Source organism: Candidatus Binatia bacterium (assembly GCA_023150935.1).
Lineage (GTDB): Bacteria > Desulfobacterota > Binatia > HRBIN30 > HRBIN30 > JAKLJW01.
Window position 1 is genome coordinate 1 of the sequence record JAKLJW010000014.1, and the last position, 106574, is coordinate 106574.

Consider the following 106574-nt stretch of genomic DNA (forward strand, 5'->3'; position numbering starts at 1 on the left):
GGATCAAGTCACTGCACGCGACGGCGGGCACCGGGCCATTCTGCCGGATTGAGGCTGCCCCTCGTGCCCGCCGCGCGTGAGTTCCAAGCGGTGAACAACCTCCTGGGGGGGGGTCCGCCGCCGGCGGCACGTTCTCTGATCGGGACGTGGGTTCTGGGAGACCCTGCCATGACGACCCAACCCCTCGGGCTCGTGGTGTTCATCGACCAATCGCATTACCTGATGATGCAGCAGGGCTCCGACCCCCCTGATCCGAGCGGTCACGACGGCTTCGAGCAAGGGACCTACTCGTGGAATCCAGCGACCGGCGAATTCCACGCCCAGGTCCAGGTCGACAACAACGGCGAATGGGGCTTCTCGCATCCACGGGGAGCCGCAACCATCGGCGTCGCTGGGGATCAGCTCACGTACTCGGAGGTGTCAGATGTCACGGTTGTCACGACGCGGCTGGCGCCGCAGCCCGGTAACCCGCTCGTCGGAAGCTGGGTGGCGGGCCCGGATGACGGGAACCCCGGCCGCGTTGTGGTCACCGTCTTTGACAACGCCCACTACATGTTCGCTCAACAGGGTGGCGGCGGGCCCGGCGGGCATGATGGCATAGAGCGGGGGACGTACACGTGGGACCAGCCGACAGGGGCCTTCACGGCTGCTGTCGCGGTCGACACCAACGGCGAGTGGGGCTTCTCGGATCCGGTGGGGGCCTGGACTATCCACGCGACCGCGTCGGAAATAACGGTCCATGACGGCGACGGCGACCGAATTGGCGCACGCGTGCCTTAGAGATTAGGGAGATGGCGAGTGCGTAGAAACCAACCGGTGATGGTCGTCCTCGATACGTGTGCCTGGTTGTCGGTGTGCTCCGTGTGCGAGACTTCCATCTCCACGTCTGACCGGGGTCGCGAATGTGGTAAAGCGCAAGACGCGGGTGTCCACTGGCCTCCTGTGTCGCGGATCGAGCGTCCATCAGGCCGCCGCACCGACGCGCCGCGCCAGGATCCGAATCTCGATCGGCCGGCTCGGCTGCGGCAAGGGCAGGCCCTCTTCCGTCAGGTACTGGAGATGGAGGTCGATCGCCTCGCGCGCCTGGCGGATGGCGTGCTCGACTGATCTACCCGTAGTCGTACAACCGACAATGTCGGGAACGGTCACACCGAAGAATCGCGGATCCTCGGTCTCCTCGATCTCGATGCGGAATCGCAGCCCGAACGGCCCCCGATCAGCGGCGGATCGGGGCATCTTTGAGGATCTTGGCGAGCGTCCCGCGCGGGACTTCTTTCTTACCGTGGAAGTCGACCTGGATGAGCGCCGGGAAACCTGGCTTGCCATAGAATCGCTTGCTCCCGTTCTCTCGCCGCAGCTCGAACCCGTCTTTCTCGAGCAGCCGAACCAGCTCGGCGAAAGTCATTGCGGCGAGCCTACAGCGACCCATGTGGGTTGGCAACTCGCACGCGGGGGCTTGCGACGCGCACCCACGACATCTCCCCATGCTAGAGCAACGAGAACGCGTTGGACACCCACCACGTCGCACCTGCCACGTTGCGTGCCCACCAGATCGCGTCAGGGACCGCCCGACCCGCGACCGGGCAACCGGAAGTTGTCACGGCGGGCCGTCGCGAGGACCGGGCCCCTCGGGTCCACGTCCTCGCCTGGAGGACGGCGCCGAGCGGCCTGCAACCCCGCCGCCGATTGACCCCCGCGCCTATGTCGTCACGCCGACTACGTTGATCTCAAGACCCCCCGCCATGCGACGACGGTTCGCAAAGGCGCTGCATCAGACCGCCGCCGCGCCCGCTTGCCGATTGTCAACGTGCGAGCACGGTTGCTGGGCGCGTACGTGGGTGTCTCGTCAGTTCCCCGCAAGACTGGGCGCGTACGTGGGTGTCTCGTCAGTTCCCCGCAAGAAGTTCGGCTGTCACCCCTGGGACAGGTGGGTCACGAGCCGATCAGACCCGCGCCTTTCGCAACGTATGCGAATAGGCGACAGCCGATGATCACCACAGTCAGTGATCGCCACGTGGCTCGAAGCCGCACGCGACGAGGAGCGCGTTCTCCACTTCAGGCCATCGAGACTCGGACAACGTCGCCAAGACCGCGCCGAGACGCGACCGCTGCGCGATACCAACGTGGTCGAAGTTCAGAGCACAGGCCGTGGGCATACCGTCGTCGGGCGAGAGGAGCACCTCGGTTGAAAGCCCTCGGATCGTCCGTGTTGCAGGGACCGCGATGATTTCGTTCAGCGTATCGATCACTGCGTCCCGAGTGAGAATGAGCACAGGCCGCCGCTTGTCGGGCGACGCGAACGTATACCAGCGGATCTCTCCCCGGCGCATCGATCAATACTCGTCCCAGCCCTCTCCTTCCCAGGCCAGGGGGTTGTCGGCAACCGAGAACTCCTCCGCCGTTGGTGGCACTGCTTGATACGCACGTGCGTCCTCGCGGCCGCCACCGGAGGCGGCGTACAAAGCGAGCTTAGCCAGCCGCAGTTGTTCGTCGTGTGGCAGCTTGAGGAGTAATGGCCAGAGATCCTGAGCACTCAAGGGCACATCCATGCAAGCAGAATTGCATCCTTCGGGAGCCGCCGCAAACTGCCATTCTGCCCCCACGGCGTCCGGCAACGCCGGACCCGAACTCGCCTCGGCATTGGCGCAAGGTATGCCAGTCGGCGGCGCTGCCCGGATTGGACGCCGAGTCAGCACCGCCTGACATCTGGCCGCACTGAGGTGCGGCTGTGCCGTCGCCATTGGCGCGAACGCGTTGGACACCCACCACGTCGCACCCGCCACATCGCACCACGTCGCACCCGCCACATCGCGTGCCCACCAGATCGCGTCAGGGACCGCCCGCCCCGCGACCGGGCAACCGGAAGTTGTCACGGCGGGCCGTCGCGAGGACCGGGCCCCCCCGGGTCCGCGTACTCGCCTGGAGGACGGTGCCGAGCGGCCTGCAACCCCGCCGGCGATTGACCCCCGCGCCTCTGCCGTCACGCCGAATACGTGGATCTCGGGACTCCCCCATACCGCGAGGACGGTTCGCAAAGGCGCTGCATCAGACCGCCGCCGCGCCCGCTTGCCGCTTGCCAACACGCGAGCACGGTGCGGGGCGCGCATGTGGGTGTCTCGTCAGGTCTCTCGTCAGGTCCTTTACCGCGCTGCTCCGCCGATGGCGGCGATCAGGTCCTCGAGGCGGACGACCTCGACGTCGAGATCCCCGATATGGCGGGTGAGCGGCCGGGGCGTGTCGGCGACGACGACGAAGTTCGAGCCCCGCGGATAGCGGCTGCGGAAGGCGCGCAGGCCAGCGGGGTCGAGGTCGCCGGCGGACCACTTGCACTCGATGGCGGCCGGCGCCGCGCCGCGCCGTTGCCAGACGAAATCGATCTCGTGGCCGCGCTTGTCACGCCAGTACCGCAGATCCCGGGTCTGGAGACGCGCCTGGATCTCGTTCAGGACGTAGTGCTCCCAGAGCAAGCCGAGGTCCTCCCGCCGCAAACCGTGCCAGCCACGGTAGTAACACACGAATCCGGTGTCGAATCCGTAGACTTTCGGCGCCGCCACGATTTCGGTGCTCGGCCGCGAGCTGAACGGCCGGACGACGTGCGCGACGAATGTCGCTTCGAGCACCGCGAGGTAGTTGGCGATGGTGGTGTGGCTCACCCCGCACTCGCGGCCGAATACGTTGGCGGTGAAGATCCCCCCGCTGCGCGCCAGCACGAGCTCGACGAAACGCAGGAACGACTGGCGGCGTTCGAGGCGGAACAGCTCCAGAATGTCTTTGGCCCAGTACGCATCGATCCAGTCCTGGAAGTCCATCTCCGGCACGTCCGGGCTCGCGAAGAAGGATGGCAGCCCACCCTGCAGCAGCCGATGATCAAGTTGCCGGTTGCCGAAGTCCACGAGGTCGGCCGCGATCATAGGCGTCAGCCACACTTCGACCTTGCGCCCGGTCAGGGTGTCGCGGAACTTCGCCGAGCCGCCGAGGGTCGACGATCCCGTGGCCAGCACCCGGGTCTTCGGATAATGGTCGGCGGCGACCTTCAGCAACTCGGATGGGTTGGCGAGGCGGTGGATCTCGTCGAGCACGATTCGGCCCGGACCGACGCTGTCGAGGAAGGCTTCGGGATCGTCGAGTAAGCGCCGGGTTCGTGGCCGCTCGCAATCGAAGTAATCGACGTTCGAGAGCGTTTGAGCGAGCACGGTCTTGCCGGCGCGCCGCACGCCCGACAGCCACACGACCGACCGGCGTCGCCAGGCGGATTCCACCATCGCGATCCAGGCGCGGCGGCGAACCATCTGCATGCTGGCCATCATATGATGTCACCATATGAAAGTCGACTGGCATATGGTGCCGGCGAGAAAAGGACGTTGCGGCGCGCTCCCGTGGTCGCTGCGCCCATGGGAACGCCCCTGGAACATTGAACCGTGACATCGGGTATGCGGATAGAATCTTTGTCCGTAACTTCTTTGCGTATTGCAAACGAGCTGTCTCTCACGCGGCCTCTGCATACAGGCCGGGGTAGGCGACCTCCCGGAGCTTGATCGCTGCCGCCATCACCCGGCGACCGTTGCGGCAGACCCGCCAGCGACGGGAACGCGGGATACCCGATGCGCGACCACACGAAATTGAAAGCCTTCGAGCTGACCGACCGGCCGGCGGGGTGCGGTCCACTTCGAATCTCTCACCTCTGTGGCGCGGCGCCACCCTGCGAGGCGCCGCAGCCATGCGGTGTGCTGGTAATGCCGGCGACGATCTCGTCCACCGTGACAATGCCGTCAGTGCTCACGTCGGCGTTGACGCAGTCCTCCGACGCGGCTTCGCCCTGCGCGATGGCTACCGCCGTGATCACTTCCTCGACCTGCACCAGCCCATCGCCGTTGCAGTCACCCGGGCAAGGCTCAGTCACCGCGGCTTCGCTGGTGTCCGCCGCGGCAGCGGATCTCGATCCGTGGCGCCGAGGGCGGCACCCGCCAGAATCGAAAAATGCACAAGAACTCCCCCACAGTTGTCATCTGACTTCTCGTACGTCTTCCTTCTTTACCTTTGCGCGTCCTCAGCGGGGCAAGCCATTGGCGGAATCGAGATGGCCACCACGATGGCTTTGCGCCGGCCGTCATTCACACCATCCGCCTCCGCGCGCAACCCGCCGCCCCTGTCCATAACTCCGCTCCACATATCCGTCCCGAAGACGAGCCACAGGTGCGGGCGGCGATCGGCGCTCATGGGCGACTGTGGCAGCTCATCAATGATCTGCCAGCCTGCGAGCTGGCGGATTTGCGCCGGGCGGTGCGTGATCGCCGCCGGGCGCGGCGGCGGCGGGGTTGAGCGCCCTGGAGGCGGTGAACCGCACGGTGATCGAGCGTGGCGCCGCGCGCCGCCAGATAAGCGGAGTTATGGTTTGGATCTACCACCTCGACACGACGGCCGGGAAAGTGCTCTTCAGTCAGTAGTGGCGCCGGGCAGCCGACCGACTCGGTTCGCAAGTCGCGCCCGGGGCCCCGGCTGGGCGCGACTGACCCAGACGCCTCCGGCGGCGTAAGCTCGGCAAGGTGCCCTATTTCGTTGCCGGATTGCCGCGGCACCTGGGCCGGATGATCGCACAGAACGGCTTCTGCACGGTGGCACATGCGTTGCTGCCTACGACGCTATCTACACTCACGTCGAGGACAGGAGGACGCGCCATGGAAAAGCCGGGCGGAAGCGGTATGCGTGCGAGTACCGGACGGAGGGGCGGCTGTTTCGCCCCCGTCGCGGGATTGATCGGTGTATTGAGCGTGCTGGTCGCGATCGGCGGGGCGGGTAGTGCCGGGGCCGCGGAACCGGACTCGTTCGCGATCTGCAAGAAGCAGAGGTACGCACTCTGTGCCGCCGCGAACTGCCTCGTCTATAACGAAGTGGCGTACTGCAAGTGCGACGTGAAGGTCGGCGCCAGCATCAGCCTGCCCTACACCATCGACGAAGGCAACATCTGTGCCGTGAATCGGCAAGGGTACCGCAACGGTTACATGATGAGCACGTACAGCTTGCCGTCATCGGTTATCGCCGGAGGTTCGGAGGCTATCTACACCTGCCCCGGGAGCACCTCCGACGGCGCCTACGCGCAATGCGATGGCGGGTTCTGCTTCGAGAGCACGCGAGAGCAGCGATTCCCGGGCTTCGCTCGGCGGCTGACGGCGTCCGAGATCATCTGCTCCTGCCCGATCACAGTCGCAGAACCGGCGCCAACCGCCATAGGCTATCAGATCGTCGGGCCGTATCCGTGCCAGGAGGCCTTCTTCGACAACTGCAACAGCGCCCTCGCCAACATGGACACGGGCAGCAAGATCGCCGTCGGCGCGCCGACCGGAACCCCTCGCATCCTGACGGAACAACTCTATGGCAGCGTGCCGGCGCTAAATCACTGTGAGCCACGGCCCTAGCCGCGGCGACGGGCGCGCCGGTCGCGGTCGGGCCGGGAGCGGAGATCGATGTTGCGACGCACGTGGCGCCACCGGTGCGACTTGCCTTCCGCGTAGTCGCGGGCCGCACCGACCCACGACCAGTCCGGTCGGCGGGGGCGGAGCACCCACACGGTCTCGCCCCTGATCACTCGGCGCTCTGCAACCAGATTGTCTCCGGGCCCGACTCCGAGTTCCTCACAAAGTGGCGCGAACGCGTTGGACACCCACCACGTCGCACACCACGTCGCACCCGCCACATCGCGTGCCCACCAGATCGCGTCAGGGACCGCCCGACCCGCGACCGGGCAACCGGAAGTTGTCACGGCGGGCCGTCGCGAGGACCGGGCCCCCCGGGTCCGCGTACTCGCCTGGAGGACGGCGCCGAGCGGCCTGCAACCCCGCCGCCGATTGACCCCCGCGCCTATGTCGTCACGCCGACTACGTTGATCTCAAGACCCCCCGCCATGCGACGACGGTTCGCAAAGGCGCTGCATCAGACCGCCGCCGCGCCCGCTTGCCGCTTGCCAACGCGCGAGCACGGTGCGGGGCGCGCATGTGGGTGTCTCGTCAGGTCCTCTCGCGGTCTCGAGCGCGCCCCGCTCGCCCGCGCCGCTCTCCTCGCTGTCGTTGACGATGACGACGCGCTTGGCCTGCGAGGTGAGGCGGACCAGTTTCTCGTGGTCCTGCGCCCGGAACGTCGTCGTGACCGGGGACAGGCACTTGAAGCCCGCCTGCTGCGCCGCGATGGCGTCGGCGATGCCCTCGGTGATGAGCAGCACGCCGTCGGTGTTCGCGTCGTCCTCGCCGAAGAAGTAGTCGTTCGTGATGAGGGGCGAGATGTACGGGTGCTTCTCGGAGCGCACCGGCAGCTTCCGGTACTTCGCAGCGTCCCACTCGGCGTCCGTTGAGGCCGGGGGGCGCCGGCCGATGACGTAGACGACGCGACCGCCTCGCCAGTAGGGGAAGATGAGCCGGTTGGCGAAGAAGTCCGCGCGCCCACCGCTGCGGAACTGCACGAAGAGGCCCGTCAACAGGCGCTCCTCCTCCGTCGCGCCGAGCTCGCCGAGGTACTCCCACAGGCCCGGAGCGCCGAAGCCGATCTGCACGCGATCGATGGTCGCGTCGGTGTAGCCACGCTCCTCCTTGATGGCTGAGCGCCTCTCGTCGCCGAGGTGGCGGTGGTAGCAGCCGACGGCTGCGGTGAGCAGCTCCTCAAGACGGCGGCGTTCGTGGAGCCGCTCGATATCTGTGTTCGAGGTGCCAGCGACCGGCACGCCCACGTCCGCCGCGAGCTCGCGGAGCGCCAGCATGAACGGGACATCGCGGGCGTACTGCACGAACGCGAACACGTCGCCGCCACCCGATCCGCCGCCCGAGTAGTCGCGCCACTTCTGCGTGTCGGGCCAGACCACCAGCGACGGCGTCGTGTCGGGGTTCTTGAGGGAGCGACCGACGTAGTGGTTCCCGCTCTCGCGCAGCTCGACGTGCCGGCCGACGACGGCGACGAGGTCCGTCCGCGCCTTCACGTCGGCGACGAGCTGGTCGAAGGTGTTCTGGTCCACGCGGCGTTCTCCGTGACAGGCAAAGCCACGGCGCGAACGCGCGGGGGACAGGTACGCACGCAGGCGGACCGTTCGCGGTCGCTTGTCCCCCGTTCACCGGGCGCGGTGCCTTTGCATCCCGCATGGCCAGTACGGACTACGAACGCCGGCTCGACATCGCCGCCGCCGTCCTCGCGCGCGGCGTGCGCCGCGTGCTCGGCGCCGACATCCCGCACGAACACGGCGCTGTTGAACGCGAGAACGACGCCTTGCCTGTTCGCGCGACCGAAGCCGTCATGGGCGCGGCCTCGAACCAGGAGAAGACCACCCGATGAACGACACGCCCGACGACCCGCTGATCCGTGAGATCCTCGCCCTGCGCGAGCGGCCCGTCTCCGCGCTGCGCGAGCGCTACCTCGCCGTCTTCGGCGAGGAGAGCACCAGCCGCAACAAGGACTACCTCTTCAAGCGCATCGCCTACCGGATGCAGGAGCAGCGCTATGGCGGCCTGTCGCCGAGGGCCAAGGCCCGCGCCGCCGAGCTCGCGGACAAGGCACCCGTGCGTCGCCGGCCACCACGGAACGTGGTGAGCGTGAGCATCGTCGAGGCGAGCGCCCGCGACCCGCGCCTGCCGCCCGTGGGCACCGTGCTGCGTCGCGAGTTCCGCGGCGGGGTCCACGAGGTGCGCGTGCTGACCGAGGGCTTCGAGTACCGCGGCGAGCGCTTCGCGAGCCTCTCGACGCTCGCTACCAAGATCGCCGGCTCGCGCTGGAACGGCTTCTTGTTCTTCAAGGTCGGCGCGAAGGGGGCGGCATGAGATCGGCCCTCGTGAAGGAGCCGAAGGTCGTCCGCTGCGCCATCTACACGCGCAAGTCGACGACCGAGGGGCTCGACTCCGACTTCAACACGCTCGACGCGCAACGCGAGGCGGCCGAGCACTTCATCAAGAGCCAGGCCGCCCAGGGCTGGAGGGCGCTACCCACGCGCTACGACGACGGCGGCTTCACCGGCGGCAACCTCGAACGCCCCGCGCTGACGCGGCTCATGGACGACATCGAGCGCGGCGAGATCGACACGGTGGTCGTCTACAAGGTCGACCGCCTCAGCCGCTCGCTCCTCGACTTCGCGCGGCTCGTCGAGCGCTTCGAGAAGCGCCGGGTCGCCTTCGTGAGCATCACGCAGCACTTCGACACGTCGACATCGATGGGCCGGCTCGTGCTCCACATTCTGCTCTCGTTCGCGCAGTTCGAGCGGGAGCTGATCAGCGAGCGCACGCGGGACAAGATCGCCGCCGCCAAGCGTCGTGGGAAGTGGACCGGCGGCCCCCTGGTGCTCGGCTACCGCGTCGATCGCCAGCGCCGCGCGCTCGAGGTCGTGCCCGAGGAGGCCGCCATCGTGAAGCTGGTCTTCGAGCTCTACGAGCGCACCCTCTCGATGGCGCTCACGGCGCAAAGGCTCAACGCTCGCGGGCTCACGCCGCGGACGCGAGTCGCCGAGGACGGCACGACCCGCGGGCGCCCCTTCAACAAGAACGCGGTCCACCGACTGCTCCGCAACCCGCTCTACGTCGGCAAGGTCCGCCACAACGACGACCTGTTCCTCGGCGAGCACGAGCCCATCATCGACCCCGACGTCTTCGAGCGCGTGCAGCGCACCCTCGACCTGCGCGCGGCGGGAACCGGTACGCGCCGCCCGCGCCGGAGCGAGTCGCTGCTGACGGGCCTGCTCCGCTGTCTGCCCTGCGACGCGGCGATGAGCACGAGCCACGCCTACAACCACAAGAAGCAGCGCTACCGTTACTACCGCTGCCGCGCCTCGCAGGAGGGCCTGCGCTGCCCCACGGGCTTGCTCAACGCGAACGACGTCGAGGCCGCCGTCGTCGCGCAGGTGAAGGCTCTGGCGAAGAGCGGCGCGCTGCGCGACCGCATCCTCGCGACGCTGGCCGAGGGCGACGAGGGCGAGGCCGAGCTCGTCGCGACGAGGGAACGGCTCGAGGCTCGGATCACCGAGCTCGGCGCCGAGGCCAAGCGCCTGCTCGGCGCGTTCACTTCGCCTCCGGCTCCGTGGTCCTCCGTGGACTCCGTCCAGCACGCTGGACTCCGTCCACTCCGGTTCAGCAGCGTCCACGCGGGCGGGCGCCTCCTCGCCGAGCGTCTCGGAGAGCTCGAACGCGCGACCGACAAGCACCGCGCCGGTGTCGCCGACCTCGAGCGGCGGCGCCCCCGAGGTGCAGGTGGAGACCCTCTCCCTCGAGCTACCGCCGGGGGCCCAGCCGGTGAGCGAGCGCGGCCTGCGCGAGGCTGTGCTGGGAACCGCCGACTGGCAGGAGCAGCGGCGGCGGTGGGCGGGGTTGAAGCGGGAAATCAGCAGCGCGACCTGACCAGGCGTTGAGCCGACCAACGCCCTGGCATAGACTGCCGCCCCTTGGAGTCTGATGCCGCCGCTAGCCCTACGCGCCACCCAATCTGGAGCCCGGATGCCTGACGAGGTCCTGACCATCAAGGAGGTCGCCGCGCTGCTCAAGCTCGCGGAGAAGACCGTCTACGCCATGGCGCAGGCCGGCGAGATTCCGGCGTTCAAGATCCGAGGGCAGTGGCGCATCAGGCGCACTGAGCTCGACCAGTGGATCGACGCGCAGCCGCGCGGTGGGGACGGGGGACGTGATGGCGACGCGTGACACAGGCGACAAGAAGCGCGGGCGACCGCCGAAGGCTGCTGCAAGCGAGCCGACGCCCGACGCGAAGAAGGCGAGCACGAAGAACGGCTCCACGTCCGATGCCGTGGTGGGCTTCGAAGAGAAGCTCTGGCAGATGGCGGACAAGCTCCGCAACAACATGGACGCGGCCGAGTACAAGCACGTCGTCCTCGGGCTCATCTTCCTCAAGTACATCTCGGACGCGTTCGAGGAGAAGCACGCTGCGCTCACGGCCGACAAGAAGTCGGGCGCCGACCCGGAAGACCCCGACGAGTACCGTGCCGACAATATCTACTGGGTGCCGAAGGAGGCGCGCTGGACTCACCTCCAGGGCAACGCGAAGCAGGCCACGATCGGCAAGCTCATCGACGACGCGATGGTCGCCCTCGAGGCCCAGAACCCGACGCTCAAGGGCGTGCTCCAGAAAGACTACGGGCGGCCTGGGCTGGACAAGACGCGCCTCGGTGAGTTGATCGATCTCGTCGGTACCATCGGCCTCGGCGACCGGGAGAACCGGGCGCGCGATGTGCTCGGCCGCGTCTACGAGTACTTCCTCACGAAGTTCGCCGCCGCCGAGGGCAAGAACGGCGGCCAGTTCTACACGCCGCGCGGCGTGGTGCGCGTGCTGGTCGAGATGCTCGCGCCCTACAAGGGGCGCGTCTTCGACCCTGCCTGCGGCTCGGGCGGCATGTTCATCTCGAGCGAGAAGTTCGTCGAGGCGCACGGCGGTCGCGTCGGCGACATCAGCATCTACGGCCAGGAGTCGAACCACACGACCTGGCGCCTCGCGAAGCTGAACCTCGCGATCCGCGGCATCGACGCCAACATCGTGCACGGCGACACCTTCCACGCCGACGGCCACAAGGACCTCAAGGCCGACTACGTCCTCGCGAACCCGCCCTTCAACGACAGCGACTGGGGCCAGCCGCGCCTCAAGGAAGACGTGCGCTGGAAGTATGGCGTGCCGCCCGCGGGCAACGCGAACTTCGCCTGGGTGCAGCACTTCCTCCACCACCTCGCGCCCACCGGCATCGCGGGCTTCGTGCTGGCGAACGGCAGCATGTCGTCGCAGCAGTCGGGCGAGGGCGACATTCGCAAGGCCATCGTCGAGGCGGACCTCGTCGACTGCATGGTCGCGCTGCCGGGACAGCTCTTCTACTCGACGCAGATCCCCGTCTGCCTGTGGTTTCTCGCGCGGGATAAGAAGAACGGCCTCGGCGGTCGCGGCAAGAAGATGAGGAGCCGCCAGAAGGAGACTCTGTTCATCGACGCGCGCAAGCTCGGCACGCTCGTCGACCGCGTGCATCGCGAGCTCTCCGACGATGACATCGCGAAGATCGCCGACACGTACCACCGCTGGCGCGGTGATTGGCCACCGACCGACGAGGCTACGATTCGGGCGACCACAAGGGTCGCCCCTACGACATCATCTGTAGGGGCACCCCTTGTGGGTGCCCGCGCGTACGAGAACATCCCGGGGTTCTGCTATTCGGCGACGACCGAAGAGATCGCCTCGCACCAGTTCGTGCTCACGCCGGGGCGCTACGTCGGCGCCGAAGAAGTCGAGGACGACGGCGAGCCCTTCGACGAGAAGATGAAACGCCTCGTGGCGACGCTCGAAGAGCAGTTCGCCGAAGGCGCGCGGCTGGAGAAGGAGATCCGGAAGAATCTGCGGGGGCTTGGGTATGGGGGGTGAAACCATCTGGCCGACGCGTCCACTGAAGGATTGCGCCGTTTGGTACTCCGGCGGCACGCCGAACAAGGCCACCCCGCGCTACTGGGGCGGCTCGATCCCGTGGATCAGCGCGAAAAGCCTCAACGACTACTTCGTGTCGGACTCCGAGGATCGCGTCACCGAGGAGGGCGCTCGAAACGGCACACGCCTGGTCCCGAAGGACAGCATTCTCTTCATCGTTCGCGGGATGAGCCTCAAGAGCGAGTTCCGCATGGGCATCGCCACACGCCCCGTCACCTTCAACCAAGATCTGAAGGCGCTCGTCGCAGTGGACGACGTTGTGCCCGCGTACCTCGCCTACGCGATCCGGTCGAAGACGACCGAGATCCTGCAGATGGTCGGCGAGGCGGGTCACGGGACCGGCGTGCTTCCCACGGATCGCATCCAGTCACTCGAGATTCCTGTCCCCTCGCTCGAAGAGCAACACGCAGTCGCCGCTATCGTGGGCGCGCTGGACGCCAAGATCGAACTGAACCGCAAGATGAACGCGACGCTCGAGGCGATGGCGCGGGCGCTTTTCAAGTCATGGTTCGTCGACTTCGACCCCGTGCGCGCCAAAGCCGAAGGCCGCGCCCCGAGCGGCATGGACGCCGAAACCGCGAAGCTGTTTCCGAGTGAGTTCGTCGATTCGGAGCTGGGGCCGATTCCGAAGGGTTGGCGCGCAACGACCTTGGGGACCGAAGTCGAACGTTGTGGTGGCGCAGTTCAAACGGGTCCTTTCGGGAGTCAGTTGCACGCATCCGACTACGTCCCGGAGGGGGTGCCCGTCGTCATGCCGAAGGACATCGGCGGGCGCAGGGTTTCGACGGCCAGCATCGCGCGCGTTCCTGAACACGACGCGTTGCGACTGTCGCGACATCGCTTGCAGCCTGGCGATGTCGTCTATAGCCGTCGTGGCGATGTCGAGCGCCACGCCCTGATCGGCGCTCGGGAGACCGGGTGGCTCTGCGGAACCGGATGCCTTCTCGTGCGTCTCGGTCCCAATTGGCCGTCGCCGATGTTCGCGTCCTTCGCCCTTGATCGACCGGAGACGCGCGCGTGGATCTCTCAGCACGCGATCGGCGCAACGATGCCCAACCTGAACACCGGCATCCTGTCCGCGGTTCCCCTCGTGATGCCATCCGATGATGTGCTCCGCGCCTTCGCCGCCGCCGTGGATCCGCTTCAGGCGTTGGTCGTCATCCGAGACGCCGAAACCGGCCTGCTCGCGAAGACCCGCGATGAGCTTCTGCCGCGTCTTCTCTCGGGCGAGCTGCCGGTCGACGCGCGCGAGCGCGCAGTCGAGGAGGTCGCGTGAAGCTCACACGCGTCACCAAGCTTCGTCACCGCGTGTTCCGCGATTTCGCGTGGCCGAGCGAGCTCCACGCCTTAGTCGGGATGCGCCGCGACGGTTCGGACGCGCCTGCGATGTGTCGCTCTGATTCTCCGGAGCCGCGCGTGATGAATCACGCCCCTACGAGGCCGCAGTGATCGATCCGCTCGATCCCATTCGCCCCCGGAGGCGATCGATCCGATTGCGCGGATACGACTATTCCGGCGCGGGGGCGTATTTCGTGACCATCTGCGCGCAGGACCGCGCGTGTTTGTTCGGGGACGTGGTCGACGAGGTCATGCGATGGAACGATGCCGGGATGATGATCAGGGAGCACTGGACGGCGCTGCCGCGCCGATTCCCGACCGTCACGCTGGATGAATTTGTCGTGATGCCAAACCACGTTCACGGCGTAGTGATCATTCACGACGCGTCTGGTGCGGGCGGCCACGAGGGCCGCCCCTACGACGACAACCTGGACGTAGGGGCACCCCTTGTGGGTGCCCGTCATGACGATGACGCGGACGGTGCCCATGCGGGCGGCCACGAGGGCCGCCCCTACGCATCTGGCTCGCCTCTCGGACAGGTGATCGGCGCGTTCAAATCGATGACCACCGTCGCCTACGGGCTCGGCGTCCGACAGTTCGCGTGGCCGACGTTCCGTGGCCGCCTCTGGCAGCGCAACTACTACGAACACATCGTTCGCAACGAAGTGGAGATGGACCGGATCCGCCGCTACATCGCAGAGAATCCCAGCAGGTGGGCGCAAGATCGCGAGAACCCTGCCTGCGTAGGGGCACCGCTTGCGGGTGCCGAAGAGTGGGAGGTCGCGTGACGCCCTCCGAAGCGCCCAAGGGGGAGCTGGTCCTCTACCAGACTGACGACCGGCGGACGCGCGAGTGCCGCTTCGAGGGCGACACCATTTGGCTCACGCAGGCGCAACTCGCCGAGCTGTTCGAGACCAGCGTCCCCAACATCAACCTCCACCTGAAGGCCGTGTACGAGGAGGGAGAGCTCGACGAAGGGGCAACCATTACGGCGTACTTAATAGTTCGAGCCGAGGGGAAGCGCTCCGTCTCCAGGCAGGTGCTGCAATGACGAAGGCCAAGGGGAAACCTCGCGCGAGTACGGGAAAAGCGATGACCACCCGGCGCAAGAACGGCGAGACGCACCTCGTCGAGTGGAAGGAGTCGTGGCGCGACGAGTACCTGAAGTGGCTCTGCGGCTTCGCCAACGCCGACGGCGGTACGCTCATCATCGGCATGAACGACAGGGGCCAGCCCGTCGGAGCCCAGGGTGCGGAGCGCCTGCTCGTCGATCTGCCCAACAAGATTCGCGACACGCTCGGCTTGGTCGTGCCGGTGCGAAGCGTCGCCAAGAAGGGCAAGACGCTGGTCGAGATCGACGTCGACGCCTCCGTGACGCCCATCAGCTACAAGGGCGAGTACCACTTCCGCTCGGGCAGCACGAAGCAGCAACTCACCGGCAACGCGCTCTCGACGTTCCTCCTCCGCAAGTTCGGCCGCACCTGGGATGGCGCGCCGGTGCCCAACATTACAGTCAAGAACCTGAGCGCCGAGGCCTTCAAGCGCTTCAAGGGCTACGCCCGTAGCAGCGATCGACTGCCCGCGGGCGCGCTTGCGCTGAGTCGCGCGGAGCTCGTCGAGAAACTCCGCCTCACCGAGACCGGCATGCTCAAGCGCGCCGCTCTGCTCCTCTTTCACGAAGATCCCGAGCGCTGGGTCACCGGTGCCTACGTGAAGATCGGCATGTTCCGTAGCGAGAGCGACCTCGCCTATCACGATGAGGTGCACGGCGACCTGTTCACGCAGATGGACAAGACCGTTGAGCTCCTTCTGACGAAGTACATGGTGGCGTGGATCAGCTACCGCGGGCTCGGTCGCCTCGAGACGTTCCCCATTCCGCGCGAGGCGCTGCGCGAGGCGGTGCTGAATGCCTTGATCCACAAGGACTACAGCGTTGGCGCACCGATCCAGATCCGCGTGTACCGTGACGGGCTCCGAATCTCGAACGCAGGCGAGCTGCCGCCAACATGGACGGCAGAAACGCTGCTGAGAACACACGACTCACAACCCCCGAATCCCGACATCGCGAACACGTTTTTTCGCGCCGGGCTCATTGAGGCCTGGGGGCGGGGTTATGAAATGATCCGCGATGCGTGCCAGGAAGCAGGCGCGCCCGAGCCGACCGTCGCCACCGAGGGTGGTTTTCGTGTGGAGTGGAAGTGGCAAGTGCCCGACGACGCGCGAGCCGCGAAGCCGGCGGCCACGGAAGTCACCACGGAAGTCACCACGGAAGTCACCACGGAAGTCACTCGTCTGGTCGCCGTGCTCGCTGGGGAGACGACCCGGCGCGAACTTCGGACAGCACTCGGTCTGAAGAACGACGAGCACTTTCGCAAGGCGTACCTCCTTCCTGCGCTTGAAGCCGGCCTCATTGAAATGACCATCCCTGACAAGCCGAACAGCCGCCTGCAGAAGTACCGACTCACCGCTGCAGGCAAAGCCCGCCTCGCAGCGATCAGAAAAGGTGCGAAGTGACCACCTTCACCGAATCTGTCGTCGAGCAAGCAGCCCTCGCGTGGTTCGAGGCGCTCGGGTACGCAATCGTTGGCGGCCCTTCGATCGCGCCCGGTGAACCGGGTGAAGAACGGCGGACCTACGCGGACGTCGTGCTCGACGGCCGCCTGCGCGACGCGCTCGCGCGGTTGAACCCCACGGTTTCGCGCGAAGGCCTCGACGAGGCGTTCCGAAAGCTCACGCGGATCTCGTCGCCGCAGCCGGTCGACGCGAACCACGAGCTGCACTACTACCTCGTGAACGGCGTCAGCGTGGAGTACCTGCGCGCCGACGGCACCATCGGCTACGACCCGGTGCGCGTCGTCGACTTCGACGTGCTCGACAACAACGACTGGCTCGTCGTCAACCAGCTCACCGTCAGCGAGGGCGGCCACAATCGACGCCCCGACGTCGTGGTGTTCCTGAACGGCCTGCCGATCGCCGTCATCGAGCTGAAGAACGCCGCGAGCGAGAACGCGACCATCTGGAGCGCGTTCCAGCAGCTCCAGACCTACAAGCAGGGGCTTCCATCGCTCTTCGTGTTCAACGAGCTGCTCGTCGTCAGCGATGGGCTCGAAGCGCGCATCGGTACGCTCTCGTCGAACAAGGAGCGTTTCCTGCCCTGGCGCACCATCGAGGGCGAGGCGCTCGCGTCGAAGACGATGAGCCAGCTCGAGGTGCTGATCCGCGGCGTGTTCGACAAGCGGCGGCTCCTCGACCTGCTCCGCTACTTCATCGTGTTCGAGGACGACGGGGACACTGCCATCAAGAAGATGGCGGGCTACCATCAGTTCCACGCAGTGGCGCGGGCGCTGGACGCGACGATCTCGGCCTCGCGCCCGCAGGGCGACCGTCGCGTCGGCGTGGTCTGGCACACGCAGGGGTCGGGCAAGAGTCTCACGATGGCCTTCTACGCGGGGCGCGTCGTGCTGCACCCGGCGATGCAGAACCCGACGCTCATCGTGCTCACCGACCGGAACGATCTCGACGAGCAGCTCTTCGGCACGTTCGCGCGCTGCAAGGACCTACTGCGCCAGAGCCCCGAGCAAGCCAAGGATCGCGCCCACCTGCGGGAGCTGCTCAAGGTCGCCTCGGGCGGCGTGGTCTTCACGACCATCCAGAAGTTCATGCCTGAGACCCGCGGCGACACGTTTCCGCTGCTCTCCGAGCGCTCGAACATCGTCGTGGTCGCGGACGAGGCCCACCGCAGCCAATACGACTTCATCGACGGCTTCGCGCGCCACATGCGCGACGCCCTGCCGAACGCATCGTTCATCGGCTTCACCGGCACGCCCATCGACGCGGCCGACAAGAACACGCGATCGGTCTTCGGCGACTACGTCAGCGTCTACGACATCCAGCGCGCGGTCGAAGACGGCGCCACGGTCCCCATCTACTACGAAAGCCGTCTCGCGAAGCTCGAGCTGAAAGAGGAAGAGCGGCCGCACCTCGATGAGGCCTTCGACGAGCTGACCGAGGGCGAGGAGCTCGAAGGGCGTGAGAAGCTCAAGACGAAGTGGTCGGCGCTCGAGGCGCTCGTCGGGACCGACCGGCGCGTGCAGCTCATCGCGAAGGACCTCGTCGAGCACTTCGAAGCTCGCCTCGATGCCATGGACGGCAAAGCGATGCTGGTCTGCATGAGCCGGCGGATCTGCGTCGACCTCTACAAGGCGCTCACCGCGCTACGCCCCGACTGGCTCGACGAGAGCGACGACAAGGGCGCGATCAAGGTCGTGATGACCGGGTCGGCGTCCGACCCGAGCGACTGGCAACAGCACATCCGCAGCAAGCAGCGCCGCGAGGCGCTGGCCAAGCGGTTCAAGAACCCGAGCGACCCCTTCAAGCTCGTCATCGTCCGCGACATGTGGCTCACGGGCTTCGACGCCCCGTGCATGCACACGATGTACATCGACAAGCCGATGCAGGGGCACGGTCTGGTGCAGGCCATCGCGCGCGTGAACCGCGTGTTCCGGGACAAGCCGGGCGGTCTCGTCGTCGACTACCTGGGCCTCGCCGACCAGCTCAAGAAGGCCCTCCACACGTACACCGAGAGCGGCGGACAGGGCGAGACGGCGCTCGACCAGGAGGAGGCCGTGGCGCTGATGCTCGAGCGCTACGAGCAGTGCTCGGACATCTTCCACGGCTTCGACTGGAGCGCTTGGATGAGCAGCTCGCCGGCCGCCCGCCTCTCGGTGCTGCCCGCGGCGCAGGAGCACGTGCTCGCCCAGGAGAGCGGCAAGGAGCGGCTGCTCCAGGTCGTCACCGAGCTTTCGAAGGCGTTCGCGCTCGCCGTGCCGCACGACGAGGCGATCCGCATTCGCGATGACGTCGGATTCTTCCAGGCCGTCCGCACGGCCATCGCCAAGACGCAGGTCGGGGACCGGAAAGGCTCCGGCGACATCGACCACGCCATCCGGCAAATCGTCTCGAAGGCGATCGTGAGCGACCAGGTCATCGACATCTTCGCGGCGGCGGGCCTCAAGAACCCCGACATCTCGATCCTGTCCGACCAGTTCCTCGCCGACGTTCGCGGGATGAAGCACCGGAACCTTGCGGTCGAGCTGCTCAGGAAGCTCCTCAATGACGAAGTGAAGGCGCGCTCGAAGCACAACCTGGTGCAGGCACGCTCTTTCGCCGACCTCCTCGAGAAATCCGTTCGTCGCTACCAGAACCGCGCCATCGAGGCCGCGCAGGTCATCGAGGAGCTCATCGAGCTCGCGAAGGAGATGCGCGCCGCCCAGAAGCGGGGCGAGGAGCTCGGGCTCACGAGCGACGAGCTGGCCTTCTACGACGCGCTCGAGGTCAGCGACACCGCCGTCAAGGTCCTCGGCGACGAGACGCTGCGCACCATCGCGCGCGAGCTGGTCGACACGGTGAAGCACAACGTCACCATCGACTGGACCGTGAAGGAATCGGTCCGCGCCAAGCTGCGGGTCATCGTGAAGCGCATCCTGCGCAAGTACGGCTACCCGCCCGACAAGCAGGAAGCTGCGACGAACACAGTGTTGCAACAGGCTGAGCTGCTGTCGGACTTTTGGACGCTGGGAGCGCGCGGATGACCCCAGCCGCACTCGAGTCGCTCATCGCCCAAGGCGAGTCCGAGACGCTCGAGTTCAAGCGCTCGACGGCCGAGCTGAAGCGCGCCGGCGAGACGCTGTGCGCCTTCCTGAACGGCGAGGGCGGCAAGGTGCTGATCGGCGTCGCGCGTGACGGCAAGCTCGTGGGCCAGGACGTCGCCGACATCACGCTTCGCGACATCGCGGCGATGCTCGGCCGCTTCGAGCCGCCGGCCCGCGTCGAGATGAGCCGGGTGGACGTCGAGAGCGGGCGGCAGGTGATCGTGCTCGAGGCAGTTCCTTCCCGGCAGTTCGCGCCGTTCGTCTTCGAGTCGAAGCCGTACAAGCGGGTGGGCTCGACCACCACGGTGATGTCGCAGGCGGAGTACGCGCGCCTGCTCCTCGATCGCAACCACAGTCGCTATCGCTGGGAGAACCAGCCCGCCGTGGGCGTGCGCCTCGAAGACCTCGACCGCGAGGAGATCCTGCGCACGCGCGCCACCGCCATCGAGCAGCGGCGCCTCTCGGCCGGCACGAGCCTGGACGTCGGCGACATCCTCGACCGGCTCGGCCTGCGCATCGACGGGCAGGTCACGCAGGCCGCGCAGATGCTCTACGGGACGAAGTTCCTCCCCGACTACCCGCAGGCGCTGCTCAAGCTCGGGCGCTTCCGGGGCACGAAGATCACCGGCGACATCCTGGACAACAAGCAGGAGCACCTGCACGCGTTCGCGATGGTCCGCGAGGCGATCGCGTGGCTGGACCGGACGCTGCCGCTGTCCGCGCGCTTCCCGAAGGGCGCCATCAACCGCGAGGACCGGCTGCCGGTGCCCGCGGAGGCGCTGCGCGAGATCGTCATCAACGCCGTCATTCACCGCGACGTGAGCAACCCGAGCTCGTACGTCGCCATCGCCGTCTTCGACGACCGCATCGAGATCCACAGCATCGGCGACTTCCCAACCGGCATTCGCGCCGAGCTGCTCACGCAGGAGCACCGCTCGATCCCGCGTAACCCCCTCATCGCGGGCGCGTTCCACCGCACGGGCGCCATCGAGGTCTGGGGTCGAGGTACCAATCGGGTGGTCGAGGCGTGCCGCGCGTACGGCATCGCAGAACCGACCTTCACCGAGGGCTCGGGCGCCGTCACCGTGACGTTCAAGGCCGAGATCGTCGCCGGGGCGGGGGACTTGGTGCCTGGCGGGCACCAAGTAGGCACCAAGTCGGCACTAAGTCCGTACCAAGTCCAAGTGCTGGAACTTGCAGACGTTCCTCGCGCGTTGGCGGACCTGATGGTTCCCTCGGGCCGAACCGATCGGACCAAGTTCCGGGACCAAGTCGTGGCTCCGCTGCTCGAAGCCAGCCTCCTCGAGATGACCATCCCGGACAAGCCGCGGAGCTCGAAGCAGCAGTACCGCACCACCGAGGCTGGGCGCGTAGCGCTGGTCGCCGCGAGGCGAGAATGACGCGCAAAATGACGCGCAAGAAGAAGGCGACGGCCTCCCTCGTGCGCTCCTCGGCGGCCGAGTACCTGACCTTCGTGGCGGCTAGCGGCACGGGCCGCGTCGAGGCCGTCTGCGCCGACGAGGACGTGTGGCTCAGCCAGAACCGAAGCGCTCAAGGCCACGACCGCGAAGCTCTACTACCGCGGTCGGGAAATTAGCCCACGGAGGGCCGCTCCATGGACCTCGCTTCGCAACTACCTTCACGAGCGGCGGCTTGAAGCGATCAGCTCGGCGTTGCCGATCGGTATGGACGCCGAAGCGATCGAAGACCGCATTCCGAACGGGCTAATCTGGCAGACCAAACGAGTCGGAGCGACGACGCTGCGTCGACGCGCAGAGCAACTCGCATGCGCCGATCTGCGTTCACGTGACCGGGAAGACGATGCACTCCTCAACCGCCACGAGGTCGACGTTGAGCGTCAGTGGCTGCGCGCCGACGTGAAGACCGACGCCGAACTCTCGGCGCGCCTGGCGACGGTCGACGAGTTCGTGCAGCGGTGTGCCGAACTTGGTGATCGTCCGTGGCTGATGCCTGCCGCTCGCCTCTTCCTCTGCGCGCGCCCGCCGTCCTACTTCGATATCGCGCGACGCTGGTTGTATCGCGTCGAAGAGACTGGGTTTGATGACAACGTCTTTGAGCGGCTACTCGGGATCGTGAACGCCGTGCGGGGTACCGAGTACAGGGACCCCGTCGGACAGGTCATCGACCGCAGCACCGTATCCATCGACTCTTTCTGGGCCGAAGAGCCGCTCGACGATGCGCTGTCGCTGGTCGACCCGCGCATCATCCTGGGGAACCTGGTGGTCGATGATGCGGCGTGGAAGGGAGCAGCGACTCGTGTGCATGGGACGTCTTTCGGCGAACCGGTTCTCACGAAGAAGCGTCTCGAAGGACTCACCGACGTTATCGAGAAGGCGACTCGCGTGGCACGTGGGAAGGCTGCGGCGGTGCTCGTCTTGCCCGAACTGTCGGTGCCGCGTCGGTGGTTCAGGACCGTCGCGAACCACGTCGTGAAGGGTAGCCGATTGGGCTTGGTCCTTGGGCTTGAGTATCGGCACAGCGCGTCCCAGCCGTACGTGACCAACCAAGTCTTCGCTGTCCTCCCCGGGCCCCTCATGTCGGTGGCGACATGGCCGTGGACGAAGCGTCTGCCGGCGCATGCAGAGGGGAAGTTGCTCGCGAGCCTGCCGGCCCCCGTTTCATTCCGACCCGTGCCGAAGGACCCGAAGAAGCAGCTCGCGCGAACGGTGGTTCGCTCGGCGTGGGGCGACTTGTCCGTTCTCATCTGCAGCGAGCTATTCGAAGCCCGCCGCGTTGCCGATCTCCTCGGGCGGGTGAACGTCGTGCTCTGCCCGGCATGGAACACGGATACGGCGTCCTACGACCACCTCATCCAGTCCGTCGGCTTTGAGCTGCACGCGATCATCGCCATCGCGAACAACGGCCATTACTCGGACTGCCGCGCGTGGGCTCCTCGCACGCAGCGCTGGGAGCGGGACCTCTGCCGACTCATCGAGCGCGACGTGAACGACGTCGTTCACGTCGACGTTCCGCTTGCGAGCTTGGTGGCCTTCCACCGAGGCGGCAAGCAGGCGAAGGACGAGTACCGGCGTCTCCGCGAAGCGCTCGATGGGCGTGATCTCAAGGCGGCGCGTGCCGCGCTGAAGAAGCTGACGGACGAACACCCAGGAGCATGGCGGCCGCTACCGCCAGATTGGTCATGAAGCACTACTGCGAACCGACACAGGCCGCAAAAGACGCTTTCACCCGTGAGGGTGCCTTTGATGGCGGGGGGCCGTCTGCAACCACCCGTACTTCTTCGACTTCCGTAAAGGACACCATCAGCCCGACGTCCTTGATCCATGTCCTTTACGCCCTGGCCGCGCGTCGCACCTTCGAGGCATGGAGGAGCCCATGACGAAGCCCTCCCTCGACGATCTCCTACGCTCGGGCGAGTGGACCGGCGCCGAGTTCAAGGCCAGCAAGCGCGATGCCGAAGTCGGTCTTCGAGACCGTCTCGGCCTTCGCCAACACGCGCGGCGGCTGGATCGTGCTCGGTGTCACGCAGGACGGCGAGCGTTTCGAGGTCAGCGGCGTCGACGAGCCCGACAAGGTGCAGAACGACTTCCTCTCGGTGCTGCACGCCGGGCAGAAGGTCAGCCACGACGTCGACGTCTCGGAGCACCGCTACGAGCACGAAGGCAAGGTGGTCCTCGCTTTCCAGGTCGCCGAGAACCCGCGCACCCGCAAGCCCGTGTACCTCGACGGCGACATCCGCCGGACCTTCCTGTGCAGGGGCGGCGGCGACTGCCGCGCCCAGCGGCACGAGATCGAGCGCATGCTGCGCGACGCCTCGGCGGATCGCTGGGACGGCGAGCCCTTCACGCGCGTCGACCTCGACGAGGTGTTCCACTCGGCGAGCCTCAAGTGGTACCGCGACCGCTTCCACGCAACGAACCCCGGCTTCGACGTCGAACAGCCGCACCACGAGTTCCTCTACGAGTGGGGCTACCTCGTGAAGGAGAGCGGCAAGCTGCTCCCGCCGCGAGGTGCGGTGGCCTTGCTCGGCTCGCTGCGCGGGGTGCGCAACCCGATCCCGAAGCCGGTCCTCGACGTGAGATTCCTCGGCTACGCCAGCACCGAGGACTTCGATGAGACGCGCTGGATCGATCGCCTCGTGAGCGAGGTGAACATCATCGAGACCTGGCAACAGCTCCTCGCGAAGTACCTCTTCTTCATGCCCAAGACGTTCCGCGACATCGACCCGGCCACGCTCGAGCGCCGGGACGCGCCGGCGGGGTTCCGCGTCTTCCGCGAGGCCGCGATGAACCTGCTGATCCACCAGGACTACGGCGACCACTCGCGCAAGGCCGTCATCGGGTTCTTCACCGACGGCATCGAGTTCTGGAACCCGGGCGACAGCTTCGCCGAAGAGAAGCTCCTGCTCGACCCTGGCGAGAAGGACGTGCGCAACCCCGCCATCGCGATGGCCATCCGTCGTATCGGCATGTGCGAGCAGGCGGGCACCGGCCTTTGGATGATGCAGCGCGTGTGGCAGGCGCTCGGTCACGCCCCGCCGATCAACACGAACGACCGCGTTCACAAGTCGTTCGCGACGTTCCTGGCGGAGCCGCGCGGCCGCGGCCGGCCGACGCGCGCCACCTCGACGCGTTTCCGGATCTGTATCCGGACCGCGCCTGCCGCGGATTGCTTCTTTGCCGCACACCGCGGGCAGCGCAGCTCGGCGACCGTGTGCGGGCGATTCCGTGGAACACGCTGTGAGCGTCGCTACCGCAAGGGTGCTTCCCGGTAAGATCGATCCAGTTGGCCTCGGGATGAAGCTGCCGTGCTCAGGCCGTGGCGTACTCGGGTTGCCGTCCGGTGCTGGCGCTGGCGACGAGGCCGGCGACGAGCATGCTCGGGATGCGGCGCTCGCCGGGTACGAGGCGCTCGGAGAGGCCGTTGAGCAGGATGAGCGTGCGAAAGACGAGAGCTACGTCCGGTGGCACGCGCTCGAAGTCGGTCTCGGAGAGCGTCTTGCGCATCTCGCCGAAGTCGTGGCGGGCGCCGAGGGCGATTTCGAGCATGCGAGAGAAGGCGTCGGGATCGTCGCGTTCGAAGCGGAAGCCGAGGCCTCGCGCGGCTTCAACGGCGCCGGCTCGATCGCCACGCACGGCACGCGCGAACATCGCGGCGGCGTTCTCGGCGAATCCCGGCGGCAACTCCTTGGCAAGGCCGAAGTCGAGCAGGCCGATGCTGCCATCGGGGAGCACGAGCAGGTTTCCGGGATGGGGATCGCCGTGGAAAAAGCCGTGCTCGAAGAGCATCCGGCGGTAGAGGTCCGCGATGCGGTCGGCGAGTGCCGAAAGGTCGGTGCCGTCGGCGGCGAGCCGCTCCGTGGCGTGGATAGGCGTCCCTTCGAGAAACTCCAGGACCAGAAGGCGGGCTGAGCAGAGCTCGCGATGCAGGCGGGGCACGCGCACAGTTGCGTCGCCGTCGAAAGCCATGCGCACGCGTTCAGTCGACTCGGCCTCGCGGGCGAAGTCAAGCTCGAGGCCGATGAAGTGGGCGACCTCCTCCACCAGCCCGGCGAGCGGAACGTCCGCGAAGAGGCGCGTCGCGGCGGCCACCGCGCGACGGACGAGCGCAAGATCGGCGTGATAGAGCCGCATGGCCTCGGGGTACTGGATCTTGAGAGCGACTGACTCGCCGCTGTGGAGCCATGCACGATGCACCTGCGCAAGCGAGGCGGCGGCCAGCGGTTGGGGGTCGACGCGGACGAAGACCTTGTTGACCGGCCGCCCGAGCTCCTGTTCCACGGTTGCCGAAAGCGCACTCCAGGGCCGTGGCAGCACGCGGTCGTGGAAGCGGCCGAGTTCACGGATGAAGGCCGCTGGCAGCACGTCAGCGCGCGCGCCCGCCACCTGGCAGAGCTTGACGAAGGCGCCGCCGAGATCGTCTCCGAGCCCGGCGATTCCGCGTGCGAAGCGGTCGTGAGCGCGTTCCCAGGCGACGGTGTCCGAGAGCCCGCGCGCCTGACGTGCTTCGAGCCGCCGGTAGCGGAGCAGCGCCGGGGCGACCACACGGAAGGTTCGGATGGCGCGATACGCCGGATGGTGTCTCATCGGCGTGGGCCTCGTGATGGCGTGGCGAGCATGCCGTGCAGGAAGATCTCCTGCACGGTGTCGACGATGGTCTCGTCAGAGATCGACCGGATCTTCTCGCCGCCGAAGACGTGCTGGCTGAGAACGAAGATCACGAGCATGCCCACCAGCGCACGGGCGGCGACGAAGGTATCGAGGGGCCGGAGCACACCCCGTTTGACGAAGGCGTCGAGGTAAGCCGCGAAGATGCGGTTCACCGGCAGGATCACGCGCTGGGCGAAGGCGCGGGCGTCTTCGGGACGGAGCGAGAACTCGCGCAGGACGAGACCCACGAGCGGCGCGCGATCGCGGAGCCGCGCGTACAGGTGCTCGGCGATGAGCGGGATGGCCCGTTCGGGAGGCGTCTCGCGCAGCGTCTCGGTCAGGTCGGCCATATCCGGGAGCAGGGAATGGCGGACGATGACCTCTTCGAGAATCGATTCCTTGGTGGAGAAGTAGAGATAGAGGGTGCCCTTGGCGAGACCGGCCTCGCGGGCGATCTCGTCGACCGGGCTGGCGTGGAATCCCTTGCGCATCCAAACCCGCAACGCGGCATCGACGATCTGGCCGCGGCGGGCCTCCCCGAGGGCATCACGCAGGGCCGGCGCAATTCGAGGCATAACCGCCTTATGACTGACTGGTCGGTCATTGTAAAGGACCCCGGGAGGGAAAGCATTGCGCACGTAAGGGGCGCCGGCCGCGGTACGTTCCGCACCCGCCACATCGCGTGCCCAGCAGGTCGCGTCAGGGGGCGCCTGATCCGGGGCGCGCAAGTGGGGTGTCTCGTCAGTTTTCCCTTCGACACGGACGGCATGGCACCCTCCTTCCTGGTTGCATGGGACTTACGGTCTTGCCCGCGGAGCGGCAAGGCGCCGGATTGGGGCCGGCAGGTACCTTGAGAGTGCGCGCACCTTGTGCACGTACTGTGCGCGCATGGGTGTCTTGCATAACCCGCTGCGCTGAGAGAGCACGGTGTACCGTTCGGCGTGGTTGCGGATCGCCATTCTGATTTCCTTTGCCGTTCTGGCCGCATACTCGCCGGGCATGGGGGGGCATCCGTTTATCGTCGACGCCTGGCTGTGGCGGGGTGTGCGCAGCCTGGTGACGACAAACGTATGGCTGTTGCCGATCGGCGTGTTTGTCGCCGGGGCTGTGGCCGACTGCCTTGGCTCGTTGTGCCCACCATGCCGTCTTCCGGTGCGGCGTTCCTGGCTCTGGGCCCTGGCTCTGGGCGCGGTTGCGGCAGGTGTGTTCTGGAGCCTGATGGTCTCGACGTGGCTCGGCGATTACGCGCACGTCGACCGGGATCCGATCCCGCCGTTGGCGATCGAAACCGCGGAGCCACTCGGTGCTCTGTTTTCCACGCTCGTGCGGATGGCAGGCGCGGCGGCGGGGGTGGCGAGCTCGACCGCCGTGGGTCTGGAGTCCGTACTCTGCGGCGCGATCGCGGTCTCCGCGATCTTCTTGTGGGCGCGCCTGCTCGGCGCGGAGTGGCCGCTGATCTTCGCGATGGTGGTGTCCGGCGGTTACATGGTCCTCTTCTTCGGCTACCCGGAGAAAGGTACGCCGAAGTCGGTGGCGCTCGTGTGCTGGTACATCTACTTCGGCACCCGGGCGCTGCGCGAGGGGCGCCTGGCACCCATGCTTGCCTCGAGCACGGTACTCTCCGTCGCCAGCCTGATGCACGGCTCGGCACTATGCTGGTTACCCGCGCACGCCTGGTATCTGTGGCGTCGCCCCGGTTGGCGCGGGCCGGCGTTCGGTATCGGGTGTTTCCTGGCGCCATTCATCCTGCTCGGTGCGTACATCTACTTCGGCCAGCCCCCCGTCTGGTCGGTATTGGGAAATGTCGCGGCACCCGTGCAGTGGATCAAGTCACGCTGCATCACCAACTGCGGATACGATTTCTGGAGCGCGGAGCATTTCCTCGATGTGCTGAACTGTCTTCTGGTGCTCAGTCCAATGGCGCTGCTGTGCCTGCCCGAAGCGTTGTGGCACGGACGCAAGGACGGTGTCGGACGCTGGCTCGTTCTGGGGGCGGCGGGCTGGTTGTTCCTGTCGCTGACCTGGTTTCCCGTCTTCGGCTATTTCTCGGATTGGGACATCTTCGCCTGTACGCCGCTGGTGCTCTCTTATCTCGCCGTTTACACCGCACAGCAGGTCATGCCCCCGCAAGGGTTTCGTCGTCTGGCGTTGGCGTGGATTACGGTGTCTTTGTTGCACACCGCGGCGTGGCTCTATCAGTTTCACGGACCGCTGTAAGGGAATTCGCGGGTTGGCGCGAGCGGGCGACGCCGGGCGCGGCGAGCCGGTTTCCGGGGCGACGGGCCGCTGCTCGGCGAAGCGCCGGACGAGGCGATTCTCGCCCGGCGATCGGGGTGACCGTTACGGTCGGCGAATGCGCCGACCTCTGGCGCCGGCTCGCCATGCTCTCCGGCGGGCCCCGTCGGGGGGCCAAATTGACGGACCCTCCGGGTGTGTGTTAGCTGCTAACCAAGGTCGTTCGGATCATGCAGTTCCACTTCGCCAACGTCCTCGTGTTCGCGTCCCTGGCGGTTGCCTTCGTCACCGTCATGCTGCTCCTCGGCCGCCTCGTACGGCCGCACAACCCCGAACCCCTCAAGCTGACCACCTACGAGTGCGGGGAGCCGCCGACCGGCACTGCCTGGATGAACTTCAACATCCGCTTCTATCTCGTCGCTTTGATCTTCGTGATCTTCGACGTGGAGGTCGCCTTCCTGTATCCGGTCGCCGCCGTCTATCGCGACTGGGTGCTGAACGGCATGGGCGCTTTCGCCTTCCTCGAAATTGCCCTGTTCCTGGGTATTCTCTTCGTCGGACTGGCCTACGTCTGGGCGAAGGGCGACCTCGCGTGGATCAAGAAGATCCCGGCAGAGACGCAGCCGGCCGGAGCGACGGGTAACCGCGAAGCGGCCTAGCGCCGAAAGGGCTGGCCATGTCCCTCGTCAATTCATTGCCCGAAATGGTGTTGACCACCCGGGCCGACGACATCCTCAACTGGACCCGCAAGTCCTCGCTCTGGTGGATGCTGTTCGGCCTCGCGTGCTGCGCAATCGAGATGATGCAGACCCAGGGGCCGCGCGCCGATGTCGATCGCTTCGGTGCCGCGCCGCGGGCGGCGCCGCGGCAATCCGACCTGATGATCGTCGCCGGCACGCTCACGCTGAAGATGGCCCTGCGCACCAAGCTGCTTTACGAGCAGATGCCCGAGCCGCGCTACGTGATCTCCATGGGCAGCTGCGCCAACTGCGGCGGTCTCTTCCAACTCGCGTACTCCGTCTGCGACGGCGTCGATAAGGTCATCCCCGTCGACGTCTACGTCCCCGGCTGCCCGCCGCGCCCGGAAGCCCTCACCGAGGGTATCCTCAAGCTGCAAGAGAAAATCATGCAGGAGAAGTGGCTGGTCCGCCACCCGACCACCGCGGCCGTGTGAGGACGGGCCGGTCATGGACGCGGCTGCCATTCACGGCCTTTTGCAGGCGCGCCTCGGCGCTGCCGCCGGCGAGTGTCGGACGACGGCGAAACAACCGTGGATCGCCGTCAACCCCGGCGCCATCGTCGACGTCTGCCGTTTCCTGCGCGACGAACCGGAACTCGGGTTCGACTGCCTGTCGAATCAAACGGGCGTAGACTACGCTTCCGAGGGTCTCCTTCAGGTGGTCTACCACCTGTACTCGTACGTTCATCGGCACGCGATCGTGGTGAAGGTGGACGTGCCGCGGGACGCCCCCGAATTGCCCAGTGTCGTCGGCGTGTGGCCGGCCGCCGACTGGCTCGAACGGGAGATCTACGACCTGATCGGCGTGACTTTCGCGGGCCATCCGGACCTGCGCCGTCTCCTGATGCCCGAGGATTGGGTGGGGCACCCGTTGCGCAAGGACTTCGTCGAGCCCGAGTCGTACCACGGCATCAGCACCCGGCGCGAAAGCCTGCTGCGGTAAGCCCGGTCGACCGAGAGGAACCGTCATGAGCCTCGCGGGATACGAAGTCGAAGTGCAACGCCAGGGCGCAGAAGGCCTCGAAACCGAGGAAATGACCCTCAACATGGGTCCCCAGCACCCGAGCACGCACGGGGTGCTGCGCTTCGTGATCAAAGCCGACGGCGAAGTGATGCGCGAGGCGATACCCGACGTCGGCTACCTGCACCGCTCGATCGAAAAGATCTCCGAGAAGGTCGGCTACCACGGCTTCATGCCGTACACCGACCGGGTCGACTACGTCGCGGCCATGTTCTGCAATCAGGGCTGGGCCATGGTTTGCGAGCAGCTTGCCGGAATCGCCGTTCCGGTGCGCGGCGAATACTGCCGTGTCATTGCCGCCGAACTGAACCGCATTTCCAGTCACCTGCTGTCGGTCGCCACGATGATTCTCGACATCGGGGCCATCACCCCGTTCTTCCACGCGTTCCGCGAGCGCGAGAAGATCAACGACTTGCTCGAAGAAATGTGCGGCGCGCGGTTGACGTACAACTACATGCGCATCGGCGGCGTCGCATGGGACCTGCCGCCCGGGTTTGCCGAGCGCACCCTCGAGTTCCTCGACTACTTCGAACCGTGCATCGACGAACTCGACGACCTGGTAACGGTCAACAAGATCTACGTCGAGCGCCTGGCCAACGTCGCGCCGGCGTCGCGCGACCTTGCGATCGCCTACAATCTGGTCGGCCCCAACCTGCGAGCCACCGGGCTCAAGTACGACGTGCGCCGCGACGTTCCTTACTCGATCTACCCGGAGTTGGAATTCGATGTGCCCGTCGGGCGCGGCGAAGTCGGCACCGTCGGCGACTGCTTCGACCGTTACATCGTCCGCATGCGCGAGATGCGGGAGAGCTGCCGGATCGTGCGCCAGTGCCTCGCGAAGATACCGCCCGGCCCGGTGATCGCGCGGGTGCCGCGCAAGCTCAAGCCCCCGGCGGGCGACGCGTACGTCCGCGTGGAAAGTGCCCGCGGCGACATGGGCTGGTACTGTGTGAGCGACGGCAGCGAGTTTCCGTACCGCACGCACATCCGCACCGGCTCGTTCGCGGCCATGGGGATCGTCGATCGCCTGTCCCGCGGCCTCATGCTCGCCGACCTGGTCGCCCTCATCTCCAGCCTCGACATTGTCGCTCCGGAGGTGGACCGCTAGCGGCAACCGGACCGGGGCGGGCCGACCGTTGGCCGTAAAGAGCCCGCGCCGGGGGCGGTGGACATTTGCGATGCTTCATTCATAGTGCGGCGTCCCGGCCATGCAGGCGTTTCTCGACAGATTGATCGCCGACGGGTACTTCGCCGGCATTCCGCGCGACGTCGTGTACCTCGGCGGAATGATCGTCTTCGCCCTGCTCGTGGCGATGGTGTTCGTGCTGCTGGTAGCGGGCGTCACGACCTATATCGAACGGCGAGTCTGGGCGCGCATTCAAAGCCGGGTTGGCCCCAATCGCGTGGGGCCCCAGGGGATCCTGCAATGGTTGGCGGACGGGGTGAAGCTTCTGATGAAGGAGGACCTCATTCCCGCCGCTGCCGATCCGCGGCTGTTCAGGATCGCACCCTATCTGGTCATGGTCGGGTTCCTGTGCACGTTCGTCGTCATACCTTTCGGCGGCACTCTGGTGATTGCCGACATGAACGTCGGCCTCGTCTACGTTACCGCGGTCACGTCGCTGGTGGTCGTCGGCGTGCTGATGGCCGGCTGGGCGTCGAATAACAAGTGGTCGCTCATGGGAGGCATCCGCGCCGCGGCGCAGATCGTCAGCTACGAGATCCCCGCCGGACTTTCGATCATGCCGATCGTGTTACTCACCGGTACCTTGAGCCTGCAAGGCGTGATCTCGCGACAGGGCTGGGCGCCGACCGATTGGTTCCTGTTCGACAACCCGTTCACCTTCATCGCTTTCTTTATCTTCTTCGTCGCTGCGCTTGCGGAGGGTAACCGCACGCCGTTCGACCTGCCCGAAGCGGACACGGAACTGGTTGCGGGTTACGTGACCGAGTACTCGAGCGTGCGCTACCTGATGTTCTTTTTCGCCGAGTGGGGCAACCTGTACGTGATCGGCGCCCTCGTCACGACGCTCTTCCTGGGCGGTTGGCAAGTTCCGCCGATCGCGGACCGGCCCGTACCGGAGGCGATCCTGCAGTTCGTAACCTTCTTCGTGAAGTCGTACTTCTGGGTGCTGGTGGCCATGTGGGTGCGGGCGACTCTGCCGCGAGTACGCGTCGACCAGTTAATGGTGGTTTGCTGGAAATACCTCGTGCCGATTGCGTTCGTGAACCTGATCGGGGCGGCGGCCTGGGTGGCTCTGCTGCCGGCCGGAAGCCGGGCCGTGCGGTACGGCATGACTGCGCTCGGCGCCGCACTCGTTCTGCTGTTCGCGCAGCGCGTCGTCTTTCATCTGCGGCGCGCGCGGGTGCGCGAGCGGGGCGACATCTACCTGAGCCCGTTCGCCTGAGTTACTAGTTCGCGAGTTCGTCGCATGGTGCGAAGAATTTCGGAATGCGGATTGCGGATTGCGGACGAGGGATTCATGAGTTCCGCAATCCGCATTCCGCAATGGGTTGCGGGCGAAGCCCGCGCTGAGGAGTAATGTCGCATGTCCTACATCGGCAACATCAAGGACGCGTGCGTAACCGTATTCGAAGGCATGGCGGTTACCTTCTCCCATTTCGTACGGCGACCGAGCACCGTTCAGTATCCCGACCGCATTCCTTTGAGGGTGCAGGACACCCTGCCTTTTCGTTATCGCGGCATTCTCGACGTCGATATTGAGATTTGCACGGGATGCCTCGCGTGCGAACGCGCCTGCCCGATCGACTGCATCGTCATCGACGTCACCAAGGACCAGGAAACCAGGGAGATGGCGATGACGCGCTTCGACATCGACATGGCGAAGTGCATGTACTGCGGCCTGTGCAGCGAACCGTGCCCGACTGGAGCGATTCACCACACGCCGGAATTCGAGGGCGCGGATTACTCGCTCGCCAGTCTCGTGCGCCGTTTCATTAGGGAGCCGGTCGAGGCATACAAGCCGAAGAAAGGGGCCGCCGGCGACCCGCGCGTCGAAGCGTTGCTCGAGCGCGGACTGCGTTACGTCGAGGAGTTCGCCGCCCCGGAAACCAAGAAGCCGGTGGGGTCGAAAAAGGCATGAGCGACGCGGGGCTTGCCGACGCCGTTTTCTATCTACTCGCCGCCGCTACGGCGATCTCGGCCGCCGGCGTCGCTTTCTCGCGCAACATCGTCTACTCGGCGTTCTCGTTGATGGGCACGCTGCTCGGTGCCGCCGGATTGTACGTCTTGCTCGCCGCCGACTTCGTCGCCGTCATTCAGGTGTTGATCTACGTCGGCGGCATCCTCGTGCTGACGCTGTTCGCCGTCATGCTCACGCACCGCATCGCCGATGTGCGCATTTCGAACCGCGCCGTCGGGCGCATTCCGGCGCTGGCGATTCTCACCGTCGCCGGCCTGGTCATGGGCCGCGCCATTCTGGCGGCGAAGTGGCACCAGCTTGCCGAACTGCCGGCGGCCACGCCGACGACGGCGGGCATCGGCAACAGCCTGCTCGGCGAGTACGTGCTGCCGTTCGAGATTGCGTCGGTCGTTCTGCTCGCCGCACTCGTCGGCGCCGTGGTGCTATCGCGAAAGGAACTGCGCTGATGCCGGCGGTCGGGCTGACCCATTATCTGTTCGTCAGTCTGCTGGTGTTTCTGCTCGGCCTCTTTTGCGTGCTGACCCGCCGCAACGCCATTGGCATTCTCATGGGGGTCGAGCTGATCCTGAACGCTGCCAATATCAACTACCTCGCCTTCGCCCGCTTCGGCTCCGCACCGTACGACGGGCAGGTATTCGCCATCTTCGTCATCATGCTCGCTGCCGCCGAGGCGACTATCGGCCTGGCAATTGTCCTCGGGATCTACCAGACCTTCCACACGATCGACGTGGATGCCGCGGAGACGCTGCGTGGGTAGCCGGGGGCGTGCGGGCGTGGGCGAGGGGGTTGTGGGTCTGACGTCCATCGGGCGTTCACGGGCCTCCCAATGAACCTGCTGCGTTGGATCGTGCTGCTACCGCTGGCGGGTGCGGTGGTCAACGGGCTGTGCGGCGCCTCGATCCAGCGCCGCTACGGCAGGCGCGCGATCTCGTGGCTGGCGTGCGCACCCGTGGGGGCCGCGTTCCTCCTTTCGATGTGGGTGTTTGCCGCAATGGCCGGACGCCCGGTCGGGGAGCGGTACTTCGTCGACCACCTCTGGACCTGGTTGGAAGTGGGCCCGTTACGCGCCGATCTCGCCTTCGCGGCCGATCCGTTGACGGTCGTTATGCTGCTGATCGTAACCGGCGTCGGCGGTCTGATTCACATTTACTCGATCGGCTACATGCACGACGATCGGGCGTACTGGCGTTACTTCGCGTTCCTCAATCTCTTCATGTTTGCGATGTTGACGCTGGTCACGGCAGAGAACGTACTCCTGATGTTCATCGGCTGGGAAGGGGTCGGTCTCTGTTCGTACGCGCTCATCGGCTTCTGGTACGAGGACTGGGAGAAGGCGAGCGCCGGCAGCAAGGCGTTTATCGTCAATCGGATCGGGGATTTCGGCTTTCTGCTCGGAACGTTGTTGTTGTTCTGGAGCATGGCCGAGGCGGGGCATCCCACCCTGAGCTTCCGCGAGTTGGCGGCCCACATCGGCGTGCTGGAGGGCCGCCTGTTCGCCGGCATCGGGGTGGCCACGGTTATCACGCTGCTGCTGTTCGTCGGTGCGACGGGCAAGTCGGCGCAGATCCCCCTTTACGTCTGGCTGCCCGACGCCATGGCCGGACCGACCCCCGTGAGCGCTCTCATCCACGCGGCCACGATGGTTACCGCCGGCGTCTACATGATCGGCCGTCTGTCCTTTCTTTTCGATCTCGCGCCGCTGACGCTCAGTGTGGTTGCCTGGACGGGCACCGTCACGGCGTTGTTCGCGGCGTCGATCGCGCTGGTGCAAACGGACATCAAGAAGGTGCTCGCGTACTCGACCGTCAGTCAGCTCGGGTACATGTTCATGGGCATGGGCGCCGGCGCGTACACCGCCGGCATCTTTCATCTGATCACGCATGCCTTTTTCAAGGCGTGCCTCTTCCTCGGCGCCGGCAGTGTCATTCACGCCGTGGGCGGCGAGCAGGACATCGAGAAGATGGGCGGCCTCAGGCAACGGCTGCCGCGCACGTACTGGACGTTTCTGATCTCGGCGATTGCCATCGCCGGCGTCTTTCCGTTCTCGGGATTCTTCTCGAAGGACGAGATCCTCTGGAGCCACTTTGGGGGAGAGCGGGGCAGCGCGGCGATCTGGGCTCTCGGATTGATCGGTGCGGGGCTGACGGCGTTCTACATGTTCCGCCTCGTCTTCCTGACTTTCCATGGCGAGAGCCGCGCCGACGAGGGCACCCGCGCGCACCTGCACGAGTCGCCACCGATCATGACGGTGCCGCTGGCGATTCTGGCGGCGCTCGCCGTCGTTGGCGGTTGGGTGGGTGTGCCGGGCGCACTCGGCGGGGCGCACTTGCTCGGGGCGTGGTTGGCTCCCGTGTTCGCCGCTCCGCACGGCGCGGTGGAGCACACGGTGGAGCACCACACACTCGAGTTGTTGCTGATGGCGGCGTCCGTGGGCGTCGCCGTGGCCGGCATCCTCTTCGCGCGGGCACTGTACCTGGGGGGCTCGGACGTGCCGCGGCGCCTCGCTGCGATCGCCGGCGGCGTCCCGTACCGGGTTCTCCGGAACAAGTACTGGGTCGACGAACTCTACGGTGCCGTCTTCGTCAGCGGGACGCTCTTGTTGGCGCGCCTGTGTGCGGCAATCGACCGCCACGTCATCGACGGGATCGTCGACGGTTCGGCGCGGGTAACGCGGCTGGTGTCGTGGATCAACGGTTTGTTCGACAACTACGTCGTCGACGGGCTCGTCAACCGTCTGGCCGACGTGACCCTGGCCGCCGGCACTCGATTCCGTCAACTTCAGACCGGGAGCATCAACGCATATCTGTACGTTATCGTGATCGGCGTCGTCGTCGTGATGGTCGTACGCCTGCTATGAGCCGAGGGATCGAACCATGGACCATCTCCTGAGTTGGATGATCTTCACGCCGGTAGCCGGAATGGCTGCGATTCTGTGCCTGCCGTCGCGGGCCCACGCGCCGATCAAGTGGACGGCGGCGGCGGCGACCGTCCCGCCGCTGCTGCTCGGCGTGTGGTTGTTCGTCAACTTCGATCGCGCCGATCCGGGCTTTCAGTTCGTCGAACACTACAAGTGGATACCCAGCTACAACATCGAATACTTCCTCGGCGTCGACGGGTTGAGCATTGCGATGGTGCTGCTGACGGCACTGCTCTCGTTCCTTTGCATTTTCGCTTCCTGGGGAATCGAAAAGGGCGTGAAGGGTTACTTCGCGCTGTTCCTCTTGCTCGACGCGGCGATGATGGGCGTGTTCGTCGCCCTCGACTTCTTCCTCTTCTACATCTTCTGGGAAGTGATGCTGTTGCCGATGTACTTCCTCATCGGCATCTGGGGCGGTCCGCGGCGGGAATACGCCGCGATCAAGTTCTTCCTTTACACTTTGCTCGGCAGCGTGCTGATGCTGATCGTTATGCTGGCGCTGTATTTCAGTCAGACGCCGCACACCTTCGACATGACCAAGCTGATGGCGGCGCACGGCACCTATGCGTACGGCCTCCAGGTGGCGCTCTGGGTCGCGCTTTTCATCGGCTTCGCGATCAAGATTCCCGCCTTTCCCTTCCACACGTGGCTGCCCGACGCTCACGTCGAGGCGCCGACGGCGATCTCGGTGATTCTGGCGGGAATCCTGCTGAAGATGGGAGCCTACGGCATCCTGCGCATCAATTACGGGATCCTGCCGGAGGCGACCGCCGACCTGGCGTTCTACTTTCTCGGTGCGCTCGGGGCCTTCAACATCGTATATGGGGCGTTGTGCGCGATGGCGCAGACGGACCTGAAGAAGCTGGTTGCGTATTCGAGCATCAGCCACATGGGTTACGTCATGCTGGGGATGGCGTCTTTTACGGCGATCGGCATCGACGGCGCGGTCTTGCAGATGTTCAACCACGGGACGGTGACGGCAATGCTGTTCCTTCTCGTCGGGGTAATCTACGACCGCGCGCACCACCGCGAGATCGACGGGTTCGGCGGTCTCGCGGCGGTAATGCCGGTGTACACCGGCGTGACGGCGCTGGCGTTCTTCGCCGCCCTTGGCCTGCCCGGTCTGTCGGCGTTCGTCTCGGAGGTGCTGGTGCTCCTCGGTGCCTGGCAGAAGTATCCCGTGTTGACGGCGATCGGCGCCAGCGCCGTGGTCCTGACGGCGGGTTACCTGTTGTGGACCATGCAGCGGATGTTTCTCGGGGCCCGCAACGAGAAGTATGCCGGGCTGCCCGAGATCAACGGGCGGGAGCTGTTCACGCTGGCGCCGCTTGCGGCGATCGTCGTCGTTCTCGGCGTCTATCCGCAGGCGATGCTCGATCTGATGCGGGCTTCTTTGCACAGCATCAATCAGATGGTGCAGCCTTACCTCTAGCGTCCTCTTGCAAGGCGCCGGGATGAACCTGAGCAACGTCGACAGTCTGCCGCACGTCCTGCCCGAGCTGACGCTCGTGGCCACGGCAATCGTCGTCCTCGTGGCCGACCTTGCAGTGACGCGAAAGCACTGGTTGGGGGACCTGGCGCTCGTGGGGGTGGCCGTCTCCGCGCTTCTGGTTGCGGCCAACGCCGGTGGTCCGTCGGGTTGGTTGTTCAGCCAGATGATCGTGCACGACCCGTTTGCGGTCTTCTTCAAGTTGTTGTTTGCGCTCGCGGCCATCGCGGCTCTGTGGATGTCGCTCGGGTCGCGGGAGGTGGAGGGCGTGAGTCAGGGCGAGTACTACGCGTTGCTGGTCGCGGCCACGCTCGGCATGTACCTGATGGCGGCGGCCGCCAATCTCCTGATGGCGTATCTCGCCCTGGAGCTGGTCAGTCTGACGTCTTACGTGCTCACCGGGTTCCGGCGCCACGACCGGCGCGGCGGCGAAGCCGCGTTGAAGTATTTGATCTACGGCGGTGTCGCCTCGGGGATGATGATTTACGGGATGAGCTGGATCTACGGGCTCACGGGAACGATGGACTTCATTCGCATAAGCGTCTCGGTCCTCAACGGCCAGCACGACCGGTTGACGCTGTTCGTGGCGTTGCTGCTGACGCTGACCGGTCTCGGTTACAAGGTCGCGGCGGTGCCGTTCCACATGTGGGTGCCGGACGTTTACACCGGCGCACCGATTCCGATTGCCGCGTTTCTGTCGGTGGCCTCCAAGGCGGCGGGCTTTGCGTTACTGCTCCGGTTCTTCTACCCGGGATTGTCGAGTCTCGCCGCCGACGGGACGTGGGCCTACGTCAGCGGCGTCGACTGGCCGCGGCTCGGGCTGGTGCTGTCGATGGTGACGATGACCCTCGGGAATCTCGCGGCGCTGTCGCAGCGTAACCTCAAGCGGTTGCTGGCGTACTCGAGCATCGCGCACGCCGGCTACATGCTGATGGGCTTCGTGGTGTTGAGCAACGACGGCATCCGCGCGGTCCTGTTCTACATGGCGGCGTACTACATCATGAACCTGGGAGCGTTTCTCGTCGTTATGATCGTGGCCAACGCGACGGGGAGCGAGGACATCGAGGGCTACCGTGGCCTCGCCTGGCGTGGCGGGGCGGTGCCGGCGGTGGCCATGACTTTGTTCCTGTTCTCGCTTACCGGACTCCCGCCGCTGGTTGGATTCATCGGGAAGTTCTATCTGTTCGCCGCCGTCGTGCAGCAGCAGCTCTACCTGCTCGCCGTCGTCGGGGTGCTGAACAGCGTCGTGTCGCTGTACTACTACGCCCGCGTCGTGCGCACGATGTTTCTCGACTTTCCCGTCGGCGACGAAGCGCGGGTGCGCGTCGGCATTCACAACGGGCTCCTGCTCTGGGGTCTGTCGGTAGCCGCAATCGTCCTGGGCATCTACTGGGCACCGCTGATCGCGCTCGCCGACCGTTCGGCGAAGTTCTTCATGGGATAGGTGGGCACGTTGCGACGTGTCCACTACTCCGGCCGGTAGCGTGTCCGCAGGCGGGCCCGTTGGGCGTGCCGTTCGAGCGCGAGGTCAAGCAAGCGGGTGATCAGGTCGCGATACGGCAATCCGGTCGCCTCCCAGAGCTTGGGGTACATGCTGATCGAGGTGAACCCGGGGACGGTGTTGATCTCGTTGACGAAGAAGCGTTCCGTGCCGCGCTCGAGAAAGAGATCGACGCGCGCCATACCGCTGCACTCGAGAACCCGGAAAACCTGCACCGCCATTGCGCGGGCGGCGTCGGTCTGCGCCGGGTCGAGCGGGGCCGGTATCAGCAGAGCGGCGCCGTTCTCGTCGATGTACTTGGCCTCGTACGAGTAGAACTCCGCGTGCGGCCGGATTTCGCCCGGGATCGAGGCGGCCGGGTCGTCGTTGCCGAGCACCGCCACCTCTATTTCTCGCGCGTCGACGCTCTTCTCGATAACGACCTTGTTGTCGAAGGCGAACGCTTCGGCCACCGCCGCGTTAAGCTCGGCGGGTGCCTTCACTTTCGTGATGCCGACCGACGAGCCGAGGTTCGCCGGCTTGACGAATACGGGCCAGTCAAGCTCGGCGACCAGCGCGCGCGCGGCGTCACGGTTCGCGTCCCACGCCGCGCGCGTTACGGTCCGGAACGGCACAACGGGTAGACCGGCGGCTTGCAGCAGGCGCTTCTGCACGTCCTTGTCCATACCCACCGCCGATCCGAGCACGCCGGCACCGACATAGGGCAGGTCCGCGAGCTCGAGGAGCCCCTGCACCGTGCCGTCCTCGCCGTAGGTCCCGTGCAGGACGGGGAAGACGACATCGAGTCGATCGAGGGCGACGTGCGGACGTTGCGGATCGAGTAAGCGACCGGTGGTCGGGGCGGGCGGCAACACCACCTCCGGACCTCCCGAATCGAGCGCCGGCAGAGCCTGGGCGGTGAGGGCCCGGAACCGCTCGCCGTCGAGCACGTGCCAGCCGCCGTCGCGATCGATGCCGATCAGCGTGACCACGAAGCGTGCCGGATCGATCGCCTCGACCACCGAGCGCGCCGAGCGCAGAGAGATCTCGTGCTCCCCCGAACGCCCTCCGAATATCACACCCACCCGGATCCGCGCGTCCGTATCTGCCATCGGCGGTTCCCTAGCACAGTCCCCCGGAACGCTCACTCCACGAACGTGAAAAGATCGTACTTGCGTGTTGAACGGAGCATCGGATAGGGTTTGGCTAACTTATCGGCGCAGAACCAATCATGCGAGACCACTGGCTTCATAGCGACGGCAACTTGGCGATGACGTGGCGTTGGCGATCGGCGTCCGCGGCCTGCGTAGCTGTACGTGGCATCGGTGCGGCAATTGCCGCCACCGTTGCCGTAGCGGCGACGGCAATTGCCAAGACGAACCCGCGAGGGATGCCCGGTGGCCAGTTGACGAGGCGAATGGCGTAGGAAACAGCACCAAACGTCGCACAAACGAAAGGGCCACCGGGCGAAAGCTCGGTGGCCCTTTCGTTTTTTGTCGTCCGCATGACGCGGAGGCGGAATCTCGGGGCAACGGGGGCCCCGGACGACGCAATGGAGATCGAAACACCCGGAGAGGAGGAAGGCACATGGAACGGATCGATGCTCATCAAGTGGCGTTGAGACTGCGCGAGGTCGTTGCGGACGAACCGAAGGCGTTCGCTTACGACATCGGCGTGAGCCTGTCGGCACTCTACAACTATCTGAACGGACGTGTGCCTTCGACGGAGGTCCTGTTCCGCATCGCGCGGCACACCGGTCGTCCGATGGAATGGTTTCTCGATACCGCCGGCTCGGTGTCGGTCTCGGCGCTGCAACAGTTGGCGCAACAACCGCGCGCTTTCGAGCGGATGGTTTGAGATTCAAGACGATGCCGGACAGCTGACCCCGAACACGGACCGGGGAGTTCGTCTGCTTCTCCTCGGTCCGCGTTCCGGGGGACCGCCGTCTGGTCACCCCGGCGGCGGAGCCCAGGTATCGCTCAGCCGCCGGCGCGATACTTGAACCGGCGGCTGCGGTAGGTCGAGTCGCAAAGCTCGATGAACAACAAGCCGCGCATCACCATGACGAAGTAAACGAGCAGTCCGAGGACGGCGGCCTTGGCGTACGCCAGCGGGCCGGCCGCGGGAAAAACCGCTGCAACGATCAGCAACAGGGCGGCGGCGGCGAAGTTCGCCGGAAACCATTCCACCCAGTTGGTCGCAATGAACGCGTAGCTTTCCTTGAGCAGGCCGAGCGACGAGTGGTGGCCGAGATAGATCAGCTCCGGGACCGCGTTGAGCAAGACAAAAAGCATCAACTGGACGCACACGAGGATCAGCAGTCCCTGCGGCATTTGCAGGATCGCCGGCGCGGCCAGTCGGAAGAACAGCCACAGAATGAAGGCGACGCCGACGACGTCCCATAGGTATGCCCCGAAGCTCCTGCGGAAATCGTCGAAATTGGCACGCGAGGTACGGACAATCATCTCGACGAGATAGAGAAACGAGCTGGCGCAGGCGGCCCACACGAGCATGCTGAAGATGCCCGCCAACGGCCCCATGAACGCCGCGAGGTCGGTGGCCACCAAAGATACGATTGCGTAAACGAAGACGCTGCCGAGCACGGCCCAGTTACGGCCCGCCAGCTCCGCGGCGCGAGTGAATACCCGCCGGTACAGATCGAGCGTTACCAGAACGAATTCCATGGCTCTCCGTCGGCCGCCGGTCGCGGACTGTACAGAGCGGCCGCGCGGTGGTCAAACCAGCGCGACCGACGGTGCCGGCCCGGCGCCGCGGACCACTTCTCAACCGGGCAACAATGGGATACTCGAACACAGGCGCCGGGCGAGGAATCCGTCGGACAACCGACGCCGGGGCCACCCGGTTAGCCGTGCGTCGAGGAAGCGCGCTCGTTAACCAACGGGCCCTTGCTCCAGGGAATCGACATGACCGATCGACCGCAGACCGACCGTTCCATCGACCGCTTGTTCGACCCCGTTCCACACGGGCGCGTCCTGTCCAACGGGCACTACACGGTATTGCTGAGCGCTGCCGGCGGCGGCTTCTCGCGTGCCGGCGATATCGCTTTGACGGCATGGGAGGGGGACCGGACGAGCGATGTGGCCGGGGTCTGCATCTATCTCCGCGACCGCGACGACGGCACGATCTGGTCGGCAACCTATCAGCCGACCAGGGCGACACCCGAGCGATACGAAGAGACATTCGAGTCCGGCAAGGTTCGAGTCACGCGGGCTGACCGCGGCATCGTCTCGCAACTGGAGGTGTGCGTCTCGCCGGTGATCGACGTCGAGGTGCGGCGGTTGCGCCTCACCAACACATCGGAGCGTGAGCGTACGATCGAAGTCACGACCTACGCCGAGCTGGTTCTGCACCAACCCGCGGCGTACGCCAGTCACCCGGCGTTCTCGCGGCTCTTTGTGCAGACGGAATACTATGCGGCCGCCGGAGTTCTACTCGCGCGGCGGCGCCCGCGGAGTCACGAGGAACCCGTGCCCTGGGCGATGCACGCCCTGTACGGTGACGGCCCGCCCGAGTGGGAAACCGCGCGCTCCGAATTCCTCGGCCGGGGGCATACGCGGGCGCGGCCGCGCGCTCTCGCGCGGGCCGAGCCGCTCAGCGGCACAACCGGCAGCGTTCTCGATCCCGTGCTGAGCCTGCGGCGAGTGGTCGGATTGGCGCCGGGAGCGAGCGCCGAGGTGTGCGCCGTCTTCGGGTTGGGACGGGACCGTGATCAAATGATCGGCTGGGCGGAACGCTACGCGAACTCCGCAAGGCAGGCGGCGGTGCTGGCGTGTGTCGGGGGCCACGAGTGCGCCTTGCGCGACCGCCTCGGCCTGGACGACGAACGCGCCGCGCGGCTGCAGGACCTCGCCGTCCGCATGCTTTATGGCGATCCGGCGTTACGTCCGCCGCCCGACGACATAGCCGCCGCCCGTGGTGGCCTATCGGACCTCTGGAAGTACGCCATCGGCGACGGCGATCTGATCGTGCTGGCGGAGGTGGAGGGCGCCGGCGACCTGACGGCGGTCGGCAGTTTGGTAACTTCGGAAGCGTACTGGCGGGCTCGGGGGCTGCCGGTTCGCGGCGTGATCGTGTGCAGAGACGGTGCTCTAAAGGATGCTGCCGGCCAACTGGCAACGGCGGCGGCACCCGTTTCTGGGCCTTCGCCAAACCTCATCGTACGGCAGCGGACCGAAATGCCCGCGCAGGATCTCGGCGTCTTGCGTGCGGCGGCCCATCTGGTTGTCGGTGGCGGGCGTCCGGACCCGCTGTCCGCGGCAGGCAGTAACGTCATGGGGCGAGGAGCCGGCAAACCGCCGGTTGCGCCCTCGAATCCGCCGGCGCGCCGCGCTGGCCGCGCCTCGGGGCGAACGAAAGGGGAGGGGGAGAGCGAGCGCGCCGGCGAAGCGGACGGCCCCGACCTCCTCCTGGATAACGGCTGGGGTGGGTTCAGCCCGGACGGAAGCGAGTATGTCATCCGCTTGCAGCCCGACGAAGGGGGGGAGCTGCGGCTGCCGCCGATGCCGTGGAGCAACGTAATTTCGAATCCCGGCTTCGGTGTGCTGGTCAGCGAACGGGGCGCCTCCTGCACCTGGAGCCGCAACAGCCGCGAGAACCGTCTGACGCCGTGGGCCAACGATCCGATCGGCGACCCGCACGGGGAGGCGCTTTTCGTGCGTGACGAGGAAAGCGGCGCGGTATGGTCGCCGTTACCGGGGCCACGGCCCGCGGCGGCGCCTTACGAGGTCCGGCACGGTTTCGGGTACTCGACCTGGAGGCACGTCAGTAACGGGCTCAGCCAGGTGGTTACCCTGAGTGTTGCGGCCGAGGATGCGCTGCGGGTGCTCCGCGTGCAACTGACCAACGCCACGCCGGGGCCGCGACGTCTATCGCTGTTTGCTTACAGTCGGCTGGTGCTGGGGGTGCTGCCGGCGCAGACACGACGGTCGGTGGTCACGACCCACGATGCGGCGACCGGCATGATCCTCGCTCGAAACGGCCTCAACGAGGAATTCGCGGACGCGGTCGTCTTCGTTGCGGCGGTTACGGAGGCTGGGGCGGGAGATGTTCTCGTTACTGGCGATCGCGGCGCTTTCCTCGGGCGTAACGGCGACGAAAGCGAGCCGGCGGTTGTTTGCGGCGGCGGGGACCTCGATGGGCGGATCGGCGCCGGACTCGATCCGTGTGCCGCCGTGCAGGTGGGGGCCGAAATCCCTCCCGGTGCCACCTGGGAGTGCAGCGTGTTGCTCGGCGAAGCGACCGACGAGGCCGCTGCCGCCGCGCTCGTGGCGAAATATCGCCGTCGAGGGGCGACCGCAGCGGCGATTGCAAGCGCGCGCGCCCGGTGGAGCGACGTGCTCGGCGCTGTCCAGGTACGAACGCCGGTGGCCGGTCTCGACGTTCTCTTCAATGGGTGGTTGTTGTACCAGGTCTTGAGTTGCCGGGTGTGGGGTCGTTCCGCGCTCTACCAGTCCGGAGGCGCGTACGGCTTCCGCGATCAGCTACAGGACGCCCTGGCGCTGGTGCATGCCCGTCCCGATCTCACGCGCGCCCAGATTCTCTTGCACGCGGCGCATCAGTTTCCCGAAGGTGACGTGCTGCACTGGTGGCATCCGCCGACCGGTCGCGGCACCCGTACGAGGTTTTCGGACGATCTCCTCTGGTTACCGTTTGTTGCCTGCACGTATGCCGGCGTCAGCGGCGACTGGGATGTCTTCGATGGGGTGGCAGGGTTTGTCAGCGCGCGAGCGTTGTCGCCGGGTGAGGACGAGGCTTACTTGCAGCCGGAGATCGCGGCGGAAACGGACGATGTGTACGGGCATTGCTGCCGTGCGATCGATCGGTCACTGACCGCAGGCGTACACGGATTGCCTCTGATGGGTACGGGTGACTGGAACGACGGCATGAACCGGGTCGGACGCGAGGGCCGTGGAGAAAGCGTGTGGTTGGGATTTTTCTTGTTCTGCGTTCTCGATCTGTTCGTGCCGCTGTGCGAACGGCGCGGCGATGACCGGCGCGCCGCCCGCTATCGAGCCTACCGGGACGAATTGCGGCAGGCTCTCGACAACGCCTGGGACGGTGAGTGGTATCGACGCGCTTACTACGACGACGGCACTCCGTTGGGCTCGGCGAGTAACCTCGAGTGCCGTATCGACGTCATAGCCCAGGCCTGGGCAGCGATCTCGGGCGCGGCGGCACGTGACTGGGCGGTGCGCGCCCTCGATGCAGTGGAGCGGGAGTTGTTGGTGCCGGAAGCCGGAATCGTGCGCTTGCTGGCGCCGCCGTTTGACCGCGACACCCACGATCCCGGTTACATCAAAGGATACGTGCCCGGAATTCGCGAGAACGGGGGTCAGTACACCCACGGCGCGATGTGGGTGGTTCAGGCAAGCGCGCGACTCGGCCGCCGGCAGCGCGCGGCCGCTCTGCTGGAGATGCTCGGTCCCGTGTGGCACGGGCGCAGTGCTGCCGCGGTCGCCGTCTATCAGGTAGAGCCGTATGTTGTGGCAGCCGACATCTACGGCGTGCCGCCGCACCTCGGCCGCGGCGGCTGGACCTGGTACACGGGGTCGGCCGGGTGGATGTACCGTATTGGCATCGAGGACGTCCTCGGCATCCGGTGCGAGGGCGGTGATTCCTTGCGGATCGAGCCTTGCGTGCCGGACGATTGGCCCGAGTATCGCGTCAACTACCGACTTGCCGACGGTGCGACGCGATACGAGATCGCCGTTCGCAACCCCGCCGGATGTGCCGCGAGAGTGATTGCGGTCACCGTCGACGGGGTCGCCGGCGAAGTCGACGGCGGCAGTGCCCTGATCGCCGTTCGGCACGACGGCGGGGCCCATACGGTGGAAGTGGTTCTGGGCGAGGAATGAGCCTCGAGGAGGCTCAGATCTTAGATCTTCTTTGAGATCTCAGCGCCGGGTAGTTACCCGATCGGAAGCGGTTGCCACCCTCCATGTGGCGGGCGTTCCCCGCCGGTCCACGGTTCCCGCCCCGGGAGAAGATCGTTGACGACACCGCGACCGTGTGTCAGGTTAACCGCCCTGCTCAGGGGGGAGACGCCGGGCAATGGCTTCACACCGTTCACCACAAGGTGGAAAATCGGCGGACCCGAGGGTCTTGGGAGCACTACACCGGCGGTTACGGCTCGTCGCGTGGGTGATGTTCGTCGTCGCCGTGCTGTTCGCCGCCGCGGAAGCCGCGGCGGCCCCGACTCTGGGTTGGCCCCTCGTGGTGAAGGTGTGCAGCCTGTCCGTTGTTGCGGCGACTCTGGCCGCCCTGCGGAAGTTGCGGCCCACCCCGGTCGTGCGCTGGGCCGCGCTGGCATTGATTTGCGGTGGATACGTCGTGACCGCGCTTTCCGGAGCGTTGAGTCCGAGCGGCGAGTACTTCACGTCGGCAACTCTGTTTGCGGCCGCCGCGTTGGCCACGTCGGCGTTGTTGCCGTGGGGGCCGTACCTGCAGGCTGCCTCGGTCTTTGTCGGTGCGGCTTCCCTGACCGTTGCGGCGCTCTGGCGTGGCTTCGACCCTCTTCTGGCGCTCACCGAACCGGCCCAGTCCGATCCGGTCGTTGCCGTGCTCCTGACCTTCGCACTGTCAGTCGTGGTGGCGTACGAAATGGAGCGTGCGCAGCGGCAACGATTGCATCACCTCGATTTACGGCGGCGGGCGGAGGCGCAGGTGCGCAAGCTGAATGCGTACCTGGAGCGGATGGTCGTCGAGCGCACGGTTCAACTTGTCGAGGCCAACCGCCAACTCGAAACCGAGGTGGATAAGCGCCAGGCGACGGCAGATGCGCTTGTTCAGAGCCAGCGGCAACTGCTGGGCATCGTGGATCATTCGACGACTCTCGTCACGCTAAAGGACCTCGAGGGGCGATACCTTCTGGTGAATCGGGAGTTCGAGCGTGTCTTCGGAATGGACCGGCAGTCGGTGCTGGGGCAGACCGACAGAGCCGTATTTGGAGCGGAGATCGGCCAGACGGTTCGCGCCCGGGACGAGTTCGTCATGGCGGTGGATGGGCCGCTGTCATTCGACGAGGATGTGGTGACGCCACTCGGGCAGCGGTCTTTCGTCTCGGTACGGTTCCCTTTGCGGGATGCCGCCGGGGCGCAGTACGGTCTGGGCACGATTGCGACCGACATCACGGGATTGCGCCAGGTGCAGGAGGGTTTGCGGCGGCAGCAGGACGAGGTGGCGCAGCGCCAGCGTCTCAACACGGTCGGCGAGTTGGCTGCGGCTGTCGGTCACGAGTTCCACCAGCCGCTGGGGGCGATCGCGAGCTTCGCGCAGGGCTGTATTCGCCGGCTGGCGACGCACCCCGAAGATCTCGATCCGGTGATCGACGCGCTCGAACAGATTGTAAGCGAGACGATGCGGGCCGGCGAGATCTTGCGCGGCCTGCGACGCCGCGTCCGACGCTCCGACGGACCGCGAGAGGCGGTCGACCTCGTGCAGGTCGTCAACCACGCGGTGTGCGTCCTCGATCCGCAGGTGCGCCTGCACCGCGTCGAGCTGCACGTGCTCGTTGCCTCGGAGATACCGCGTGTCGAGGCCGATCGGGCGCAACTCGAGCAGGTACTGGTCAACATCCTGCAGAACGGTATCGAGGCGACGGCTGGCCTCCCGGACGGCGCCCGTACGGTGAAGATCGAGATCGCGCCGGCGCCGGGTGCGGTCGAGGTGAGTGTTACCGATACGGGACTGGGCATCGCCTCGGAGATCGCCGAAACGATTTTCGAACCTTTCGTAACTACCAGGCCGGCCGCGCTGGGCATGGGGTTGGCGATCAGCCGTTCGATCGTAGACAGCCACGGTGGACGCATGTGGGCAACGTCGCGCCCCGGTCGGGGGGCGCGGATCTCGTTCCGCCTTCCGACACTGGCGGCGATCGACGCGGCCGAGCAGGTGCGATCGGCCGAAACACCGCCGCCATCGCCCTTACCCCAATGAGTGCCCGCGATACCTGATTGAGGACGAGGCACTTAGACTCTGGTTCACAAATTCGCCAACGTATTCTTTGTGATGCGACTCGCTCACCCTTCCACAAGCTTGGCGTGGGCTGCCGCCCGCAACCCAACCTGGCGACCGGAACCCGTTCGTCCCGAGTAGCCGTCGTCTTCTCAGGCGGCGTATCGAGGGACGATCGGTGGGCCACTGCCGCGTGCGGAATAGGAAGCGGGGCCGAACCGGCCAGCGTAACCGGCGGCTGCCCGCCAACGCGTTAGAGGGTACGCTCAGTGCTTCGCAGGAGAAAGACGAAGATCAGGACGTGAATTACCACCATCGCCGGGACGATGAAGGCAGGCACGAACCACGCGGCGCCAAGCTGAGGGGCGACCTGCATGCGAATGCCGCGGCTGACATTGGCGAGCAGATCGGCGAGCCCTACGAGGTTGAACAACCAGACCGTTGGAATAGCGAGGCGCCAGCCCGTTCGAAGTGAGATAAGCGCCAGCCAGGCGAGAAGCGTTGTGACCGTGTCGCCAACGGCGGTCTGCCGAGCGAAGGCGTCCGGCAGGCCCGGCTCGACTACGCCCGGGACCAGAAGGGTGACACCGACAAAGCGAAACGTCTGCGGGAAGACGAGGAAAGAGAGCGCCGTGGCGCGCGGCTTCGTCTGGAGCCAGGGGCGGACGAACCAGAACCCCAGGGCCGTGTAAGCGAGCAGGCTAAGCGCGGATTGAAATGCGAGCAGGCGAGCCGCTTCCATTCAATTCTTGGTTTCCGTCTATAGCTCGGCGGTCAGATGCCGTCTAACCCCAATGCCGGTCGGTCAAGAGCCGTCGTGCGCGCCGAGTAGGAACCCTTAACCGACCCGCAAGGCGCCTAACCCAGATTACTCGCCAATGTGACGCCGCCCCTCGATGCGGCCCCGAAAAAGAGCGGGCCTACTTGGGCGAGCGGGTCGGTTTCCTCCAATACGGGTTGTTTCCTTTCGTGCCGAGTAGCGCCATCTTTTCCGGAGCGTATCGAGGCGCACGGGAGGTCGTGAGCAATCCGGCGAAGGCGCTCTCGGGCTTGACCAGGCCATCGGCTCCCGCACGCAGATCGGCGAGCAAACGATGAACGTCGATCTCTTGCACGCAGATAGCCGTGTGGCCCGCCTCGGAGCGGCTGAAGTCGAGCGTCGCATTGATCAACGCACTCAGATCGCGAGCGCGGCGGACGAGCGCCTCCATGCCATCCATCTGCTTTGCCGTCAGCGGGTCGAAGTCGCCGCTCAGGAACAGATCGCCGTAGCCCAGGATGACGCGCGGCAATTGCCGGTCCGTGGCCTTCGACGCTGGTTCGTTCGGTACCGCGTCGGAGCGAGCTTGCCAACCGCCGCCGCCCTGATCCGTCATGATCGGCTCTCCGTTTGGCGCCCCTCGCCGCCGGCATCCGCAATGTGCGTCCCAGGTGCCGCCGCCTGCGGGCGGGACTCAACCGCGAAGTCCGCTTCGCCGAGTAACGGTTCGCCGATAGTGAAGGAGAACGTTGCGCCCTCACCCAAGGTGCCCTCCGCCCAGATCTCGCCCCCGTGTCGGTGAACGATGCGCTGGACCGTGGCGAGGCCGATGCCGGTACCTTCGAACTCGCTGGTCATGTGCAGGCGCTGGAAAGCGCCGAAGAGCTTGCCGGCGTATGCCATATCGAAGCCGGCGCCGTTGTCGCGCACAATGTAGACGGCATGGCCGTTGCGCCGCAGGGACCGGAACTCGATGCGTGCATCGTCGCGACGACCGGTGAACTTCCACGCGTTGCCGAGCAGGTTATCGAGGACCACGCGCAGCAGTCCGGTGTCGCCACGCGCGCTCATGCCGTCCTCGATTACCACCTCGACCTGCCGCGTCGGCTCGCGTTCACGCAGAGTCTCGACGACCGCCCGGGCCAGCTTACTGAGATCGGTACGCACGGGCTGCAACGGACTGCGCGTGACGCGCGACAACTGCAACAGGTCGTTGATCAGTTCCCCCATGCGGCGCACCGCCGCCAGGATGCGGCGCAGGTAGTCGTGGCCGTCTTCGTCGAGCCGCTCCGCGTTCGTCTCCGCCAGCAACTGGCTGAAGCCCTCGATGCTGCGCAGCGGAGCACGCAGGTCGTGGGACACGGTGTACGAGAACGCCTCCAGTTCCCGGTTCGCCCCTTCGAGTGCAGTCTGCAATCGCCGCTGCCGCTCCTCGGCACGCTTGCGTCCGGTGATGTCGAGAACCACGCCCTCCATGCGCACGGGACTACCGGCACCGTCGTAGTATCCCTGCCCCTTCGCAGCGACCCAGCGGGGACTGCCGTCGGGCCAGACGGCGCGGTACTCGACGTCGTACCCGGTTCGGTTACGCAAGGCGTCCTGCACCGCCGCATCCGTGCGTTGACGGTCATCGGGGTGCAGAGCCGCCAGGAAGCGTTCGTAGCTCATGGCCTCGTTCGGGGGCAGACCGAAGATCGCCTTACACCGGTCCGACCACACCAGCCTGTCGTTCGCGAGGTCCCAGTGCCACGTGCCGATCCGAGCCGCGCCCACGGCGAGACGCAGGTGTTCCTCGCTCTCAGCCAGGGCAAGCTGCATACGCTGGCGCTCGGCAATGTCGCGCACGACGGCAACCACCAGGCGGACATCGTCGGGGCGTGGGGTGTGCTGGACAACGACTTCGACCGGCACTTCGGTGCCGTCCTTGCGGCGGTGAACCGTGGCAAACGTGCGTGACGCGCTGCGTCCGTCGATCACCGGTGCCAGCATGGCGCGGAACGTCGCCTGGTCGAACTCGGGTTTGATGTCGAGCGGGGTCATGCCCAGTAGTTCTTCGCCCGTGTAACCGGTCTGTTCAATGGCTCCGCGGTTCACATGCGAGAAACGCAATGTGTCTGCATCGAAAATGAAGATCCCGTCGCGGGTATGGTCGAGCAGGTCCAGCGCTCGCCGCGCTTCGCGCGCCGCGGCGCGTAGAGCCTCCGCGGCGCGGTAGCGAACCCGCAGATCGCGGACGAGCAGGTAGTACACTCCGGCCAGGAGCCCCGCCATCAGCAACACGACGCCCGTAAACGCCCACGTGGCCACGGCACGGGGGGCGCGCAGGTGGGGGAGGATTTCCTCGAGGTGTTGCGCCTCTCGCCGCTCGATTTCTCCGATCCGGGCGCGGACGGTATCCATGAGCTGCTTCCCCTTGCCGGTCGCAACTCTCTGCAGACTCGCCTGCCCCTCGCCTTCTCGCCGGAGCGCAACCGACTGCCGCACATGGGCGATCTTTGCCCTAACAGCGGACTCGACGGCACCGCTGCCGAGATCGGGCCCACCACGCTCGGTGGCCAGCCGCTTCAGTACCTCCATCTCCGCATCGACGCGTTCGAGCGCCCGCCAATACGGCTCCAGAAACCGCTCGTCGCCTGCGATCACGTAGCCGCGGCCGCCGGTTTCGAGGTCCTGGACATGGGACAGAATGCGATCGAGCTGATGGAGAATTCGTTGAGTATGGATCACTTCGTCGGCAACCGCGAGGGATACCGTCCGGCTCCGATAGGCGATCAAGCTGGCGGCGGTCGCCGCGAGAAGAACCGCAAGGAATCCGGCGAAGACTTTGCGCTCGATAAGGCCCTTCCGCGGCACAACGCCGCGATTTCCGTGGGTGTCACCTGCTTCGACCGCAGCCAAAAGAGGCACGAGCCCCTCCTTCCCACGTCCGCGCCGTATCTGGAAACGAATTACGTTGGCGCGGCCCGTCTCAAACGGAAACCTGGACGACCTCCGGCTTCCTGTGCGCCGCTCTTACGGTCACCCGGCCGCGGCCGGGCTAGCTGTCGGTACCGTTGCATGTTGGACGTCCTGCGCCACCCCTGACGTCAAGCGCGAAACCTCACATATCGTCGCTCTTACGACAGGATGTGTGGACCGTCAAGCGCCCTTTGCAGCACGATTCCCGCGGCCTGAGCCACCCGCAGCGCGGCTTGACCGCGTGGCGGCTCGGGCAGTACGTATCGGGTAAGTCCCAGCGGGAAACGAAAGCGAGGTCGGGAGCCGACCGAACAGCGCCCGATTAAGAATTCGAGCCGCGCCGTGAATCCTCAAGCTGCCGCCGTCCTGATCGCTCTCGCTCTAGTCGCACTCGCGGCCCTGTTCGTCGTCGCAGTCATCACGGCCGGCGTTGCCGCGGCGCCGGTAAGCCGGCCGGATTTGCGGCTCGTGGCGGCGTTCAGGCGCGGCGCCGCCGTCGCCGCCGTATCGACGGTGAGCCTCGGCGTTGCGGTGTTGCTCGGTTGGTTGCTGGGAATCGGCTTCCTCAAGAACCTGGCGCCCGACTGGGTGGCCATGAAGCCCCTGACCGCCATCGCCTTCGCACTCGGCGGCTTCGCGCTGTTCGTGCTTCGCAGCGATCCTCCGCACTCGAACGTGCGTCGTGGCGCCGGAATGGGTGCTGCGGCGCTTGCCGCGGCGATCGGTCTGGGGACGCTTGTCGAGTATGCCACCGGATGGGATTTCGGCATCGAGAACGCCATCTTTCCGGAGGGAGCGGACGCGGTAGTGACGGTGAAGCCCGGTCGCATGTCGCCGGTAACCGCGGCGAACTTCTTTCTGCTTGGGATTGCCATTCTGGGCAACGACACGCGCTCCGCGCGCGCTCGCATGGGGGTTCAGTTCCTCGTCTTCGTGGCCCTCCTCGCCGCCCTGCTGGCCACGGCCGGTTATCTGTACGGGGTCGCCGCCCTGTACGAAGTTGCGCCCTATTCGTCGATAGCGATGCACTCGGCGGTGGGGTTCCTGGTGCTGGGCGTAGGCGTGCTGCTCGCCCGGCCCGATCGCGGATGGATGCGAGCGGTGGTGGACACCGGACCCGGCGGTCTGCTCCTGCGTCTGGTGGTGCCGTCTACCGTGGCGCTACCGCTCTCTCTCGGATGGCTGCGGCTCCTGGGGCAGCGGGCCGGACTGTATCCAACGGAGTTCGGGCTGGCGGTGATGGTGGTCGCCAGTACGCTTGGCTTCCTGGCCCTTGGCTCGTGGATCGCGGGTTCGCTGAATCTCGCCGACGCACAACGGGTGGCGGCGCAGGAACTGAGCGAACGGGAACGGGCGTTCTCGGATTTCGTGATCAACAACCTGCCGGGCATCTTCTACTTGTTCGACGAACGCGGTCGGTTCCGGCGGTGGAACAAGAACTTCGAAAGGGTCAGCGGCCGCTCCGCGGCGGAGCTGGCCGCGGCCGACCCGCTGGACTTTTTCACCGGGGCCGATCGCGACCTGATCCGGGAACACATCCGCAAGACCTTCGTGACCGGTGGCACGGTGGTCGCCGCGGACTTCACCTCGCGCGACGGCACCCGCACGCCATATGTTCTCACCGGGGTGCGGATCGAAATCGACGGCATGCCTTTCTTGGCGGGCATCGGACTGGACATCAGCGAGCAACGGCGGGCGGAGAACGAGATACGCCGATTGAACGCCGATCTCGAGCGGCGGGTTGCCGAGCGTACCAGGCAGCTTGAGGATACCAACCAGGAACTCGAAGCGTTCTCCTATTCGGTGTCGCACGACCTGCGTGCTCCCCTGCGGGCGATCGACGGCTGGGCGCACATCCTGGCCGACGAGTATGGCGAGGCCCTGGGCGAGGCCGGGCGTGCGCTGCTGCAACGGCAGCGTGCCGCCAGTCAGCAGATGGCCCGGCTGATCGATGACTTGCTGCGACTGGCGCGTTTGACCCGGCAGGCCATCCAGTGCCGTGAGGTAGACGTGTCCGAGCTGGTGCAGCGCGTTTGGCAGGATCTGCACCCGGACCAGCAGGGGCGCGCCGAACTCGTGCTGCACGACCTGCCCCACTGTTACGCCGACCCGTCGCTGCTGGAGCAGGTCTTCGTCAACCTGCTCGGAAACGCGGTGAAGTTCTCCAGCGGCCGCGCGCGGCCGCGTATCGAGGTCGGTTCGCAGCCGCGCGCCGACCACGAGGTCGTGTACTACGTCCGCGACAACGGCGCCGGTTTCGACATGCAATTCGCCGACAAGCTCTTCGAGCCTTTCCAGCGTCTGCACAGCGCGCACGAATTTCCCGGCGTCGGTGTCGGCTTACCGATTGTCCAACGGATCGTTCACCGTCACGGCGGCAGTGTCTGGGCCGAAGGAGCGGTGGACCGGGGGGCGACCTTCTATTTCAGTCTACCGGTTCGGTCGCCGGAAGCGTATGATGGCGCGGAGGTTGCCAAATGAGCGACAAGATCCTGCTGTTGGCGGAAGACAACCCGGACGACGCGGATCTGACGATCCGTGCGCTGAAGCGGCACAACATCTTGAACCAGGTGGTGCTGGCACGAGACGGCAGCGAGGCTCTGGACTACCTTTTCGGAACCGGCGCATACGCGGGGAGGGATACGTCCGTACAACCGGCGCTGGTGCTGTTGGATCTCAACCTGCCCAAGGTGGGAGGGATGGAGGTCTTGCGGCGTCTGCGGGCCGATCGGCGCACCGCTTTCGTGCCGGTGGTCATCCTCACGTCTTCGAAGGAGGACCAGGACATACTCGATGCGTATCGGAGTCGCGTGAACAGCTATATCCGTAAGCCGGTAGACTTTGCGGAGTTTGCCGAAGCCGCGCGGGTTCTCGGGCTGTACTGGCTCCTGCTGAACGAAACCGCAGGATCGGGTGGCGGCGGAGAATCGATCTGAGTGCGGTGTTGCTCGCGCGGTCGACGCGGGCCGTGCCGTCGGGGACCCCGCTTGACCCAGCGTTTGCACGGCTCTTATAAATCCAACGTCGCGATTGCAGAGCGTATCGAACAAGTTCCCGACGCCTCCCCGTGGAGGCGAGGACCGATAGAGACCTTTTGCGTGTCCCGTCCCGCCCAGATCAGTTTCCTGTCGCATGTCGCCGCCGCTTACGATCCGGTAGTAGCCCGGCTGGGTTTCCGCGGGTTGTGGTGGGACATGGCGGACCATGCGGCGCCGGTGCGAGGGGCTCGTTGTCTCGACGTTTGTACGGGTACCGGCGGCGTGGCGCTTGCTCTGGCGGCGCGCGGCGCGCGGGTGGTGGGGCTCGACCTTGCGCATGGCATGTTGCGCCGGGCGGTGCGCAAAGCTCGTGGGCACGGTTTCGACGGCCGGGTGCGGTTCCTGCGGATGGACGCGCGCAGCATCGCCTTTCCGGACAGCTCGTTCGACCTGGTGACGTGCTGCATGGCGCTGCACGAGATGTCCGAGCCGGAACGTGAGGCGGTGCTGGCGGAGATCGCGCGGGTGGCGCGCGCGCGCGTTGTGGTCGCGGAGTATCGGGTGCCGCGAGCGGGGCTGGCGTTACGTCTGTTCAGTCTGCGTCACCTCTTCGAGTACATCGAAAGCGACGACTTCCCGGCCTTCGTGGGGCGCGACATGGGGGATCGGCTGGAGGCGGCGGGCCTGGCGATCGGCGACGTCAGGGATTCAGGTCGATACCGGCTCTGGCGCTGCCGCGTACCGGCGTGACCCGGCAGGCCGGCGGGGGGACCTGGCGGTTCTTGACCGGAGAATCCGAGGGGGCGCGGTACACCGGGGGGACGACCGCATCCGGCCGCCCGATGGTCGCGGGCGGACCGGGTTGGGCTAAGTTCGGTGCTGTCCAGTCAGACGCGCGGGTGTCTCCCCGGAGCGTCTTCTCTTACGTGCGGGCGCCACGAGCCCCCGGCCCGCCAGCCGGTTGGTCCGTGAGTGCGGCGGGGGCGGATGTTTCGTACCGTTGCTCGACCGCCGCTAGCAGCTCGCGCCGGCCAGCCTCCCTCTCACGTGAGGATCGGGCGCTGGAGATACGTGCCTCGCTGCGGCGGACAGCTCCCGCCAGCACTCGATCCTGAATTACCTCGGTCACCCAACGCGAGAAATCGCCGAAGGCGGCATGGTGTTGCAGGGTTCCGGCGGTCGCGCGCCGCACTTCCCGGTGGAACTCCTCCATGTTGCCCGCCGCGGCGCCCGTCAGCCCCGCGGGGCCTCGGAAGTAGAAGCGCCCCTCTGCCGGCAATTGCGCACTGGAGTACTTGTGCCAATGGCGCACGTGCGCCACCCATCGCGGCGCGAAGCGTAATCGCTCGATCGGAGGCTCGGCACCAACCCGTACGAGGATGGCCTCGCCGAGGCCGACGCCGTGGAGTTCTTTCCCGAGCGACATGGGAGCCAGCCCGGTGGCAGTCGACAGCGCACCGACGGCAACCGGGTCGATGCCGTCCGGGCCGGCAACCAGGAGAACGTAATCGACGCTACGAGTAACCAGCTCGGCGAGCTCGTCCGGCCGGTACGTGACCAGGCAGTGCCCCCGCAGCCGTTCGTCGAAGCCCGCCGATTCGCACGCCGCGCCGAGCGCCGTGTGCGCCTCGTCGATGATCAACCAGTGCGGCATGCCGCACTGGGCCCGGCGCCTCTCGAGAAAATCGATGGCTCCGAGCGTCCAGGCATACTGCTGCAAAGCGGGGACGAGCGACAAGTCTACGACCACGCTGGTGCCGCTCTGTTCGAAAATGCGCGCCAGATCCTCGACTGCCGGAGCGTGGTCGTGCCCCCCAAGCGTCACAACGTTCGGGAGGCGTCCCAGCGGTGCGTGGTCGCCCTCGGGGTCGATCACGCACACTACGTAGCCGAGCTGCACGAGCTGCTCGGCGATCAATCCCGCGGCGAACGACTTGCCACTACCGGACCCCCCGGTCACGACGATGTCTACCGCCGCGCTCGGCAGCCGGACCGGCGCACCTTTGGATGACCGACCGAGGGTGATCTGCCAGCGCCGTCCCGCGGGCGGCAGAGTCGCCTGCAAGACCCCGTCACGCAGAAACCGCATCACGCCCGCCCCGTTCGGCTCGCTCAACACGAGGTCCGCGCGCGCCTTCACCGTGTCGACGGCGTTTTCCACTGCCACCCCCAGTTCGCACGCTTCGAGCATGGCGAGGTCGTTCTCGGCATCGCCGATGGCGATAGTGCTGTGCGGGGAGATCCCGAGCTGCAGGAGCGCATAGCGCAAGCCGGTCGCCTTCGAGACCCCGGCGGGGAGTATCATCAGTTCACCGCGGTTACGCACGAGCTGGCAGTCGGCACCATCCTCGCGCAGGGAGCGCAAAATCGCCTCGGCGTGGGTCGCGCCGGCTGCAACGATAACGTCGCCACGGCGCCAGTGGATGCCGAGCCGGTCGAGGGCCGCGTCCACCTCTGCCGGGACGGGTGACACGAGCGGCATCGCCAGGCTCCCCGTGGCCACGACCGCACCGTTCTCCACCACGAGCAGGTCAAAGTGATCGGCACAATCGGGGAAGTCTGTGCGCAACTCGGTGAGGATGCGCCCGGTGACGAGAATGCATCGGCAGCCCCCGTGACGGACGGCCTGCAAAGTCTTTAACACCTCTTCCGAGGGTCGGCCGCCAGCATTGAGTGTGCCGTCGTAATCGACCGCTACCGCCCGGAAATAGGCCCGCATCGCTCCGCCTCTGTCGACCCGCCCGATTCGTACGTGCGGCCCGGGTCCCCGTCAAGGCGCGAAGGCACGTCCTGCCGATCCGGCAGAGGGACCGGCTTCACTCCGGCGCGGGTTTTCGCTGCGACAGGAGCGCGGTAACGCTTGCGGCCGCCTCCGCGGTGGTCAGTACCAGAACGACATCGCCTTCTTGCAGGACCGTATCCCCGCCGGGGACAATGAAACGTTCTTGACGGCCAATCAGAGTTACCAGACTGCCGGCAGGGAAGGGCAGGTTGACGAGTCGCTTCCCGGCGGCGGCGGCCTGCGGCGGAACGATGACTTCGAGCAGGTCAGTGTCCACGCCCTCGATCGGATCGAGGGTGATGGGGTGGGCACGCCGCGGCGGTGCCGGGGCGTGCACCCCCAACAACCTGGCCACCGGAACAATCGAGGTGCCCTGCACCAGAACCGAAATCAGGACGGTGAAAAAGACGACATCGAAGATCATTTCCGATCCGGGAATACCCGCAAGCAGCGGAAACGTCGCCAGAATGATCGGCACCGCTCCGCGCAATCCGACCCATGCCACCATGGCTTTCTCGCGCCGTCGCAGGTGGCTCGGGGCGAGGGTGAGGAAGACCGCCAGTGGCCGCGCCACCAGCACCAGGAACAGTGCCGTTAACAGCGCCGTGCCTGCAACCGGAAGCAGCCGCGACGGGAACACCAGCAAGCCGAGAGCGAGAAACATGACGATCTGCATCAGCCACGCCAATCCGTCATGGAACTGCTCGACGCTCTTCTTGTGGATGAAGCTGGTATTGCCCATGACGATGCCCGCGACGTACACCGACAGGAAGCCGTTGCCGCCGAGGGCCGTGCTGATGCCGTAGGTCAGCAACACGAGAGACAGGGTCAACACCGGATACAAACCCGTGTATTCCAATTGGATGCGGTTAACGACGCGCATCGTCAGATGGCCCATGCTGAAGCCGATCGCGGCGCCAAGGGCCATCTGTCGCACGAACAGCGGTCCGATATCGAAAACCGATGCTGCCGGTTGCACCAGGAGGTGCAACAGCGCCGTGGTGAGGAAGACCGCCATCGGGTCGTTGCTGCCCGACTCGAGTTCGAGCAGGGGTTGCAAGTTTCCTTTTAGGCTGACGGCGCGAGCCCGGAGGACCGCGAATACGGCGGCCGCGTCGGTCGACGACACGATCGCTCCGAGCAGGAGCCCATCGAGCATCGAGAAACCGGCGAAGGCCGTCGCGAACGCGCCGAGCGTTACGGCGGTGAGCAGCACTCCCAACGTCGACAGCGCCAATCCGGGCGCGAGGACCGGCCGTACGCTCGACCAACTTGTGTCGAGTCCGCCGCTGAACAGGATGACCACGAGCGCGAGTACGCCGAGCAGTTGGGCCACCCACGGATCGTTGAAATAGATACCCCCCGGCCCGTCGGAACCGGCGGCCATACCGAGGGCCAAGAAGAACAGCAGCGCCGGGATTCCCAGGCGCTCCGATGCCTTGCTGGCCGCAACCGCCAGGAGCAGCAGCAGCGCCGACCAGATCAGGATGTCGGTGATTTCCGGCATATCGGCGGCCGACCGGGGTCTGACCTTTGTAAGTACGCGGGATCTCTACCGTTCGCCAGAGTCCAACCTTGCGGTTTACGACCCGTCGTTGGTGGAACTCGCGGTGCGGCAAGGACTAACACCTGCGGCCTTCGATCGGCAGCCGATCGAGATATCTCCCGGCGTCGCGGTCCGACCTCGCGCCCTGCTCGAGGTCGGGGTTGGCCCACCCAGCGGCGCTCGCCCTCACGGCGGATTCGCTAACGTGCGCGGACGGCTTCGATGCGGGCTCTGGCCCACTTCACTGCGGCGTCGGCCGCCGCATAGGCTTCGTCGGCGGGGGCGAGATCTCTAGCCTGTGCCTCCGCGGCGCGCAGTTCCTGCTCGACCGCACCGGCGTTGACGTCCTCGGGAAACGCCGCATCGTCGGCGAGTACCGTCATGACGTTGTCGGTCACTTCCGCGAATCCACCCCGCACCGCAAGGCGCGACTGGCCGCGATCGGTGCGGTACCCCATCACGCCGATCTCGAGCGAGGTCAGCAGCATCGCGTGATCGGGCAGCACCCCGATCTCCCCGAGCGAACCCGGCGCCGTGACTTCGCGCACCTCTTCGTCGAGGAGCTGGCGGTTCGGCGTTACCACGCGTAACTGGAACTTGTCGGCCATCGCCGTACTCCCGCGGCTCAGCTCGCCAGCCGTTTCGCCTTCTCCAGCGCGTCCTCGATCGTGCCCACCATGTAGAAGGCCTGCTCGGGTACGCTGTCGTGCTTGCCCTCGACCAGCTCCTTGAACCCGCGAATCGTGTCCGGCAGTTTCACGTAGGCGCCCTTAATGTTGGTGAACTGCTCGGCAACGTTAAACGGCTGCGACAGGAAGCGCTGCACCTTGCGTGCCCGCGCCACGATCAGCTTGTCTTCTTCGGACAGCTCGTCCATGCCGAGGATGGCGATGATATCCTGCAGGTCTTTGTACCGCTGGAGGACTTCCTGCACCTGACGCGCGGTCCGGTAGTGATCCTCGCCGACGACGTTGGCGTCGAGAATGCGCGAGGTCGAGTCGAGCGGATCGACCGCGGGGTAGATGCCGATTTCCGTCAGCGCACGCGACAGCACGGTCGTGGCATCGAGGTGCGCAAACGTGGTCGCCGGCGCCGGGTCGGTGAGATCGTCGGCGGGGACGTAAATGGCCTGCACCGAGGTGATCGAACCCTTCTTCGTGGTCGTGATGCGTTCCTGCAACTCGCCGAGGTCGGTTGCCAGAGTGGGCTGATAGCCGACGGCCGACGGCATGCGCCCCAGCAGAGCCGACACTTCCGAGTTGGCCTGCGTGAATCGAAAGATGTTGTCGATGAAGAGCAGAACGTCCTTGCCCTCTTCGTCGCGGAAGTACTCGGCAACGGTGACGGCGGTGAGACCGACGCGGGCGCGGGCACCGGGCGGTTCGTTCATCTGTCCGTACACGAGGGCGGTTTTCGAGATGACTCCCGACTCGCGCATTTCGAGCCAGAGATCGTTGCCCTCGCGGGTCCGCTCGCCGACTCCACCGAACACGGAGTAACCGCCGTGTTGCGTGGCGATGTTGTGAATCAATTCCTGAATGAACACGGTCTTGCCGACGCCGGCGCCGCCGAACAGTCCGATCTTCCCGCCGCGCGAGTACGGCGTGAGCAGGTCGACGACTTTGATGCCGGTCTCGAACGCCTGCACTTCGGCGGCCTGGTCGACGAATCTCGGGGCCGGGCGGTGGATCGGATAGCGGGTGACTGCTTCGATCGGCCCGGCCTCGTCGACGGGTTCGCCGATGACATTGATGATGCGGCCGAGCGTCTGCGGACCGACGGGCACCTTTATGTTGTCGCCCGTGTCCTGCACTTCCATGCCGCGCACCAGTCCCTCGGTGGCGTCCATGGCGACGCAGCGCACGGTGCGCTCGCCGAGGTGCTGTGCGACCTCGAGCACCAGGTTCCAGGGTTGGTCGCTGATGGCAGGATTCGTCACCTTCAACGCGTTGTATATGGCCGGCAAATCGCCGCGCGCGAATTCGACGTCGACTACCGGACCGATAACCTGTGTGACGCTGCCGACATTCATGCCCTGTATCCCTGTCCTTTCCCTATGATCCTTGCCGGGCGGATCAGCCCTTGAGGGCTTCCGCGCCGCCGATGATTTCCATCAGCTCTTTGGTAATCGTGGCCTGCCGCGCACGGTTCATCTCCAGCGTGAGCCGCGAAATCATATCGGAGGCGTTGCTGGTCGCACTGTCCATCGCCGTCATGCGGGCGCCGTGTTCGCTGGCGACGGCTTCGAGGAAGCCGTGCAGGATGAGTGCCGTAACGTAACGGCGCAGCAGGCGATCGAGCAATGCCGCCGCGGTCGGCTCGAAGATGCAGTCTGCGGGACCGCCGTCGCCCTGCCCTTCGGCGGTCAGCGGCAGGAGTTTCTCGACGGTCGGAGTTTGCACCAGCGGCGACTTGAACGCGTTGTAAAGCAGGAAGACGCCGTCGGTGGTGCCCTCGGCGTACTCGCGCGCCAGTTGGGTCGCGAGGCTTTCCGCGAGGGCGGCATTGGGGCCGCCGAACAGATTGATATGCTTGTCGGCGATGGTAACCGGCCGTTTCTTGAAATAGTCGAAGCCGCGGCGGCCGACGATGGTGAGGCGCACGCGACCGGCGCCGTGCTCGTGCAGGAACTGCTCCGTGCGTCGAATCAGGTTGGTGTTGTATCCGCCGCACAGCCCACGGTCGGCGGTGACCAGCAGGAGATGAACGCTGCGCGTTTCGGCGCGTTCTTGCAGGAGCGGGTGAGTGGACGCATCGACACGGCCCGCGACGCTTCTCAGCAACTCGGTGAGCTTCTCGGCGTAAGGCCGCGCCGCGGTCGCCGCTTCCTGCGCGCGGCGCAGCTTCGCGGCCGACACCATCTTCATCGCCTTGGTGATCTTCTGGGTGCTCTTCACCGAGGAGATGCGTTTGCGGATGATTTTCAGACTTGCCATGGGGGCGCCTCGGCACCGCGCGGTTGCGCGCTCAGGCCTGGAAAGTCTCCTTGAACTCGTTGAGCACGGTGCGGACCCTTGCCGTGAGGTCGTCGTCGAAGGTCTTCTTCGTGCGGATGGCCTCGAGGATGTCCGGATGGCGGTTCTCGACGAAACTGAAGAGATCGGCCTCGTATTTGCGGACGGCGTTTTCGGGGAGGTGATCGATATATCCGTTGGTCGCGGCGTAGATGATGAGGATTTGCTTTTCCACCGGCAGGGGTTCGTACTGCCCCTGTTTGAGGATCTCGACGAGGCGGGCACCGCGGGCAAGCTGGCGCTGAGTGGCGGCGTCGAGGTCGGAACCGAACTGCGCGAAGGCGGCCATTTCGCGGTACTGGGCCAGTTCGATCCGCAGCGACCCGGCAACTTGCTTCATTGCCTTGACCTGGGCCGAGCCACCGACGCGTGACACCGAGATGCCGACGTTCACTGCGGGCCGCACACCGGAGTAGAACAGGTCGGTTTCGAGAAAGATCTGGCCGTCGGTGATGGAGATGACGTTAGTCGGAATGTACGCCGAGACGTCGCCGGCCTGGGTTTCGATGATCGGCAAAGCGGTCAGCGAGCCGCCACCGGCTTCCGGGCTCAACTTCGCGGCGCGCTCGAGCAGTCGCGAGTGCAGGTAGAACACGTCGCCGGGGTATGCCTCGCGGCCCGGCGGACGACGCAGCAGTAGCGACAGGGCGCGGTAAGCGACGGCCTGCTTGGATAGATCGTCGTAAATCACGAGTGCGTGGCGGCCACTGTCGCGGAAGTACTCGCCAATGGTGCAGCCGGTGTACGGGGCGATGAACTGCAGCGGGGCGGAGTCGGAGGCGGTTGCCGCGACGACGGTCGTGTATTTCATCGCGCCGAACCGGGCGAGCTTGTCTACAACCTGGGCGACGGTGGAGCGCTTCTGACCGATGGCGACGTAGATGCAGTGCATATCGCCGTCGCGCTGATTGATGATCGTGTCGATGGCCACTGCCGTCTTGCCGGTCTGCCGGTCGCCGATGATGAGCTCACGCTGGCCGCGGCCGATGGGAATCATGGCGTCGATGGCTTTGATGCCCGTCTGCAGGGGTTCTTTCACCGGCTGACGTTTGACGATGCCGGGTGCCTTCAGTTCGATGCGCCGGGTTTCCGTAGCTTCGATCGGTCCTTTGCCGTCGATCGGCGTGCCGATGGCATCGACGACGCGGCCGAGCAGCGCCTCCCCGACGGGCACTTCGGCGATGCGGTTGGTACGCCGGACCTCATCGCCTTCCTTGATCGCTTCCGATTCGCCGAAGATGGCGGCGCCCACATTGTCTTCTTCGAGATTGAGGACGAGACCGTAGATGTCGTGGGGGAACTGGAGCAACTCGCCGGCCGCTGCGTTGTCGAGTCCGTACACGCGGGCGATACCGTCGCCCGTGGACAGAACCCGCCCGGTTTCCCGCACTTCCACTTCGCGTCCGAACTCGGCTATCTGCCGTTTGATGACGTCGCTGATCTCCGCCGGGCGAATGTCCATGTCCTATCGATCCTCCTGACTACAACGATGATGTGCCGACGAGCTCGTGGGCGAGCCGGTCGAGTTGAGTGCGGACGCTGCCGTCGAACACCTTGTTGCCCACTTCGACCTGGATACCGCCCAGCAGCTCCGGGTCGACCACGACGGTGGGAATCACGGTCTTGCCGGTGCGTATCGCGAAGGCCGCGACGATGGCGTCATGCTGCGGCGGTTCGAGCGGGCGGGCGCTGCGGAGGGTGATGCGCACCCGGCCAAGTTCGATATCGAGCAGCGCCTGGTACGCATCGCGGATACCGGCGAGTTCGCCAAGGCGATGGTGTTGCGCGAGCAGCCGGACGAGATTGGCGACCGATGTGTTCAGCGCGAGTTCGCGAACCAGTGCGTCGGCAAGTTTGGCGCGGTTATCGAGGGACAGGGTCGGGCTCTTGAGCACTGCGAGAACCGCGGGGTCGCCGGCGAGTGTCCCCAGGCGGCCGAGTTCGTCGGCCACCGGTTGGAGCTGTTTCCCTTCCTGCGCCAGGGCGAAGATCGCCCGCGCGTAACGGCGGGCCACGCGCGACGTCATGAGCGCACCTGCGTAAGAAATTCGTCGATCGACCGCTGCTGATCGACGGCGGTCCACCTGGCGCGGGTTTCGCCTTCGGCGACGGCGAGGGCGCGTCGAACCAGTTCCGCGCGCAGCACTTGCTGTGTCCGGCTGACTTCGTACGCGGCGGCTCGTTCCGCGTCGCGGCGGATGGCCTCGGCGGTCTTGTGCGCGGCAGCAAGAATGCGTTCGCGGTCGCGTTCGGCGTCGGCGATAGCCTGCCCGCGCATTTCGGCGGCGAGATGTTCGAGCTGAGTCAGCCGTTCGTGCCATTCCTGCCGCAGCCTTTCGGCAGCGGCTTTGGCCCGTTCGGCCTCTTCGAGGGCGGCCACTATCGTATCGCGCCGATCTCGCACCGCCCTGCGGATGCCGGGCATTACGAAACGGCCGAGGATCCACAGGAAGAGGACGAAGTTGATGGTGGGAAACAACAGGTCGCCGAACGAGGCCTCATGACCGTTGTGATGAGCCTCTTCGCTGGCCAGGGCGACCGAAGTTAACGAGACGGCAGCAGGGAGGGCTGCGAGGATCGGGTTCAGAATCATGCGAGAGATCTCCCGGCGATGCGTTCGACCATCCGCGTCGCCAGTTGCTGCACTTCGCCTTCCAGGGTCGGCCGGGCGGCATCTGCCTGGCGGGCCAAATTGTCCCGCAGCATGGCCAGTTGGCGGGTTGCCTCCTCGCGCGCCGTTTCGAGCACGCGCTGCTCTTCTGCCGCGGTTGCGGTGCGCACGACGGCGGCATCGCGGGCCGCCTGTTGCCGGGCCTCCTGCATTCTGTGCTCGTACTCGGTGGCCGACACCTCGGTTGCCGAGCGCGTCTGTGCGGCTGCCGCCTTGGCCCCGGTTGTACGCGCTTCGCGGGCTTCCAGCAGTGCAACGAAGGGGTCGAAAAGCAGCTTCTTCAGACCGATCCACAGCACGAAGAACAGGACGATCTGAATCAAGAACGTATGGTCAGGCGGAAAGGTCAGCATCGTGCGCTCACTGCGTTCTGAACTGCAGTCGTTGTTCCGCTCGACCGCGGGCTCGCCCGGCGCGGTCTGGCGGGTTTAGGCGGGAGTCACTGAACGGACACCGGCCACGTCGACGGCCGCGGCACTACACCCTACTTGACGGCCTCCGATGGCACTCGAGCGGCTCCTGCCCCGGTCCGCTCGTCCGTTGGAAACAAAGCGACTTTGCTTCGATCGTTCTTCTCGGTCTTTTCCGTCTTCGTGTCCGCCACGCCGCCCATGGAGCAATGGCCTTCGAACACGACTCCCTCGTGCACGACCAGGCTCGGTGTGGTGATGTTTCCCTCGAGGCGTCCGGGCGCGTGCAATTCGATCCGTTTGCTGGCGACCAGATCGCCAATGACTTTCCCTTTGACAATTATACTCGCCGCGGCGATCCGAGCGCGGATCGCGGCGGTGTCACCAACGGTCACGGTGCCTTGTGCGTCGATCTCGCCCTCGACGATGCCGTCGATGCGAACGCTGCCCTCGAACGACAGGCGCCCTTCGATGCGGCACCCTCTGGCCAGATAGGCTTGCGCGGCGTCGTCGCCGATGACGAGATCGTGTTTCGGCGCCGCGACGCTCACCGGCCCCGGCCGGAGGTCGCTTGTCCGCTGTGATTTGTCGTCCTTCCCAAAAAAGGCCATGGGCTTCTCCTCGCTTTGGAGGACTGAAGGCGGCAAGCCGTATACCAGTCACCCTCCGCCATGTCAAAAGCCCCCCCCACGCTCGCTCGCGATCAGTCGATCGATCAGACCGTTGAGTTGGTCGAGAGAGTAATACTCGATTTCGAGTCGTCCGGCCCCCTCGCGGCGCGGTGCAATGCGAACCCGCGTGCCAAATGACTGGGTCAGGCGCTCCTCGGCCGCCTGTCGGTCGGGATCCACGGTTGCGGCCGGGCGCTGCCCCTGCTGCCTGGCGCGCTGCTCGGTCTGGCGCACGGTCAGTCGGCCGGTCACCACTTCGCGCGCTAGTGCAAGGCGGGCATCGTCGGAAGGCAGGCTCACGAGCGCCCGAGCGTGTCCCGCCGTCAGGGCACCGGTCTCGATCTGCACTTGAATCTCCGAAGGGAGTTGCAGCAGACGCAGGATATTGGCGACCGTGGACCGCTCCTTGCCGACCCGTGCCGCCACCGATTCCTGGGTCAGGCCGAACTCGTCGAGCAGCCGTCGGTAGGCGCGCGCTTCCTCCAGGGGATTGAGATCTTCGCGCTGGATGTTCTCGACCAGCGCCATTTCGAGGAGGTCGCGGTCGTCGGCGTCCCGGAACGTTACCGGTACCTCCGCAAGGCCGAGCCGTTGGGCCGCACGAAAACGTCGTTCTCCGGCAATCAGTTCGTAGCCTCCGGGTACACGGCGCACGAGCAAGGGCTGAAGCAGGCCCTGCTGGCGGATCGATTCCGCCAGTTCCCGGATGCTATCCTCGGAAAACGAGCGTCGCGGCTGCAACGGGTTAGGTTGAATGCCTTCCAGCGGTACCAGCGTCGGCGCCGCTGTCGGTTCGGTCATCGCCTGGGCCCCTGGAATCAGCGCGCCAAGCCCTCGCCCCAGCGCCTTGCGTTTCATCGCCATCTCCATCAGCCACCCTCCACCGCCGCATCGGACTGCGACTCGCTCCCGGGCCCCGTTTCCGGGACCTCGTTTAACTCCATGCCATGTTCGGCCAGCATCTCCCTGGCCAGCATCTGATACGCTTGTGCCCCCCGCGAAGTCGGGTCGTATACCACCGTAGGCAGCCCATGACTTGGCGCCTCGCTCAGCCGCACATTGCGCGGGATGATGGTGTCGAACACGTCCTGCGGAAAGTATCGCCGCACTTCCTCGACCACCTGGTGGCAAAGCCCGTTGCGGGTATCGAACATTGTCAGCAGCAGACCCTCGATTTGCAGTGACGGGTTCAGGCGCTTGCGAATCAACTCCACCGTTTCAAGGATCGCGCTCAGACCCTCCAGCGCGTAGTATTCGCACTGCAACGGAATGAGAACCGCGTCTGCTGCGGTGAGTCCGTTCAAGGTGAGCAACCCCAGCGAGGGTGGGCAGTCCACGAGGATGAATTCGTACTGGTCACGCACTCCTCTGAGTGCATCGGCGAGTCGATGCTCGCGCGCCAGCATCGGCACCAACTCGATTTCCGCTCCGATCAAATCACGGCTCGCTGGAAGGACGGCCAAGCCGGCGACGGCGGAAGTGCGAATCGCGGCGGCTGCGGGCCGCTGTCCGATAATGACGTCGTAGGTACTGGGGTCGTTCTCGCCACGGCTAACGCCGACACCGCTGCTCGCACTCGCTTGCGGATCGAGATCGATCAGCAGGGTCGGGTGTCCCGCGAGGCCGAGACAGGCGGCGAGGTTAACCGCCGTGGTTGTCTTGCCGACTCCGCCCTTCTGGTTTGCCAAGCAGATGACGCGCCCCACCGCACATCCCTATCGCCACAGTCAGTTGAAGTGAGGCTCGTGTACCACAGCGACGGGGCGGAGTGAAGTGTTTCACGTGAAACGGAGGAATGAGGTCCAAATTCACCAATCCCGGGAACATCACATGGTGCGACGATTCCCGTGATCCCTGCACACCTCCGCTGGGAGGGCGAGGCTCCCGCCGAGTCGCGACAGTCTGACGACGGCTCGGCAGGAGCCTCGCCCTCAATGTCGTTAAGTGACATTGGCCTCGCCCTCCCCATCTAACTTTCTTCGCACGGTGTGCGCATCCGCGGAATTCGTAACTCAGGTCAGCCTCAATACCGATCTCGACCTCCAACAAGACCTCAAGACCCCAAGACCCCAAGACCTCAAGACCTCAACGGGACCCCAAGCCAAGCCCCTCAACGACCGCAGAGTGCCCCCCTCAAGGAACCGGCTCACCGCCGCCGGTATACCAGCAACAGGTGCTCGGCACCGTTTGGCAAGCGATAGCGCAAGACCTCGCGCTCGCCGTACCCCGAAGCGCCCCCCGTCGCGGCCTCGGCGATGCCCCGCGGGCCCTTCATTGCCACGGCCATGCCGCCCGCGACCAATAACGGCCGTACCATTTCCAGAAATGCGTCGAGTGGTCCGAATGCCCGGCTCACAATGATGTCGTACCTCCCGGCTTCTTGCCCGGTCAGAGTTTCGAGCCGTTCCTCCCGGACCTCCACGTTATCCATTCGTGCCTGACGGACGGCGTCACGCAAGAAGTTCGCCCGTTTGCGCCGTGATTCGATCAATACGACCCGCGCCGCCGGGCAAACGATGGCGACCGGAATGCCCGGAAAGCCCGCCCCGCTGCCAACGTCGCCGACCCGCATGCCCGGCCGTACCAGACGCGCCACCGGCAGCGAATCCACAATGTGTTCGCGTGCGATTGCCTGCGCCGTATCCGCCGCCGTCAGCGACACCCTGGGCTGCCAGAGGAGCAACGCCTCGATGTATGCCCGAAACCGTTGCCGGTACTCCTCGGGAGTGTCCACTCCGGCATCACGCAACCCGGCCTCAACGTCACCGAGGGCCGCATCGATACCGGTCTGGTCGGACTGGTTGCCGACGGGAAAGCGTTGGGCCTTGGTTCGAGGTCGGTGTTTTTTCACTGCGGTCAAGGTCGGGGGCCGGCCACGATCCCCGCAGACGGCGCCACGCCCCCGGCTGCCGACCCTTCACTCCGGCGCGTACGACGCTGGACATGTACAGCGAGCAACGATACCGCCGCCGGGGTTACGCCTGGGACACGCGCTGCCTGCCCCAGTGACAACGGTCGAACGGCGCTCAGCCGCTCCTGAACCTCGCGTGACAGCCCGGCCACCGCACCGTAGTCGAGGTCTGCAGGAAGGTGCGCCGCCTCCAGCCGTTTCACTCTTTCCACCGCATGTTGCTGGCGTCGCACGTAGCCGGCGTACTTGACCGATACCTCGACTTGCGCCCTGACGTCGGCCGCCAGGTCCGATTGATCCTCGGCGACGGCGGCCAGCACATTCTCGTACGTCAGTTCCGGGCGGCGCAGCAACTGGCCAAGCGTCGTCGGGCTCGTCAGTGGGGCCGACCCCAGCTCGGTGAGGCGTCGGTTAAGAGCCACCGCCGGGTTGATCACGGTCGACTCGAGGCGGGCGATCTCGGTGCGGACGAGATCGTCTTTGCGGGCGACTCTGTCGATATCGCCCGGGGCCAGCGTGCGAACCCGGCGAGCAACGCCGGCCAGTCGGCGATCCGCATTGTCTTCTCTCAGCAGCAGGCGATACTCGGCCCTGGAGGTAAACATCCGATACGGTTCCCCCCCGACGCCGCGGGTGACCAGATCGTCTATGAGCACCCCTATGTACGCTTCGTCGCGTCCGAGTACGATGGGTGCTTGATCCCGGCAGGCCAGCGCCGCATTGATGCCGGCAATGAGCCCCTGAGCGGCGGCCTCTTCGTAGCCTGTCGTGCCGTTGATCTGGCCCGCGTGGTACAGGCCTCGTACGGGCTTGGTTTCCAGAGATAGTTGCAAGTGCATCGGATCGACGTAATCGTACTCGATTGCGTACCCGGGCCGCATGATCACGGCCGCTTCGAGACCGGGAATCGAGCGGACCATGGCGATTTGCACGTCGAGCGGCAGGCTCGTCGATAGACCGTTCGGGTACACCTCGACGGTGTCGCGCCCCTCGGGCTCAAGGAAGATCTGGTGCCGTTCTTTGTCTGCAAAACGGACGATCTTGTCCTCTATCGACGGACAGTATCGCGGCCCACGGCCCTGAATTCGCCCGCTGAAGAGCGGCGACCGATCCAGCCCGCTACGGATTATTTCGTGCGTACCGGGAGTCGTGTAGGTGATGTGGCACGCCACCTGTGGCTGTGCGATCTTTGCCGTCCCGAAAGAGAACGGCACGGGCGGATCGTCGCCCGGTTGAATCTGGAGCGAACTGTAGTCGATCGTACGCGTATCGAGCCGCGGGCAGGTGCCGGTCTTGAGCCGCCCGATTCGAAACCCGAGTTGCATGAGCTGCTCGCTGAGCCCTGTAGACGCGAAATCTCCTGCGCGTCCCGCCGGCTGCGTGCGCTCACCGACGTGAATCAGCCCGTTAAGAAACGTTCCCGTCGTGAGAATCACCGTGCGTCCGGCGATCTCCTCGCCCATTTCGGTTCGTACTCCACGCACTGTCCCGGCCTCGATCAGCAGCGCCTCGACGGCACCCTGATACAGAGTGAGATGCGCGGCGGTTTCCAGCCGGCGTTTCATCCGCTGCCGGTACGCGGCCTTGTCCGCCTGCGCGCGTGACGCTCTCACGGCAGGACCCTTCTTCGTATTGAGCTGCCGGAACTGGATGCCGGTCTCGTCAATTGCGCGCGCCATATCGCCGCCAAGTGCGTCGATTTCACGCACCAGGTGCCCCTTGCCGATGCCGCCAATGGCCGGATTGCACGACATCTGGCCGACGTGATCGAGGTTTTGTGTGACCACAAGAGTAGCGCAACCCAGGCGAGACGCGATCAGGCCGGCCTCGATCCCGGCGTGTCCCGCCCCGACCACAATCACGTCAAACGTACGAGAGAACGGACCCATTCGCTTTTCTTGTTTCACGTGGAACATCGCGCATCATTTCCCGATGCAGAAACGGCTGAACACGTCATCGAGCACGTCTTCGGTGGTGACTACTCCGGTCACACCGCCGATATGATCGAGCGCGTCACGTACATCAATAGCGACAAGCTCGGCTGCGAACCCGTCGGACAGAGCCTGCCTTGCCAGCGCGAGCGACCGGCGTGCTTTTTCGAGGGCGTCGCGGTGGCGCACTGACGAGAGCACCGGTCCTTCACGATGCGCCTCCACATCCGAGAGGAGGCACGCACGTATGCGTTCGCGGAGCGTGTCTAGCCCTCGACCAGCCGTCGCGGACACCTGCACCACGCCAGCGCCGTTCTGAAGGCGGCCGATGTCGGCTGGTGCGAGGCGCAGGCCCAGATCGAGCTTGTTGAGGACCAGCACCCGCGGCGAGGCTCCAGCGGCAGCCATGACCTCGATGTCGCGTTCGTCGATCGGCTGCGAGGCATCGACGACTGCGAGCAACAGGTCGGCAGTTTGCATCGCTGCCCTGGCGCGGGCGATGCCGAGGGCCTCGACGGTTTCGATCCCGTCTGGTCCGTGCAAACCTGCGGTGTCGACAAGTACGACGGGTAGGCCGTCGAGATCGACGCATTCCTCGATGGTGTCGCGGGTCGTTCCGGCGAGCGGGTTGACGATGGCGCGATCCACGCCCAGGAGCGCGTTGAGGAGGCTGGACTTCCCGACGTTAGGCTTGCCTATGATCGCCACGCGGGCGCCGTCCCGGATCGCCTTGCCATGGCGATAAGATTCGAGCAGATCGTCAAGCGTAGTCAGGCTTTTCTCGGCGGCGCGAGTCGCAGTGTCGGCGTCGACGCCGACGTCCTCGTCGCTGAAGTCGATCTGCACTTCCAGTAGTGCCAGCAGATGGGTCAGGCCGTCGCGCAACTTGTCGAGGTGTGCCGAAAGGTGTCCGGCAAGCTGCCTGACCGCCATGGCCGCGCCGGCTTCGGTTCGAGCGCTGACCAGATCGATCACCGCCTCGGCTTGCGTGAGGTCGATGCGGCCGTTCAGAAACGCTCGCCGGGTGAACTCGCCGGGGCTTGCTGGCCGCGCACCGAGTGCGAGGACGCTGGTTAATACTTGGCGCAGTACGACGGGGCTGCCGTGGCAGTGGAACTCGATCACATCTTCACCAGTGAAGCTGCGAGGTCCCCGCATGACGACGGCCAGCCCCTGATCGATCAGGCGACCGTGCGGGTCGGTTACGGACCCGGCGTACAGGTGACGCGATCGCCAGGTGGTATCGGATGTGGCGCGGCGAAACAGAACCCCGGCTATCTGCAACGCCTGCGGGCCGCTGATCCGTACGATCCCGACGCCGCCGTGACCGGCCGGCGTCGCCACGGCGGCGATCGTATCGGTTTCGTACATCAGTGCTCAGGCATCGTCGGGCAATTCGTGCTTGGCCTCACGGGTGCCCCGGCCGGCCGCTCCCTCGGGAATGATCACCAGCTTACGGTAGAACCCTGTGCCGGAACTGCGAGTCGTCAGAGATCGATCGCCTTGCAACACGAGATGCACGATCCGGCGGTCACGCGGGCTCATCGGGTTCAAAGTGATTGGTTTTCGCTTCCTCTTCGCCTGCTGGGCCATGCGCCGCGCCAGGTCCTCGAGTGCGGCCCGACGGCGCTCCCGGTAATTCTCCGAGTCGATGACAATGTGCGCCGAGGCTCCCTCGTCGCGCGAGACAATGCGGTTGACGATGTACTCGAGGGCGTCGAGCATCTGGCCGCGACGACCGATGAGCACGCCGCTCGTATCCCCGGTCATTTGCAGCAGGATGCGGTCGTCTTCACCCTTTGCCGTCACCTGCGCCTCGATGCCGATGCGTGCAACGATTTCTTGCAAGACTCGCGCGGCATGGGCCATGGCCGCGTCGTCGATCGCGATGGCGGTGGGTGTCGGATGTTCCGCGACGGTGGGGGGGGTCGCTGGTTCCGTCGCAAGTTCCGGCCGAGTCCGCTCAGGGGGCATCTTCCCCGGTTCGGGCGCGGGTTTCTGATCCGGTACTGCGGCGGTAGGCGCTGCCGGTGCCGGCGGCGCGACCGTCGCTGGCGGGGCCGGAGCCGGAGTGCTGGGCACGGATCGAGGGATCTCTTGCGGTGCCGGTGGGGGTGGTGGCGGGGGTGCGGCCTGCCGTACCTCGCTGTCCTCGGTAATTGGCCGCCGCAGGGTCGCGCGTACCCGCGCCTTACGACCGCCGAACCCGAGAATGCCGCGTGTGGCGTTGCTGATGATTTCGATTTCGACGCGGTCGCGCGTTACCCCGAGCATCGCCAGGGCGGTGTCGATCGCCGCATCGATGGTGTCGCCTTCGGCTACAACGGCTTGCATACGTACCCCCCATCCTACACGAACGATCGCGTGGCAAGGTTACCGCCGGCAGAGCCCGGACCCAGCGACGACGGCTGGCCGCCCGATCGGTCCGGGTTCGGATCGAGCGGCGCTCCAGACAGATCCTCGTACGACATATTCCTCACGTTGCGGCGCGGGTCATGTACCATTGCTGGGCAATGGTCAGGACGTTGTTGACGAGCCAGTAAAGGACAAGACCGGCCGGGAAGTTGACGAACATCACGGTAAACATCACCGGCATGATCATCATCACGCGCTGCTGCGTCGGATCGCCGGCGGTCGGGGTCATCCACTGCTGCACGAACATGCTCACGCCCATCAGCAGGGTCAGGACCGGGATGCCCGGATGCTCCACGAACGGCAATTGAATCGATCCGAGCCGATCCGGAGCGGCGAGGTCGTTGATCCAGAGTACGAACGGCGCATGCCGCAATTCGACGGCATTCTGCAGCGCCGTGTACAAACCGATGAACACTGGAATCTGAAGCAGCATCGGCAAGCAGCCACCCAGGGGGTTTACCTTGTGGCGCCGGTACAACTCCATGATTTCCTTGTTCATTTCCTCCGGCTTGTCCTTGAGCTTCTCCCGGATCTTCATCATCTGCGGTTGCAGCTTTTGCATCTCCCGCATGGACTTGAAGCTCTTGTTGGTCAGCGGCGTGAACAGCAGCTTGATCACCACAGTGAGCAGGATGATGTCGACCCCGTAGTTTCCTGTGAAGCGGTGCGAGAATTCCAGAGCCTTGAGCAGAGGCAAGGCCACGAAGCCAAAGAACCCGAGATCGACGGCGCGCGACAGGTTATTGCCTACAGTGTCGAGGACCGCGAAATCCTTCGGACCGACGAAGATGTCGAACGGCGCCCGCACATGGCCTCCGGTGAGCGGGAACAGCAGCATCTCCTCGACCGTGTGGTCGCGGAGCTTCAGCCACAGCCGCGGTCGCACGTCCCCGGCGGGCAAAGCCCCGGCGAGGAAGTGCGGGCCCGCATACCCTACCCAGCCGATCGGTGCCCCAAGCGTCTCCTCGGAGTGAATCTGTCCGTCCGCAAGGTCGCTGAACTGTTGCTCGTACACCTTGCGCCCGGTGAGATAGAACGTCCGGTCGAAGATCACGCTGCTGCCCGGCTGCGGCGGCAACTCCGCCATCTTCGTCCAGGTAACTCCCAACTCGCTGAACGGCGGTGGGATGTCCGTCGCCGTCACCACGAGCCCGAAGTCGTAGGCGTCACCCTTGAAGGTTAGTTGCTTGCGAATCACCCCCCCCTGAGTGCTCCACGTGAAGGCCAGCGCCCCGGTCTCGGAGCCGCGCAACGAGAGGTTACCGCCTTCGATCGTGTATGCGGCGCCCAGATCGGACAGCACCTCGGCGCCGCGTAGTTCGATACCGAACGGCAACTCACCCTGTTGTCCGGCCAGAACGGTCTCCTGCGGCGCGCTCGCCGGGTCGACGGAAGTCCGATACCGCTTCAGTCGCAAGCTCTCGAGCCGGCCGCCGACCGACGTGAAGACGGCGTTGTAGAGATCGGTTTCGACGGCGACGCGCTGCGCCACGGCGGCCGGTGGTGCCGCCTGGGCCGCCGGTAACCGTGGCGCCTCCATGCCGGTGGGTGCGATCGCCGCCGGTGTGGCAATCCCGCCTGCGCCGCGCTCACCCGGGGCGTGCGGATAAAGGTACGCCAGCAGGTACTGCCAACCTATAAGGATGGCAAGGGCCAGTGCGGCAGCGAGAAACGCACGTTTTTCCATCAACTTACGTCACCGGGTCCCATCCCCCGGGGTGCCATGGGTGACAGCGCAGGAGCCGCCGAGCCCCGAGCCACAGACCGCGCAACGCGCCGTAGCGTCCGACGGCGGTCCGAGTATATGCAGAACAACTGGGTTGGAATCGGCAGCAGCTACCCAGAAACGGCGACAGCGCCGCCGAATACAGCCACAGGAAGCTCAGCACCACCCGTGTCGCGAGACTCGGGGATCCGCCAGGGTCGCCGGACCATGTCTGGGTTTCAATCGACATCGATTCGCAGGGCCCGCGCCAGCTCGCTTCGCACTTGCGCATAGGTCGCAGTCGCCGCTGCGGGGCGGCCGATGACCAGAACCGTTTGCGGGGGATGGATGCGCTTACGATAGCGCCGGAAGACTTCTCGAATCATTCGCTTGACACGGTTGCGCACCACCGCATCCCCGACGCGCTTGCTCACGGTGATACCCAAACGCGACTCTCCTGTGGGGTTTGGCTCGGTGATCACGACGAAAAGGGCGCCACGCCGTCGGGGCGATGCCCCCTGCAGACGAACGAACTCCGCGCGCTTGCGGACCCGTGCCGACCTGGGAAACGACGCCTCCCGGCGCCGGCCTAACGGGGCTGCTTGGGCGGAATCGTTACGGTAAGTCGCTTGCGTCCCTTCGCCCGCCGGCGCTTCAGCACCTGCCGCCCCTCCGGGGTCGCCATGCGGGCGCGAAAGCCGTGCGTGCGTTTCCGACGCCTGTTGCTCGGCTGGTAGGTTCGTTTCATGCCTTCCTCTCACACCGGTCGGGCCACTGGGACTTTCGGCGCTCCCGGCCAATCTCGTCTCCGTCGCGCGACGCAAAAACCAACTGAAACCAAAACCCGCTCACGCTGTCAACCACTGCTACACCGCCTTCCCGTACCGGTCCGACCCTCCCCGGCTTCACCCGCCGCTGGTGATGTACGTGGCAAGCTGTTCGATAATGAACTCCTTCTCGGAAATTACCGCCTTGACCACGTCGCCGATCGACACTACCCCGATGACTCGTTCGTCCTCCAACACCGGTAGGTGTCGAACACGCTTGTCGGTCATCAGCGCCATACACTCCTCTAGCTTCTGCGTGGGGCGCACGAAAACAACCTGGGTCGACATGACCTCGCTGACCGGAGTGTCCTTGGATGTCTTGCCCTTCAAGACCACCTGACGCGCGTAGTCTCGCTCCGAGAACATTCCCACCGGACGCTCGAACTCCACGACCAGCACGGCGCCGATGTTGTGATCGGCCATCAATCTTAGTGTGTCGAAGACCGTGAGATCGGGGGACACCGACCATACCTTGCCCCCTTTAGCGTTCAGAATGTCCCGCACGGTGTTCATCGGCCCTCCTGTTGGCGGCTCGTGCCCTGGCCGCGATGCAAAGCCCGACGAGTCTACGGCAAGGGCCGCATTCTTTCACCGCCGGACGCAACGCACAAGTACCAAGCGAGGGCAGCCCCCCGTCCGCGAGGCTTCCGGGTTACGCCTTCCGTAAGTGGTCGCAGGGCAGCACGATCGCCGCGGTCGGCAGGCCGCCTTTCGACATGCCCTTCGATTACAGAGCGGCCGACAGACGTGCGGCAAGTTCCTGCAAGCGCGCCGGGTCGCCGGGGACGCGCGTGTGCAACTGCAACGGTTCTCCGTCTGCTCGCGGCATCAGGTGCATGTGGTAGTGAAACACCGTCTGCCCCGCTGCCCGTCCGTTGAGCTGGAAGACCATGAGGCCGTCGGGGTTTAATGCCCGCCGAATCGCCTGCCCGACCCGGTGTGCCGTTCGCGCCACCGCGGCCAGGCCTTCTTCCGAGGTGTCGAACACGTCAGCCCAGTGCTCCCTGGTGATAACCAGGGTGTGGCCGTCAGTGACCGGGAATATGTCCATGAATGCCAGCGTCTCGGCGTCTTCATAGACCCGATGGGCCGGGGCTTCTCCACTGACAATCCTGCAGAAGATGCAGTCGGGGACCATGGGGCTTTGGCCGGCGTCAATCGCCTACTTCGGTAAATCCCACTACCTCTACCGACGGGTCGAACCGCCCGTCGGTGCGCTGCGGCAGCGGCGGCTCAGGACGATAGACGAACGTCAACGTGCCGTGCGACGGCACTTCTCCGGCGACGATCGTGTAATACGACCGGCCCGGGTTGTCCCGTTGCGGTGCCCGCTCGTTCTTCCATAACCAGGCGTATCGGACGAGGATCTTGACGTCCCGAAGTGCTCGACCGGTGCGGTTGGCCAGCGTTCCGTTCACCACGCCATCGCGAACAACCAGGTTCTCGATGGCGACGGTGTCGGCGATCCCACCGACCGTCGTGATCTCGGGCTGCTCTTCGGCCCCGACCGTAACCGCACACGACATTGCCAGGGCGACGAGCGCCACCCTCAGGTACCTTGCATTTCTGGTCATGCCACTTTGCTCCCCGTCATTCCTTCTCTCGTATGCTGCCCCTTCTGCATCGTCCGACAGGTCCGCGCCGTCGGCGGACGCGCGATGCTACACGGTCGGCCGCGACCTGGCCAAGCGTAATCGCATGGAAGCTTCCAGGGCGCAGTGCTACACGAGTCCAATGGCTATCCTCAAGGTCGCACGACTCGGGCACCCTGTGTTGCGACGAGTGGCGGAGCCGATCCCGCCGGAAGCCATCGGAGCCCCGCATATACAGCAACTCATTGATGACCTCGTCGAAACCATGATCGAGCACGACGGTGCCGGGCTCGCGGCGCCGCAGGTGCACGTCTCGCAGCAGGTCGTCGTCTTTGAGGTCCAGGCGAATCCGCGCTATCCGGACGCGCCGGCCATTCCGCGTACGGTCCTGATCAATCCGACGATTACGCCCCTGACCGCGGAAACCGAGGAGGACTGGGAAGGCTGTCTGAGCGTACCCGATCTGCGTGGGCGGGTTCCGCGGTACACCGCCGTGCGCGTTCAGGCCTGGGATCGAACCGGCCGGCCGCTGGATTACCCGGTGACGGGATTTCATGCCCGGGTCGTTCAGCACGAATGCGATCATCTCCAGGGCGCCGTCTATCTCGACCGCATGCGGTCGATGGAATCGCTGTCGTTCGTGCGCGAATTCCTGAGGTACAAGGGCGGTGAGAGCGCCGAAGATTGAAGGGAACGAGGGGTCTGGGGTCCTCAGGGCTTCGGGTGGCGTGTCACATGTACAGGCGCTCGCCGGGCGGACGGTCCGGTTCCAGTTTGTCGCCGCAGACTGACGAACACTGGGTACACAGGTACTCGAACTTGTTCCCTTCGGGCAGGATCAACAGCAACCGCTTACGCACCGGCACGGCGACACGACAGCGGGGGCAGAGTAGCAACGTGGCCTCTAGCTGGTCGAAAGACGGGGCGGACATCATGAGCCTCGCGTTGTCAGCGTGTTGTCTGGCCGATATATAAGAGGGCCGGTTTCCCCGTTCAACATGCCCTCCGTGTACATCGAGACCTTCGGCTGTCAGATGAACTTGGCCGACACCGAAGTCATGTTCGGACACCTTGGCCGCCACGGGTATCGCCGCACTGAGGACCCGTCCAACGCCGACGTCATTTTGCTCAACACCTGTGCCATTCGCGAACACGCCGAGGCCCGCGTGCTCGGCCGCTTAAGCGATCTCGGGCGGCACAAGGCGCGCCGGCCGGAAGTTCGGGTCGGGTTGGCGGGCTGTATGGCGCAACACCTGCGCGATCGTCTCCTCGACGCCATGCCGTTTCTCGACTTCGTCGTTGGACCGGACGCTTATCGCCGCCTGCCGGAACTTCTGGCGGCCGACGGCGCCGATACGCTCGTCGATGTGCGGCTCGATCGTGACGAAACTTACGCTGATATAGTTGCGGAGCGCGAACGCGGCGTGCGCGCGTGGGTGACCATCATGCGCGGGTGCGACAAGTTCTGCACTTTTTGCGTCGTGCCGTACGTGCGTGGGCGCGAGCGCAGCCTCCCCGCCGAGGCGCTGCTCGACGAAGTTCGCCGCCTCGCCGCCGATGGTTACCGCGAGGTCGTGTATCTGGGGCAGACCGTCAACGCTTACCGTCATGACGGGGTCGACTTCGCCGAGTTACTGAGGCGGACCGCGGTGGTGCCGGGCCTCGCGCGGGTGCGCTTCACGTCGCCGCACCCGGCCGACATGACCCCGGCGGTCGTTGACGTGATAGCGTCCTGCCCCGCGGTCTGTCCCCAGCTGCACCTGCCGGTGCAGTCGGGTTCAGACGGCATCCTTGCCCGTATGGAACGAGGATACACCCGTTCGGAATACCTCGATTTAGTGGCGCGGCTGCGGTGCGCGATTCCGGGCATTGCGCTGACGACCGATGTGATCGTCGGGTTCCCCGGCGAAGAGGCGAACGATTTTGCGGCGACGTTGTCGTTGCTCGACGAGGTGCGGTTCGACGGCGCGTTCATGTTCAAGTACTCGGCGCGCAGTGGCACCAGGGCCTACCGTTGGGGGGAGACCGTCTCGGAGGAAGAGAAGGCGCGCCGGCTGCAGGCGGTCATCGCGCTGCAGGAGCAGCACGCCGCGGCTATCAACCGCGCCGTTGTGGGTACGACCGTCGAAGTGCTTGTCGAAGGACCCGCCAGGCGCCGTGCCGGTTGGCTTGCCGGCAAGACCCGCCACTTCAAGACGTGCGTGTTCCCGGCGCCGGCGGATCTCCGACCCGGGGATCTCGTCGACGTAACGGTGACCGACAGCACGGCGCACACGCTGATCGGCGCGGCGTGACGGTCAGACCTGAGACGACCATCAACCCCAGTGACGGTCGGTCAAGAGGTCCGTGCCCGGCAGGCGAGACCCCGGCAAGACACGGTGGCACTTTGACTGACCGGCATCGAGGCTACGCCGATCCTAGTTTGCCGGTCTGCTGCGACACCGCTATGTTCGCCGGCGTCATGCGTACCATCCTGCTCACCAACGACGACGGCATCGACTCGCCGGCGCTGGTTCCTCTGGCGCGAGCACTGGGGCGGCTCGGGCGGGTTCGGGTGGTTGTGCCGGACAGCGAACGGAGTTGGATCGGCAAGGCCATTTCACGGTTCGAGGTGCTGCAGGTGGCGACGACGACACGGCAGGGCTGCGCCATGCATGCGGTCAGCGGGACACCGGCGGACTGCGTCAGTCTGGGCATTCACACGCTCTTCGACGCGCCGCCCGACATCGTCGTTTCGGGCATTAATCTCGGATTGAATTACGGCGGTGCCTTCGTGCTGTCGAGCGGCACGGTCGGCGGGGCGATCGAAGGCTGGATCGCGGGTCTGCCGGCGGTGGCGTTCTCCATGGCGATTCCGAACGACGCCTATGGATTGACCGGCGCGGCGCGGGTCGAAGCGCTGGGGGAGCAGCCGTTAGCTGCGGCGGCGGTTGCCGTCGAGGTGTTGGAGACGATCCTGGCCGGGGGTTATCCCGCGCACGTCGATTGCTTTTCGGTAAACATGCCGGCGGACGTGGGGCTGCGGACACCACGGCGCGTGGCGCGCGTGTCACGGTCGCGGTACGGGCCGTTGTTCGAGCCGGGCCCGGACGGTGGCTACGTGCATCGTTTCCGCTGGCTCACCGATCTCGACGAGGACGACCAGGGCGACATCGAGGTTCTGCGCCGCGGCGCCGTGGGGATCACGCCGCTGCGCTTCGACTTCGACACGGACCTGTCCCCCGACCTCCGTGCCGCCCTCGAACGGCAGTAATCGGGGCCGGAGTCCGATCTGCGTCGGCGCAGGTTGCGAGTAGCCTCCCTCCGCCTCGACTTCCCCGGCCATCACCCCAGACTGAGTTCGAGGTACGCGCGGCGGCCGATGCGGCCGAACAGGCTTGAGGTCGTATCGAGCAGCCACATCTGCCAGCCGTATTTCTCTTGCAGAGCGGCGTGGGCGCGCCGAATCGCGGTCTGGTCCGTCAGTACGCGGCCAGTACCGTCGACCCAGGGTCCCGTCACCCCGCCCCAGGCGTTGCACGGCGCCACCCGAATCTTCTTCGTGGCGCGGATGCGCTTCACCTTGGCCGAAGTGCCGTCGGTTACCACGTACAGTTTGCCGGCGATGATGGCGAACCAGACCGGGGTCTGGACCGCCTTGCCGTTGCGCCGGAAGGTGGCGAGGTTGACGTAGGACTCGTTTGCAAGCGTGTCGGCGATTCGGGTTGGGGGCATGGCCGATCTCCTTCGCGCCGCGCAGTATGCCTGTAGTGTGACGCCCGGGCCAACAGCGGGAGGGGGGCGAAAGGGTCCGTTTACGGCGGACACACGTGGCGGTAGCCACGCGTGCGCCGGCGGTGTAAGAGATGCAGCCATGCTTACGCGGGATCGAGTGCTCGTGAGGGTCGCTATTGGGGTCGCTCTTGCCGCGACGCTTTCTGCCTGCGCAAGCGCGCCCTGGGCGCCCCCCGGCAGTGGCGTTCTGGTGGCGCCGGGCGATCTCGTCGGCACGGAATGGGAGCTCCAAAACCTTGGCGGCCACGCCGTGGTCGACTTCGCCGAGGCAACGCTAACGTTTCCCGAGGAGGGCAAGATTGCCGGCAACGGTTCCTGCAATCGTTTCGTGGGTACGGTCAAGATCGAGGGAGAGACCATCAAGGTGGGACCGCTCGCGGCAACACGCCGCGTTTGTCATCCGTCGGTCATGGCCCAGGAGATCAAGTACCTGAAGTCCCTCGAAGACGGCGAACGCATCGTTACCGATGGTTCGACCCTGCTGATTTTCACGACCGACAAAGAACACCCGCTGCGCTTCTCGCGTGAATGAAGGGGCCGCACCTCCCCGGCAGACTGCGGCGTGCCGCAGTCTGCCGAGATCGCTGAGACACCTCGCGGAGTCGCCCACACCCTCGGGGCCGGTTCGCCATCGGTAAACGCCTTAACCGAGAGGCCGTCCCAGAGTCGATCCGCCGGGCCGCAATGGTCGGGGGACGGCTCGGCGGGGGCCGAGCCATCGCACAGGCATGGCTGGTCAGGCCATGGGTTGCGGGCCGCAGCCCGCGCTGGATGCCGCCGCCGCCGCCGGCATCGCCGATGTCGAGACGGTCGAAGAGATCGTCGAGAAGATAGAGAAAGGCACCCGGATACGGGGAATTCGCGGGGAACGCCACCAACCGACTGGCGGCTTAACGACGGGTGAAAACGGACAGGCCCGAGAACGGTTGATCGTCCCCGGGCCTGTCTATCTCGGAAGCGCAGACCGGCGACCGAATTACATCATGCCGCCCATGCCACCCATGCCGCCCGGCGGCATCGGCGGGGCCTTCTTGTCCTCGGGCTTCTCGGCGACCATGGCCTCGGTGGTGAGCAGCAAGCCGGCGACCGAGGCCGCGTTCTGCAGGGCCGTGCGCACAACCTTGGTCGGATCGACGATGCCGGCTTTGAGCAGGTCTTCGAACTCCTCGCTGAACGCATTGAAACCGTGCGCGCCTTTGCCGTTCTTCACTTTGTCGAGGACGATGGAGCCGTCCCAGCCGGCATTGGTGGCGATCCAGCGGCAAGGGTCTTCGATCGCGCGGCGGACGATATTGACGCCGACACGCTCTTCGTCTTGGGCGGTGAGTCCGTCGAGCACGGCACCGGCGCGGATCAGCGCCACGCCGCCGCCGGGTACGATACCCTCCTCGACGGCGGCGCGGGTGGCATGCAGAGCGTCCTCGACCCGCGCCTTCTTTTCTTTCATTTCGATTTCAGTGGCCGCGCCGACGCGCACCACGGCCACGCCGCCGACCAGCTTGGCAAGCCGTTCCTGCAGCTTCTCGCGGTCGTAGTCCGAGGTGGTTTCGTCGATCTGGGCGCGGATTTGCTTGATGCGGCCTTCGATGTCGGCCTTCTTGCCGGCCCCGTCCACGATGGTGGTGTTATCCTTGTCGATCACCAGCCGCTTGGCGCGACCGAGATCGTTGAGAGTGACGTTCTCCAGTTTGATGCCCAGCTCTTCCGCAATGACCCGGCCGCCGGTGAGGATGGCGATATCTTCGAGCATGGCCTTGCGGCGATCGCCGAAACCGGGAGCCTTGACGGCGCAGCACTGCAGCGTGCCGCGAATCTTGTTGACGACGAGCGTCGCCAGCGCCTCGCCCTCGATGTCCTCGGCAATGATCAGGAAGGGCTTGCCGGTGCGGGCGATGGCTTCGAGGACCGGCAGGAGGTCCTTCATGGAGCTGATCTTCTTCTCGTGGATCAGGAGATAGGCATCCTCGATCGTCGCCACCATCTTCTCGGGATCGGTGACGAAATACGGCGAGAGGTAGCCGCGGTCGAACTGCATCCCCTCGACCACCTCGAGCGTGGTTTCGAGGCCCTTGGCCTCTTCGACCGTGATGACGCCTTCCTTGCCGACCTTCTCCATCGCCTCGGCGATGATATCGCCGATGGTGGCGTCGTTGTTGGCGGAAATCGTGCCTACCTGAGCGATCTCCTTGCGCTCCTTGGTGGCCTTGGAGAGCTTCTTCAGTTCGTCGATGATGGCGCCGACCGCCTTGTCGATCCCCCGCTTCAAGGTCATCGGGTCGTGTCCGGCCGCAACCATCTTGGCGCCCTCGGTAAAGATTCCCCGGGCGAGTACCGTGGCCGTCGTCGTGCCGTCGCCGGCGACGTCCGACGTCTTGGAGGCAACTTCGCGCACCATCTGTGCGCCCATGTTTTCGAACTTGTCTTCGAGGGTGATTTCTTTGGCGACGGTCACACCGTCCTTGGTGACCGTCGGCGCGCCGAAGCTCTTTTCGAGTACGACGTTGCGGCCCTTGGGGCCGAGTGTCACGGTGACGGCATCGGCCAAAATCTTCACGCCGGCCAGGACCTTGGCCCGGGCCTCTTCGCCGAACTTCACGATCTTTGCTGACATTGTCGTTATCTCCTTCCTCGCGGCGCTCGGCCCTCAGCCCTCGAGCACTCCCAAAATGTCGTCCTCGCGCATGATCAGGTGTTCTTCGCCTTCGAGCTTCACTTCGCTACCGGCATACTTTCCGAAGAGGATACGGTCCCCTACCTTCACGTCGAGCGGGATCACCTTGCCATCGTCTCCGACTTTGCCCTTGCCAACCGCGACAACCTTGCCCTGCTGCGGCTTCTCCTTCGCGGTATCGGGGATGATGATGCCTCCCTTGGTCTTCTCTTCGTCTTCGATCCGCGTCACGATCACCCGATCTTGCAATGGACGAATCTTCATCTTGGCCTCTCCTTTTTGGCGGTCTGATTGTTCAGATGGACGACCGGGCGCCGCCGGCCGCCGATTGCTCACGGGCGAACCGACGCCTCGATCTGCCGTGGGCGCGACGAAACTAACCCGGCTCGTTACGATGTCAAGAGGTGCTGCGTGGCTTAGTCTTGCGCGATTCCTCGGCGTAGTATTGCCGGTAAAGCACGTCCCACTCGCGGCTTCCAGGGGGAACCTGCCGCGACAGCGAGGCTATCTTGCGGCGGACGGCGGCATCTAGCCGCTGGTCCACGACGTGGTCTTCGTCGAGTACCCGCTTGATCTCGGCCAGGACGAGACGGTCGTTTTCCACCCTGGCGAGCCCCTCGTCGCGCAGAGTCCGCACGATGACGTGGGCAAGGTGAGACTTGCGGCCTTCGCTGAAACGCATGTGCGGTTAGAGAGGGAAGCCGCGCTCGCGGGCGAGGCGTTCCTTAATTCCCTGAATGATCTTGCGTTGATCCATGCCGACCATCTGTCGCGCATGCGTCCGGGCCAGCCGCTCGGCCTCTTCTTCGAGCAAGCGGTCCTGCTCGAGGTTTTCGGCCAGCAATTCGACGATGCGTCGCTGCACGACCGCCGGGTCGGTGGTGGGGTGGACGAAGCCCTGTTTGAGTAACGCGTCGACCAGCGCTGCACCCAGCGCCTGCAGCCTTCCCTCGGCCAGCGGCATGATGCGGTCTTATATGAAGTCGCGGCCGTGGCCGCAACGCCGGGGAGACAGGCCGGATCACGCCGGTGGGGCCCCGGGAGTCGTCCGGGGCCGGCGTTTGGTGCGTGCGGCGCCAGCGGCGGGCCGGCGGCGCAGGCGGGCCAGCTGCTTTTCCAGACTGTGGACGCTGTGCTCCAACCGGCGTAGTTCTGCTTGGAAGGTCGGATGAGCGGTGACCCGCTCGAGCGAAGCGCGCACCTGGCCGTCGATCCGCTGTTGTAGCTGTTCGAGCTGTTTCTGGGGGAGTTCGAGGATCTCGCCGATTAGCCCGCGGCCGGCACTTTCCTCGGCCGCGGGCGAACTCTGCGCGCCGTCGGTCGGCGTTTGTTTGCCGCGTTCGCCGGCCGGGACGGCGCCGTCGCGTCCCCGCTCGCTGCCGAGGAAGAACTCCTGGACTCGTTCGCCGCCGACCTGGATCAGGCGCCGGAGCACGGGCAGGCCGAGGGAACCGTTCTTCCGTTTGGCCTCCTCGAAGATGATCTGGGCAAAAGTGACGATCGTGATGTCGTCGCCAGTGGCGTTGTCGACGATGCGGATGTCCTCGCCGTTACGTACCATTTCGGCGATGCCGTCGAGAGTGACGTACCTGCTCGCCCGGGTGTCGTACAACTTGCGGTTCAAGTACCGCTTGATGAGCCGCGTCATCTAGCCTCGTCGCGCTGTTTTAAGCAGTAGCACGCCGCTCGCCGGACCGGCAACTCTGAGCCGGCTGGTACCTTCTCTGGCGGAGGCCCCTGATCGGGGTCCGGCGCCGACCCGCCGATTGACCGTTCCTCGGCGGGTCGATAGCTTCGCGAGCGGGAGGGTGCCAGGTGCGTCGTTACGTCGTTGCGGCCGTGCAGCTTGATGCCGGCGCGGACCGGGGGGCCAACCTGGAGCGGGCCGAACGTTTCGTCGTCGAGGCGGCGCAGCGCGGTGCGCGGCTAGTCGTGCTTCCCGAGGTGTTCTCCTGGCGAGGTCCGGCCGCTCGAGAAGCGGAACACGCGGAAACTATTCCCGGCCCGACGACCGCGTGGGCGTGCCGCCTCGCCGGCCGGTTGCGCATTCACCTTGCGGCCGGATCGTTACTCGAAGCGAATCCCGCCGGCCGCCCGTTCAATACCAGCGTCCTCGTCGGACCGGAGGGAGCCATCGCCGGTTGCTACCGCAAGATCCACCTCTTCGACGTCGACCTGCCGGGCCGCGTGAGTGTCCGCGAGTCGGACACGCGTCAGGGCGGCGACCATCCGGTGACGGTGCCGACCGAGCTCGGCGCCATCGGCATGAGCGTATGTTACGACTTGCGCTTCCCCGAATTGTACCGGCGCTTGAGTCGAGCCGGCGCGGAGATCGTTCTCGTCCCTTCTGCTTTCACGTTTCCGACCGGCGCCGCCCACTGGGAGGTGCTGGTGCGGGCCCGGGCGATCGAGAACCAGGTCTACGTGATTGCCCCCGACCAGACCGGCCAGAGCGCCAGCGGTGGCCTCAACTACGGTCACTCGATGATCGTCGACCCGTGGGGTGTCGTGGTGGCCCGCGCAACCGACGGCGAAGGTCTTGTTCTCGCCGATGTCGACCGCGACTATGTCGAGCGAGTTCGACGAGAACTGCCATGCCTCGCGCACGCCAAACTGCTGCCGTAACCGGACCGGAGGCCGGAGGGCCCAAGGCTTTCTTCAACCTCGTGCAGGCCGATGGTCCGGTGGGCATTCCGTCGTCTGCGGACGGGCTCAACGCTTGCGTGGAGATCGACGTGATCTTGCTGTGACCGTGCAGGTGCCGGAGCGGGTTGCGCTGCCCGGTGCGCCTTTGTTACGGTCGCGGCCTCGCACATGCCGAGCCAACGGCCCGTACTCTACCTGATCGACGCCAGTTCCTACGTTTACCGCGCTTTCCACGCTCTGCCGCCGCTGACGAGCCCAACCGGTCTGCCGACGAACGCGGTGTACGGCTTCAGCACGATGTTGATGAAGCTGCTGCGCGAGGTGCAGCCCGGCTACGTCGCCGCGGTGTTCGATACACCGGGGCCGACGTTCCGGGACGACCTTTTTGCCGCGTACAAGGCCAACCGACCGCTGATGCCGGACGACCTGGCCGTACAGTTGCCGCTCGTCCACGAAGTGGTCGACGCCTTCGGAATCTACAGTCTCGCCGTGCCGGGCGTTGAGGCCGACGACGTCATCGGGTCGGTTGCGGTTCGTACGGCCGCGGCCGGTGCCGACGTCGTCATCGTCTCCGGAGACAAGGACCTGATGCAACTGGTGGGCCCTGCGGTGCGAGTGTGGGACACGATGCGGGATCGCATTTTCGACGAAGTTGCTGTGCGCGAGCGCTGGGGGGTCGCGCCGGCTCGGATCCCGGACGTCATGGGACTGATGGGGGACGCCGTTGACAACATCCCGGGCGTCAAGGGTATCGGGGAGAAGACCGCGACGGCCTTGATTCAGCACTTTGGCAGCGTCGAGGAGTTGCTGGCTCGCCTCGACGAGCTGGCACGGTCCACCACCATCCGTGGCGCAAAGAAACTCGCGTCGACCCTGCGGGATGAAGCCGAGGGGGCGCGGTTGAGCCGTACCCTCGCCGTCGTCCGCTGCGATGTCGATCTCGACTGCGACCTCGAACGCTTCCGGCTGCGGCCCCGCGCAAACGACGTCCTGCGTGCCATCTTCGGTCGGTTGGGCTTTCAAAGTCTGGTTCGCGATATTGCCGCCACCGCACCGGCGGTCACCGTGACGGCCGAACGAGTCGGCGACCCGTCGAAGTGGGACGACCTCGCGGCGCTAGCCCGTGCGGCCGGGCAAATCGCGATCGCCTGGGCCCCGGGGGGTGCCGGCGCCGGCACGATCACTCTGGCTCCACCCGGGCGGACACCGGTCGAGGTACCGCTCGACGATGCGGCGGCAGTCGCGGGCGTGCTCGGGGTGTTGTGTGATCCGCAGGTGGAAAAGGTGGCTCACGACTGGAAGCACGACTTGCACGGGCTGGCGGCGTTGACGGACATTGACAGCATGGGGCCGGCGTTCGATGCCATGGTTGCCTCGTATCTGCTCGAGGCGACCGCGACCCACGAGCTCCAGGAGCTGGCGATAGCGGTACTCGGGGCGCGATTGCCGGCCTTCCGGGCCGAACCGGCGTGGATGGCCAGCGGCGTGTCGGTACTCTGCGAGCTGCGTAATCGACTGGCCCCGCGTCTGGAACAACAGGGGTTGACGCGGCTCTTTTTCGACCTGGAGATGCCGCTGGTTACCGTCCTCACGCGCATGGAGCGACACGGCATCCGAGTCGATGCGGCTGCCCTGGCCGACATGGGCGCCGAAATGACCCTGCGCCTCGCCGCGCTCGAAAAGGAGATCTACGAGTTGGCGGGCGGCCCGTTCAACATCGGCTCGCCGGCGCAGTTGCGTGAAGTCTTGTTCGAACGTCTGGCGCTGCCCCGCAAGGGCGTGAAGCGAACCAAGACGGGGCTGTCGACCGACGTGGACGTACTCTCCCGCCTGGCGGCGATCCATCCGCTGCCGCAGAAGATCCTCGACTACCGCTCGGTCGCCAAGCTGAAGTCGACCTATGTCGACGCCCTGCAGGCGGCGTTGAATCCGCAAACCGGGCGTTTGCACACGACGTTCAATCAGACGGTTGCGACCACGGGCAGATTAAGCTCAAGCGATCCGAACCTGCAGAACATTCCGGTCCGGACGGAAGAGGGGCGCCGCATCCGGCAGGCGTTCGTAGCGGCCGATGGCTGCCGTCTGGTGGTCGCGGACTACTCCCAGATAGAGCTGAGATTGCTGGCGCATCTATCCGGGGACGCGGCGTTGGTCGCCGCCTTTCAGGCCGGGGATGACGTACATACGCGGACCGCAGCCGAGGTGTTCGAGGTACTACCTGGTGTGGTAAGCGCAGAAATGCGCCGAGCCGCGAAGGCGATCAACTTCGGTATAATCTATGGCATGGGTCCGCCACGGCTGGCGCGCGAACTGGGGATCCCGCTCGAACGGGCGGAAGCGTACATCGGTAACTACTTTGCGCGCTATGCGGGAGTGCGTTCTTATCTGGAGGCGACGCTGGCCGAGGCGAGGGAGCGCGGCTACGTGACGACGCTTCTGGGGCGCCGGCGCGGGGTGCCCGATCTGATCAGTGTGGACCGGCGGGTTGCCCAGGCCGCGGAGCGCGTAGCGGCGAACACGCCCATCCAGGGCTCGGCCGCCGACCTGATCAAACTGGCAATGGTCGCCATCGACCGCCGTATCCGCGCCGAGCGGCTGCCGGTTGCAATGCTCTTGCAGGTGCATGACGAACTCGTTTTCGAGGTGCCCGAGGCGCGGTGCGACGAGGTTGCCACACTGGTGTGCCGAGAGATGGAAACGGTGTATCCGCTGCGCGTGCCGCTGCGCGTCGACGTGGGCAGCGGTCGAACGTGGGCAGAGGCTCACTGAAGAGCTGAATAACGACTATGGCAGCCCGTCTATAGGGTGTCGCGGTGGAGCGCAGCGACGGAGATCTGGTCCGGGCGGTCCGCCACGGCGACCGGGACGCGTTTCGGGTCCTCGTGGAGCGGTACCAGCGGAAGGTTACCGCGGTGGCGCTCGGTATGGTCCGGAACCGGGAGGATGCGCTCGATATCGCCCAGGAAACCTTCGTCAAGGCATTCGAAAGCCTGCAGAACTTCAAAGGTGATTCGAGCTTTTACACATGGATCTACCGCATCGTCGTGAATCTGGCCATCGACTTCCGCCGCCGCGAACGGCGGCGGCCGACGGTGCCAATCGAGGAACCGGCGAACGCGGAAGGCGATCGGGGCTATACGCTCCAGCTGAAGGAGGAGCGGCTGGCGGACCCCTTCGAGCAAGCGCAGGCGCGGGAAATCGGCGCGCGGGTGGCGGCCGCGGTAGACGAGTTGACCCCCGATCACAAAGCCGTCATACTCCTGCGCGAAGTGGAAGGTCTCTCCTACGAAGAGATCAGTCGGGTGATGCAGTGCTCGAAAGGTACCGTCATGAGTCGGCTGCATTATGCCCGGAAAAAACTCCAGAAGAAGTTGCAGGACTGCCTGTAGGTCTTGCGCCGCAACAGGGTTCCGCGGAACGACCGTCGAGGATGCCACATGACGTGCCGTGAAGCGGCCAACCTGATTCCCCTCCTGTTCGATGGCGAGTTGGCACCGCACCAGATGCGTGCGGTGGTGCTGCACAGCACGCTGTGCCCCGAGTGCGAGGTGGAGTTACGCAGCCTCGAGCATCTCCAAAAGCTCGTGCGTGGTAGCGTGAGCGCGGCGGTCGACGGCATAGATTTCAGCGATTTCTGGCCCGGGATCGAACGGCGGTTGGTCGTCGAACCGCGCACCCTCTGGCAGCGACTCGTACAGTGGTGGGAAGGTACCGAGCGCTGGCCGGTCCGCGTGCCGGCCTACGCCGCACTCGCAGCGGCCGCTGCATTTGCGATGTTCTATGCGGCCCAGTCCGGCCGCCCTGCCGCACCGGGGCAGCTCCAGATGGCTGCGGGCGGAGCGGCCTGGATCGACTCGGTGGACGCGGACGTCGAGGCCGTTCTGTTGCTGGAAGATCGGGAATCGCAGACCGCTCTGCTCTGGGTGGGTGACCGATTCCCGGGTGAGGCGGAGTGACGGTGCGATCCGGGGTCGTTGTTGCCGCGGTCGTTCTCGGGGCTCTGCCGCGGTTGGTGGCGGCAGAGGGCGAGAGTGCGGCAGCGCAAAGTCCCACCCCGAGCGCGGTGGAAGTCAGTATCGGCGCCGTCCGCGCGAGCAGCGCGGGCGACGATTTCGATCCGCGCCTCGTGTCGATGCGGCCGCAACTCGGCCGCCTTTTCCCACACTACTCGTCGTACCAGTTGGTCGACCAGGCGACCCGGCAGGTGCCGTGGGGAGACAAGGTCCGCCTCGACATTCCCGGTGACCGCTACATCCTCGTGATTCCAAGGCGGATCAAGGACGATCGAGTTTCGCTGCGCGTCATCATGGTCGAAGGGCGCCGACCGACGATGCACACCACACTGTCCCTCAAGAGCGGCGCGACGTTGCTGGTCGGCGGTCCGCGCGACGCACAGGGGAGTGTGCTGATCGTCGCCATCGACGCCGCACCGGTGCGCTGATGCTTCCGGAAGCCTCCGTTACGTCGACTTTGCCCGCATCTGAGTCGCGCCCTCAAGCCTTCGCTGCGGTTTCCCGGTAGTAGCCGATCAGGATGTCCGCAATCTCGGGCCGGAGGATACGGTTGTCCGGGCGCTCGCCTTTCGTCAAAATTTCGCGAATCTTCGATCCCGAGATCGTGACGGGTTTCTCCTGCGGGTGCGCCTCCATCAGATCGACGCGGCCGACGGTCTCGAAGTAGGCAGCAAAGCCGATCTTGCAGGGCTGGATGCGCAGATCGCCCCGCAAATTGCCGAAGATCTCCTGCGCATCGAAGTCACCCCAGATCGCCGCGCCGTCGTCGAAAGGCGCGTCCGCATGCTTGCGCCCGATGACGATATCGGTGAAGCCGAGGTTCTGACGGTAGATGGCGTGCATCACCGCTTCCTTCGGACCGCCGTAAAGCATCTTGATGTCGAGGCCCATGAGCTCGAAGACCTCGGTGAGGTCGTATCCTCGTCCGCCCCAGAGAGCTTCGTCCTTGTCGCCCTGACCCAGTAGCTGACGCTCGTGAAGGGTGCGATAACAGCGCATCCGCACGCGCGCGGGAACGTCGTCGCCCTTGAGTTCGCCGATCAGGGGATTGAGCACCACCCCCGCAAACGCGCCTTCTCGCGTCAGCCGTTCGACCCCGGCAACCAGCGCGTATTCGTGTGCGCGGTGCAGAGGATTGCGGGTTTGAAAAGCCAGCGCGCGTTCCCAACGGCGTTCGGCAATCAGGGTCCGGGCCTGCCGCGGCGACATGACGAACTCGGCATACTCTGGGTCCACCGCCTGCGGCAGCGCCCACAGTTCCCCGCCGATCAGCGTGCTGCGCGGATCGTCCATCAACATGTGACCACCCGGATGATCGGTGCGCGTGGTGCCGTAGAACCGGGCCAGATGCTTGGGCTTGTCCCACGCAAACACGCTGGAGACGCGAACGATGGCGACGATCTGGCCTTCGTACACCACAGCCGCAGAATGACCCACACGCAGTTGGCGCGCTTCGGCGTCGGTGACCGGAAAGGATATCGGCGCTGTCCACGCATAGCGGCGGAAGCCGAAGTCGATAGCGTCGTGATCGAGGACGCTGTGCCAGGTTTCTTCGTCCATCGGACCCGACAGCGGGGACAATGTGCCGTCGGCAATACGGTAAACGGTCGAGAGATCGGCGCGACTGACCTCGACCCTGGGAAGCTGCGACGCTTCGGCGAGGAACTGCGTCCGACGCGAAAGCGGTACGATACGGGAAATCGGGGCATCAAGGCCGCCGTGGACCGGAACGAGATCTGGCATGGTTCGATACTCCTTTGTCTGTACGAAATCAGTCGTCCATTACCCGGATGTCGCAGCCGGCCAGTGTCGGTAGCCGGACCGCTGCGCCGCGGGAGAGAAAGCGCGTGACCCACGACGGCTTCTCGGTGACTAGCACCGCCGCCGCGGCGTTGCACTCCTTGACGGCGCGCAGGCAGATGTCCCCGGGGTCGCCGGTCTCGACACACGCCGAAGCCGCAACCCCGGCCTCGGCCGCACGCGCGGCGACGGCTCGACCGTAGGCTTCCGCCTCCGCCCGCTGCTCTCGCTCGACGATCGCCACAACGCCGTCGCTGACCCACTCGCCCACCCATCCCTCGTCCGTAAGAGTGTGGGCGACGCGCCGGGTGAGTTCGGACCCGACAACGACGACAACGACGAGCGGCACTCCCGCATCCCGCGCCCGCTCTATGGCGTAGGCCTCGGCCCCGGGCGCTTGCGCTCCCAGGGGTATTACCAGCACGACACCGTTCATCTGGAGCCCGTAATGTGCAACCCGATAAGCGGCCAGTACCAGTTGGCCAGGGCGTTGAAAGTAATCCAGGATACGACCGCGAGGAGAATCCCGGGTACGACCATGTCGCGAGTCGTAAGGTGTCCGGACGAATACGCAATCGCGTTGGCCGGAGTGCCGATCGGCAGCGTGTAACCGAGGCCGGCCGGGACCGCGATCGTCAAAGCCATTACCCGCGGATCCATTCCGTACGCCGCGGCAATGCCCAGACTCACCGGCATCAGGAGCGCAACCACCGCCGAGTTGCTCATGGCTTCTGTCAGCACGATGCCGAGCAACGACAGGACCGCAATGACTTCCGTACCCGAGGTGGCCCAACGAGTAATGGTCACCTGCGCAATCCACGCGGCGGCCCCCGATTGATTGATGGCCGAACCGAGGGAAATGGCGCCGCCATACATCAGTAGAACGCCCCAGTTGACGTAACCCTCGACTTCGCGCCACGTGACGAGGCCCAGCACGAACAGTACCACCACGGCACCCAGGGCTATGTTTGCCAGGCCGAATTCCTCGCCGCCGACAATCCAGGCCGCCAGCGTGATCAGCATGATCCCGGCAATCGCGCCCTCGGTGTAGCGCATACGGCCGAGGGCCAGACTCTTGGCGCGCAACACCGCATCGGCCGCACGGACGTCTTCGACGTCGATGGGGAAGAATGCGACGATCACGCAATAACAAATCGCCAACAGAACCACGACGAGCGGCAAAATCGCGACCGACCACTCGGCGAAGCTGAACGACAGGCCCGTGGACTCGCGAAGCATGCCGATGGCCAGCGGCGCCCGGGCACCGCCGAGCATCGTGGCCACACCGCCAATCGTCGTCCCCCAGGCCAGCGCCAGAAACATGGCCTTGCCGTAATTGCTGCGGCCGCGACGCAGACCCAGCACCGCGACGATCTCCAAAACGATCGGGAAGTTCATCGCGGCAACGGCGTGTTCGGACATCAAGAAGGACATGACGGCATTCAGGATCAACACGCTGGTCAGCAGCATGCGCGGGCTCTTCCCGAAGCGCCGCAGGATGGTCAGCGCCAGCCGCGTGCTCAATCCCGACTTCATCAAACACGCGGCCAGGATGAATACGCCCAGAATGAAGAACACCGCCTCGTTGCCGAAAAGCGCATACGCTTTCGTGGCCGGCATGACCCCCGTCAGCGGCAACATGATGATCGCCAGCACACCGGTGACCATCAATGGCAGGACGTCGAAAACCCAGTAGAACACGCACAAAGCGAAGATGGCGAGGGCCTTCTGACCCGCCACGCTGAGGCCTTCCGGCGCCGGTAAAGCCAATACGAGGCCATAGAGTCCGATCCCGATGGCGACCAGCAGCGGACGCAGGCTGCGGCTGACGAGGACCATCCAGAGCGGACGCGTGTCGATGACTATGTCCGGCGGTGTGGGCATGGGGAAGCGCAAGTCGAGCCGGCGGTGGCGGTTACGAACCTCAGAGATGCGAGGAATCGAACGACTCGCTCGCCGTGCGCACACGGAGTTGCCGGCGCAGGCGGGCCAGATTCCGGGTTGCCAACGTGCCCAACCAGGAGCGGTAAAATTGCTGTCGGCGCACCTCCGCGCGGGCCTCGTCGCCGGCAAAGAAGCGCGCTTCCAGTGGCGTAACGGCAAAGCTCATGTCGCGCAGCCATCCCATGTTGATGCGAGCCCGGCGCACCGCGTGGAACAGATGCGTGTAGACCGGCGCGAGCCCGCTTGCCGTTTGCCCGCGCGACCGCAATGCGGCGCGGGCCAACACCAGCACCGGGACCACGCCCGCAGCCACCAGTGCGTCGATGCCTGCCGTCGTCGACTCCGGCGGCTCCAGCCCGACCGCCAGGTCGGTCCACACGGTTCCGCTCGGGAACACTACCGCCGCGTGGCCGAGCGCATCGAGGATGCGCGCGCGCCCGATGCGCCCGGCGCGACCGGGACAGTACGCGGCGAACGCGCCCGCGGCGTAGGCTTCGAGGTTGTAACTGATGGCATCGACCCCCATCGCGTAGGTCCGGTGGATCCATCCGTGTTCCGTCGGCGGGTGCATTTGCACTGCCACCAGAGTGTCGAAATGTCGCTTCACGGCACGGACGTAAGGTTCCAGAAACGCGATGCCGGCGTCGGGCCCTTCGAACGGTCCGATGTTGAAGTACACGAACTCCGCTACGCCTTCTTCGAACGCGGCGCCCACCGCCTCGGTCACCTCCTCGGGCGAGAACGGGAAGAGGTCGTCGGGCGATCGGACTCCTCCCTCTGTACACAGAATGCACGGCCCGCCCCGCAGGGCCATGCCGCACGAACCCCGGGGGTTGACGACCACACAGGTCCCTTGCACCCGGGCGACCTCGGCCAGTAATCGCCCACTCGTGGTGCGACGACCGTAGAACTCCGGCGGCGCGACGAGCCGCCCCGGAACCACTGCGCCGTCACGGCGCAGGTCGGCCCGGGTATCGACACCCTCTAACGCAAACGGGGAAGAGCCCGCGACGGGATCGACGACCGGCGCGTTCACCCAGACGTCATCGTGCAACTGCAGTTCGACGCCGAGGGTTCCGTCGGATCGGGTCGGGGGCCCGCAGACGGTCGCTGCCGATGCCGCCAGCCCGGGGCTGAGCGTGACTCCGTGCCAGGCCAGGTCGACCTTCAGCAGGCCGGGATTAGCCGTAACCTCCGGGGGCATGGTTACCGCCCAGGGGAGCGCACAGGAACGGGGGCGACGCTGCCGCCCGCACAGCTTCCCGCGGGGTTCAATGCCATCGCCGCCACCGTGCCGCAAGCGGCGTCGTAAGCGAGGCAGTTACTCCCCGGCGAGTCCGGCATCCCCAGTAGAACCTTCAGCGCTTCCGTAGCCAGAACTGCCCCGGTCCATGCCGTGGCAGCCGGAGCCAGCGTGGTATCGGCCGATCGTATCCCTTCGATCGCCTTACCGATGCAGGCCGGACAGGCGTGCGCACCTTCGTTCCCGGGATGGGGGAGCCCGACACGGGCGACCCATGCAAGGGGACCCTCGGAGTGGCCCCACAGCAGTGCCCGTTCGGCGGCAAAACAGGCCTCATATGCCGGCTCCAGCTCCGCCACGGTCCCAACGCATACCACCAGCGCGCACGTGGATGCGACGTTGCGGAGCGCTTCCGCATTCGGCGCGCCCGACCAGGTCTCGATCCGCGCATCCGGGGCCGACCGGCCAGCCGCGGGCGGTTTCCGTGCAACGCGCACCAGTCGCCCGACTCCGGCCGCTGCCAGGTAGACGAGAGCCGTGTCGCCGGCGACATGATCGCCGACCACCACCACCGCCGTGCCCAACAATCTTTCCTGACCACGGCCGCCGACCGGCTGCAGAATGATCTGGCGGCTGTAACGTTCGATCTGCCGGTCCGTGAGCACGCCGATCCTCTCAGCCTGCTGCAATGCGTTGGCGGTACTCGCGCCAACCCACCCACAGGTTGGTGCTCAGATAGCGGTCCCCAAAGTCACAAAAGATCAGGACGACGACCCCGGAGTCCAGCTCGCGCGCAACCTGCAACGCGGCCACCATCGCCGCGCCGGAGGACTGGCCGACGACCAGACCTTCGTCGGCCGCAATGCGGTACACGGCCTCGTAAGCGGCGTCGGTCGAGACGCCGATCTTCCGGTCGAGTTCTTTCTCCTGATAAATCCCCGGCACGATCGAGCTGGCCATGTGCTTGAGTCCCTCGATGCCGTGCCAGGCATCGTCAGGTTCCGCAGCGCACACCTGAATGGCGGGGTTGCGCTCTTTGAGGTACCGCCCCGTGCCCATGATTGTACCGCCGGTGCCGATCCCGGCCACGAAATGGGTCACGGTTCCGGCGGTCGCCGCCCAGATCTCCGGTCCCGTGCTCTCGTAATGGGCCAGAGGGTTCACCGGGTTGAAGTACTGGTTCGGCTTAAAATATCGGTCGCCCTCCCGTTCGAGGATCGACCGGCAGAGAAGGATCGCCCCGTCGGAGCCTTCGAGCGGGTCGCTGTAGATTACGCGAGCGCCGTACGCCTGCACGATCTGCTTGCGTTCGCGACTGACGTTGGCCGGCATTACCAGTTCGACCGGATAGCCGAGCGCCGCACCGGCCATCGCCAGAGCGATGCCGGTGTTGCCCGAGGTCGAGTCGATGATCGCCTTCCCGGGGCGTAACTGCCCGGTCCGCAGTCCGTCCCGTACCATCCACACCGCCGGCCGGTCCTTGACCGAGCCGCCGGGGTTGAATCCCTCGAGTTTTGCCAGCAGACGCACTCGCGGAGATACGCCGTCGCGGAACCGCTGAATTTCCACCAACGGTGTATTGCCGACCAGGTCGAGGATGGAGCCGGCCCGGGCGGGGCGCTCCGACGCTTGCGCCGCCCGCGGCTGCCCGGCCCGGGTACCTGCCACCGTTCACCCTCCGGCGATCGCCGGCACGATCGAGATCTCGTCGCCGTCTTTCACCACGGTGTCGAGGCTGCTGAGGAACCGAATGTCGTCCCCGTTCACGTAGATATTGACGAAGCGGCGCACGCGGCCCTGTTCGTCGCAGAGGCGCTCTTTGATGCCGGGGTAGCGCTGCTCGAGGTCGTCGACGACCCTGCCGATCGTGTCGCCCGCAAGGCTAACCTCTTCGGCGCCTCCGGTGAAGCGGCGTAAAGGGGTTGGAATTCGCACGCGGACACTCATGCTCCCTCTCCTTATGACGGACCGCACGGTGGGTCCGTGTGTGCAGGTGCGAGGCCAACGGCCGCAGCGAGGTTCGCGTACCGTGCCCGTAATCGCCAGCCTGCCAGAGTTCTCGCTACTATAAGTCCGCGACCGAGCGAAAGCCAAGCCGGGCCGCGCACCCGATCGCTCAGGCGTCCGCTCCGGAATCGACGCCGGCACCGGTGCTCCCGACTCCCGGCTCCGTTCCGCAGGCACCGCAGGCCGGGTTGCGCGCGAGCGCTATCGTGCGCCAACGTCGGCGCACGGCGTCGCAGGTCAGCAGCCGATTGCCGACTCCAAGACCGAGGAGGTAGCGCAGTGCCTCGGCCGCTTGCAGCGCGCCGATGATGCCCGCAACGGGCCCGAGTATGCCCGTCTCCTGACAGGTTGGAACCTCGCCGTCCCCCGGGCACACCGGGAACAGGCAGCGCAGGCAGGCCGTACGGTGCGGCAGGACGGTGAGCACCTGGCCCTCGAATCCGACGACCCCGGCGTGGACAAAGGGTATCCCCGCCGCGACTGCCGCGTCGTTCACGAGGTACTTCGCGCTGGCCCGATCGGTCCCGTCAATCGCCACCTGAAAGCGTGGGAGGATGTCCGGTGCATTGCCCGGAGTCACGTATTCGCCGATGGTTGTGAAGTGGGTCGACGGGTATTGCGATCGGAGATGAGCGGCCGCGGCGGTAGCCTTCGGTCGGCCGATATCGGCGTCGTCGAATAAGACCTGACGGGGTAGGTTCGACAGCTCCACGACGTCGCCGTCGATCAAACCGACGGTGCCAACTCCCGCGCGGGCGAGAACCGCGGCTGCCGGGCAGCCGAGACCGCCTACTCCGATGATGAGCACACGGCTGGCGCACAGCCTGTCACGCGGCGTCACGTTGCCTTCAGTAAGCCCCACCGCGCCCGAACGGGCTTCCCCCGCCACCGAACGGTCCACCGCCCTGGCCGAACCCTCCCGGTGAGCCTGCTCCCGCAAGTCCGGGGCGTGGCGGCTTCGCACTCAGATCCGGCATGCGGATCGGCTCGATGTCCAGGGTACTGCGCTGCCTGCCGTTGGCGGCGAGCAAGGCGCCGAGCGGGTCGCCGCCCCCGGTGGCCGGCAAGTCGGCCGGTAGCTTTGCCAGTTCTTCTTCGGCTCGCGGCAACTCCGGACTCGTGGGTTGGGCGTCAATCAAGGCGAGGTAGGCGAGTGCCGCCTGTTCGGGTCGTTTCTGACTGCCGTAGTAGTTGCCCAGCTCGATCAGCGCCTCGGCCGCGGCCGGCGTCTCCTGATAGCGCGAGGCCAAAGTCAGCATGCGCACTTCGGCGGCGCGGAAGTTTTCGCGCCTCCTGTAGAAATTGGCGACGTACAGATCGTGCGCAGCCAGCCGATCGCGGCATTCCGCCAGACGTTCGCGGGCGAGCTCGGCAAACGGACTGTCGGGATACTGGCGGGACACCGTCAGGAAATACGTATGCGCATTACGCGCGGCGGTTTGGTCGCGGTCTAAGGTGTTCATCTGCCGCAGGTAGCACATCCCCAGATAGTACCCGACAAACGGTAGATTCGGGCTGGTCGGGTGACGGCGCTGGAAATCGGTCAGAGCCACGACCGCCTCCGGGTAACTTCCGGCCAGATAATAGGCGTGCGCAATTCTGAGTTCGGCTTCCTCGCTGTGCTCGCTGAACGGGTGTTGGTCGAGCAATTCGTTGAATTGCTCGATAGCCATGTCCAATGCGCCCGTGCGGAAGCTGTCGTTCGCGGTCGTGAAGTACTGCTCCGACGTCTGCCCTTTCTTGCCCGCGCACCCGGCGAGGGCCGCGGCGGCAAGTGCCAAGCCGATGATGATGACCGTTCTCATTAGGTGGAAATTATGCCTGACGCGATCGCCTTACAGCAAGATCGTCCAGACACGGCCGGCGTCCCACAACCTGGCTTGCACGTCTGGCCAAACCTCCCACAACGAGTCCCCGAGGAGCTGCCGGGGTGCCTCGGCACCGTAGAAGATGAGCAGACCGCAATCGTAGCGCCAGCTACGCGACGGGTCGCCCGTGGTCGCAACGTACATGGCAACCCGGTACACGGCGCGGTCCAGCTCGGACCGGTCTCCGTCGTAGACGATCTCGCCGGCGGCCCCGAACGGCAGAGGGTGCTGCAATCGGAAACCCGGCGCGATGGCCCTGGTTGGCGCCTTGATGACCGCACGCCGGCTATCGACGATCTCCGGGACGGCGGCGGCGAGACGGTCGAAGGTGCGCTCGACGAACGGGAGCGACGGGCCGATAGCGGTTTCGTGCTGGGTCGGCCCTCGCTCGGGGCCCTCGTAACGGAACACGTTGAAGGGCTCCGTGCGTATCTCGCGACGGCGACACCAGGCGGCCACCGCTGTGTCGATGCGGTCGTACAGGATGCGCTGCCGGAACACGGCGCCGGCGTCAAAACGCTTGCGGGTGCGTCCGGCATGCTCGGCCTGCGCCTTGTCGATCAGGAGGCGCACACAGCGCCGGTCGCTCACCACCTCGTCGTCGGCCAGACCCGCACCCAGGGCTTCGAAAAAAGCGCGTCCACTTTCGCGGCGCGCGTCGAGCGGGGTCGGCATGCTTCAAGTACGGTGTCGGCGCGCGGCACCCCGGCGACGGCCGGCCAGACCCGCCGATGCCACCGGCTCCGGACGCGCACCGAGGGCAGCCTCGATCCGCTCCGAAAGCAGCTTGAAAGCCGGTTCGCCCTGCAACACGAGATCGTCGTAGAGCTCCTCGAGGTCGGCCTGCTCCAGGGCGACCGCCACCGCCAGCGCATCGTCCAGCGTGGCCGCCCCGGAAGCTCTTTCCTCCAGGCGCTTCAGATCGGCATCGAGGTTGTCCAGTCGCACGCTGTACTCGGGCAGGAACGGTCCGTCCCGGTCTTCTTCCTGGAACGACGCCAACTCGCGGCGCAGCACGTCGGAATGCGTTTCCTCTTCGAGCGCCAGCTCGCGCCAGAGGCGGACCCGATCCGGATCGCCGGCGAACCGCTCCGCCAGATGCCGGTAGACCCTCGCCGTGCGACCGGCAAGGTTACTGCAGCGCTCCAGGATGTCGACGATGTACACTGCGAACCTCCCGCCGGCTATGCGTGACCGGTCTGTACCCGGTGAGCTTTACCGAATTCACGCCGACCTTCAACCTCGTTGCGGTCGCCGATGTTCGGCCGGAAAAACCAAGGGCCCCGCTGCCGACGGGGCCCTTGGGAACAAGCGGGCGACCGGGATCGAACCGGCGACCTTATGCTTGGCAAGCATACGCTCTAGCCAGCTGAGCTACGCCCGCGTAACGATCACCTCGCATAGCGAAGTAGCGTTGCAGTGTAAAGCGCCGGACGATACCCGTCACCGGCCAGGCCGAGCTATCTCGAATCGTTCATGAATCTGGCGGCGCGCGTCGATACGGCCCCGGAAGGAACGGACCCTACCCCTGAATTAACGGGTCGATTCGTCCAATCCGGGCCACCCAACGTTAAAGCTGAGTAGCGTCTTCCCCTTGGAGGCGCATATCGAGGGGTGAGCGGGTCGGCGCCAACAATTGGTCCCGGGCACTGCCCGCGCCGAGGGGATCTGTGCTTGACTCCGGCCCCGATCGAATACCGTCAAGGCTCAACCGTCCAAAGCGGCATGGATCGCATTAGAAAACACCTCCTCCCCAAGCGTCGGATCGCGGAACGCCTGCGGCGGATGGGCCTGAGCGTACGCTCGGTCCCCTCCACCGCCGGTTACGACCTGCTCGTCAACGACTCGGTCCGAGTCGCCTTGCGCGTCGCCTTTCCGCGGATGCGCCGTCATCACGTCACCGTGCGTCAGCGCCGGTACACCTATCGGTATCGCTCGTGGCACTTCAACTTCCACCACCACGGCAAGTTCGGCCGGCAGTACGCCGACGTGTTCGTCTGTCTCGCCCTCGAACCGCGTCACCCGTCGCGCGAAGAGGTTTTCGTCATCCCCTGGGAATCGGTGAGCGGAAAGACCTTCTCGCTGCACGCCTCGAAGAAGCGCTACGCCGGGCGGTACGCGGCATTCGTAAACCGCTGGCGGGTCATCGAGCAGGCCGCTTCCTCGAGGACCGGCACGGGCCTGCCGAGGGTTGCCTGAAAGAGACCCGGCACCGCCTTTCGGCACGATCAGGGCAAGCGGTGACGTCAGTCGGCGCGTGAACGCGCCGACCCTGCCCACCCCCGGCGGCCTCTACTCGATCTCCTCGGCCGGGGGGTCGACTTGCACCCCGACTTCGTACGATCCCGCCGCTCCCCTGGCGGTCGTGGCCCGCACCCGGGTTGTGAATGACCCGGGTGCGGTGAACTCGTGTTCGACCGGATTCCCGGCGGCGCTGCCGCCGTCGCCGAACTCCCAGTTGCAGGTGTAGCTGTCGCCGCCCGCTTCGACGCGCGCTTCGAACCGGACCCGCAGCGGCGCTTTGCCGATGTCGGGAACGGCGTCGGCCTCCACGGTCACCGGCGGCGGCTCCTCGGGTGCAGGATCGACGGCCGCAGGTGCTGTCAGGGCGCGGTCTTCGAGATCCGGCTCGATGCGAGCCGGCACCGTCGGCCGCCGGAGCGCGCGCGGCGGCGTGGCACGCGCGACTGCCGGCGTTGCCGGCCGTTGCGCAGTCCCCGACTCGACCGTCCGCGGCTCTGGCGAGCACCCGAGCAGCAGAGCGCCAGCGAGGATGACGGCCGATCTCGAGCGGGATCGGCGACTCGTGTGCGAGTGACGGTCCATTCGGCGCCTTGCTTTTGGTTTGCGAACCACGCTAGCTTCTTCTTGGCTGGTGCTGGCACAACAAGGGCCTGCCGGCTTCCGCAGGTTGCAACGGCGGCGTACCCAAGTGGCTAAGGGAGAGGTCTGCAAAACCTCCATGCAGCGGTTCGAATCCGCTCGCCGCCTTTCTCCTCCCCCGCCACTCCCCTTGCGGGTCAGAGCTTGCTAAGGACCGCTTCGGCACTCGATACGGTCAGCCCGGGCCCGGGCTCGACGAGCAGCTCTTTGACGACCCCGTCCCTTACGATCATTGCGTAGCGTTGCGACCGCAACCCCATGCCGAACCCGCTGGCGTCGAGCGTCAAGCCGAGGGCCCGCGTTAGATCGCCGTTGCCGTCGGCGAGCATTCGGACCTTGCCCCTGGCGCGATTTGCGTCGCCCCAGGCCCCCATGACGAAGGCGTCGTTCACCGCGAGGCACACGATTTCGTCAACCCCGCGGTCCCGTATGTCCGCCGCCTTTTCCACGAATCCGGGGAGATGCTTCATCGAGCATGTCGGCGTGAAAGCCCCCGGCACGGCGAAGACCACGACGGTCTTGCCCTTGAACACGTCCCCCAGGGTCACATCCTGAGGGCCACCCGCGCCCATTTCCTTGAGCGTAACGTTCAGTGGAAGGCTGTCGCCGGCCTTTATCGCCATGATGCGTCCTCCTGGTTGTCGATTGTTGGCGACGCTTCGCGAGCGTCTCCCATCGTCTACAGGAGCCCCTGTCCGTCTTCAACCGCACCCGCCGGCAATCTCTCGCGGGACGTTCGCCGATGTTCGCCGCCACCGAGTCTGAGCTGGCCGGCGTTGCGGGCCTTCCAGGCAGAGCGAAGCGAGGTGGCATTGGGCACCAGGTGCGCGGACGCTCACCGCCGACTTCCGTCACGCCCTCTGTGCTGCTGAGTAGATGTCTCCGTGCATCGCCCACGACGACGGGTTCACCGAATATTTACGGTGCCACCGCGTGTGGACCCTCTGCACCCACGTTCGACTCGGCGCGTGTGGCCTCCGAGTGAGGCGGATAGCCCGCATAAAGCACCAAGTTGACGTAACACCCGAGTATCAGACGTTGCCAGCCCCCAGCCGCCGCACGAGAATCTCAGTCAGCCACCCGTATAGCCAAGCATCAGCCTGAGCTCGCGTCCTGCCTGTCCGGCCGCCGGATAATTGGTGCCTGGCTGGAATTTCCGGGAATTTCGTTAGCGGTAGGGCCCGTGGCGCGGGGCTTCGGCTTGGACGACCGTGACCCGGCGAACGCCGCGCTCGGGCTGTTCGACCATTTCCGCGTCGAGCTCGGCGTTCCAGCTCAGGCGGCGACAGGCGGAGCATTCCCGGACCGAGAAGGTGCCGTGCGGCTTGAAGGGGCCCCACCACGGGGCCAGCCAGCAGACCGCCAGCGGCTCGCCGCCGTCTTCGCGCACCAGGTGCAGCGGCGAAGTGGCGGGGCAGGGACACGCGTCGGCGACGTCCTGTCGGCGCCAGTCCACGTGCCCGCAGGCAAGGCACAGGAACCAGGAGATGCCGGCGAGGTTGCCGAACGGCGTAAAGCGGGCGGCGGGGTCGTCGGGCGTGCGGGCGCCGATCAGCGTTTCGAAGCGGGTCGGAGTGGGGGAGAACAGGGCGGTCAGCGAATGGAGTTGGTCGCGCAGCCCGCGCTCGACCATGGGGCCGATGCGCCAGAAGGTGGTGCTATCGCAGCGGCAGGGCCGCGTGGGGTGGGCGCCGAAGGTGGGAATGGGAGGCTAGTCGCCTTTTTGCTTCAGCTTGGCGGCGATGGTGAGGGGGGCCCAGAAAGTGTTCCCAGCCCAGGTTCCCGCAAGAATCGCCGTGCACAGCAACGACCTGCCGCTAGACCAAATCTTGGCGGAGCCTTTGGTGAAGCCAGTGACCGGATTCAGTGTTTGATCCGGACCGAAAGGCGCCGTAGCACCCGTTGCAAACTGCACCGTCGCCCCTGGCGCCACAGCCAGCGCCGGCGAAGCATTCAGCAACGCTCCGTTGGCGTCGAACAACTGAACCGCCACGTTGGCCGACGTGCCTGTGGGATTGGTGCACGAAAAAATCGTCGACAGCCCCGCTGCATGCGCCGCGCCTGGCACCGAGTAAACCTGATAGGCGGTACCCGTCGGAGCACCACCGCCGACGAACTGAGCGCGCGCTGCGCTGGTCAAAGCGAGCAGGGAACCAAGAACCAACACCGAAGCTTTTTTCATGAGCAGGCCTCCATCGCCAAACAACGAGCGCATCTTCCCGATCAGGTACGGAGGGATCAAGCTTTTCTTGCGGATAGCCCGCATAAAGCACCAAGTTGACGTAACACCCGAGTATCAGACGTTGCCAGCCCCCAGCCGCCGCACGAGAATCTCAGTCAGCCACCCGTATACGGGGCGGACAAAGCGCCTGTCAAACACATTCGGCAGCACATTCGGCGGAAATTCGTGAGGCCAACGGGAGGCCGCGCCTGATGCCGGGCGCACCCGGGCCCGGACAGGTCACTCAGTGATCCAGTCGGTGGGGGGCTCGACGCCAGGCAACCAGCCGGCGACCTTGGCCGGCACTGGTGTCGGCGCCTCGGTCGGCAGACCGAGATGGCCCAGAATCTTCTTGATGACGGCGTGGTCGGTGATCGTCGCTATCAAACGCAGCCGGCCGCCACACTCCGGGCAAGCGAGAACGTCGATGGCGAACGTCCGTTCCAACAACGAGGCCCACGTGGAGTACTTGGGCCGTACATACCCGGGACCTGGCGGGGGTGGTCGCGGCGTGGCCGGGTCGCCATCAACGGGCTCGGCCGCAGGCGCCACGGTGGGCGCTGTGCCGACAGGATCAGTGGCCGCTTCACCAGTGGCTGGCGGCGCAGCGCGACGCAGGGCCCCTTCGTGCGCCCGCCGCCTACACTCGCCCGCGCCATTTCGCGTGGGCTGACCTGCTCCGCCGAATCTTCTGTTCGACATTCTCGCTTGCACCGAATGCGGCGGGCGCTTGCGCCTGATAACGACCATTGCCGACAGGTCCGCCGGCCCGTCCGCCGAAGGCTTCGGGCCGCAGGCGAGAGGCCTCCGGAGTGCGGGTCCGCCGGTGATTGCAAAGATACTGAACCATCTCGGGCCGCCCGCCAGTCCGCCCGTTGCCGAACCCGACCTTCGCCGAGGCTTCGGCCGGCAGGCAGCGCGCCCCCCTCCATGGCTGCCTGGATTCGGGACGGCTGACGAATACCGCCACTGAGCGGCGCCACCCCGGCTCAGCATGGCCGAGCCTTGCCCGAAACCATGGCTCCGGGGTGGCTCCGGGCGGGGTGGCTCCGGGCGTTGACACCGGCTGCCGACCCGCAGTAAGCCGCCGCTCGGCGGCAAGGCGACGGTGAAACCGGCCCGGATCAGTTCCGGAAGGAGCGAGGTCGAAGGTCTGATATGGGATGTTACGCTAAATACTTTAGCTAATACGGACTATGCGCGACCGGCGGTGGTTGGTGGGGCTGTTCGATCGCAATGGCTGGCGTCTGCGCCCGCGCTGGCCACGGCGGACCATCCACACGTCGTTCGGCCGTGAGTACCGAGCCTGGATGGGGGAATGCGGCGATGGCTGCCTCCTCTTCTTCCGAGTCGGCAGATTCATCGAGTTCCGCGGACCGCAGCGTTTGCGGGCGGAGCGGGTTCTCGGCTTGCGTCGTGTGGCGCTGCCGCGCGGTGGCTACCTCTTCGCCGCGGGTTTTCCAGTCTCGTTGCTGCGCCGCTACGTGGCGCGGGCGCTGGCCGCCGGGTCGTCAGTGATCTTGCCCTTACGAACCTTCGCTGGCCCGCATCGGGGGGCGATCGTAGCGTGGGCTTCACGAGAAGACGTTGGGGCGGAGGCTGAATGGCGACGCGTCTTTCCCTGATCCGGGCTGCGATCGAGGCCGGGAACTACCTGACCACCGACCATGCCGACCAGGGGATGGAGGATGACGATCTCAGCCCGCTCGATGTCGAGCATGCGATCATGCACGGTGTAATCCGCAAGAGGGAAACCGACAATCCACGCGGGCCGCGATGGGAGATCGTTGGCCCGGCAGAAGATGGCCGGGAGATTGCCGTCGTGCTCAGGATGGGTGGAGTCGGTGTGTTGATTATTACGGTCTACGAGAGGAAATAGGGGCATGCCGCGAAATTCGCTTAAGCCGAGTCAATGTGAGTACTGCGAAAGCCGCCGCTTTGTTCGCAGGACCGTCGACAAGATGCACCGCCACCGTGGGCAGTATTACCTGGTGCGCGGGGTTCCGGTCGTGGTGTGTTTGGGCTGCGGCGCGCGCTACTGGCCAGGCAGCGTGTTACGCGACATTGTGGCCTCGATCGACAAGCGCGGCCGCGGTCGTGAGCAGTTGAGCGTGCCGGTGGTCCAGCTTACGGCGGCGTAGGATCGGCGCAGGCGAAGCACCCCGCGGCAAGGGATCAAGACACCCATGTTGTACTAACGAAGAGGGATCAAGACACCCATGTTGTACTAATGCCAGAACTGACGAGACACCCATCCGCGATGGCCGTGGGCGACCGGGTTGGTACGTTGGCGACCGGCAACCGGACGTGCTGGCGGTGGTCCGATACGGAGGTTGTTCGCGCCGTCGACGCATCACGTGGACTCCCGAGCTCCCCGTGTTCGAGGTGACGACGGTGGCGTTGGTCAAACGGGCCAGGGGTTGCCGGACACGCGGGGGTTGTCCTCCGAATGAGGACACAGGCTCAACGGACGCAATTACCGCGGCGGCCTGCCGGTGCAACCGTGTCCTTCCGGCAGAGATGCGAAGCGCAATTTTATCGAGGGGATTTCCGGGCGCGTAGCGCTCAGCCAGCGGGCCCTGCGTCATTGACGCGACGCTGGGCGAGGCTGGCCAGGGTTTTGCGATAGTTCCAGGGCATCCAGATGGTCGGGATGGAGGGGGACCAAGGGGGACCAAGACACCCACCTCGGCATAATGCCGACGACTCGATCAGGTCGGAAACTCGCACGGCGGCCACATCGAGGAGAACGAGCTTCTGGCTCGAGTGCGG

105 protein-coding genes, 2 tRNA genes and 2 pseudogenes are annotated in these 106574 nt (G+C 65.8%); 49 read left to right on the top strand and 60 right to left on the bottom strand.

Annotated features, from left to right (window positions below):
- Positions 1-168 precede the first annotated feature (168 nt).
- A complete protein-coding gene (locus L6Q96_10170) occupies positions 169-780 on the top strand; it encodes a hypothetical protein (GenBank protein MCK6554929.1) in 612 nt (203 codons plus the stop codon).
- Positions 781-963: 183 nt separating this feature from the next.
- On the opposite strand, the gene L6Q96_10175 is transcribed toward L6Q96_10170, so the two are convergent.
- The 6 genes from L6Q96_10175 to L6Q96_10200 all read right to left on the bottom strand — a co-directional run bounded on the left by L6Q96_10175 (position 964) and on the right by L6Q96_10200 (position 4900).
- Positions 964-1236 carry a type II toxin-antitoxin system HicB family antitoxin gene (locus L6Q96_10175; protein MCK6554930.1) on the bottom strand — a complete coding sequence of 91 codons (273 nt, stop codon included), beginning with the start codon at positions 1234-1236 and terminating at the stop codon, positions 964-966.
- On the bottom strand, positions 1217-1405 hold the full coding sequence (locus tag L6Q96_10180; protein MCK6554931.1) for a type II toxin-antitoxin system HicA family toxin: 189 nt from the start codon (positions 1403-1405) through the stop codon (positions 1217-1219). The genes L6Q96_10175 and L6Q96_10180 overlap by 20 nt, the downstream gene beginning before the upstream one ends.
- A gap of 595 nt (positions 1406-2000) precedes the next feature.
- Entirely contained in the window at positions 2001-2330 is a 330-nt protein-coding gene (locus tag L6Q96_10185; GenBank protein ID MCK6554932.1) for a type II toxin-antitoxin system PemK/MazF family toxin, read from the bottom strand.
- Positions 2331-2333: 3 nt separating this feature from the next.
- Positions 2334-2537 (bottom strand): hypothetical protein, encoded by a 204-nt coding sequence (locus tag L6Q96_10190; GenBank protein MCK6554933.1) that lies wholly within the window; start codon positions 2535-2537, stop codon positions 2334-2336.
- Between the two features lie 603 nt (positions 2538-3140).
- Positions 3141-4307, bottom strand: coding sequence for an ATP-binding protein (locus L6Q96_10195; GenBank protein MCK6554934.1), 1167 nt, complete (start codon positions 4305-4307; stop codon positions 3141-3143).
- Between the two features lie 368 nt (positions 4308-4675).
- Positions 4676-4900, bottom strand: coding sequence for a hypothetical protein (locus L6Q96_10200; protein ID MCK6554935.1), 225 nt, complete (start codon positions 4898-4900; stop codon positions 4676-4678).
- 775 nt (positions 4901-5675) lie between these two features.
- Between L6Q96_10200 and L6Q96_10205 the strand changes: the two genes are divergently transcribed.
- Positions 5676-6413, top strand: a complete 738-nt coding sequence (locus L6Q96_10205) for a hypothetical protein (GenBank protein MCK6554936.1) — start codon at positions 5676-5678, stop codon at positions 6411-6413.
- A 470-nt stretch (positions 6414-6883) separates the two neighbouring features.
- On the opposite strand, the gene L6Q96_10210 is transcribed toward L6Q96_10205, so the two are convergent.
- On the bottom strand, positions 6884-7996 hold the full coding sequence (locus L6Q96_10210; protein MCK6554937.1) for a CHC2 zinc finger domain-containing protein: 1113 nt from the start codon (positions 7994-7996) through the stop codon (positions 6884-6886).
- A 122-nt stretch (positions 7997-8118) separates the two neighbouring features.
- Between L6Q96_10210 and L6Q96_10215 the strand changes: the two genes are divergently transcribed.
- The 14 genes and pseudogenes from L6Q96_10215 (at position 8119) to L6Q96_10280 (ending at position 24168) form a co-directional block, all read left to right on the top strand.
- Positions 8119-8310: a hypothetical protein gene (locus L6Q96_10215; protein MCK6554938.1), complete on the top strand. Its 192-nt coding sequence runs from the start codon at positions 8119-8121 to the stop codon at positions 8308-8310.
- Positions 8307-8792, top strand: a complete 486-nt coding sequence (locus L6Q96_10220) for a DUF2924 domain-containing protein (protein MCK6554939.1) — start codon at positions 8307-8309, stop codon at positions 8790-8792. Before L6Q96_10215 ends, L6Q96_10220 begins: the two co-directional genes overlap by 4 nt.
- On the top strand, positions 8789-10366 hold the full coding sequence (locus tag L6Q96_10225; GenBank protein ID MCK6554940.1) for a recombinase family protein: 1578 nt from the start codon (positions 8789-8791) through the stop codon (positions 10364-10366). Before L6Q96_10220 ends, L6Q96_10225 begins: the two co-directional genes overlap by 4 nt.
- Before the next feature lie 85 nt (positions 10367-10451).
- Positions 10452-10652: a helix-turn-helix domain-containing protein gene (locus tag L6Q96_10230; protein ID MCK6554941.1), complete on the top strand. Its 201-nt coding sequence runs from the start codon at positions 10452-10454 to the stop codon at positions 10650-10652.
- Positions 10639-12366 carry a type I restriction-modification system subunit M gene (locus L6Q96_10235; protein ID MCK6554942.1) on the top strand — a complete coding sequence of 576 codons (1728 nt, stop codon included), beginning with the start codon at positions 10639-10641 and terminating at the stop codon, positions 12364-12366. The genes L6Q96_10230 and L6Q96_10235 overlap by 14 nt, the downstream gene beginning before the upstream one ends.
- Positions 12356-13702 (top strand): restriction endonuclease subunit S, encoded by a 1347-nt coding sequence (locus L6Q96_10240; GenBank protein MCK6554943.1) that lies wholly within the window; start codon positions 12356-12358, stop codon positions 13700-13702. Before L6Q96_10235 ends, L6Q96_10240 begins: the two co-directional genes overlap by 11 nt.
- Before the next feature lie 169 nt (positions 13703-13871).
- Positions 13872-14552, top strand: coding sequence for a transposase (locus tag L6Q96_10245; GenBank protein MCK6554944.1), 681 nt, complete (start codon positions 13872-13874; stop codon positions 14550-14552).
- Positions 14549-14815 (top strand): hypothetical protein, encoded by a 267-nt coding sequence (locus L6Q96_10250; protein ID MCK6554945.1) that lies wholly within the window; start codon positions 14549-14551, stop codon positions 14813-14815. Before L6Q96_10245 ends, L6Q96_10250 begins: the two co-directional genes overlap by 4 nt.
- On the top strand, positions 14812-16278 hold the full coding sequence (locus tag L6Q96_10255) for a putative DNA binding domain-containing protein (protein MCK6554946.1): 1467 nt from the start codon (positions 14812-14814) through the stop codon (positions 16276-16278). The genes L6Q96_10250 and L6Q96_10255 overlap by 4 nt, the downstream gene beginning before the upstream one ends.
- Positions 16275-19355, top strand: coding sequence for a type I restriction endonuclease subunit R (locus L6Q96_10260; protein ID MCK6554947.1), 3081 nt, complete (start codon positions 16275-16277; stop codon positions 19353-19355). The genes L6Q96_10255 and L6Q96_10260 overlap by 4 nt, the downstream gene beginning before the upstream one ends.
- Positions 19352-20815 (top strand): putative DNA binding domain-containing protein, encoded by a 1464-nt coding sequence (locus L6Q96_10265; GenBank protein ID MCK6554948.1) that lies wholly within the window; start codon positions 19352-19354, stop codon positions 20813-20815. The genes L6Q96_10260 and L6Q96_10265 overlap by 4 nt, the downstream gene beginning before the upstream one ends.
- An 8-nt stretch (positions 20816-20823) precedes the next feature.
- Positions 20824-20955, top strand: a pseudogene (locus L6Q96_10270) (cell filamentation protein Fic).
- A gap of 145 nt (positions 20956-21100) precedes the next feature.
- On the top strand, positions 21101-22579 hold the full coding sequence (locus L6Q96_10275) for a hypothetical protein (protein ID MCK6554949.1): 1479 nt from the start codon (positions 21101-21103) through the stop codon (positions 22577-22579).
- Positions 22580-22845: 266 nt separating this feature from the next.
- A complete protein-coding gene (locus L6Q96_10280; GenBank protein MCK6554950.1) occupies positions 22846-24168 on the top strand; it encodes a putative DNA binding domain-containing protein in 1323 nt (440 codons plus the stop codon).
- Positions 24169-24205: 37 nt separating this feature from the next.
- Here L6Q96_10280 and L6Q96_10285 read toward each other — a convergent pair whose 3' ends face one another.
- Both L6Q96_10285 and L6Q96_10290 read right to left on the bottom strand, forming a co-directional pair.
- On the bottom strand, positions 24206-25480 hold the full coding sequence (locus tag L6Q96_10285) for an AarF/ABC1/UbiB kinase family protein (protein MCK6554951.1): 1275 nt from the start codon (positions 25478-25480) through the stop codon (positions 24206-24208).
- Entirely contained in the window at positions 25477-26118 is a 642-nt protein-coding gene (locus L6Q96_10290; GenBank protein MCK6554952.1) for a TetR/AcrR family transcriptional regulator, read from the bottom strand. The genes L6Q96_10285 and L6Q96_10290 overlap by 4 nt, the downstream gene beginning before the upstream one ends.
- Positions 26119-26470: 352 nt before the next feature.
- Here L6Q96_10290 and L6Q96_10295 point away from each other — a divergent pair, with 352 nt between their 5' ends.
- The 12 genes from L6Q96_10295 (at position 26471) to L6Q96_10350 (ending at position 38552) form a co-directional block, all read left to right on the top strand.
- A complete protein-coding gene (locus L6Q96_10295; protein MCK6554953.1) occupies positions 26471-27760 on the top strand; it encodes a hypothetical protein in 1290 nt (429 codons plus the stop codon).
- Between the two features lie 248 nt (positions 27761-28008).
- Positions 28009-28437, top strand: a complete 429-nt coding sequence (locus L6Q96_10300) for an NADH-quinone oxidoreductase subunit A (protein ID MCK6554954.1) — start codon at positions 28009-28011, stop codon at positions 28435-28437.
- Positions 28438-28481: 44 nt separating this feature from the next.
- On the top strand, positions 28482-28952 hold the full coding sequence (locus tag L6Q96_10305; protein ID MCK6554955.1) for an NADH-quinone oxidoreductase subunit B: 471 nt from the start codon (positions 28482-28484) through the stop codon (positions 28950-28952).
- A gap of 13 nt (positions 28953-28965) precedes the next feature.
- Positions 28966-29460 carry an NADH-quinone oxidoreductase subunit C gene (locus tag L6Q96_10310; GenBank protein ID MCK6554956.1) on the top strand — a complete coding sequence of 165 codons (495 nt, stop codon included), beginning with the start codon at positions 28966-28968 and terminating at the stop codon, positions 29458-29460.
- A gap of 25 nt (positions 29461-29485) precedes the next feature.
- Positions 29486-30646 carry an NADH-quinone oxidoreductase subunit D gene (locus tag L6Q96_10315; GenBank protein MCK6554957.1) on the top strand — a complete coding sequence of 387 codons (1161 nt, stop codon included), beginning with the start codon at positions 29486-29488 and terminating at the stop codon, positions 30644-30646.
- Between the two features lie 100 nt (positions 30647-30746).
- The gene (gene nuoH / locus L6Q96_10320) at positions 30747-31946 is read left to right on the top strand and encodes an NADH-quinone oxidoreductase subunit NuoH (GenBank protein ID MCK6554958.1); all 1200 of its coding nucleotides are present in this window, start codon (positions 30747-30749) and stop codon (positions 31944-31946) included.
- 141 nt (positions 31947-32087) lie between these two features.
- Positions 32088-32642, top strand: coding sequence for an NADH-quinone oxidoreductase subunit I (locus L6Q96_10325; protein MCK6554959.1), 555 nt, complete (start codon positions 32088-32090; stop codon positions 32640-32642).
- Positions 32639-33148, top strand: a complete 510-nt coding sequence (locus L6Q96_10330) for an NADH-quinone oxidoreductase subunit J (protein MCK6554960.1) — start codon at positions 32639-32641, stop codon at positions 33146-33148. The genes L6Q96_10325 and L6Q96_10330 overlap by 4 nt, the downstream gene beginning before the upstream one ends.
- Positions 33148-33459, top strand: a complete 312-nt coding sequence (gene nuoK, locus L6Q96_10335) for an NADH-quinone oxidoreductase subunit NuoK (GenBank protein MCK6554961.1) — start codon at positions 33148-33150, stop codon at positions 33457-33459. Before L6Q96_10330 ends, nuoK begins: the two co-directional genes overlap by 1 nt.
- A gap of 69 nt (positions 33460-33528) precedes the next feature.
- On the top strand, positions 33529-35559 hold the full coding sequence (nuoL, locus tag L6Q96_10340) for an NADH-quinone oxidoreductase subunit L (GenBank protein ID MCK6554962.1): 2031 nt from the start codon (positions 33529-33531) through the stop codon (positions 35557-35559).
- Positions 35560-35575: 16 nt separating this feature from the next.
- Positions 35576-37051 (top strand): NADH-quinone oxidoreductase subunit M, encoded by a 1476-nt coding sequence (locus tag L6Q96_10345; protein MCK6554963.1) that lies wholly within the window; start codon positions 35576-35578, stop codon positions 37049-37051.
- 22 nt (positions 37052-37073) lie between these two features.
- Complete coding sequence (locus L6Q96_10350) at positions 37074-38552, top strand: NADH-quinone oxidoreductase subunit N (protein MCK6554964.1); 1479 nt, start codon at positions 37074-37076, stop codon at positions 38550-38552.
- Positions 38553-38575: 23 nt separating this feature from the next.
- On the opposite strand, the gene L6Q96_10355 is transcribed toward L6Q96_10350, so the two are convergent.
- A complete protein-coding gene (locus tag L6Q96_10355) occupies positions 38576-39679 on the bottom strand; it encodes a D-alanine--D-alanine ligase (GenBank protein ID MCK6554965.1) in 1104 nt (367 codons plus the stop codon).
- A gap of 496 nt (positions 39680-40175) precedes the next feature.
- On the opposite strand from L6Q96_10355, the gene L6Q96_10360 reads away from it, so the two are divergent.
- Positions 40176-40445 (top strand): helix-turn-helix transcriptional regulator, encoded by a 270-nt coding sequence (locus tag L6Q96_10360; protein MCK6554966.1) that lies wholly within the window; start codon positions 40176-40178, stop codon positions 40443-40445.
- A 122-nt stretch (positions 40446-40567) separates the two neighbouring features.
- Here the strand turns inward: L6Q96_10360 and L6Q96_10365 are convergent, their stop codons facing one another.
- The gene (locus L6Q96_10365; protein ID MCK6554967.1) at positions 40568-41272 is read right to left on the bottom strand and encodes a hypothetical protein; all 705 of its coding nucleotides are present in this window, start codon (positions 41270-41272) and stop codon (positions 40568-40570) included.
- Between the two features lie 240 nt (positions 41273-41512).
- Between L6Q96_10365 and L6Q96_10370 the strand changes: the two genes are divergently transcribed.
- Positions 41513-45463 (top strand): glycosyl transferase, encoded by a 3951-nt coding sequence (locus L6Q96_10370; GenBank protein ID MCK6554968.1) that lies wholly within the window; start codon positions 41513-41515, stop codon positions 45461-45463.
- Between the two features lie 247 nt (positions 45464-45710).
- Positions 45711-47543, top strand: a complete 1833-nt coding sequence (locus L6Q96_10375; protein ID MCK6554969.1) for an ATP-binding protein — start codon at positions 45711-45713, stop codon at positions 47541-47543.
- Positions 47544-47814: 271 nt separating this feature from the next.
- Here L6Q96_10375 and L6Q96_10380 read toward each other — a convergent pair whose 3' ends face one another.
- The 3 genes from L6Q96_10380 to L6Q96_10390 all read right to left on the bottom strand — a co-directional run bounded on the left by L6Q96_10380 (position 47815) and on the right by L6Q96_10390 (position 51228).
- Positions 47815-48303, bottom strand: coding sequence for a hypothetical protein (locus L6Q96_10380; GenBank protein ID MCK6554970.1), 489 nt, complete (start codon positions 48301-48303; stop codon positions 47815-47817).
- A gap of 178 nt (positions 48304-48481) precedes the next feature.
- On the bottom strand, positions 48482-48937 hold the full coding sequence (locus tag L6Q96_10385; GenBank protein ID MCK6554971.1) for a hypothetical protein: 456 nt from the start codon (positions 48935-48937) through the stop codon (positions 48482-48484).
- The gene (locus tag L6Q96_10390; GenBank protein ID MCK6554972.1) at positions 48934-51228 is read right to left on the bottom strand and encodes a PAS domain S-box protein; all 2295 of its coding nucleotides are present in this window, start codon (positions 51226-51228) and stop codon (positions 48934-48936) included. The genes L6Q96_10385 and L6Q96_10390 overlap by 4 nt, the downstream gene beginning before the upstream one ends.
- A gap of 393 nt (positions 51229-51621) precedes the next feature.
- Here L6Q96_10390 and L6Q96_10395 point away from each other — a divergent pair, with 393 nt between their 5' ends.
- From L6Q96_10395 to L6Q96_10405, 3 genes are all read left to right on the top strand, one after another.
- Positions 51622-53760, top strand: a complete 2139-nt coding sequence (locus tag L6Q96_10395; GenBank protein MCK6554973.1) for an ATP-binding protein — start codon at positions 51622-51624, stop codon at positions 53758-53760.
- The gene (locus L6Q96_10400) at positions 53757-54215 is read left to right on the top strand and encodes a response regulator (protein MCK6554974.1); all 459 of its coding nucleotides are present in this window, start codon (positions 53757-53759) and stop codon (positions 54213-54215) included. Before L6Q96_10395 ends, L6Q96_10400 begins: the two co-directional genes overlap by 4 nt.
- A 162-nt stretch (positions 54216-54377) precedes the next feature.
- A complete protein-coding gene (locus L6Q96_10405) occupies positions 54378-55007 on the top strand; it encodes a class I SAM-dependent methyltransferase (protein ID MCK6554975.1) in 630 nt (209 codons plus the stop codon).
- A gap of 172 nt (positions 55008-55179) precedes the next feature.
- On the opposite strand, the gene L6Q96_10410 is transcribed toward L6Q96_10405, so the two are convergent.
- The 23 genes from L6Q96_10410 to L6Q96_10520 form a co-directional block, all read right to left on the bottom strand.
- The gene (locus L6Q96_10410) at positions 55180-56976 is read right to left on the bottom strand and encodes an HAD hydrolase family protein (protein MCK6554976.1); all 1797 of its coding nucleotides are present in this window, start codon (positions 56974-56976) and stop codon (positions 55180-55182) included.
- Positions 56977-57073: 97 nt separating this feature from the next.
- Positions 57074-58546, bottom strand: a complete 1473-nt coding sequence (locus L6Q96_10415) for a potassium/proton antiporter (protein ID MCK6554977.1) — start codon at positions 58544-58546, stop codon at positions 57074-57076.
- 239 nt (positions 58547-58785) lie between these two features.
- Positions 58786-59193 (bottom strand): ATP synthase F1 subunit epsilon, encoded by a 408-nt coding sequence (atpC, locus tag L6Q96_10420; protein ID MCK6554978.1) that lies wholly within the window; start codon positions 59191-59193, stop codon positions 58786-58788.
- 17 nt (positions 59194-59210) lie between these two features.
- Positions 59211-60617, bottom strand: a complete 1407-nt coding sequence (atpD, locus tag L6Q96_10425) for a F0F1 ATP synthase subunit beta (GenBank protein ID MCK6554979.1) — start codon at positions 60615-60617, stop codon at positions 59211-59213.
- Between the two features lie 43 nt (positions 60618-60660).
- Positions 60661-61521: an ATP synthase F1 subunit gamma gene (gene atpG, locus L6Q96_10430; protein MCK6554980.1), complete on the bottom strand. Its 861-nt coding sequence runs from the start codon at positions 61519-61521 to the stop codon at positions 60661-60663.
- 31 nt (positions 61522-61552) lie between these two features.
- Entirely contained in the window at positions 61553-63061 is a 1509-nt protein-coding gene (gene atpA, locus L6Q96_10435; GenBank protein MCK6554981.1) for a F0F1 ATP synthase subunit alpha, read from the bottom strand.
- A gap of 19 nt (positions 63062-63080) precedes the next feature.
- Positions 63081-63626 (bottom strand): ATP synthase F1 subunit delta, encoded by a 546-nt coding sequence (gene atpH, locus L6Q96_10440; protein ID MCK6554982.1) that lies wholly within the window; start codon positions 63624-63626, stop codon positions 63081-63083.
- Positions 63623-64192: an ATP synthase F0 subunit B gene (locus tag L6Q96_10445; GenBank protein ID MCK6554983.1), complete on the bottom strand. Its 570-nt coding sequence runs from the start codon at positions 64190-64192 to the stop codon at positions 63623-63625. The genes atpH and L6Q96_10445 overlap by 4 nt, the downstream gene beginning before the upstream one ends.
- Positions 64189-64623, bottom strand: coding sequence for an ATP synthase F0 subunit B (locus L6Q96_10450; protein MCK6554984.1), 435 nt, complete (start codon positions 64621-64623; stop codon positions 64189-64191). The genes L6Q96_10445 and L6Q96_10450 overlap by 4 nt, the downstream gene beginning before the upstream one ends.
- Positions 64624-64754: 131 nt before the next feature.
- Positions 64755-65291 (bottom strand): polymer-forming cytoskeletal protein, encoded by a 537-nt coding sequence (locus tag L6Q96_10455; GenBank protein MCK6554985.1) that lies wholly within the window; start codon positions 65289-65291, stop codon positions 64755-64757.
- A 63-nt stretch (positions 65292-65354) separates the two neighbouring features.
- The gene (locus tag L6Q96_10460; protein ID MCK6554986.1) at positions 65355-66215 is read right to left on the bottom strand and encodes a ParB/RepB/Spo0J family partition protein; all 861 of its coding nucleotides are present in this window, start codon (positions 66213-66215) and stop codon (positions 65355-65357) included.
- Between the two features lie 5 nt (positions 66216-66220).
- On the bottom strand, positions 66221-67057 hold the full coding sequence (locus L6Q96_10465; GenBank protein ID MCK6554987.1) for a ParA family protein: 837 nt from the start codon (positions 67055-67057) through the stop codon (positions 66221-66223).
- 440 nt (positions 67058-67497) lie between these two features.
- The gene (gene rsmG / locus L6Q96_10470; protein MCK6554988.1) at positions 67498-68202 is read right to left on the bottom strand and encodes a 16S rRNA (guanine(527)-N(7))-methyltransferase RsmG; all 705 of its coding nucleotides are present in this window, start codon (positions 68200-68202) and stop codon (positions 67498-67500) included.
- 5 nt (positions 68203-68207) lie between these two features.
- On the bottom strand, positions 68208-70151 hold the full coding sequence (gene mnmG, locus L6Q96_10475) for a tRNA uridine-5-carboxymethylaminomethyl(34) synthesis enzyme MnmG (protein ID MCK6554989.1): 1944 nt from the start codon (positions 70149-70151) through the stop codon (positions 68208-68210).
- Between the two features lie 33 nt (positions 70152-70184).
- On the bottom strand, positions 70185-71564 hold the full coding sequence (mnmE, locus tag L6Q96_10480) for a tRNA uridine-5-carboxymethylaminomethyl(34) synthesis GTPase MnmE (GenBank protein MCK6554990.1): 1380 nt from the start codon (positions 71562-71564) through the stop codon (positions 70185-70187).
- Positions 71565-71570: 6 nt separating this feature from the next.
- Positions 71571-72527 (bottom strand): Jag N-terminal domain-containing protein, encoded by a 957-nt coding sequence (locus L6Q96_10485; protein ID MCK6554991.1) that lies wholly within the window; start codon positions 72525-72527, stop codon positions 71571-71573.
- 142 nt (positions 72528-72669) lie between these two features.
- Positions 72670-74295 (bottom strand): membrane protein insertase YidC, encoded by a 1626-nt coding sequence (yidC, locus tag L6Q96_10490; protein MCK6554992.1) that lies wholly within the window; start codon positions 74293-74295, stop codon positions 72670-72672.
- Positions 74296-74299: 4 nt separating this feature from the next.
- Positions 74300-74563 carry a membrane protein insertion efficiency factor YidD gene (gene yidD / locus L6Q96_10495; GenBank protein MCK6554993.1) on the bottom strand — a complete coding sequence of 88 codons (264 nt, stop codon included), beginning with the start codon at positions 74561-74563 and terminating at the stop codon, positions 74300-74302.
- On the bottom strand, positions 74553-74837 hold the full coding sequence (gene rnpA, locus L6Q96_10500) for a ribonuclease P protein component (protein ID MCK6554994.1): 285 nt from the start codon (positions 74835-74837) through the stop codon (positions 74553-74555). Before rnpA ends, yidD begins: the two co-directional genes overlap by 11 nt.
- 65 nt (positions 74838-74902) lie before the next feature.
- Positions 74903-75061: a 50S ribosomal protein L34 gene (rpmH, locus tag L6Q96_10505; GenBank protein MCK6554995.1), complete on the bottom strand. Its 159-nt coding sequence runs from the start codon at positions 75059-75061 to the stop codon at positions 74903-74905.
- 157 nt (positions 75062-75218) lie between these two features.
- A complete protein-coding gene (locus L6Q96_10510) occupies positions 75219-75653 on the bottom strand; it encodes a CBS domain-containing protein (GenBank protein ID MCK6554996.1) in 435 nt (144 codons plus the stop codon).
- 214 nt (positions 75654-75867) lie between these two features.
- Positions 75868-76278, bottom strand: a complete 411-nt coding sequence (locus tag L6Q96_10515) for an HIT family protein (protein ID MCK6554997.1) — start codon at positions 76276-76278, stop codon at positions 75868-75870.
- A 16-nt stretch (positions 76279-76294) separates the two neighbouring features.
- Positions 76295-76714, bottom strand: a complete 420-nt coding sequence (locus tag L6Q96_10520; GenBank protein MCK6554998.1) for a hypothetical protein — start codon at positions 76712-76714, stop codon at positions 76295-76297.
- Between the two features lie 160 nt (positions 76715-76874).
- On the opposite strand from L6Q96_10520, the gene def reads away from it, so the two are divergent.
- Positions 76875-77420: a peptide deformylase gene (def, locus tag L6Q96_10525; GenBank protein ID MCK6554999.1), complete on the top strand. Its 546-nt coding sequence runs from the start codon at positions 76875-76877 to the stop codon at positions 77418-77420.
- Between the two features lie 43 nt (positions 77421-77463).
- Here def and L6Q96_10530 read toward each other — a convergent pair whose 3' ends face one another.
- The gene (locus L6Q96_10530) at positions 77464-77667 is read right to left on the bottom strand and encodes a hypothetical protein (protein ID MCK6555000.1); all 204 of its coding nucleotides are present in this window, start codon (positions 77665-77667) and stop codon (positions 77464-77466) included.
- A gap of 72 nt (positions 77668-77739) precedes the next feature.
- Between L6Q96_10530 and miaB the strand changes: the two genes are divergently transcribed.
- Both miaB and surE read left to right on the top strand, forming a co-directional pair.
- Positions 77740-79026, top strand: a complete 1287-nt coding sequence (gene miaB, locus L6Q96_10535; GenBank protein MCK6555001.1) for a tRNA (N6-isopentenyl adenosine(37)-C2)-methylthiotransferase MiaB — start codon at positions 77740-77742, stop codon at positions 79024-79026.
- 92 nt (positions 79027-79118) lie between these two features.
- Entirely contained in the window at positions 79119-79985 is an 867-nt protein-coding gene (gene surE / locus L6Q96_10540) for a 5'/3'-nucleotidase SurE (GenBank protein ID MCK6555002.1), read from the top strand.
- A gap of 71 nt (positions 79986-80056) precedes the next feature.
- On the opposite strand, the gene L6Q96_10545 is transcribed toward surE, so the two are convergent.
- Positions 80057-80446, bottom strand: coding sequence for a PPOX class F420-dependent oxidoreductase (locus L6Q96_10545; GenBank protein ID MCK6555003.1), 390 nt, complete (start codon positions 80444-80446; stop codon positions 80057-80059).
- A 163-nt stretch (positions 80447-80609) separates the two neighbouring features.
- Here L6Q96_10545 and L6Q96_10550 point away from each other — a divergent pair, with 163 nt between their 5' ends.
- Positions 80610-81038 (top strand): META domain-containing protein, encoded by a 429-nt coding sequence (locus L6Q96_10550; GenBank protein MCK6555004.1) that lies wholly within the window; start codon positions 80610-80612, stop codon positions 81036-81038.
- A 444-nt stretch (positions 81039-81482) separates the two neighbouring features.
- Here L6Q96_10550 and groL read toward each other — a convergent pair whose 3' ends face one another.
- The 4 genes and pseudogenes from groL to L6Q96_10570 form a co-directional block, all read right to left on the bottom strand.
- Positions 81483-83117 carry a chaperonin GroEL gene (groL, locus tag L6Q96_10555; GenBank protein ID MCK6555005.1) on the bottom strand — a complete coding sequence of 545 codons (1635 nt, stop codon included), beginning with the start codon at positions 83115-83117 and terminating at the stop codon, positions 81483-81485.
- Between the two features lie 33 nt (positions 83118-83150).
- A complete protein-coding gene (groES, locus tag L6Q96_10560) occupies positions 83151-83441 on the bottom strand; it encodes a co-chaperone GroES (GenBank protein MCK6555006.1) in 291 nt (96 codons plus the stop codon).
- A 133-nt stretch (positions 83442-83574) separates the two neighbouring features.
- Positions 83575-84141, bottom strand: a pseudogene (locus L6Q96_10565) (DUF507 family protein).
- A gap of 57 nt (positions 84142-84198) precedes the next feature.
- A complete protein-coding gene (locus L6Q96_10570; GenBank protein ID MCK6555007.1) occupies positions 84199-84825 on the bottom strand; it encodes a polyhydroxyalkanoate synthesis regulator DNA-binding domain-containing protein in 627 nt (208 codons plus the stop codon).
- 167 nt (positions 84826-84992) lie between these two features.
- On the opposite strand from L6Q96_10570, the gene L6Q96_10575 reads away from it, so the two are divergent.
- From L6Q96_10575 to L6Q96_10600, 6 genes are all read left to right on the top strand, one after another.
- Entirely contained in the window at positions 84993-85802 is an 810-nt protein-coding gene (locus L6Q96_10575; GenBank protein ID MCK6555008.1) for a carbon-nitrogen hydrolase family protein, read from the top strand.
- Positions 85772-85927 (top strand): hypothetical protein, encoded by a 156-nt coding sequence (locus tag L6Q96_10580; GenBank protein MCK6555009.1) that lies wholly within the window; start codon positions 85772-85774, stop codon positions 85925-85927. The genes L6Q96_10575 and L6Q96_10580 overlap by 31 nt, the downstream gene beginning before the upstream one ends.
- 64 nt (positions 85928-85991) lie before the next feature.
- Positions 85992-88592, top strand: a complete 2601-nt coding sequence (gene polA, locus L6Q96_10585; GenBank protein ID MCK6555010.1) for a DNA polymerase I — start codon at positions 85992-85994, stop codon at positions 88590-88592.
- Between the two features lie 44 nt (positions 88593-88636).
- Positions 88637-89212 (top strand): sigma-70 family RNA polymerase sigma factor, encoded by a 576-nt coding sequence (locus tag L6Q96_10590; GenBank protein MCK6555011.1) that lies wholly within the window; start codon positions 88637-88639, stop codon positions 89210-89212.
- 48 nt (positions 89213-89260) lie between these two features.
- Positions 89261-89779, top strand: a complete 519-nt coding sequence (locus L6Q96_10595) for a zf-HC2 domain-containing protein (protein ID MCK6555012.1) — start codon at positions 89261-89263, stop codon at positions 89777-89779.
- Between the two features lie 2 nt (positions 89780-89781).
- Positions 89782-90264, top strand: a complete 483-nt coding sequence (locus L6Q96_10600) for a hypothetical protein (GenBank protein MCK6555013.1) — start codon at positions 89782-89784, stop codon at positions 90262-90264.
- Positions 90265-90316: 52 nt separating this feature from the next.
- On the opposite strand, the gene L6Q96_10605 is transcribed toward L6Q96_10600, so the two are convergent.
- From L6Q96_10605 to L6Q96_10660, 12 genes are all read right to left on the bottom strand, one after another.
- On the bottom strand, positions 90317-91579 hold the full coding sequence (locus L6Q96_10605) for a sulfate adenylyltransferase (protein ID MCK6555014.1): 1263 nt from the start codon (positions 91577-91579) through the stop codon (positions 90317-90319).
- A 28-nt stretch (positions 91580-91607) separates the two neighbouring features.
- Entirely contained in the window at positions 91608-92072 is a 465-nt protein-coding gene (locus tag L6Q96_10610) for a hypothetical protein (protein ID MCK6555015.1), read from the bottom strand.
- A complete protein-coding gene (locus L6Q96_10615; GenBank protein ID MCK6555016.1) occupies positions 92069-93520 on the bottom strand; it encodes a DASS family sodium-coupled anion symporter in 1452 nt (483 codons plus the stop codon). Before L6Q96_10615 ends, L6Q96_10610 begins: the two co-directional genes overlap by 4 nt.
- Positions 93521-93560: 40 nt before the next feature.
- Positions 93561-94784: a hypothetical protein gene (locus tag L6Q96_10620; GenBank protein ID MCK6555017.1), complete on the bottom strand. Its 1224-nt coding sequence runs from the start codon at positions 94782-94784 to the stop codon at positions 93561-93563.
- A 2-nt stretch (positions 94785-94786) separates the two neighbouring features.
- Entirely contained in the window at positions 94787-95488 is a 702-nt protein-coding gene (locus L6Q96_10625; protein MCK6555018.1) for a hypothetical protein, read from the bottom strand.
- 10 nt (positions 95489-95498) lie between these two features.
- Positions 95499-96422, bottom strand: coding sequence for a cysteine synthase (locus L6Q96_10630; protein MCK6555019.1), 924 nt, complete (start codon positions 96420-96422; stop codon positions 95499-95501).
- A gap of 72 nt (positions 96423-96494) precedes the next feature.
- The gene (locus L6Q96_10635; protein MCK6555020.1) at positions 96495-96770 is read right to left on the bottom strand and encodes a MoaD/ThiS family protein; all 276 of its coding nucleotides are present in this window, start codon (positions 96768-96770) and stop codon (positions 96495-96497) included.
- Between the two features lie 169 nt (positions 96771-96939).
- Positions 96940-97671 (bottom strand): HesA/MoeB/ThiF family protein, encoded by a 732-nt coding sequence (locus tag L6Q96_10640; GenBank protein MCK6555021.1) that lies wholly within the window; start codon positions 97669-97671, stop codon positions 96940-96942.
- A 7-nt stretch (positions 97672-97678) separates the two neighbouring features.
- A complete protein-coding gene (bamD, locus tag L6Q96_10645) occupies positions 97679-98635 on the bottom strand; it encodes an outer membrane protein assembly factor BamD (protein ID MCK6555022.1) in 957 nt (318 codons plus the stop codon).
- A 30-nt stretch (positions 98636-98665) separates the two neighbouring features.
- Positions 98666-99373: a hypothetical protein gene (locus L6Q96_10650; protein MCK6555023.1), complete on the bottom strand. Its 708-nt coding sequence runs from the start codon at positions 99371-99373 to the stop codon at positions 98666-98668.
- A gap of 3 nt (positions 99374-99376) precedes the next feature.
- Positions 99377-99865, bottom strand: coding sequence for a hypothetical protein (locus L6Q96_10655; protein MCK6555024.1), 489 nt, complete (start codon positions 99863-99865; stop codon positions 99377-99379).
- A 143-nt stretch (positions 99866-100008) separates the two neighbouring features.
- Positions 100009-100082: transfer RNA gene (locus L6Q96_10660), tRNA-Gly, on the bottom strand.
- Positions 100083-100423: 341 nt separating this feature from the next.
- Between L6Q96_10660 and L6Q96_10665 the strand changes: the two genes are divergently transcribed.
- Positions 100424-100897, top strand: coding sequence for a hypothetical protein (locus L6Q96_10665; protein MCK6555025.1), 474 nt, complete (start codon positions 100424-100426; stop codon positions 100895-100897).
- 93 nt (positions 100898-100990) lie between these two features.
- Here the strand turns inward: L6Q96_10665 and L6Q96_10670 are convergent, their stop codons facing one another.
- Positions 100991-101344 carry a PKD domain-containing protein gene (locus L6Q96_10670; GenBank protein MCK6555026.1) on the bottom strand — a complete coding sequence of 118 codons (354 nt, stop codon included), beginning with the start codon at positions 101342-101344 and terminating at the stop codon, positions 100991-100993.
- Positions 101345-101616: 272 nt separating this feature from the next.
- Between L6Q96_10670 and L6Q96_10675 the strand changes: the two genes are divergently transcribed.
- A tRNA-Cys gene (locus L6Q96_10675) sits at positions 101617-101689 on the top strand.
- A gap of 29 nt (positions 101690-101718) precedes the next feature.
- Here L6Q96_10675 and L6Q96_10680 read toward each other — a convergent pair.
- From L6Q96_10680 to L6Q96_10695, 4 genes are all read right to left on the bottom strand, one after another.
- On the bottom strand, positions 101719-102204 hold the full coding sequence (locus L6Q96_10680; GenBank protein ID MCK6555027.1) for a peroxiredoxin: 486 nt from the start codon (positions 102202-102204) through the stop codon (positions 101719-101721).
- 545 nt (positions 102205-102749) lie between these two features.
- Positions 102750-103214, bottom strand: a complete 465-nt coding sequence (locus tag L6Q96_10685; GenBank protein ID MCK6555028.1) for a hypothetical protein — start codon at positions 103212-103214, stop codon at positions 102750-102752.
- Between the two features lie 78 nt (positions 103215-103292).
- The gene (locus L6Q96_10690) at positions 103293-103847 is read right to left on the bottom strand and encodes a hypothetical protein (GenBank protein ID MCK6555029.1); all 555 of its coding nucleotides are present in this window, start codon (positions 103845-103847) and stop codon (positions 103293-103295) included.
- Positions 103848-104042: 195 nt separating this feature from the next.
- Complete coding sequence (locus L6Q96_10695; GenBank protein ID MCK6555030.1) at positions 104043-104252, bottom strand: hypothetical protein; 210 nt, start codon at positions 104250-104252, stop codon at positions 104043-104045.
- A gap of 746 nt (positions 104253-104998) precedes the next feature.
- Here L6Q96_10695 and L6Q96_10700 point away from each other — a divergent pair.
- The 3 genes from L6Q96_10700 to L6Q96_10710 all read left to right on the top strand — a co-directional run bounded on the left by L6Q96_10700 (position 104999) and on the right by L6Q96_10710 (position 105943).
- Positions 104999-105427: a hypothetical protein gene (locus L6Q96_10700; protein ID MCK6555031.1), complete on the top strand. Its 429-nt coding sequence runs from the start codon at positions 104999-105001 to the stop codon at positions 105425-105427.
- Entirely contained in the window at positions 105406-105681 is a 276-nt protein-coding gene (locus L6Q96_10705) for a DUF4258 domain-containing protein (protein ID MCK6555032.1), read from the top strand. Before L6Q96_10700 ends, L6Q96_10705 begins: the two co-directional genes overlap by 22 nt.
- Before the next feature lie 82 nt (positions 105682-105763).
- Entirely contained in the window at positions 105764-105943 is a 180-nt protein-coding gene (locus L6Q96_10710) for a hypothetical protein (protein MCK6555033.1), read from the top strand.
- The last annotated feature ends 631 nt before the right edge of the window (positions 105944-106574 follow it).

Coding starts and splice junctions, on each gene's coding strand:
- L6Q96_10170 (MCK6554929.1), top strand. CDS start 169: ATGACGACCCAACCCCTCGGGCTCGTGGTGTTCATCGACCAATCGCAT.
- L6Q96_10175 (MCK6554930.1), bottom strand. CDS start 1,236: ATGCCCCGATCCGCCGCTGATCGGGGGCCGTTCGGGCTGCGATTCCGC.
- L6Q96_10180 (MCK6554931.1), bottom strand. CDS start 1,405: ATGACTTTCGCCGAGCTGGTTCGGCTGCTCGAGAAAGACGGGTTCGAG.
- L6Q96_10185 (MCK6554932.1), bottom strand. CDS start 2,330: ATGCGCCGGGGAGAGATCCGCTGGTATACGTTCGCGTCGCCCGACAAG.
- L6Q96_10195 (MCK6554934.1), bottom strand. CDS start 4,307: ATGATGGCCAGCATGCAGATGGTTCGCCGCCGCGCCTGGATCGCGATG.
- L6Q96_10205 (MCK6554936.1), top strand. CDS start 5,676: ATGGAAAAGCCGGGCGGAAGCGGTATGCGTGCGAGTACCGGACGGAGG.
- L6Q96_10215 (MCK6554938.1), top strand. CDS start 8,119: ATGGCCAGTACGGACTACGAACGCCGGCTCGACATCGCCGCCGCCGTC.
- L6Q96_10220 (MCK6554939.1), top strand. CDS start 8,307: ATGAACGACACGCCCGACGACCCGCTGATCCGTGAGATCCTCGCCCTG.
- L6Q96_10225 (MCK6554940.1), top strand. CDS start 8,789: ATGAGATCGGCCCTCGTGAAGGAGCCGAAGGTCGTCCGCTGCGCCATC.
- L6Q96_10230 (MCK6554941.1), top strand. CDS start 10,452: ATGCCTGACGAGGTCCTGACCATCAAGGAGGTCGCCGCGCTGCTCAAG.
- L6Q96_10235 (MCK6554942.1), top strand. CDS start 10,639: ATGGCGACGCGTGACACAGGCGACAAGAAGCGCGGGCGACCGCCGAAG.
- L6Q96_10240 (MCK6554943.1), top strand. CDS start 12,356: ATGGGGGGTGAAACCATCTGGCCGACGCGTCCACTGAAGGATTGCGCC.
- L6Q96_10255 (MCK6554946.1), top strand. CDS start 14,812: ATGACGAAGGCCAAGGGGAAACCTCGCGCGAGTACGGGAAAAGCGATG.
- L6Q96_10265 (MCK6554948.1), top strand. CDS start 19,352: ATGACCCCAGCCGCACTCGAGTCGCTCATCGCCCAAGGCGAGTCCGAG.
- L6Q96_10275 (MCK6554949.1), top strand. CDS start 21,101: ATGGACGCCGAAGCGATCGAAGACCGCATTCCGAACGGGCTAATCTGG.
- L6Q96_10280 (MCK6554950.1), top strand. CDS start 22,846: ATGCCGAAGTCGGTCTTCGAGACCGTCTCGGCCTTCGCCAACACGCGC.
- L6Q96_10285 (MCK6554951.1), bottom strand. CDS start 25,480: ATGAGACACCATCCGGCGTATCGCGCCATCCGAACCTTCCGTGTGGTC.
- L6Q96_10290 (MCK6554952.1), bottom strand. CDS start 26,118: ATGCCTCGAATTGCGCCGGCCCTGCGTGATGCCCTCGGGGAGGCCCGC.
- L6Q96_10300 (MCK6554954.1), top strand. CDS start 28,009: ATGCAGTTCCACTTCGCCAACGTCCTCGTGTTCGCGTCCCTGGCGGTT.
- L6Q96_10305 (MCK6554955.1), top strand. CDS start 28,482: ATGGTGTTGACCACCCGGGCCGACGACATCCTCAACTGGACCCGCAAG.
- L6Q96_10310 (MCK6554956.1), top strand. CDS start 28,966: ATGGACGCGGCTGCCATTCACGGCCTTTTGCAGGCGCGCCTCGGCGCT.
- L6Q96_10315 (MCK6554957.1), top strand. CDS start 29,486: ATGAGCCTCGCGGGATACGAAGTCGAAGTGCAACGCCAGGGCGCAGAA.
- nuoH (MCK6554958.1), top strand. CDS start 30,747: ATGCAGGCGTTTCTCGACAGATTGATCGCCGACGGGTACTTCGCCGGC.
- L6Q96_10325 (MCK6554959.1), top strand. CDS start 32,088: ATGTCCTACATCGGCAACATCAAGGACGCGTGCGTAACCGTATTCGAA.
- L6Q96_10330 (MCK6554960.1), top strand. CDS start 32,639: ATGAGCGACGCGGGGCTTGCCGACGCCGTTTTCTATCTACTCGCCGCC.
- nuoK (MCK6554961.1), top strand. CDS start 33,148: ATGCCGGCGGTCGGGCTGACCCATTATCTGTTCGTCAGTCTGCTGGTG.
- nuoL (MCK6554962.1), top strand. CDS start 33,529: ATGAACCTGCTGCGTTGGATCGTGCTGCTACCGCTGGCGGGTGCGGTG.
- L6Q96_10345 (MCK6554963.1), top strand. CDS start 35,576: ATGGACCATCTCCTGAGTTGGATGATCTTCACGCCGGTAGCCGGAATG.
- L6Q96_10350 (MCK6554964.1), top strand. CDS start 37,074: ATGAACCTGAGCAACGTCGACAGTCTGCCGCACGTCCTGCCCGAGCTG.
- L6Q96_10360 (MCK6554966.1), top strand. CDS start 40,176: ATGGAACGGATCGATGCTCATCAAGTGGCGTTGAGACTGCGCGAGGTC.
- L6Q96_10365 (MCK6554967.1), bottom strand. CDS start 41,272: ATGGAATTCGTTCTGGTAACGCTCGATCTGTACCGGCGGGTATTCACT.
- L6Q96_10370 (MCK6554968.1), top strand. CDS start 41,513: ATGACCGATCGACCGCAGACCGACCGTTCCATCGACCGCTTGTTCGAC.
- L6Q96_10380 (MCK6554970.1), bottom strand. CDS start 48,303: ATGGAAGCGGCTCGCCTGCTCGCATTTCAATCCGCGCTTAGCCTGCTC.
- L6Q96_10385 (MCK6554971.1), bottom strand. CDS start 48,937: ATGACGGATCAGGGCGGCGGCGGTTGGCAAGCTCGCTCCGACGCGGTA.
- L6Q96_10400 (MCK6554974.1), top strand. CDS start 53,757: ATGAGCGACAAGATCCTGCTGTTGGCGGAAGACAACCCGGACGACGCG.
- L6Q96_10410 (MCK6554976.1), bottom strand. CDS start 56,976: ATGCGGGCCTATTTCCGGGCGGTAGCGGTCGATTACGACGGCACACTC.
- L6Q96_10415 (MCK6554977.1), bottom strand. CDS start 58,546: ATGCCGGAAATCACCGACATCCTGATCTGGTCGGCGCTGCTGCTGCTC.
- atpC (MCK6554978.1), bottom strand. CDS start 59,193: ATGGCCGACAAGTTCCAGTTACGCGTGGTAACGCCGAACCGCCAGCTC.
- atpD (MCK6554979.1), bottom strand. CDS start 60,617: ATGAATGTCGGCAGCGTCACACAGGTTATCGGTCCGGTAGTCGACGTC.
- atpG (MCK6554980.1), bottom strand. CDS start 61,521: ATGGCAAGTCTGAAAATCATCCGCAAACGCATCTCCTCGGTGAAGAGC.
- atpA (MCK6554981.1), bottom strand. CDS start 63,061: ATGGACATTCGCCCGGCGGAGATCAGCGACGTCATCAAACGGCAGATA.
- atpH (MCK6554982.1), bottom strand. CDS start 63,626: ATGACGTCGCGCGTGGCCCGCCGTTACGCGCGGGCGATCTTCGCCCTG.
- L6Q96_10445 (MCK6554983.1), bottom strand. CDS start 64,192: ATGATTCTGAACCCGATCCTCGCAGCCCTCCCTGCTGCCGTCTCGTTA.
- L6Q96_10450 (MCK6554984.1), bottom strand. CDS start 64,623: ATGCTGACCTTTCCGCCTGACCATACGTTCTTGATTCAGATCGTCCTG.
- L6Q96_10455 (MCK6554985.1), bottom strand. CDS start 65,291: ATGGCCTTTTTTGGGAAGGACGACAAATCACAGCGGACAAGCGACCTC.
- L6Q96_10460 (MCK6554986.1), bottom strand. CDS start 66,215: ATGGCGATGAAACGCAAGGCGCTGGGGCGAGGGCTTGGCGCGCTGATT.
- mnmG (MCK6554989.1), bottom strand. CDS start 70,151: ATGGGTCCGTTCTCTCGTACGTTTGACGTGATTGTGGTCGGGGCGGGA.
- mnmE (MCK6554990.1), bottom strand. CDS start 71,564: ATGTACGAAACCGATACGATCGCCGCCGTGGCGACGCCGGCCGGTCAC.
- L6Q96_10485 (MCK6554991.1), bottom strand. CDS start 72,527: ATGCAAGCCGTTGTAGCCGAAGGCGACACCATCGATGCGGCGATCGAC.
- yidC (MCK6554992.1), bottom strand. CDS start 74,295: ATGGAAAAACGTGCGTTTCTCGCTGCCGCACTGGCCCTTGCCATCCTT.
- yidD (MCK6554993.1), bottom strand. CDS start 74,563: ATGTCGATTGAAACCCAGACATGGTCCGGCGACCCTGGCGGATCCCCG.
- rpmH (MCK6554995.1), bottom strand. CDS start 75,061: ATGAAACGAACCTACCAGCCGAGCAACAGGCGTCGGAAACGCACGCAC.
- L6Q96_10510 (MCK6554996.1), bottom strand. CDS start 75,653: ATGAACACCGTGCGGGACATTCTGAACGCTAAAGGGGGCAAGGTATGG.
- L6Q96_10515 (MCK6554997.1), bottom strand. CDS start 76,278: ATGGTCCCCGACTGCATCTTCTGCAGGATTGTCAGTGGAGAAGCCCCG.
- L6Q96_10520 (MCK6554998.1), bottom strand. CDS start 76,714: ATGACCAGAAATGCAAGGTACCTGAGGGTGGCGCTCGTCGCCCTGGCA.
- def (MCK6554999.1), top strand. CDS start 76,875: ATGGCTATCCTCAAGGTCGCACGACTCGGGCACCCTGTGTTGCGACGA.
- L6Q96_10530 (MCK6555000.1), bottom strand. CDS start 77,667: ATGATGTCCGCCCCGTCTTTCGACCAGCTAGAGGCCACGTTGCTACTC.
- L6Q96_10545 (MCK6555003.1), bottom strand. CDS start 80,446: ATGCCCCCAACCCGAATCGCCGACACGCTTGCAAACGAGTCCTACGTC.
- groL (MCK6555005.1), bottom strand. CDS start 83,117: ATGTCAGCAAAGATCGTGAAGTTCGGCGAAGAGGCCCGGGCCAAGGTC.
- groES (MCK6555006.1), bottom strand. CDS start 83,441: ATGAAGATTCGTCCATTGCAAGATCGGGTGATCGTGACGCGGATCGAA.
- L6Q96_10570 (MCK6555007.1), bottom strand. CDS start 84,825: ATGACGCGGCTCATCAAGCGGTACTTGAACCGCAAGTTGTACGACACC.
- L6Q96_10580 (MCK6555009.1), top strand. CDS start 85,772: ATGCCTCGCGCACGCCAAACTGCTGCCGTAACCGGACCGGAGGCCGGA.
- polA (MCK6555010.1), top strand. CDS start 85,992: ATGCCGAGCCAACGGCCCGTACTCTACCTGATCGACGCCAGTTCCTAC.
- L6Q96_10595 (MCK6555012.1), top strand. CDS start 89,261: ATGACGTGCCGTGAAGCGGCCAACCTGATTCCCCTCCTGTTCGATGGC.
- L6Q96_10605 (MCK6555014.1), bottom strand. CDS start 91,579: ATGCCAGATCTCGTTCCGGTCCACGGCGGCCTTGATGCCCCGATTTCC.
- L6Q96_10610 (MCK6555015.1), bottom strand. CDS start 92,072: ATGAACGGTGTCGTGCTGGTAATACCCCTGGGAGCGCAAGCGCCCGGG.
- L6Q96_10615 (MCK6555016.1), bottom strand. CDS start 93,520: ATGCCCACACCGCCGGACATAGTCATCGACACGCGTCCGCTCTGGATG.
- L6Q96_10620 (MCK6555017.1), bottom strand. CDS start 94,784: ATGCCCCCGGAGGTTACGGCTAATCCCGGCCTGCTGAAGGTCGACCTG.
- L6Q96_10635 (MCK6555020.1), bottom strand. CDS start 96,770: ATGAGTGTCCGCGTGCGAATTCCAACCCCTTTACGCCGCTTCACCGGA.
- bamD (MCK6555022.1), bottom strand. CDS start 98,635: ATGAGAACGGTCATCATCATCGGCTTGGCACTTGCCGCCGCGGCCCTC.
- L6Q96_10650 (MCK6555023.1), bottom strand. CDS start 99,373: ATGCCGACCCCGCTCGACGCGCGCCGCGAAAGTGGACGCGCTTTTTTC.
- L6Q96_10665 (MCK6555025.1), top strand. CDS start 100,424: ATGGATCGCATTAGAAAACACCTCCTCCCCAAGCGTCGGATCGCGGAA.
- L6Q96_10680 (MCK6555027.1), bottom strand. CDS start 102,204: ATGGCGATAAAGGCCGGCGACAGCCTTCCACTGAACGTTACGCTCAAG.
- L6Q96_10685 (MCK6555028.1), bottom strand. CDS start 103,214: ATGGTCGAGCGCGGGCTGCGCGACCAACTCCATTCGCTGACCGCCCTG.
- L6Q96_10690 (MCK6555029.1), bottom strand. CDS start 103,847: ATGCGGGCTATCCGCAAGAAAAGCTTGATCCCTCCGTACCTGATCGGG.
- L6Q96_10700 (MCK6555031.1), top strand. CDS start 104,999: ATGCGCGACCGGCGGTGGTTGGTGGGGCTGTTCGATCGCAATGGCTGG.
- L6Q96_10705 (MCK6555032.1), top strand. CDS start 105,406: ATGGCGACGCGTCTTTCCCTGATCCGGGCTGCGATCGAGGCCGGGAAC.
- L6Q96_10710 (MCK6555033.1), top strand. CDS start 105,764: ATGCACCGCCACCGTGGGCAGTATTACCTGGTGCGCGGGGTTCCGGTC.